Here is a 115343-nt window from a genome sequence, read left to right as displayed (position 1 = left end):
GCCGGCGTCACGCCGAAGGAACTGGAGATGGCGAAGCGCCTGATTGAAGACATGAGCGATAGCTGGGACCCCGCGAAATATCACGACACGTTCCGCGACGACATCATGGCGCTCGTCGACAAGAAGGTGCGCGAAGGCAAGACGGCCGAAATCGCGGAAGTGCACGAGTCGGGCGAGCGCCCATCGTCGGCGGAGATTCTGGACCTGTCCGAACTCCTCAAGCGCAGCCTGAAGAAGGGCAAGCCTGCGAAGCGCGGCGCCGCCGATGAAGGCGAAGACGAAGGCAACGACGAAAGCGGCGAAGAAGCGCCCGCGCGTCCTGCCCGCAAGACGACGCGTCGCAAGCGCGCCTGAACGTCGCGCGCGTGCGCCGCCATCGCGACGACATACGATCACCGAAGAACGACAGCACACGACTGCGATGCCCGGAAAACTCGACACTTACCAGCGCAAGCGCCGCTTCGACGACACGCCCGAGCCGTCGGGCCGCGCGGCCAAGGCGGCAGCAAAAAAGGCGGCCACGAAGAAGGCACCCGCGCAGTCGAAAGCGTTGTCGTTCGTGATCCAGGAACACGACGCGCGGCGCCTTCATTACGACTTCCGTCTCGAACTCGACGGCACGCTCAAGTCGTGGGCCGTGCCGAAAGGACCGAGCCTCGATCCCTCGGTGAAGCGGCTTGCGGTGCACGTCGAGGATCATCCGCTCGACTACGGCTCCTTCGAAGGCGAGATTCCCGAAGGCAACTACGGCGCCGGCAGCGTGATCGTATGGGATCGCGGCACGTGGGAGCCGCAGTCGGGCACGATCCGCGAAGCGCTCGAATCGTACGAGAAGGGCAAGCTCAAGTTCAGGCTCGACGGCGAAAAGCTGCATGGCGGCTGGACGCTCGTGCGCAGCCACATGCGCGGCAACGGCGACAAGGAACAGTGGCTCCTCATCAAGGAACGCGACGACGATGCGCGCGCCGAAGCCGACTACGACATCCTCCTGAAGAAGCCCGGCAGCGTGCTTACCGACTCGCTCGGCGCGCGCAACAAGAAGGGCGAAATCATTGCGCGCACCGAACGCAAGGCGCCCGTCAAAAAGACCGCGGCGAAAGCGTCGAAGAAGCCGGCGAAGGACGACCGTCCCGACATCGTGGCGAATCGCAATGCCGAGTCGCTGCGCACGCTTGCGCACGAGCCGTCGGTCGAAGGCGCGGCCAAAGCGAAGCTGCCCGCGACGCTCAAGCCGCAACTCGCCACGCTCGTCGATGCCGCGCCGGATGGCGACGACTGGTCCTACGAGATCAAGTTCGACGGCTATCGCGTGCTCGCGCGCATCGACTGGTCGGCGTCGTCGTCGGGTGGCGTGCAGATCTGGACTCGCAACGGCAACGACTGGACCGCGAAATTCAGCCGGCAGGTGAAGGCCCTCGATAAGCTGGAGATCGACAGCGGCTGGCTCGACGGCGAAGCCGTCGTGCTCGACGATCGCGGTCTGCCGGACTTCCAGGCGCTGCAGAATGCATTCGATGCGGGCCGTCCGCAGGACATCGTCGTCTACTGGTTCGACGTGCCGTTCCTGAACGGCTACGACCTGCGCCAGGTGCCGCTCGTGCAGCGGCGCGCGATCCTCAAGGCGCTGATCGAACCCGTCGACGATCCCGTGCTGCGCTTCTCCGACGACTTCGCGTTCAAGCCCGACGACCTGCTGAAAAGCGCATGCGACATGGCGCTCGAAGGCATCATCGGCAAGCGCATCGACAGCACGTATATGTCGGGCCGCAGCAGCGCGTGGATCAAGCTCAAGTGCCGGCGCCGCCAGGAATTCGTGATCGGCGGGTACTCCGAGCCGTCGGGCAGCCGCGGGCACTTCGGCGCGCTCCTGCTCGGCGTCTACGATGCGAGCGGCAAGCTGCAGTATGCGGGGCGCGTCGGCAGTGGCTTCGACCAGTCGATGCTGCGCGAGATCAAGCAGGAACTCGACAAGCGCGAAACCGGCAAGATGCCCTTTGCGCGCGAGCCCGTGGAAAGGAGCCGCACGCGCGTGCATTGGGTCAAACCCGAGCTGGTCGCGGAGTGCAATTTCGCTGAATGGACCAAGGAGCGCATCGTGAGGCAAGCATCGTTCGTCAGCCTGCGCAGCGACAAGCCGGCGCGGCAGATCGTCAGGGAAGAGCCGAAGCCGGCCGGGCAGGTCGAAGAGCAGGCAGCCGAAGAGACGGCGAAGCCGGCGAGAAAGGCCGCGGTCAAGAAAACCGCCGCGAAGAAGACAGCGTCGTCGAAGGACGCGAGTTCCGTCGCGGGCGTGAAGATCAGCCACCCCGAACGCGTGATCGACAAGTCGGCGGGCATCCGCAAGATCGACGTCGTGAACTACTACGAGTCGGTCGCGGACGCGATGCTGCCGCATCTGCAGGATCGCCCGGTGTCGCTCGTGCGCGCGCCCGAGGATATCGCCGGTGAACTGTTCTTCCAGAAGCACAGCGCGCGGCTCGCGATCCCGCACATCACGCAGCACGAGGGCATCGACCCGGGACACCCGCCGCTGTTGACGATCGAATCGGCCGGGGCGCTCGTCGGCACCGCGCAGATGGGCACGGTCGAACTGCACACGTGGAACGCGCTCGCATCGTCGATCGAAAAGCCCGACCGCATGGTGTTCGATCTCGATCCGGGCGAGGGCGTCGGCTGGGAGCGCATGATCGAGGCCGCACGGCTGACGAAGGAACTGCTCGGCGAACTCGGGCTCGAGGCGTTCTGCAAGACGAGCGGCGGCAAGGGCCTGCACGTGGTCGTGCCGATCGCGAAGCAGGCGGGCTGGGACGAGGTCAAAGGCTTCTCGCAGGCGGTCGCACAGCACATGGCGAGCACGCTGCCGAAGCTCTTCTCCGCGAAGATGGGCATGCAGAACAGGAAGGGCAAGATCTTCATCGACTATCTGCGCAACAACCGCGGCTCCAGCACGGTCGCGGCGTTCTCGCTGCGCGCGCGGCCGGGCATGGGCGCATCGGTGACCATCGACTGGAACGAACTCGACGAGGTAAAAAGCGGCGACCAGTGGAACATCGGCAACGTGCGTGAGCGGCTCGATTCGCTTCGCGCCGATCCTTGGGCGGGCTACGGCAAGAAGCGCCAGCGCCTGACCGTCGCGATGAAAAAGCGTCTCGGCATAGAAGGCAAGTGAGACGTCAACCCGAACGGACAGGAGGCTCGAATGAAGCAATCGACGAATGAACCCGAAGGCGTGACCGATCATGGCCGCGAACTGGAAGGCCGCGATGCGGCTCAGCAGAAGCGCGATGACGCGAGCGACGCGCCGCTGCCGCACGAAGCCGATCAGAGCGTGGAATCGCAGCATGAAGAAGGCACGCGCGAAGTCGGCGAGCAGGCGCATCGCGATGTCGAGCGAGGGCTCGTCGACACCGACCGGCGCGGCGGCGGCGAGTACCAGAAGCAGACTCAGCGCGGCGAGCACGCAAACGTGAACAGCCCGGACAAGGGCGCGAAGGGGGCCTGAGCGCGTGGCAAAGGCTGGCATCGTTGCGTAGAATGATTCGCAACACGCGGCCACGCGCGCTTCATCTATAAGGCGCAGCACAGGCTGGCATTTATACCGATCGGGCAGCATAAGAAGCGCGCTCGCCCGGTAAGCGATACCGACGGAGAATTTCTCAATCGCGATGCGGTCGCACTGCTATGTGACTCCATCGATGCATCGAACGACCTCGCCCGCGCGTCACGCAACAACCCGGTGTCCCGCTTCGCGTGCGGACGCCGAAACCGAATGGAACATGCAATACGATCTCCTGGCCCGTCTCAAGCAAGAAACCGCCGCGTCTCACACGCGGCTGGAGAACGCACTCGACCTCATGCGCGACGACTGGCCGCGCGATGACTATGTCGCGCTGCTCGAACGGTTCTACGGCTATGTCGCCGTGTGGGAAAACGCGGCAGGCCAACGGATGCCCGCGCATCTGCGCGAATTCTTCGGTGCGCGCCGCAGGGCCGCGTTGCTTGCCGCCGACCTCTGCGTGCTGACGGGCGATCAACGCCGCGCCGACGCCGTGCCGCTCGCCGATCCCGATGTCGATCTGCCGGCGCTAGAGGGCCTCGGCCGCGTATTCGGTTCGATGTACGTGATGGAAGGCTCGACCCTCGGCGGCCGCTTCATCGCGCCGCATGTGGCACGCCTCTTCGGTCTCGCGAACGGCGAAGGCAACGCGTACTTCGACGGCTATGGCGCGCGCACGGGCAGCATGTGGAATGCGTTTCGCGAGACGGCCGCCGCGAGCGTTGCACCCGAGCAGCACGACGACGCCATCAAGGCGGCCATCGCGACGTTCGACGGGCTGCATGGATGGCTCGCGAGAACGCGTGTCGAAGCGGGAGCCGGCGCATGAGCACGGACCCGGGTGCGCCATCTAACGAGCCGAACGCGGAAGCCCGGCGCTTCTCGCCGCCGCCCGATGCCGACGCACGACGCCGCACGCTCGAATCGGGCGTCGCGAACGGCGATTGCGATGCCGAGCCGATCCACATTCCAGGCGGCATCCAGCCGCACGGCTACCTGCTTGCGGTGTCCGACGATCTGCGCATCCTGCAGGCAAGCGACAACCTCGCGACGCTCACGGGCAAGCCGGTTGAAACCTGGCTCGGCGAGCCGGTCGAAGCATTGCTCGGACGCGTGACCGCCGAGCGGCTCGCGCACGCCGCCACGACGGCGCAACTCGATCAAGCGCCGCTTTATCTCGGCATCGTCGAGAATCCGCTGCATGCGCCGCGCTCGGCGCAGCCTGCCATACGCGACAGCGAAGGCGCCGAATTCGACGTCACGATGCACCGGCACGACGGCAACCTGATCGTCGAGCTGGAAGTCGCGCGTCATGCTGGCGACGACGTGTTCGCGTCGATGTATCCGCTCGTGCGCACCTTCACGCGCAGCCTGCAGGACGTCGCGACGGTCGCGGAACTCGCGCGTCTCGCGGTGCATGAAGTGCGCGCGATCACGGGCTTCGGGCGCGTGATGCTGTATCGCTTCGACGAGGAAGGCAGGAGCCACGTGCTCGCCGAAGACCGCGACGAAAGCTATGCCTCGTTCCTCAACCAGTTCTTTCCGGCCTCCGACATTCCGCGCCAGGCGCGCGCGCTTTATCTGCGCAACCGTATCCGCCTCGTCGCGAACGTCGACAACGCGCCCGCGCGGCTCGTTCCACCGGTCAATCCCGTCACCGGCCGACCGACCGATCTCACCTACGCGACGCTGCGCAGCTTTTCGCCCGTGCATCTGGAGTACATGCGCAACATGGGCACGCATGCGTCGATGTCGGTGTCGATCGTCGTGCGAGGGCAGTTGTGGGGTCTCATCTCGTGCCACGACCGCGATCCGCGGCTCGTGCCGTTCGAAGTGCGCATGGCGGTCGAGCATCTCGGGCACATCCTCTCGCTGCAGATCGAGGCGAAGGAGGAGCGCGCGGAGAGCAGCTATCTGCTGAGCCTGCGCCGCACGATGGCGCGCCTCATCGGCACGATGGGCGAGCACGACAGTTTCGTCGAAGGTCTGCGCTCGGTGCCCGAGGACATGATGTGCTTCGCGTCGTCGGGCGGGGCGGCGATCGTCGTCGACGACGCGGTGACGCTGATCGGTGCGACGCCCGATGCGGATGCCGTGCTCGCGCTCACTCAGTGGCTTGCCGCGAACACGTCGGGCGTCTACGCCACCGACGCGCTGCCGCTCGTCTGGCCGCGCGCCGTGCAGCATACGGATACCGCATGCGGCGTGCTCGCCGTGCCGGTCTCGCAGATCTTCCGCAACTACCTGCTGTGGTTCCGGCCAGAAGTGACGCGCACGATCGAGTGGGCGGGCGAGCCGGTCAAGCTGCGCGCCGCGGACGGCAGCAACGCGCCGCGCACCGACTTTACCCCGTGGCTGGAAACCATTCACAATCACTCGATGAAATGGCGCCCGGTCGAGATCGAGATCGCGAGCGAGTTTCGGGCGGCGATGCTCAATATCGTGCTGCGGCGCGCCGAGGAAATGGCGCAGCTCGCGACCGAACTCACGCGCGCGAACAAGGAACTCGAAGCGTTCTCGTATTCGGTGTCGCACGACTTGCGCGCGCCGCTTCGGCACATCGCCGGATATGGCGACCTGCTGCGCGAACAGGAAGGCGAGCGGATGTCGGAGCGCAGCCTGCGCTTTCTTAACAACATGCTGCAATCGGCGCGTTTTGCCGGCACGCTCGTCGACGACCTGCTGACGTTCTCGCAGATGGGCCGCGCGGCGCTCAGACCCGCCTCGGTCGACCTGAACCAGCTGGTGAGCTCGGTGGTCGGCGAGTTCGCGCCGGACACGGCCGGGCGCGACGTGGAATGGGTGATCGGCGAGCTGCCGAGCGTCACCGCCGACGCCACCTTCCTGCAACTCGCGATGCGCAACCTGGTGTCGAACGCGGTGAAATATACGCGCACGCGCGAATCGGCGAAAATCGAGATATTCGCGGACACCACGGCGACCGAACACATCGTCTGCGTGCGCGATAACGGCGTCGGTTTCGACATGAAGTATGTCGGCAAGCTCTTCGGCGTGTTCCAGCGCCTGCATCGCGCGGAAGAGTTCGACGGCACCGGCATCGGCCTCGCGAACGTGCGGCGCATCATCGAGCGTCACGACGGCCGCACCTGGGCCGACGGTAGCGTCGGCGGCGGCGCGGCGTTCTATTTTTCGTTGCCACTCGTATTCAGGACGGAGCCGGGCGCGCGCCGCACGCCGCCCGCCGCACCGGCAGCATCTGCACAATCGTAAAACTCGACCATGCTCAAACCCATTCTTCTTGTCGAAGACAACCCCAACGACCTGGAGCTCACGCTCGTCGCGCTGGACAAGAGCCAGCTCGCGAACGAAGTGATCATCGCGCGCGACGGCCAGGAAGCCATCGACTACCTGACGAGCGTCGGCGCGTGGAAAGACCGCGTGCCGGGCAACCCCGCCGTGATCCTGCTCGATCTGAAACTGCCGAAGGTCGACGGCCTCGAAGTGCTGGAGATGATCCGCGCGAACGCGTCGCTCAAGAGCATTCCGGTCGTGATGCTGACGTCGTCGCGCGAAGAGCAGGATCTGGTGCGCAGCTACGAACTCGGCGTGAATGCGTATGTGGTGAAGCCCGTCGAATTTTCCGAATTTGTCGAAGCAATCGCCGATCTGGGCGTATTCTGGGCCGTGCTGAACGAACCGCCGCCGGGCTCGACGCGCTTTCGGCGTCCGAGCGCGAGCGAATGACCCGGCGACTCATGTTGCGAAACACCTCACGTATGACCTTGCGAATGCCTCCGCGAAGAACGCACCTAGATCGGCTGCCGATGCGCCCGGCCGAATGCGCGCTGTCCAGACAGGCCGCCTAGAACATGCAGCCCCTGCACCTGCTTCTCGTCGAAGACAACGCGCTCGATGCGGAGCTGACACTGGCCCAGCTCGAACGCGCCGACTACGCCGTCGAGGCGCAGATCGTCTATGACGAAGCCAATTTCGTCGCGCAGCTGGAATCGACGCGGTTCGACGTGATCCTCGCCGATTTCGTGATGCCGACGTTCTCGGGCATCGAAGCGCTGACGCTCGCGACGGAGCGCGCGCCGGACACGCCTTTCATCTTCGTTTCGGGACTGCTCGGCGAAGAGCACGCGGTGGAAATGCTCAAGCGCGGCGCGACCGACTACGTCCTCAAGCAGCGCCTGCAACGGCTGCCTGCCGTCGTGCGGCGCGCGATGCGCGAGGCCGCCGAACGCCAGCAGCGCATCGCGGTCGAGCGCGTGCTGCGCGAAACCGAGACGCACTTTCGCCTGCTCGTCGACGCGCTCAAGGACTACGCCGTCATCACGCTCGATCCGGAAGGGCGCATCCGCACCTGGAACGCGGCGTCGGAGCGCATTCTGGGGTATCCGGCGCAGGACGTCGTCGGTCGCTCGGCGAGCGTGTTCCTGAGCCCGGAAGACCGCGAGGCCGGCGTGTTCGAGAACGAGCTGGATACCGCGCGGCGCGAGGGCAGCGCAAGCGACGACCGCTGGCTCTGGCGCAAGGACGGCCATTCGTTCTTCGCCTCGGGTGTCACGACCGCGATCCGCACCGAGAGCCACGAGCTGATCGGCTTTTCGAAGATCATCCGCGACGCGACCGAAGCGCACATGGCCGCCGACGCATTGCGCCTCGCGAAGGAGCAGGCCGAGACGGCGAACCGCGCCAAGGATCACTTCCTGGCGGTGCTGTCGCACGAACTGCGCACGCCGCTCACGCCGATCCTCGCCGCTGTGCGCCTGCTGGAAATGAAGCGCCAGCTGGCGGACGATGCGTTGCCCACCCTCGATCTGATTCGCCGCAACGTCGAACTGGAGGCGCGCCTGATCGACGATCTGCTCGATCTCACGAGCATCGCGCGCGGCAAGCTGAGCCTCAATTTCACCCACGTCGTGCTCGATACGCTGATGTCGAGCGCGCTCGACATGTCCGTGTCCGATCTGCGCGCGAAGGGGCTGTCGCTCGACACGCGCTTCGAGGCGGGCGGCTCGCTCGTGCTCGGCGACGCCGCGCGTCTGCAGCAGATCGTCTGGAACCTGATGAAGAATGCGGTCAAGTTCACGCCGTCCGATGGACGCATCGAGGTGCGCACGTGGAACCCCGACGCGTCGACGATCGCGGTGTCGGTCACGGACAGCGGCATCGGCATCAGCGCCGAAGCGCTGCCGCGCATTTTTTCGGCGTTCGAGCAAGCCGACGATTCGATCACGCGCGCGTTCGGCGGCCTGGGGCTCGGCCTCGCGATCGCCAGCACGCTCGCGCAGAAGCACGGCGGCACGCTGACCGCGCAGAGCGAGGGCCGCGACAAGGGCGCGCGCTTCACGCTCACGCTGCCGCTCGTGAAAGCCGAGCCGGAGCACGAGAGTTCGCCGAACGCCACGGCGGAGCCGAACGCGGTTGGACGCTCGCTCAAGGTGCTGCTCGTCGAGGACAACGAATACACGTCGTCGGCGATGGCCGAGGTGCTCGAAGTGCTGGGGCATCAGGTGGCCGTCGCGTCGACCGTTGGCGAGGCGCTCGCGCTGGCGAAAAGCGATTCGTTTGATTTGCTCGTCTCCGATATCGGTTTGCCGGACGGAAGCGGCCTCGACGTCGCGCGCGCGTGGCAGGACCTGCAGCCGGGCAAGCCGTCGGTTGCGATCACCGGATACGGCATGGACGAGGACATCCGGCGCTGCCGCGAAGCCGGCTTCGACGACCATCTGACCAAGCCCGTGAATTTCGCGCGGCTCGAAGCGCTGATCCATTTGCTCGCACAGAAACCAGCCAGCGAGTGACGCGTCGCGCGACGCGGAATTTTTGCGCGGCGACTGTCGATTCCGGGGCGGCTCGCTCGTCGTAGGGGTGGAGCGCCCGGCAAACAGGCGGGGCGCGATCCGGTCCACCCGAGGTACACCTCTGATCCCAGGCCAAGGAGCCGCCGTCATGTCCACACCCGCCGTCAAACCGATCCCCGAAGGCATGCACTCGCTGACCCCGCATCTCGTGTGCGCGGGCGCCGCCGAGGCCATCGATTTTTACGTCAAGGCGTTCAATGCCGTCGAAATGGTGCGGCTGCCCGGCCCGGGCGGCAAGCTGATGCACGCGTCGCTGACTATCGGCGATTCGACCCTGATGCTCGTCGACGAAATGACCGATTGCGGCGCGATCGGGCCGAAGACGCTCAAGGGTTCGCCCGTCACGATTCATCTGTACGTCGAAGACGTCGATGCCGCCGTCGCGCAGGCGGTCGCGGCCGGTGCCAGGGTGACGATGCCCGTCGCCGACATGTTCTGGGGCGACCGCTACGGCCAGCTCGAGGACCCGTTCGGACACCGCTGGTCGGTCGCGACGCATACGCGCGACGTCACGCCCGAGCAGGTTCAGGACGCGATGTCGAAGATGGGCAGTCAGTGAAGCCGGGTGACGCGAACCTTAAAGGAGGTCTCATGCAGAAAATCGCCACGTGCCTGTGGTTCGATGGAAACGCCGAAGAGGCGGTGAAGTTCTACACCGGCATCTTTCCTGATTCGCGCATCCGCGAGACCATGCTTCATGGCGAAGCCGGGCCGGGGCCGGCTGAAAATGTGCTGGCTTTGACATTCGATTTGCTGGGCGCGGAATACATCGCGCTGAACGGCGGGCCGGACTTCTCCTTTACACCGGCCATTTCGATCTTCGTGAAGTGCGAGACGCAGGACGAGATCGATCGCTACTGGGACAAGCTCCTGGAAGGCGGCTCGCCGATGGCGTGCGGCTGGCTGACCGACCGGTTCGGCGTGTCGTGGCAGATCGCGCCGGGCAAGCTCATGGGGATGCTGCAGGACGAGGACCCGGTGAAGGCGGCAAGGACCATGCGGATGATGCGGACCATGATCAAGCTGGATATCGCCGCGCTGGAGCGAGCTTATAACGGCGATTGAATGACTGGATTGATCAGCTTGATCATACGGCGCATCAGGCTTGGCCTGCTGCGCCAAAATTTTACGAATTGGGGGCTGCCGGGCAGTTTGCAGAGATGATTCAGTATCAGCTCTCTTGACCACGGCTTACTCTAAGCAAAGTTGACGTCAAACTTACGGCGATACCTGGATTGGCCCTGCATTTGCTTCTGTCTCCACCATTCTTTAACCAGTAGATACATCGAAGACCGGTGTATTGCGGAGTGGGCAAGCGGCAACACATCACCATAGGTCTTATTTGAATCAAGGAAATTCCCAAAAACACTCGGAGACGTGCAGTCGTCTTTCTTAAGGTCTTAAAATTTAACTCAAATTTTGACATTTTGATGTTTTTTCTTCGTGACATTTCGAGTTAATCTGACGGCTCCGCAAATGTTGAAAAACTGGGTCTGTTGGTTCAATCTGAGAGAAGATAAATGTCCAAAGTTTTAGTTGTTCCCGCGGCACGTGTGCAGCAAGGCGGATTGACGCTCTTCATGGCTGGTATCAAGGTCAGGGAGATCGTTTCAGATGGGTTTTTTAATGTAGAGACACTCGATCCAGATGATGGTGCGGATAAGGGGTATCAGCGATTGTTAAATGTTAATCGAGCTAAAAAGCTAGCCGACTACGTTTTAAAGGGGCAGAAGAATCGCGACGCCTTTTTGCCGACATCGATCCTTCTGGCAACTGATAAGTCCGTCGCGTACAACGAAAAAAATAATACTATCGAAATGGACTTGCAACTAGTCGGCCCCTTTAGTGTCGTCGATGGTCAGCATAGACTTGAAGGCTTAAGGATGGCTGCGGAGAGGGATAAGACCATCTTGGATTTTGAGGTGCCCGTCAACATCGCCGTAAATCTTCCAAAAATTGATCAAATGTGTCATTTCTTGATCGTCAATACTACGCAGAAAAGTGTGGACAAAGCAGTGGAGCAGAGAATTATCGCGCGTTTAACCGATGCGATCGCCCCGGCAGATATGCCAAGTTTGCCAAAATGGATATTTAATCGCATCGAAAAAGGCGATGTCGATAAGGCGATCAAAATCGTGGATTATCTGAATGCGACTGCGGAATCCCCGTGGCTTGGCAAGATTCAGATGGCAAATGCCGAAAAAGATAAAAGCACTGTGAATCAAAGATCTTTTATAAAGGCGATTCTTCGATATGTTTTGGTGGCAAATAATCCACTTTCGGTGATCTTTGAAAATCTGGAAGAGGAGAAGGAAGTATTTTTGACCTATTGGAAGGCAATCAAGTCAGTTCTTGATAACGGAAACTCCAGTACCTTGTACAAGAGTAATGGGGTCGATTTATTCTGCAGATTTTCTACGCCGTTTTTCATGAAGCTGCAGAACGCCGGTCGTTTCGATTTCCCGGCGATGGCCACCCTTCTGAGGGCTTGTCTCGATCATGTGGAGGGCGAATACTCAGGGGTGGCTCATCCGGATTGGTGGGTCAAGGGTGGTCGCGCAAGTTTTTTAAATAGTGGTGCTATTCACGTTGTGTTGCAAGAGATGATTCGTGCGCTGCACAAAGTATCACTGGAGCTGCGTCCAGCACGATAGGGAAGTGCCGGGGTGCCGTGCGCAATGGCCGATCATTTTGGCACGCACCCTTTGTTTTGCATGTTCTCGGCTCGTCACTTCTTCCGCTCCACCAGCTTTCCCCCGATAAACCGATGCTCCGGCGAAAACAGCCGCCGGTACGTGAGCACCACCGCGCCGACCGTCCCCAGCGCCGAAGACGCCGCGATCAAAAACATGATCACGATCTGATAGCGCACGGCCTGCAACGGCGATTGTCCCGCGAGCACCTGCCCGGTCATCATCCCAGGCAGGCTGACGAGCCCGACCACGGCCATCTGATTGAGCGTCGGAATCATGCCCGCGCGCACGGCCTGCCGCGCCGGGCCTTGCGCTGCTTCCCAGCGGGTCGCACCGAGCGCGAGCGACATCTCGACCGCGCCGCGCCCGGCGGTCAGCTCCTCGGTCATGCGCTCGATGCCGAGCGACACGCCCGTCAGCGTATTGCCGAGGATCATGCCGAGGATCGGAATCGCGTATTGCGGCTCGTACCACGGATGAATCCGGATCACGACGAAAAGCCCGAACGCGCCGACCAGCCACGAACTCGCCCAGATCGACGCGATGCTGTCGGCGCGTTGCCCGGCGTACGTGCGCCGTCCGCGATTCGAGGCGGAGAAACCGGCGATCAGCGTCATCACCGCCATCAGCGGCAGCACGACATACCAGCGGTCGAATTCGAACACCCAGCCGAGCACATAGCCGATCAGAAGCAGTTGCACGACCGTGCGCACCGCCGCCCACGCGAGCTTGCGCTCCAGATCGAGCCTGAGCGCCACCGAGAGCGCCCCGTTCACGACGATCAGCGCCGCCGACAGTGCGATGTCGAAGAGACTCAGATTCTGATAGCCGCTCATGGCGTGCCCTCATGCGATAAAGCCTCGCTCAGCGTGCCCGCGACCATCGTCAGTTGCCGGTTGCCGACGCGCCGTGCCTGCGCGGGATCGTGTGAAATCCAGATGCGCGCGCGCGCCGGCGCTTCAGCCGCCCACGCGCCAACCAGCGCTTCGATTTCTCGCGCGGAGTCCGGATCGAGCGATGCGGTCGGCTCGTCGAGCAGGAGCACATCGGGCGCGAGTTGCAGGACGCGGATCAGCGCCGCGATCTGGGCCTCGCCGCCGGACAGTTCGCTCGCGCGTTTGTCGAGGAAATCGTCGCCGCGGCTTGCCGCCGCCGCGAGCCGCGCGACCGTCGCGCGATCGAAACGCAGATCGCGGTAGACCTTCAGGCTGAACGGATAGCGCAGATTGTCCTCGACCGATCCGTCGAGCATCGCCGGCCGCTGCGCGATATAGGCGACCTGCCGTCGATACGTCGGCACGCGCGCCCGCGCGATGGGCTCGCCGCGCCACAGAATCCGCCCGGCATCGACCGGATCGAGCAGCGCGAGCGTGCGCAGGAATACGCTCTTGCCGGAGCCGGACGGACCCGTGATCACCGCGCGATCGCCTTCGCGCAGCACGAAGTCGGTCGGGTGAAGAAGGATCGCCCGGCGCACCGGGTCGCGCCGCTCGACGCCGCATGCGGCGATCAGCGCGGCACGCGTGTCGCGCGACGGCGTCGCTGGCAAGGCGTCGAAAGCCTGATGCGGGTTGGGCATGTCGATGGTGTGTGGGGACTGGCGAGCGATCTTAAAGCGAATCGGCCGCGCGCGGGGCGGCGGTCAAAGCAGGCACGCTACATGCTGCGCCGATCGCAACTAGAAAAAACGTTGGAGCCGCCATGGCGCAGGGCCGGAAGATCGGAAAAATTGTGGCATGGTTCTTCGCCATTCTGGCGCTGTTGATCGCCGTGATCGTGGTCGTGTTCTTAACCTTCGACTGGAATCGCGCGCGGCCGTGGGTCGACGACAAGGTGTCGCAGGCCATCGGCCGGCAATTTCACATTACCGGCGATCTCAAGCTCGGCTGGGCGCGCCCGCCGAGCGAAACCGGCTGGAAGCGCTGGGTGCCGTGGCCGCGCTTCACCGCGCAAAAAATCACGGTGGCGAACCCGGACTGGGCGAAGCAGCCCTATTTTGCGACGCTCGACGAAATCGAGTTTCAGGTCGCGCTTTTGCCGCTCCTCGCGCACGACATCGTGATTCCGACCATCAACCTCGTCAATCCGTCGATCGATCTGGAACGCCTGAAGGACAACCGCAACAATTGGACGTTCAAATTCCAGCAGTCGACCGAGCCGTCGACGTGGAATCTCAAGCTGCACGACGTCGCCTTCGCGAAGGGCGCGATCGCCGTGTCGGACGAGATCACGAAAGCCGACATGCAGGCGGTCGTCGATACGCTCGGCCAGCCGGTGGCGAGCGCCGAGGCCGCCTCCGAGGCGTCGGCGGCCTCGGCGGCGTCAGCCGCGGCCGCGGCGAGCGGGGCGCCGGCGAATCCCGCCAGCACGTCGGCGGGCAACAGCATCACGACGAAGAACGGTCCGAAGCCGCCGGTTCCGCCGTATGGCATCGGCTGGACGGTTAAGGGCACCTACAACAAGACGGCCGTGTCGGGCGAAGGCAAGGTGGGCGGCGTGCTCGCGATACAGGACGCCGAGCGGCCGTTCCCCGTGCAGGCGGACGTCCGGATCGGCGACACGCATATCGCGCTCGTGGGCACCGTCACCGATCCGGCACATCTCGCGGCGCTCGACCTGCGGCTCTGGCTGCAAGGCGTGAGCATGGCGCATCTCTATCCGATCACGGGCGTCACGCTGCCCGAGACGCCGCCGTATGCGACCGAAGGACGGCTCGTCGGGCAGTTCAAGAAGGAAGGCAACGTCTTCAAGTACGAGAACTTCACCGGCCGCGTGGGCGGCAGCGACATCAACGGCTCGCTCGTCTACGCGGGACGACAGCCGCGTCCGCTTTTGTCCGGCGAACTGGTTTCGCATCTGCTGCAATTCTCCGATCTCGCGCCGATCATCGGCGCCGATTCGAACGCGAGCAAGGCCAAGCGCGGCGAGGAGAAGAAACAGCCATCGGCGAAGGCGCTGCCGACCGAAGAGTTCAAGACCGACCGCTGGAAGGCCATCGATACCGACGTCAAGTTCACGGGCCGTCGCATCATCAAGGACCCGGACCTGCCGATCACCGATCTCTACACGCACGTCGTGATGAAGGACGGCGTCCTCTCGCTCGAACCGCTCAAATTCGGCGTGGCGGGCGGCTCGCTCGCGTCGAACATTCACCTCGACGGCAGCACGACGCCGCTGAAGGGCCGCGTCTCGACCGAGGCCCGGCATCTGAAGCTGAAACAGCTTTTCCCGAACGTGAAGACGATGCAGTCGGCGCTCGGCGAAGTGAACGGCGACGCGGCGCTCTCGGCGACCGGCAACTCGCCCGCGACGCTCGCGGCGACCTCGAACGGCGAAGTGAAGGCGCTGATCACGGATGGCACGGTCAGCCGTCTTTACATGGAAGCGGCGGGCTTAAACGTGGCGAACGTCGTGTACGAGAAACTCTTCGGCAAGCGCGACGTGAAGATCAACTGCGCGGCGGCGGATTTCGTCGCGACCAACGGCGTGCTGGAATCGCGCGTGTTCGCGCTCGATACCGACGATGCCGTCATCAACATGGATGGCAACGTCGACCTGAAGACCGAGGAAATGGATCTCGCGATCCATCCGCATACGAAGGGCTTTCGCGTGTTCTCGCTGCGCTCGCCGCTCTACGTGAAGGGCACGTTCAAGGACCCGCACGTGGGCGTGAACGCGGGCGCGCTCGCGGTGCGCGGCGCGGCGGCGGTGGGCCTTGGGCTGATCAACCCGTTCGCCGCGCTGATTCCGCTCATCGCGCCGAGCAACAACAAGCCGCTGCCTTGCCAGCAGATGCTCGCCGACATGCGCAATGCGCCGAGCGCGCCGGCCGCGGGCCAGCAGCAGAAGGCGAAGGCGGCGCCGGCGTATATGTCGTCGGATGCGGCGGGCGCATCGGCACCGAAGGCGCCCGCGCCGGCGAGCCCGTCGCCCGCGAGTGCGGCGCAGTACAAGGGGAGCTGAGCACGCGGGGCTTCCTGCACGTCTGATCCTGGCATGGCTGGCGGCCGGCGACGCGAAAGCGTCGCCGGCCGTTTCTTTTCGTGCGTCCGTCGCCGGTGACAGAGCGGAACCCGTCGCAGGCTCGAGTGCGCCACTCGTCGAATCACACATTTTTACGTTTCATTTTCAGCGCCAGATATAGTGCGCGCAGCGCTGTATTACCATACGCATTCCTAATAGAGTTGCCGCAGGCACTGGTTTCATGTGGCCGCAGCCTTTCATCGACCATCGACAACGAATCTCCAAGCCATCATCGACCATGGGAAACCTGAACCGTTTCGTTTTGAACCGCCTCGTCGCCGAACACCGCGTGACGCACCTGATCGAGACGGGCTACGGCCAGGGCACGTCTTGCAACGCGGCGCTCGACGCCGGCTTTACGCAGGCGCTGTCGTGCGAGATCTACGAGCCGCTGTTCGCGAAGGCGCAGCAAAGCGCGCGCGTGCAGGTCATGCACGCCGACAGCCTCAGCTTCCTGCGATCGCCGTCCGTGGTCCGTGCGCTGAGCGATTCCCGCTGCCTGGTCTTTCTCGACGCCCACTATCCGGGCGCCGACCACGGCGGCGAAAGTTACTCGGACACCGGCCGCCCCGCCGATGAACGCCTGCCGCTCTTGGCCGAACTCGAACTTTTGCGCGGAAAAATCGATGACACACTGGTGATCGTCGACGATGTGCGAATCTATCGACGCGATTTCGACGTGGCGTTCGGGCCGTTGCCCGACGCGGTCGAGAACGCGTTTCACAAGGAAACCGAATTCGTCGCGTTGCTCGAAAGCTATCACGCGACGCACAGCGTTCACTGGCATGCGGAAGACATGGGCTATGCGGTGCTCTGGCCGTTGGCGTGGGGCGCGTGCGACCTGACGAAATGGGTGCGTCCCGGCGACCGGACCAGTCCCGATATCCTACATCTTGGCGTGCCCGGTACGACGTGCATGTCGATCAATCGACGCATGCACGACGCGCGCTTCAGCAATCGCTGGCTGGTGGGCAACGGCCTGGATATCGGTGGCGGGCCGGACAGCATCGGGCTGTACCACCGCCTGTTTCCGCGCATGGGCAGCGTGACGGTCTACGACTGGGCGCAGGGCGACGCGCAGTTCCTCGCGAACGTGCGCGACGAGCAATTCGACTTCGTCTATTCGGCGCATTGCCTCGAGCATGTGATGCAGCCGCATGCGGCGATCCAGCAGTGGCTGCGCGTGCTCGCGCCCGGCGGACATCTCGTCGTCACGGTCCCGGACGAGGACATGTACGAGCAGGGCGTCTGGCCGTCGACGTTCAACGGCGACCATAAGCACACGTTCACGATGTTCAAGCACCGGAGCTGGTCGCCGGTTTCGGTCAACGTGCTGGAAATGCTGCAAGGGTTCGATGGCGAAGTCAGCATCGAAAAGGTCGAGCGCCTGACTCAAGGTTTTCTGCCGGGACTTCCGCGCTTCGATCAGACGCGCACCGCATTCGCCGAATGCGGTATCGAATTCGTTGTGAGGAAGCTTTGAGGTGATGCGTGGGCGCGTATGAAATGCGATTGGCGACTCAAACGACGCGTTGCTGCGGACCTGTCCCTATCATCAACCGGCGTCACAGTTCGAGCCTCGGACAGTCACGTAGGCCTTCGCTGCACCCAACTCTCGTATGCGAAAGCTTTTTTTGCCCGCCTTGCGCGGGCTTTTTTTCGCCTGTTGAGGCGACGGCATGTTTCGGCAGAACTATATGAGGAAATTCCGATTCTCCATGATTCGTTGCATCAAGTGCACGACTGAGGAGCGGTTCTAACCTGAACATTCCATCTGGCGCTATTTTGTGGGTTGTTGCAAATAAGCATAACGAACGAACCTCATGAACAAGAACAATTACCGGCTGGTATTCAGCGGTCTGAGAAAGATCCTTGTCGCCGTCGAGGAAACCGAGACAACAACGGGAAAGGGCGCCGGACCGACGACGGCACGCGGGCCGAAATCACACCCTGTGATTTTTTCATTGCGGCAAATCGCTTTCGCCGCGCCGTTGGTCATCCAGACACGCTGAACGCGGCGTCCACTGCAGGTGATGGTCCGGCGCCCGGCATTTCCATCGACGTGAGCCAGATCGGCGGAATGTACGCGAATCGCATCGTGCTGGTCGGCACTCGCGCATATCTGCAGGTGCGTGTGCAACAAGAACAAGACTGGACATTGACAGGAGAAGTATGTCGGAATCTGATCGTTTGAGAACGTATCTGACGGGACGGCAGTCCGCGCACATGAAGTTCACGCCGCGCAAGCCGCAGCAGGTTGACCGGGACACTGGCACTGGAAGGGCGAACCCCCTGCCTGTTGTATCGGTCGTATCGTGGGAAGTGCATGAGGAAATCTGCGAGCCGTACCGGATCAAGGCGGTGATCTCGACGCCAGAACCGGTCAGCAGAAAGAAGGTGCTCGGGCACCTGGCAGAGTTCTCGATCCAGCCCGAGGACGGGCGCGAAATGCGCACATTCAACGGCTTTGTGTCGCGCTTTGATCTGGTATCGGAATCGCGCGATGGTTGTAGCTATCACGTTGTGGTGCGCCAGCGACTCGCCTTGCTTGACGGCCCAAGCAACTGCGTCACCTACCAGCGCATGACATCGTGGGAAATCATCAAAGCTATCCTTGAGCGTCACGAAATCCGCTTCTGGATGCAGATTGAATTCCGCCTGAAACGTGTGCATCCGAGACACGACTTCCGGTTCCAGTTCAACATAGGGGACTGGGCCTATATCAGGCTGGAAATGGAGCAGGCCGGCCTGTTCTGCTTCACGACGGCTGACGAACACGGTGAAGTGCTGGTGATTGCCGATGATGTCGATGGCTACGAGCGGCCCCCCATCATGGTGCTTGACCGTCCCACTGCCGGGTTGTCAACGTTCGAGGAGGCCATCTTTGCCTTCAGGGTGCGTACCCGCACCGTACCTGAATCCTTTGCCGTTGCCGACTACAACCCGGAAAGTGCGTGGGAGGTTCTGCGCAACGAAAGCCGCGTTGTATCGGACGACGAGACGATGGTTGGCACGCCCTACGTGTGGGGCACGCATCATGGAGACGCGGAAGGCGCGAAGCGCGAGGCAAAGTTGCGGCATGAGGCAGCGCTTGCACAGCAGGTTCGCTACAAGGTGAAGTCGACCGTGCTGGCGCTCAGGCCGGGTCGTGTCGTGCGTTCAGACCGGGAGCTTGAAGATACGACATGGGGCATGTTCATTACAAAGGTCGTGCATAGCGGCGCGCGGGACGCCAGCTACATGAACCGCTTTACCGCCATCCCGGCTGACCGTCCGTATCGGATGGCTATCGACGAAAATCGGTGGCCCCGGATACACGGCACACTCGGCGCAACGATCTGTTCTCCGGATAAATACAAATTTGCCTTCCTGACCGACAAAGGGGAATACATTGCGCGCTTTCATTGCGACTTCGGGAACTGGCCCAAAGGTGCGGAGAGCGTACCGTTGCGGCTGGCGAAGCCGTTTTCAGGCAAGAACAACACCGGCATGCACATGCCTGCGCTGGACGGTGACGAAGCCCTAGTCGCGTTTCGTGAAGGCAACCCGAACAAGCCGATCCTGGCGGGCTTCATGCCGAACAGCCAGCGTCCCGACCTCATCAATTCCTCGCGACGGCGTATATCGCGTAATGAAATCCGCACCCAGTCCGGCAACAAGATGTGGATGGATGACTGGGACGATCAGCAAGGGATCGAACTCAGCACGGAGCATTCGGGCCGCTCGCAACTCAACCTCGGATTCATACCAGACCGTGAACTGAAGGAGCGTGGCACGGGTGCTGAACTGAGGACGTCGGGTCACCTGGTCGGGCGCGGCGGTGCAGGTGCGATGCTGACCGCGTACAACCAGGCCGGCGGCAGCGGCAAGGTGCTCGCGATGGATGAGACGGATGCGCAACTGAAGGATCATCAGGTGTTCGTCAAGTCACTTGCTGATTCTGCCGGGGCGTCGAAGGCATCGCCCGCCGACCTGGATGCGCAGAAGGGTATCAACGATGGCCTGAAGGAGCTGAAAAAGCCTGGCGTCCTGGTCACGGGTCCGGGGCCGGTGGGCGTGGCGTCCGGCGATGGTGTGCATCTTGCCGCAGACGGTTCGATCATCGGCACCGCGAAGAAGGGCGTGCATTTCAGTACGCTCAAACGGTTCACGGTCGCTGCGCGTGACATGGTGTCGATGTTCTCGCAGAAGGGCATGAGCCTCATCACGTCGGCGGGGGATTTTGTTGCGCAGGCCCAGCGTGGCCGCATGCAGCTCGCCTCGCAGGAGGATATGTCCGTCGAGTCGGTCAACGGCGTGGTTCACGTGAAGGCGGCGAAGGAAATCATCCTGAACGTGAACGGCACCTACGTGAAGGTCAGCGGGAGCGGCGTCGAGATCGGTTCGCGTGGCGCCGTGCTGTATCGCACGGCTGGCGTGAAGGGGACCGGGCCTGCGCAGATGGATTTGGGCGGTGCGGCTTTCGCTCCGGTGTTCGTACCGTACACGACGAGCTGCGAGGTATGGCGGACCAGTGCTGAATTTCCTGACGCGATGACGCCTGAGACGCAACCCGTAGAGGGACCTGACGCTGTGGCAAATTCGCCATTGAGCGGCTTGAAGTCACTGTTTGCGGGCAACAAGGATGAACAAGCGACGGGAACTGAAGGCGCACCGGCATCGGGAGAATCAGAGGGGCCAGCGCCTATTCCTCAGCTATCCATGCCGGTCAAGATGGACAAGCCTGATCCATGTGGCTCTGGCATTGGCGATTTGAAGCGGGCATGCACGGTGCAGCGGGAAACGCCGTCTTATTTTGGATATGGAAGCGATAAGAGTCAACCGCTGAAAAATCCCGATCAAAGTCGAAAATTAGTTAGCGGGCCAGCGTCCACAACGTGGGCTTTGGAATACAAAGGCAAAGACAAATTGCTTACAGCGACTGTCAAGATCGGCGTGGAGCTTTGGGATATCCTTGCCAAAAGTGCAGATGGTAAATATTTGACTGAACCAGGTGGTGCAAAGGTTTCCTTCCCGTTTGGTTATGACCAAAACGCAGGTCATCGAAGAGATGTGACTTATGAAGAGAAGCCGTTTGACGGTGATGCGTCCATTTTTGATTTTGCAAATGTAAAATCAAGAATTGAATCAGTGCTGAATCAGGGTGGTCATAAACTGATAATGGATTGCCCGAAAGGTGCGGCGTGCGGATGTCGCGTGGCCGTCAAATTTCAGGTCGAATTTAAGATTATTGCACCGGGAAGTCCATATGGAACTTGTGATCAGCAAATCAGAATGTTTATGCGATCATATCGGGCGAATAATCTGAACTGGGGCTACCTAAGCACAAATTTTAAGCAAAGTTCAGTTACCAGATTTTCGGATGATCCGGACGTAAGCAACGTTCAAGCTCATGAGTGCGGGCATCTGTTCGCATATCCAGATGAGTATTTTGAAGATGAAGGTGGCGTGCATAAGGAATACGTATCAAAGGCGCAGGAACTTCGTTTCGATTGGGCTGATGCTATGGCGGGAAAGCCAATATGGAAAATTCACACAGCGACTAATGTAATGGGCTTGGGCTGTAATTTCGCGGCGGCGAAGCCGGGTCAGGCGCCTACTGCGACCATCGAGCCCTATTATTTGGAATACGTGCGATCTGAATTTTCCAAGGGCACTAATAAGAAATGGAAAATCGGCTATGAATAAGTTTGTGTGCAAAGCCCTTTGCTTGTTATGGACTGCCTTCTTGGCTTGCGGCACAAATTACGTGCTGGCGAATGGAGCGGAAATGCAAGAGAATAAGATGTCGGATATTGTCCTGACCGTGAGTAGGGCAGGTGGCCTTAACTTCGGTAATATTTCACTGAGTGTCGATGAAAATGGATTTGCTACTGCGAAAGTATTTCGCGGCTGCGAGCATTGTGCTAACGGCGGAGGTATTTTTAACACCCGTTTGGACTCGGCGAGCATTGATTCAGTGAGAAAATTCAATCAGATTGCTTGTGCGTCAGGAAGCCAGGCTGGGCGTCCATTCGCACCCCAAAGCACGGACCCAGCCGAAACATTCACTTCAGCATGCACGTCTGGCGATGGAACATTCAAATTGATGAATGGCAGCCTGTCTTTAATGCCGAAGGAAACATTCGAAGAGGCGACTAAACTGCTGGGTGAAGTTATCTCCTACGTTGTTAGCAGTGGAAGTAGAAGAGTAAAGCTAAGTATAGACGTCTCATCGATCCAGAGAAGTAACGATGGCTTCCGGGTGGGCGTCGATTTTTATAACGCAGGTGAGCGCGTTATAAAGTTCAAGCGTCCAGATTTGTGGAAGAGTCCTTCCATGAGGAATAGCTTATCGGTGGGCGGGCTTCTCATAAAAAACGGGCAGGAATATGACGGTTTCGATTTTGAGCTGATTACCGCAAGAATTGTCGGAGTTGAATCTGTACCTGAATGGATTTTCTTGCAGCCAAGCGAAAAGAAGACTTTGGTGTTTATAACGAACCCAAACGAGAAATTTGAGGCTGGAGAATACAGATTTGGAGTGGCAGCCGATATGGAACTTACGATCGTGGACAGTGATGGACAGCATGTTGAAAAAGCTAACCTTGTCTCGGATGAAAAATCCTCTCGATCTATTAGCTTCGATCATGCCTACCCGTTGACCCCGCAGGAGCGCGAGCAGTGGGAGGCGACGCATCGCGCCACCATGTCCTCGCAGCCAGTCAAGCCTGGTGAAGCGTTCGCGGAGGATGGCCTGTATCGCGCGGTGGCGCTGATTTCTGGTATCCGCTACCGCAGCCTTCAGGTTAAGCCGTTCAAGGCCGGGGACGTCGCCACTACCGAAAACGTCAAGATGCCGATGGACAACGGGAGCGGCATCAACATCAACGGGCCAGTGCAGTGGGAGTGGCAGGCCACCGCGCCGACACCGGTCAAGCAGTGGTCGTTCGACATGATCGATGACACCCGCCAGTTCTGCGCGGCGGGTTCGACCTGTCCGCGCAGCGGGCGCTGGGTGCCCCGCATCAATGCGGGATCAGATTCCCTGTACCCGGAATACCGCCACGAGCTATCGAGCCTCGTGACGCTGCGGCGCGGCCAGCCGATGCCATTGATCAAAGGTGCGGGGGAGCGGGCTGATTGGGAATGGGTGGGAGCCTGAGATGGGAGCACGCGCCCATATTTACGAAGGCGACTGCACCACCGCGCGCGGGATCGTGACCGATGGCATCGATGGCACCGCCTATAACGGACGCAGGATGGGCTATATCGGCGCACCCGTGACCTGTCCGGCTTGCGGCACGACCGGCAGGATAGGCCGCAACGGTGAGCGCTTCGAACAGGACTGGTACGGCAAGGTGCCCGCGCTGGAGAACGACTTCTGCCTGTGCGCCTGTAATCCGAAACCCCTGCTGCTTGCCTCGCAGCACGAATGGACGGTTGACTGACTGGAGGTTGAATGGTTTTTCGCTGGAACCCGCAGTTCCCGTCCGAGCGGGTGTCATACGAGCCGTTGCCCATCTGGTTCTATCTCGTGCTGTACGTGATTGTCGAGGGTGCCGCCCTCGCAATGGTGGTGCCTGGCCTGCCGAAGACCGGCTCCGTACCTTGGGACAGAGTGCTGCATTACGCGGTCGCGGTGCCGGTTTTCTGTTGGCTGGCACTGAGTTGTCTTGTGCACTGGTTTGCGTATGACATCCCGGCGACGCAGGCCGCAGAACATAATTCGGCGCGCTGGCACCAGATAACCGGCTGGCAGCAGCAAAGCCGCTCGGGCATGGCGGTGCTCGACAGCGTGATCCTCACGCCCGAGCCGGACCTGGCCGAGCGCATGTTGGCACTCGAAGGCACACCGCCCGAGAATCCCGGCAAGGCAATGGAGTTGAGAAGCATCGATGCGGCGGATGATGGCTCGCGTCTGAATCGCCTGCTGGATGCGTTGCTTACGCCGCTGTCCGCGAAGCTCGTGCAGGCGGCGAAAGGCGGATCGTTCGAGATCGTGATGCAGTGCGACTACGAGGCGCTGTGCAGCGAGGTTCTGGCAGCCTGGGGCAGGCTGGAGCTACCGGGCAAACCGGTAGTGCGGTGGCTGGATAACCGTCGCGACGTTGGCTTTGCTGATAAGTGGTTCGAGGACGAGGCCCGCCCCTATTGGTATGAGCAGGACAGGACTCCAAGGTATCGGCTCCTACTCGCTTGGCATCTGAACGACGCAGGACCGGATGAGAAGCCGGAGACCTCGGAAGCGGCGGTAGCACTACTGCTGGGGTCGCCTGCACTCATGGTCGAGAAGCCGGACCTGAAACGCCAGGCGTGGCTGCTGCGCCAGATTACCGGCGACGCCGATCAGGCAGACAGACTGCTTGCCTCGCTGCTCAAGGCCGAACAGGTGCCTAGCGAGCGTATCCGTCACTTCTGGCACAGCGGACTCAAGGGGCTGGCACAGCATGCGACGCTTGGCGCGGTGAGGGAGTCCGGCCTGAAGGTAGAAGCGCACGCGCTCGATCCGGCCATCGGCCCGCAGGCCCCCGTGGCGCGCTGGGTGATTCAGGCGCTGGCCGCGAGGATGGCGCATTTCGGCCAGGGGCCACAGCTCATTGCCCTGCCCCACGAGCAGGGTGTCGCGCTGAATCTGGTGGCGAAGGAACCGGCTCCGGTGGACGTGCCATGGAAGGAGGAATACGGCTACAGGCCGATATTGGGTCCTGAGTTCGGCGTACTCACGTCGGTCTGGACGGTCAACATGCTGCTGTCACCGGACAAGGGCTGGAGTACAACGGACACGATCGTTACGTGTCTCACCGTCTTTTTCATGCTGGCGGTTTTCATCATCCGTCGTCCTGGGCTTTTCTCACGAATGGTCGAATCGACCGTGGACTTTGTGGGGAGCGTTATTGGATTTTGAGAAGAAGAACGACATGCCTAAATATGCACGGTATGCCGCGCCGTTCGAATCACGTGTGCAGTCCCGTGAACGATGGCGCAGGGTCTACATGAAGGTCCGTGTCAGCAAGTGGCTGCTGCTGGCGATGGCATGTGCGGTGCTGCTTGCGGCCTTCGCCTTGTGGGGCTGGTGGGACCGGGCACCGGTCTGGGAATATCCCGTGACCGTAGCGGTGTGCGCGTGGCTCTATGTTGCAGGGGCGATAGCGCTGTCAGGAATCCGCCGCTGGCGGTTCTATGTCTCGACCGTCATGTACATGGAGGCGATTGAGGACGGCCTGTGCAAGGCAGGCCGTTCACCTGGGAGGGGCGCAACCGGTGGTACAGGGAGCATGGTTCACCCTGGCGGCTGCAACCCGTGCCGGAATCCATGCGGGTGCACCAGGGCGCGGAATGGTCGATGCTCTGAAGCTGGGGCAGGACGAGCAAAAATCACAGGGTGTGATTTTGAACTGATGAGGTCGCGCCATGAAGGAACCTGGGAACCAGGACATTGGCAGGTGTGCGTATTTCAAAGAGACGCCGGTATTTGTGCTGGTCCGCTCGCGAGAAGATGGTTCGCTGGACACAGCAGCAAGCATGACCGCTGGCGGGCGCGCGGTAGTGTGCCATCTCTCGTTTGTGCACGCCCTGATTGACCTGGCGTACAGAAGCAGTCAAGGCATGCAGTACTTCGTCCGTGAGGCCAACTCGGTCGATCCTGACGTATTCGCCAATGCGGAAGGGTCGGGATTGATTGCGCAGTTGCGGCTGGCGTGGCCCGCGAAGAACCGGAAGATCGTACTGGCGCAGGGCCGCAATACGGCGACCTGTGCGCGACTTCTCTATCACGGCACGTCCACTGGATTTCCAGCGCGCTTCGAAGTGGACGATGAGGCGATGGAACAGGTTGACCGGTTGCATGAACGCGCGGGCCTTTTCGCTTGGCGGGATACCTATCGCGAACTTTTACAATGGCCTTTCGAGCGCCAGAAGCGGACGCTTGAGTGCGCGCTGAAATCGATGGAAACGGCAGAAGCGCGCCTGATGGAATGTCGGGAAGCCGCACTGTTCGATCCCGAGTTCGGGCAGTGGCACTTTGTGTCGCTCGAAGGACTGTAGGGGGCGTCCTATCATCGCGTCCCATGGGGAACACGTTCACCGTTCCCTAGATCATGTGCAATGCAGCGTCGACAGCCAGCTTGTCCGAGCATTAGACAAGCCACTTGCCGTGTAAGTCCTCGTTAGGGGACGCCGTTAGCTTGAGTCCTCGACGCGACACATGTCTAATACGTAGGACGGTCCCGCCGTAGGGGGACGAAGGTTTCCCCGCACCGCAACGTGTGGGGAAACGTAGGGGAATGGATGTTTGGGGGATCGTGGGGGACGCAATTTTCCCCACACGCCGCCTGCAAAGCCTTATGTGGCGGGGCTGCTTATCAGAGGGTGTGATTTACACACAGGGTTATGCACCGAAGCTGTGGATAATTCCGGCGCGGCCAGGTCGCCCGCGCGACGCCCGCCCAACTGATGCAAAGCGCATCGCGAACGTTTTATCCAGTCGAATCAACGGCATGATGCAATCGCTACGTGCTTGTCCACAGGTCTGTCAACATTCGACGGGGATAACTTGCGCCTTCCGCGAGCGCCGTTGACGCGCTTTCGTGCGGCATCGGTAATCCCTTGTGCATCAGGCACTTGGCGTCGTTGTCCGAAGCTTTTCAACAGACTGGTCCCCATCGGCTGGGGACAACTTTTCCCGTCCGGTCAGTTCATCGCGATGCCGCCTGCGCCATGCCGGCCGGCGACCCCATCGCCTGAAAGAGCGAAGCGGTATCGGTCAGCCGCGCGCTCGCATAGCGGATCGTGTTGAGCTGCGCGTTGCGGTACTGCTGCTCGCTCGCGCGCGCCGCACGCGGCGGCAGGGCGCCAAGCCGCACGCGCCCGGCGGTGTCGTCGAAGACGCCTCGCGACGTGCGGCTCGCCGCATCGCTCGACGCGAGCGCCGCCGCGTCCTGTTCCAGCGACGCAAGCGTATTCGCGACGTTCTGAAACGCCGCGAGCACGGTCTGCTTGTACTGTTCGACGGCGGCGTCGTAGGTATCGAGCGCCGCGCGCCGCTGCGCAAGCAATGCGCCGCCGTGAAAGATCGGCTGCGAGAGCGACGCGCCGATGCTCCACAACGCGCCCGCGCCCGACAGCGCGGTCGGCCAGCTAAAGCCGCCCTTGCCCATCGATGCCGACAGCGACAGGCTCGGGAACAACTGCGCCGTCGCCACGCCGACCTGCGCGGCCGCCGCCTTGAGCGCGGCGTCCGCGGCCTGGATGTCTGGGCGCGTCGCGAGCAACTCCGACGGCACGACCACCGGCACGCTGTCCGGCACCGTGAGGCTCGCGAAATCGAGATCGTCGGGGGCCCGATCCGGCGTGCGCCCGAGCAGGACGGCGAGCGCATGGCGCGTCACAAGCCATTGCGCGCGCAGGCCCGGCAGCGACGCCGCGAGCGATGCCGCGCTTTGCTCGGCACTGAGCGCCTCCGAGCGCGACGCCGAGCCGAGCGCATAGCGGCGTTGTGCGTCGAGCGCGTCGTCGTTGGCGAGCGCGACGAGGCGCTCGGTCGTGTCGATCTGCGCCGCGAGCGCGGCCGCACCGATCGCGCCGGTCACAATGTTGGCGGCGAGCGCGCGGCGGGCGGCGTCGAGTTGAAACGACTGCTGATCGACTTGCGCCGCGAGCGCTGCATTCTCGTAGCGCGCCGCGCCGAACAGATCGAAGGTGTATTGCGCCTGGATCTGGCCCACGAAGAGGTTATAGACGGCGGTCGGCGGCCCGAATTCCGGCACGCCGAGACCGCGCTGGCGCGCGGCCTGGCCGCCGGCATCGATCGACGGCAGCAGTGACGCGCCCACCTGCGCCTTCAGTTGCTCGCGCGCGGCGGCGAGGCTCTTGTCGGCGGCGGCGAGATTCGGGCTGTTGCGCAAGCCTTCGTCGACGAGCGCGTTCAGCGCGTCCGAGCGATACAGCTTCCACCATTCGGGCACCGGTTTCGCCCCGACGTCAAAGCGCTGCGATGCGCCTTGCGCTTCGGCGGTCGCGTTCGGCTGGGCGAGCGCGCCGTAATGCGCGGGCTGCGGCATCGCGGGCGGCGTGCCGCTCGGCCCGAACGAGCAGGCGGCGAGGGCGCAGGCCAACGACGCCGCTGTCACTTTGCAGACCTTCATCATGGTTCGACTCCTTCCGGCGCATCCTCGCCGGGTCGCGCGCGTTCGTCGTTCTTCACGCGAAACGACGCCGCATACAACGCCGGCAGATAAAACAGTGTGAGCACGGTCGCGCTCGTGATGCCGCCCATCAGCGCGGTCGCCATCGGACCGAAGAAGTCGCTGCGCAATAGCGGGATGAGCGCGAGCACGGCAGCGGCGGCGGTGAGCGTGATCGGGCGGAAGCGCCGCACGGTCGCGCCGACGATCGCGTCGAAGCGCTTGTGTCCGGCGGCGATGTCCTGCTCGATCTGGTCCATCAGGATCACCGAGTTGCGCATGATGATGCCGGACATCGCGATCACGCCGAGCATCGCGACGAAGCCAAAGGGCTTGCCCAACGCGAGCAGCGCCGCGACCACGCCGATCAGCCCGAGCGGCGCCGTGAGCACCACCATCATCACGCGCGCGAAGCTTTGCAACTGGATCATGAGCAGCGTCAGCACGACGATCACCATGATCGGCATTTGTGCGTTGATCGAGCTCTGTCCCTTCGCATTTTCCTCGACCGGCCCGCCGACTTCGATCCGGTAGCCGACCGGCAGCGTCGAGCGCAAGGTGCTGTCGAGCTTCTTGTCGATCGCGTTGGTCACGTCGATGCCCTGCGCGCCCGCCTTCACGTCCGACTGCACGGTGATGGTCGGCTGCCGGTCGCGTTCCCAGATCACGCCGTATTCGAGGTCGTTGACGACGTGCCCGAGCGTGCCGAGCGGCACCGGACCGTTCGGCGTCGGCATCGCGAGCGTCGCGAGCCGCGACGGATCGACGCGTTCGGCGAGCGGCGCGCGCAGGTCGACGCCGATCAGCTTGTCGCGCTCGCGATACTGCGTGACCGTGTAGCCCGAGAGCGACATCGCGAGAAAGCTCGACACGTCCTGCGAACTCACGCCGAGTTCGCGCGCTTTCTTCTGGTCGACTTCGAAGCGCACCGAGCGCTCGGACGGCTCGTCCCAGTCGAACTGAACGTTGGTCGTGCGCGAGTCGGCGCGCATGTCGGCGGCCACTTGCTCGGCGATCTTGCGCACGGTCGCGATGTCGTCCCCGGAGACGCGCAACTGCACCGGATAGCCGACCGGCGGCCCGTTTTCGAGGCGCGAGAGACGCGTGCGGATCGCGGGGAATGTGTCGCGCAGCGTCGGTTCGAGCCATTGCGAAAGCTGCTCGCGCGCTTCGACCGTCTTCGCCGTGATGACGAACTGCGCGAAGTTCGGCTGCGGCAATTGCTGGTCGAGCGGCAGATAAAAACGCGGCGCGCCGGTGCCGACGAAGCTCACGACGTGGTCGATTTCCGGCCGTCCTTCGAGCGTCTTCTCCAGCCGCTTCGCTTCACGCAGCGTGGCATCGAACGAGGCGCCTTCCTGCAGCCGCACGTCGACGAGCAGTTCCGGCCGGTTCGAACTCGGGAAGAACTGCTGCGGCACGAAGCCGAAGCCGCCGAGCGCGATCACGAACAGCACGACCGTGACGATCAGCACGACGAAGCGCCGCTCGACGCACCACGTCACCCAGCCGCGCAGGCGGGCGTAGAACTTCGTGTCGTAGATGTCGTGTTCGTGATCGTCGGGCAGATGCGCCTCGTGCGCCTCGCGCTTCCTCTCGGGCAGCAGCTTGTAGCCGAGCAACGGAATCAGCACGACGGCGGCGAGCCACGACGCGATCAGCGCAATCGCCGACACCTCGAAGATCGAGCGCGTGTATTCGCCGGTGCTCGATTTCGCGAGCGCGATCGGCAGGAAGCCCGCGACCGTGACGAGCGTGCCGGTCAGCATCGGGAAGGCCGTGCTCGTGTACGCGTAGGCCGCGGCGCGCGTGCGGTTCCAGCCCTGTTCGAGCTTCACGGCCATCATCTCGACGGCGATGATCGCGTCGTCCACGAGCAGCCCGAGCGCGAGGATCAGCGTGCCGAGCGAGATCTTGTGCAGGCCGATATCGAAGAAATACATGAAGAGCGCGGTGACCGCGAGCACGACCGGAATCGAGATCACGACGACCATGCCCGTGCGCACGCCGAGCGACACGAGACTCACGACCAGCACGATCGCGACTGCTTCGGCGACCGCCTCCAGGAAATCGTCGACGGAATGCGAGACCGCATGCGGCATGCTCGACACCTCCGCGAGTTTCAAACCCGCGGGCAAGTGCGCGCGCAGATCGGCGGTCTTCGCGTCGAGCGCACGGCCGAGCCGCACGACGTCCTGCCCCGGCTGCATCGTGATGCCGATGCCGAGCACGGGTTGGCCGCCCAAGCGCATTTGCGTCGCGGGTGGATCGACATAGCCGCGCTTGATCGTCGCGATGTCGCCGAGACGAAACGACCGGCCGTTCACGCGGATCAGCGTGTCGGCGAGCGCCTTCATGTCGGTGAACTGGCCGCTCGGGCGCACGAACACGCGATCGACGGGCGTGTTCATCGTGCCCGCCGGCGCGACCGCGTTCTGTCCGTTGATCGCCTCGGCAATCTGTTGCGGCGAGATGTTCAGGCGCGTCAACTGCGTGTTCGGAATATCGACGTAAATGCGCTCGTCCTGATCGCCGAAGTAATCGACCTTGGCGACGCCCGGCACGCGCAGCAGCACCGCGCGCAACTGATCGGCGTAGTCGTGCAGTTGCGCGGGCGAGAAGCCGTCGCCTTCGAGCGTGTAGATGTTGGTGTAGACATCGCCGAATTCATCGTTGAAGAAGGGGCCTTGCACGCCCTGCGGCAGCGTCGCCGCGATATCGCCGACCTTCTTCCTTACCTGATACCACTCTTCGGGCACTTCGCTCGGCGGCGCGCCGTCCTTCATCGTGAAGAACAAGAGCGATTCGCCGGGGCGCGAGTAGCTGCGCAGGAAATCGGTCGACGGCGTTTCCTGGAGCTTCCTCGCGATGCGGTCCGTGACTTCTTCCTGCACCTGGCGCGCGGTCGCGCCCGGCCAGAACGTGCGGATCACCATCACGCGAAACGTGAACGGCGGGTCCTCGGACTGCGCGAGCCGCGTGTAGGCAATGATGCCGAAGATCGTCGCCATCGCGATCAGGAAGACGACCAGCGCGCGATGCCTGAGCGCCCACGCCGACAGATTGAAGCGGCCTTCCTCGTGGCGGTAGTCGTCGTTGTTCTGCTGCGGCTCGCGCGTGCTCATGACGCGAAGTCCTCGCGATGCAGCGGGGCGACGACCCGCACTTTCTCGCCGGCGGAAACCGTATGCACGCCTTGCCACACGACGCGCTCGCCCGCGTTCAGCCCGCGCGTGACGGTGACGGTGCGCTCGCCATAGCGCGCGACCTCGACGCGGCGCAGTTCGAGCGCGTTATCGCTTTTCACGACCCAGACGGCGGGCGCTTTGTCGTCGTGGAAGAGGGCCGTGGAGGGCAGCGTGAAGACGCCGGCGTGCGGCGTCGCGACGGCTTGCGCGAACGTGACGTCGGCGGTCATGCCGAGGCGCACGTCGGGCGTCGGCGCTTCGAGCGTGAGCTTCGCGCGATAGGTGCGGCTCTGCGGATCAGCGGCGGGCGACAGTTCGCGCACGCGCGCGGCGAACGACTTGCCCGGCAGCGCGCCGAGCGTGACGCTCGCGCGCGCGCCGACCGTGAGCGCGGACAGCGCGCTTTCGGGGACGTCGCAGACCACGTCGATGTCGCCGTTCCACGCGAGGTTGTAGACGGGCTGGCCGGCGGTGACGTTCTGGCCGGTATCGGCCTGCTCGGACGTGACGACGCCCGCATGATCGGCGATGAGCGTCGTGTACTTCAGCTGATCGGCGGCGAGCCCCGCCTGCTGCTGCGCCTGATTGAGCTGCGCGATGGCCGTGGCATACGCGTTTTGCGTCTGCTCCAGCTGTGCCGCGGCGATCAGGTTCTCGGCGGCCTGAGCGCGATCGCGATCGAGTTGCTGTCGCGCGTAGACGGCCTGGTGCTGGGCGGCTTCGAGCTGCGCGGCGGCGCTGGCGGCGTTCTTCGACGCATCTGCGGGATCGAGCTTCGCGACGATCTGTCCGGCTTTCACGGTATCGCCGAGCCGCACGCGCCGCTCGGTGATCTTCCCGCCGACGCGAAACGAGAGCGGCGTCGAATAGCGCGATTCGATCTGACCGGGAAGGGTGGCGCGCGGCGGCTGTCCATCGGCCTCGGCGGCCACGGCGACGACCGGCCTTAACGCGGGTGCCGGCGCTTCCTTCTTGCCGCAGGCGGCGAGCACGACGAACGTAAAGAGAAGGGAGGCACCAGCCAGCGCGCGGATTCGGTTCGACGGAAGCACGCAGTGAGAAGAATTCACGGAAGACCTCGACGCCGAAGGCGGGATCAGGCGGCTCGAAAACCTTGGCGCGGGGCGCGCGGCGGTCGATTTCGAGACACGGGGGATGCATGAAGGAGCACGGCAAGCGGCCGGAACGCCAATGACGACGGGCTTTCCGGCGATACACCGGGCAATGCACGATGAATTCTAATACAGGTATGTATCCTAATGCAAAGCTGTATCAAAAACGATTCGAAAGAGGGTTGGATGCTAAACTCGACGCATGAAACCCATTCGCCTCACGCGTGAACAAAGTCGCGACCAGACGCGCCAGCGTCTTTTCGACGCGGCGCTCACGACATTCATGAACAAGGGATTCGGCGTGACGAGCGTCGAAGATATCGCGGCCGCGGCGGGCTACTCGCGCGGCGCGTTCTACTCGAATTTCGGCAGCAAGTCGGAGTTGCTGCTGGAACTGCTCAGGCGCGATCACGACGCCACGATGGGCCGCATGCGTTCGATCTTCGAAGACGGGGAGGCCACGCGACAGGACATGGAAGCGCGCGTGCTCCAGTACTACAGCGAAATTTATCGCGAGAACAAATGCTTTTTGCTGTGGGCCGAGGCGAAGCTGCATGCGAGCCGCGACGCGGCTTTTCGCGAGCAGTTCAACGCGTTCATGCGGGAGTTGCGCCAGACCACGACCGATTACATCAGCGCATTTTCGGAGCGCGCCGGCACGCCGCTGCCGATGCCGGCCGAGCAGCTTTCGCTCGGCCTGATCGCGCTATGCGATGGCGTTCAGTTCTTCTATTCGTCGGACCCGCAGGCGGTGCCCGCCGACTTCGCCGAAGCCGTGCTCGCGGGCTTTTTCAGACGTGTGGTGTTCGGCGCAAGCTGAGCGCCCTAGATTGACAGACCCGGTCCGCCATTGCCGCCGAGCAACTGCTCGACGGCATCGGCGTCGGCGTAATCCTGCTCGGGCAGCGCGTCGAATACGGTGATGACGTCGTTGCTCACGCCCGCTTCGCGCGCGGCATCGACGATCGCATCCTTGTTCGCCGGAAAACGCATGGCGCGCAGCACCTGCACGATTTCATCGTTGATCGGCTCGTCGTTCAAGGCGTGTTTGGGCGTGTCGGTCATTCGAATCGTTCCGGTGGTTGAAGTTGCGCGTCAGGTCTGCACCTGCACGGGCTGGCTCGCCATGCCGCGGCTCGGCGCGCGCGGCTTCGGAATCTTGACGTGGCGCCAGCGCGCGTGATCGAGATCCTGCGCCGTAATGTCCGGCGCGGGCGCCGAGACGGGCGCGGCGTTCGCGCGCAGTGCGGCGCGCATCGCGGTGGTCGCGGTCGCGGAATCGGTGTCGCTCGTGTGAAGCGGCGCCGCGTAGCACGACACGGAAACCAGAGCCATCGACAACATCGTTGAGGTTTTCATCGCTCAACCCCTCCTGACGTAAGCAGCGAGAAAGCAACGAGCAAAGGCTGTGCCAATCGCATCCATGCCGCTTCGCGCCGCGCGAAAACACTAACTGTTTACAACGCGCGGAACGTGGTCGAACGGGAGCGCGGCGAACACACTTCGTGTGAGTTCTGAAGTGCGGCCGCAGCGATGCCCGGCTGCATGCGGCTAGGCCGCCAGGCACCCGCGCGCTGCAAATTTGCACACTCGCGCAAGTTCAGCGCGTCGTCGGGTTCAGACGGAAGTATGCGTCGAGAAGCGAGGTCTTGTACACGACGCCGAGCAGGAGCGGCTCGGCGCGCCGCTCGATCACCGGCAGCCGCTCGCCCTGGAACGCGAGGAAGTGCTGCAGCGCCTCGCCGAGCGACATGTCGGGCGTGAGCACGTCGAAGTGCGGCTGAAGATAGTCGCGCGCGGTTTTGGTGTCGGTGTCGCGCTCGTCGAGCAGGTCGGAGGTGATGTCCTTCAGCGCGACCACGCCCTGGAAGTGCTCGCCCTCGTCGACGACATACAGATACTTCACGGGATATTCGAGGAACACGCGCGTCATTTCCTTCACGTTCGCCGTGAGCGGAACGACGGTATCGGCGGGCTTCACCAGTTCGCGCATCTGCGTGGCGGCGAGCCGCGTGCGCTCCTTTTCGTCGCGCGTGCGGCGCAGCGTGACTTCGTACATCGACGTCTGTTCGGAGGTGCGCGCGATGAAGTACGCCACCACGCACGAGAGCATCAGCGGCAGCACGACCTGGTACGAGAGCGTCATCTCGAAGATCATCAGGATCGCCATGAGCGGCGCATGCGTCGCGGCGGCGAGAAACGCGCCCATGCCGACCATCGCGTAGGCGAAGGGTTCGGAGGTCGAGTCCGGCCAGATCGTGTGCGCGGCGATGCCGAAGAGACAGCCGAGCACGGCGCCCACGAAGAGCGTCGGCGTGAAGACCCCGCCGACCGCGCCCGATCCCGTGGTCGCGGCGGTCGCGATGATCTTGAAGACGAGCACGGTGAGAAGGGCGGTCCAGGTCCAGGGCGTGTGCAGCAGCGAGTTCACGACTTCGTAGCCGTTGCCCCAGACTTCCGGCCACCAGATCGAGATCACGCCGACGATGAGCCCGCCCAGCCCGAGCCGGAGCGGCAAGGGCAGCGGCAGGAGCGCGAAGCGCTTCTTCGAAGCGGCCAAAAGCCGCAGGAAATGCGGCGCGAGCGCGCCGCACAGGAGCCCGAGCACGACGAAGAGCAGCACTTCGACGCCCGTGATGGTCGGGAAGACGGGCATCTCGTAAGGCGGACGGTAGCCGGCGAACTCGCGCATCGTGATGTTGGCGACCACCGACGCGACCACGATCGGCCCGAAGCTTTCCATCGCGATCGAGCCGAGCACGATTTCGGTGACGAAGAACGCGCCTGCGATCGGCGCGTTGTACGCCGAGGTGATGCCGGCGGCCGCGCCGCACGCGACGAGCAGCCGCAGGCGCGGGGGATCGAAGTGGACCCAGCGGCCGATCAGCGAAGCCGAGAGCGCCGCGAGCTGCACCATCGAGCCTTCGCGGCCGATCGAGCCGCCGCTCGCGATCGTGAAGAGCGACGACAGACTGCGCCAGAGGCTCTGCCACACGGGCACGGCGCCGTCGCCGATGGTGACGGCTTCCATGTAGTCGGCGTGAGTCTGCTTCGGCGCGCGGCGCCGCGCGATCAAGAGGCACACGCCCGCGACCAGTCCGCCCGCCGCGGGCAGCGCGACGCGCACCGGCCACGGCAGGCGCTTCGCCATCTCGACGAAATTGCCGGCTTCGCCGCCGAACGCCCGTTGCAATTCGTCGATGCCTTCGCGAAACGCCGCCGTCGCGAACGCCCCCGCGACGCCGACGATCACGGCCCACACGAGCATCGTGTGATCGTCGGAGAGCCGGAAGAGCTTTTGCGCGCGCGTGCGCAGTTTGAGCAGGAATGAAAGCACGTGGACGGACGTATTCGGGCTGTTGGGCGAGCGGTTGAGATCGATTCAGGACCAGGCGCGCCGCAAGGATAGCATTGGCATGCCACACGCACGAGCCATGCTGCGGTGCGGTTCGCGCGGACAAAAAAAGCCCGGCGCTTCGACGCGCCGGGCGGCCGGACTCAGGCTGCGCGCGTCACCACGTCGGCGCGAACGGCGGATTCGCGTGGCGCTTGCCTTCGTCGAGAGCGTCGATGCGGGCGATGTCGTCGGCGTCGAGCGTCAGTTTCTGCGCATCCCAGTTGACCTGCTGGTGCTCCGGATTTGTCGATGCCGACAGCACCACGATCTCCCGCGACAGGAGCCACGCGAACGTCACCTGCGCGGGCGTCGCGCCGTGCTTCTTCGCGATGTCGGCGAGCGTGGGGTCGGTGTGCGCACGGCCTTCGCCGAGTGGCATGTACGCCGTCACTTTCACGCCGAGCTTCTGCGTCGCCTCGACGAGCGCGCGGTTCGCGAGGAACGGGCTCACTTCGAACTGGTTCGTCACGATGGCGTCGCCGCCCGGCGCAGCGAGCGCTTCTTCGAGCAGCGGCGCCGTGAAGTTCGACACGCCGTAGTGGCGGATGAGGCCGAGCTGCTGCGCTTCCTGGAACGCGGCGAGCGTTTCGCCGATGGGCACGACGCTATCGGGCGACGGCCAGTGAACGAGCGCGAGGTCGATCGTGCCGATGCCGAGCTTGCGATGGCTTTCCTTCAGGCTCGCGATGAGATCGTCGCGGCGCAGGCGTTCCCACCAGACTTTCGTCGTGACCCAGACGTCCTCGCGCGGAATGCCCGAATCGCGCACGCCCTGGCCGACTTCGGCTTCGTTGTCGTAGTACTGCGCGGTATCGATGTGACGATAGCCGAGTTGCAGTGCGCTCTTCACGGACTGCGCGGTCTTGCCGGCCGCGACACGAAATGTGCCGAGACCGAATGAGGGAATCGTTTCGATCATGCATGGCTCCTGTGTCGACCAGAGTTGGCGCTTCAGCGCCTTACTCTGGTCCCATGCCACAGCGTGGCGGTCGACCAGAGTTGGCGCTTCAGCGCCTTACTCTGGTCCCATGCCACAGCGTGGCGGTCGACCAGAGTTGGCGCTTCAGCGCCTTACTCTGGTCCCATGCCACAGCGTGGCGGTCGACCAGAGTTGGCGCTTCAGCGCCTTACTCTGGTCCCATGCCACAGCGTGGCGGTCGACCAGAGTTGGCGCTTCAGCGCCTTACTCTGGTCCCATGCCACAGCGTGGCGGTCGACCAGAGTTAGTGCTTCAGCGCCTTACTCTGGTCCCATGCCACGTAGTGGCGAAATGCAGCTAAGGCGATCGGCGATTACTTCGCGTCCTGATCGAGTTCGGGATAGTGCCTGAAGATGCCCGATTCGTTGAACGCGATGCGCCGCTCGGAATCGACGTACGCCGCGATGTTCGGCCGCGCGAGCACCGCATCGTGCAGGGCCGCCACACGCGGATAGTGCTGGCCGAATTTTCGCATCGCGCGCGGAAAGGCGTAGTGCAGGCCGTCGACGAGCTGGAACATCGAGAGGTCGACATACGTCGTCGACTTGCCGACCATCTGCGTGTCGCCGTCGGGGTTCTGCTTCAGCACGCGCTCGAAGTAGCCGAAGAACTTCGGAATGCGTTGCTCGATGAAGTTCTTCGAGCGCACCTTGGCGGCCTCTTTCTGGTCTTCGTAATACAGATCCGTGGCAAGCGGATGATGCGTGTCGTGGACTTCGGCGACCACATCGGCGATCGTCAGCTGCATGCCATGCGCGACGTAGCGCAAGGCCTCGTCCTTCGGCGCGAGCCCGAGCTTCGGCCCGAGATACAGCAGGATATTCGCGACGTGCGGCACGATCAGTTCGCCGTCTTTCAGGAACGGCGGCGCGAACGGGATGTGCGCTTCGGTCTTGCTGTTCAGAAGCTTCATCATGGCATCCGTGCCGAGACCGTCCTTCTTTGCGCCGCGCGCGACGTCGATATAGTCGGCGCCTGCATCTTCCAGCGCGAGCCGGACGAATTCTCCGCGGCCCTGCAGGCCGTCCCAGTAATACAGTTCGTAGGGCATGGGCAGTTCCTCCTCGTTCATGCGCGGCGGACGCTTCGCGTCGCGCGCAAACTTGCGGTTCAGCAGGGTCCGTGCCATACAACGCGAAAGCCCCGCGCGAGGGCGGGGCGTTCTTGTTTATCCGACCAAGCCGGCGTTCAGCCGAAGAGCCGCTCGACGCCGAGCGTGATCGCAAGCCCGCCGCCGATCAGCCAGACATACAGGATCGCACCGGTCGCCAGCGCGCGGGGGCCCGCCTGGCGAATCTGCGCGATGCGCGTTTCCATACCGAGCGCGGTCATTGCCATCGTGAGGGCGAAGGTGACGAGCATGTTGAGCGTGCTGGTCGCGGTGTCCGGGAGGATGTGCAGCGAATTCACGATCACGAGCGCGAGGAAGCCGAGCGCGAACCAGGGCACCGCGAGCTTGCCGCCCTTGCCGCCGGCGCCGGCCGCAGCGCGCGAGCGGTTCAGCCACAGCCCGAGCCCGAGCAGCACGGGCACGAGCAGCATGACGCGCGTCATCTTGACGATGGTGGCGATGTGCGTCGCTTCCGGGCTCACGTTGCTCGCCGCGCCGACCACCTGCGCCACTTCGTGGATCGTGCCGCCGAAGAAGAGACCGGCGCCGAGCGTATCGAGATGGAGCCACCCAGCGTGCATCGCGATCGGATAGAGGAACATCGAGAGCGTGCCGAACAGCACGACGCTGCCGACCGCCATCGCGCTCTGATGCGGCTTGGACTGCAACGTCGATTCGAAGGCGAGCACGGCGGCCGCGCCGCAGATCGCGCTGCCGGCGGCAGTGAGGAGCGCGGTGTCGCGGTCGAGTTTCATCAGCTTCATGCCGGCCCAGGTGCCGATCGCGAGCGTGCTCACGACGATCAGCACCGACACCGTGACGCCCGCGAATCCGACCTGCGCGATTTCCTGCAGGCTCACGCGCAGCCCGAAGAACGCGACCGCGATACGCAGCAGCTTCCGCGCCGAGAAGTTCACGCCCGCAGCCCAACTGGCCGGCATGCCGTCGCGCAGCGCGTTGCCGTACAGGGCGCCCGCGACGATGCCGACGATCAACGGGCTGATTCCCAGTCCGGCGATGGCGGGTATCGACGAGAGCCGGGTGACGGCGGCGGCGAAGAGCGCGACGAAGAGAATGCCGTTCAGCTGGCCGCGTGTGGACGGTTTGCTGGCGACGAGAGTCTGGGCGGGATGGACAGTGGACATGGCGGGTCGGAGTTTTATTGCGATGCGCCAATCCTAACTTTGATATATGGATATGAAAAATCGTGATTTAGAATGTAAAGTATCGGCTGGACCGATATTTATAACGACATGACCCCCGATCAGCTTATAACGTTCGCGACGGTCGCCGAATTCGGCAACATCAGTCGCGCGGCGACGGCGCTGCACCTCTCGCAGCCCGCCGTCTCCGGTCAGTTGCGGCAGTTGCAGGACGAGTTCGGCGAAGCGCTTTATCAGCGCGACGGCCGTGGCGTGCGGCTCACCGCGGCCGGCGAACAGCTCGCGGAGTACGCCGCGCGCATCCGCGAGACGTATCGGCAGGCGCATGCCTTTCGCGACGCGCTGCGAGGCCTCGAGCGCGGCACGCTGCGCATCGGCGCGAGCACGACGCCGGCGAGCTATCTGCTGCCGTACCTCATCGCCGCATTCCACGGCGAGTTTCCCGACATCGCGATCACCACGATCGACGGCAACACGTCGGATATCGTCGCGGCGCTGCCGGGGCTCGACATCGCGATGATCGAAGGACCGGTGGGCGTCGATCTGCCGCCGGGCACGGGCGTCACGCCCTGGCGCGAGGACGAGATCGTCGCGATCCTGCCGGCTTCGCATGCGCTCGCGCCGGAGCGCGGCGAGGCCTCGCTCGACGCGATTTCCGCGCATCCGCTCGTGTTGCGCGAAAGCGGCTCGGGCGTGCGGCAGATCGTCGAGCGCGCGTTCGCCCGCGCGGGCGCGCCGATGCGCATCGCGCTCGAAATCGCGGGCGTCGAGGGCGTGAAGGAAGCGGTGCGGGCGGGCATGGGCATCGGTTTCGTATCGGCGATGTCGATCCGCCACGAAGACGACGCGCTCAGGCGCCTGCGCATCGCGCCCGAACCGCTCACGCGCCGATTTTCGATCCTGCTGCCGCATTCGGCGGCGCCGTCACGGGTAGCCGCGCGCTTTCTGGAGCTGTGTCTCGCCGAGGCGAAATCGGGCTAGGGAATTCCACTATGGCGTGCGCCCGGCGACCGGGCGCACCATTCGTTTCGAGACGGACGCCTTGGCGTCTTTTTTAAAACCTGTGGATGGAACCGGTTCCATTGGTTCCAGATGCGCGAATCGAGTGAGATTTCCGTGAGTGAGCTTCAATCCGACCAACAAGCCGAAGTGGTGATCGTCGCCAGCGCGTTCGGCGCCGATGCCATCCGGCGCGACGGCCACGCGGTATGGGCGGCCGTGGCGGCGCGCGCGGGCGCGAGCGGATTCGAAGTGCGCCGCGAACTTTTCGCGCGCTACGCCGACGCCACGCCCGACGCGTTGCGGCGCCTCGGCGAGCAGATCGCCGCGCTCGGCCTGTGGGCGGTTTATTCGACGCCCGCGACGCTTTTCGCGGCCGACGGCTCGCTCGATCTGGCCGCGCTGAAACCCGCCATCGACGAAGCCGCGGCGCTCGGCGCGCGTATCGTGAAGCTGCAACTGGGCGGCACGGAACACGGCACCGCGACCGATGCCGCCACGCTCGATCGCGCGCTGTCAGCGATAGCGGATTCGCGGGCGCGCGTCGTGGTGGAAAACGGCCAGTTGAAGGCGGGTGGCACGATCGGCGCCTTTTCCGCGCTGTTCGACGCGCTGCCGAAGGACTCGCGCACGCTCTCGATGACCTTCGACACCGGCAACTGGCTGTGGGCGGGCGAGAATCCGGCCGAAGCCGCGCGGCGCCTCGCGCCGCACGTGAGCTACGTGCACTGCAAGGCCGTGACGGGCGAGGGCGCGCGGCGCTTCGCGGTCGCGCCGGGCGCCCGCGACGTGCTGTTCGCGCATCTGCTGAAACTGCTGCCGCGCGATGTACCGCGCGGCATCGAATTCCCGTTCGACGCCGCCGCGCCCGAAGCCGACGCGTCCGCGAAAGTCGCGTGGCTCGCCGCCGCGTGACCGAAACATCGATCCCTGGAGACAAACCATGCAGGCAAAACCCGAGGCGCTCGACGTCGTGACCTACGGCGAAGCGATGACGATGTTCGTGGCCGCCGAGACCGGCGACCTCGCGAAAGTCGGCCAGTTCACGAAGCGCGTCGCGGGGGCGGACCTGAACGTCGCGATCGGCCTGTCGCGGCTCGGCTTCAAGGTCGGCTGGATGAGCCGCGTGGGGCGCGATTCGTTCGGCCGCTACGTGCTCGACGTGCTGGCCGCCGAAGGCATCGACGCGCGCTGCGTGACCGTCGACGAGCGTTATCCGACGGGCTTTCAGCTGAAATCGAAGAACGACGACGGCAGCGATCCCGCGGTCGAATATTTCCGCAAGGGCTCGGCGGCGAGCCATTTGTCGGTCGCCGATTACGTCGCCGAGTACGTGACCGCCGCGCGCCACCTGCACCTGACGGGCGTCGCGCCCGCCATTTCCGCAAGCTCGCACGAACTCGCGTTTCACATGGCACGCGAAATGCGCGCAGCCGGCAAGACGATTTCCTTCGATCCGAACCTGCGCCCGACGCTCTGGCCGTCGCGCGAGGCGATGGCGGAGTCGCTCAACGCACTCGCCGCCCTCGCCGACTGGGTGTTGCCGGGCGTCACCGAAGGACTGACACTCACGGGGCACACGAAGCCTGAGGACATCGCGCGCTTTTACCTCGATCAGGGCGCGAAGGGCGTGATCGTGAAGCTCGGCGCGGACGGGGCGTATTTCCGCACCGCCGATGGCGATGCGGGCATCGTGCCGGCGGTTCCGGTCGCGAAGGTCGTCGATACGGTCGGCGCCGGCGACGGCTTCGCGGTCGGCGTGGTGAGCGCGCTGCTCGAAGGACGCGACATCCGTCATGCGCTTCTGCGCGGCAACCGGATCGGCGCGCTGGCGATCCAGGTGATCGGCGACAGCGAAGGACTGCCCACGCGCGCCGAACTGGACACGCTGGAAGAAACTGAGACATCCATCGAGAAGACGGCACGAGCCGCACTCAACCTGGCCTGACCGATCCGACTCGAACGGAAACTGGAGAGACACGATGCAAACCACGACACCCCCGAAACTCGCCGTGCGCCGCTGGTGGGCGATCATGCCGATCGTCTTCATTACCTACAGCCTCGCGTATCTCGACCGCGCGAACTATGGCTTTGCCGCGGCGGCCGGCATCAATCACGACCTCGGCATCAGCAAGGGGTTGTCGTCGCTGATCGGCGCGCTCTTTTTCCTCGGCTACTTCTTCTTCCAGATTCCGGGCGCGATCTACGCCGAACGGCGCAGCGTGAAGAAGCTGGTATTCGTGAGCCTGATCCTGTGGGGCGGATGCGCCGCGCTCACGGGCATGGTGAGCAACATTCCATCGCTGATGGCGATCCGTTTCGTGCTCGGGGTCGTCGAGGCGGCCGTGATGCCGGCGATGCTCGTCTTCATCTCGAACTGGTTCACGAAGTCCGAGCGTTCGCGCGCCAACACGTTCCTGATTCTCGGCAATCCGGTGACGGTGTTGTGGATGTCGGTCGTATCGGGGTATCTGGTGAATTCCTTCGGCTGGCGCAACATGTTCATCGCGGAAGGGTTGCCGGCCGTGGTGTGGGCGGTGATCTGGTGGTTCATCGTGCAGGACAAGCCCGCGCAGGCGAAGTGGCTGAGCGCGCAGGAAAAGTCCGACCTCGATGCGACGCTACGCGCCGAGCAGGCCGCGATCAAGCCGGTGAAGAACTATGGCGAGGCGTTTCGTTCGCCGGCGGTGATCAAGCTGTGCGCGCAGTATTTCTGCTGGAGCATCGGCGTATATGGTTTCGTGCTGTGGCTGCCTTCGATTCTGAAGAACGCTTCGAGCTTCGGCATGATCGAGACGGGCTGGCTTTCCGCGATGCCGTACCTGGCGGCGACCATCGCGATGATCGCGGCGTCGTGGGCTTCGGACAAGCTGAACGCGCGCAAGGCGTTCGTGTGGCCGTTCCTTTTGATTGGCGCGCTTGCGTTTGCCGGATCGTATCTGCTCGGCTCGACGCATTTCTGGGCATCGTATGCGTTGCTCGTGATCGCTGGCGCGGCCATGTATGCGCCGTATGGGCCTTTCTTTGCGATCGTGCCGGAGTTGCTGCCGAAGAACGTCGCTGGCGGCGCGATGGCGCTGATCAACAGCATGGGGGCGCTCGGGTCGTTCGTCGGATCGTATGTCGTCGGGTATCTCAATGGCGCGACCGGGTCGCCCGGGGCCTCGTATGTGTTCATGAGCGCGGCGCTCGTTGCTGCTGTGGTCCTGACGCTGGCCGTGCGGCCTCAAGCTGCTGCTTCGGGGTCTGCGAAGCTTGCACATTAGTGGCCGACTGGCGTGTTGTTGAACGCCGCTTGATGTTTCTGGGCTTCTATGGAACTTGCTTTCTTAGCGGTCTATTAGCACTGCCCCTGTCCGGGGCGGGACTTACTTTCTTTGCTGCTGCAAAGAAAGTAAGCAAAGAAAGCAGCTTTTTCAGGCAGTAGTCACAGCACGTCAACGCGATTGAAGTACCGAGTGGACATACCGCCTAAGTGTCGCCCTCGAAAGACCAAAGGGCTTGGTGCGATTAACCACTGTGTCTTCGCATAGCGAACGAAACGGTACAGCAGTCATTCATCCGTCTTCGCTTCGCTCAGACGTCCGGTGCATTGGTCGCGTGGTTGATATTCGCGGTTGCGGTTGCGGTTGAGATTGCGCACCGGTGGTTTTCGTTTATGCCTGTCGTCCGCGAAGCGCGGACGGATGGATGAATGCCTTACCGAGTAGTTGGCTGTGCGAGGACACAATGGTTAATCGCACCAAGCGCTTGGAGATGTTTGAGGGCGACACTTAGGCGGTATGTCCACTCAGTACTGCCGGTGCGTTGGCGCCTCAAGACTGCTGCCTAGGAAAGCTGCTTTCTTTGCTTACTTTCTTTGCAGCAGCAAAGAAAGTAAGTCCCGCCCCGGACAGGGGCAGTGCTAATAGACCGCTAAGAAAGCAAGTTCCATCGAGGCGCAGAAAACATCAAACGGTGTTGAAAAATCCCCACCCCAAGCGCGAGCGAGAACCCCCCATGCCATCCGAACAAGCGAAGAAAAAAATCGTAGCCTACAAGACGTTGCCGGACGACGTGATGTCCTACCTGAGCGCGCACGCGGAGGTGAAGACGATCGACCCGACGAACCACGAAGCGCTGACAGCAGCGCTAAAAGCGGCCGACGGTGCAATCGGCGCAAGCATAAAAATCACCCCCGACATGCTCGAAGGCGCGCAACGCCTGAAGGTCCTCTCGACCATCTCCGTCGGCTACGACAACTTCGACGTCGATGACCTCACGCGCCGCGGCATCCTCCTGACCCACACGCCCGATGTGCTCACCGAATCCACCGCCGATACCGTCTTCGCGCTGATCCTCGCCACCGCACGCCGCGTCGTCGAGCTCGCGGAGTGGGTGAAAGCCGGCAACTGGCAATCGAGCATCGGCGAAGCGTGCTTCGGCGTCGACGTGCAGGGCAAGACGCTCGGCATCGTCGGGCTCGGACGCATCGGCGGGGCGGTCGCGCGGCGCGCGGCGCTCGGCTTCCGGATGAACGTGCTCTACACCAACCGGCACCCCAACGCGCAGGCGGAAAACGACTACGGCGCGAAGCGCGTCGAACTCGACGAACTGCTCGCGAAATCGGACTTCGTGTGCCTGCAAGTGCCGCTCACCGAAGCGACGCGCGGCATGATCGGCGCCGCGCAACTGCGGGCGATGAAGAAGACCGCGATCCTCATCAACGCATCGCGCGGACCGACGGTCGACGAACCCGCGCTCATCGAAGCGCTCAAGAACGGGACGATCCTCGGCGCGGGTCTCGATGTCTTCGAAAAGGAACCGCTCCCCGCCGATTCGCCGCTCCTCGCGATGAAGAACGTCGTCGCGTTGCCGCACATCGGGTCGGCCACGCACGAGACCCGTCATGCAATGAGCCGCAATGCGGCGGAAAACCTGATCGGCGCACTGCAAGGCACGCTCGACGTGAATATCGTGAATCCACAGGTGCTCGGGCGCTGAACGAAGCGACGGGCAGGGCGTGCGTTAAGATGCCATTGCCCGGTCGTCGACAAGACCAGAGCGCGCCGCGGCGCGCTTTTTTGCCTTCGGGCGCCCCGTTGCCCGGCGAGGCCGGTGAGAAGCCACATGCAAGAAGAACAGCATCCGATGACGAGCGCCGCCCGCCGCGCGACGATCACCGACGTCGCGCGCGCGGCGGGCACCGGCAAGACCAGCATCTCGCGCTATCTGAACGGCGAGACGAGCGTGCTGTCGCCCGAATTGCGCGAGCGCATCGAAGCGGCGATCGCCAAGCTCGACTACCGGCCCAATCAGATGGCGCGGGGACTCAAGCGCGGACGCAACCGGCTCGTCGGCATGCTGCTCGCCGACCTCACCAATCCGTATTCGGTCGAAGTGCTGCAGGGCGTCGAAGCGGCGTGTCATGCGCTCGGGCTGATGCCGCTCATCTGTCACGCGGCCAACGAAGTCGACATGGAGCGCCGCTATCTGCAATTGCTCACGACGTACCGCGTGGAAGGCGTCATCGTGAACGCGCTCGGGGTGAAGGAAGAACTGCTGCAGACGTTCTCGCTCGGCGGCATTCCGGTCGTGCTCGTCGACCGCTCGGTGGAGGGCTTCGTCACCGACATGGTCGGGCTCGACAACCCGAAGGCCGTCGCGCTCGCGACGCGTCATCTCGTCGACGAGGGTTTCGACGACGTCGTTTTCATCGTGCAGCCGTTCAAGCGCGTGAGTTCGCGGCGCGCGCGCGAAGCGGCGTTTCGTGACACGATCGGCGCGCTCGGAGCGACAGGATCGACCATCGTGCTCGACCTCGCCGATGCCGCGCCCGCGCTCGCCGCGATCGACGCGCATCTGCGCGACGCCGGCGCGAACCTGCAACGCGTGGCATTATTCGCGGCCAACGCGCCGGTTGCGTTGCGCGTCGCGCTGCATCTGAAGGAACGCTACGGCGTGGACTGGCAGCAACGCGTCGCGCTGATGTCGATCGACGACTCCGAATGGGCCGAACTCGCCGGCATGACGACCGTGCGTCAGCCGACCTACGACATCGGGCGGCGCGCGGTCGAGTTCCTGCACGAGAGGCTCGAACGCGGGCTCGAACGCGGGCCCGAAGGCGCTCGCATGCCGGCGCGCGAATGCCTGCTGCCGGGCGAACTCGTCGTGCGCTCGTCGACGCGGCGCAAACTATCTCCAGGAACCTGAATGGTCAGTGTATCGACGCTCGCAAGTCTCACGATCGCCACGCTTCTCATCGCCGCGTTGCCGGTCGTGCTGTATCGGCGGCTGCGGCCGCGCTTTCTTTTCGAGCGGCGCGAAGTGATTCTCGGCATCGCGGTGTTCGCGTTCTTTTCGATGATCGTCGAGCGCGCGCTGCACGGCTTCGTGCTCGGCAATGCGACGCTCGTCGGATGGCTCGCGAACCCGGCCGTGTTCGTCGCATACGGCGCGCTGGCGGCAGGTGTCTGCGAGGAAGTGGGGCGCTTTCTCGCGATGAAATGGCTGATCCGTCGCGAGCCGTCGACACTCCATCGCGCCGGCACGTCCCTCGGCTACGGCATCGGGCATGGCGGGGCGGAGGCGTGGCTCGTCGGCGTGTTCGTGCAGGTGCAGTGGATCGTCTATGCGCTGCTGGCGAACCGCAATCAGCTCGACGAGCATTTCACGAGCGTGCCGCCCGACGCGCTGCTGCGGCTGCATATGGTGCTCGGGACGTTGTCGCCGCAGTACGCGGTGCTGTTCGTCGTCGAGCGCGCGGCGGCCTTCGTGTTCCAGCTCGGATTCTCCGTGCTCATGTGGCAGTTGCTGCGCGAACGGTTTCGCCCCGCGCTGCCGTTCCTGATCGTCACGCATGCGCTGATCGGGCTGCCGGCTGCGCTCTTTCAGGCGCGCGTGATTCCGCTTCTCGCCGCCGATGCCGTCTATCTGGTTCTCGCGCTGTTCGTCGTGCGCGCGCTGATCCGCTATTTCCGCGCGGGGGCCGGGCGGCCGGACGCCACTTCACCTTCGAAGCACTGAACATGGACGACTATCAATACGACTGTCCGAGCGCCGACATCGACATGCTCGCGCACGTAATCACCGATCTCTTTCCCGAGCAGACGCAGTTCGCCGAACGCATCGACGACGAAGGCCGGACCTTGCTCGTCATTCACTACATCGCGATGCGTTTCGGATCGAGCGCGCGCCGCATCACGATCGACGTGCGTTTCGATCCGGCCGTGCTCGCGCGCTATCGGGCGCTGCCGGTGCGCATGCACGCGAGGAGCTATGCGGTGCTGCGCGCCTATGTGGAAGCGACGCTCGGCTCGCTGGAGGAAGCGTATGCGAACAAGGAGACCGTGCCGCGCACGGTCGAGATAGAAATGGGCGAGGACTTCGCGTAACGCGTGCCGTGTCAGTGCGCGCGCCTGTAGACCTTCGCGAAGCGCGCGGCCTTCACGACGCCGTAGTCGCCAGGCGCGTACTGCATGACCCAGTCGCCGGCGGCGCCCGCGAGTACGTCGCCGGCTTCCGAGCGGGCGATCGTGAAGGCGTCGTGCATCTGCTTCGCGAGCACGACCACCGGGCGATTGCGGTAGGTGCCCGGCTCACCGTGAGCGACGTTTTCCTCGGGCACGTACTTCGCGTCGAAGCGCTCGCGCGAGACAACCCAGCGCTCGCCGGTCGCGCCGGTAATGAGCGCGTCGCCGGGCTGGTAGCGGTTCGGACCTTCGAGACTCATCAGTTCGCCCGTGGCCGCCGCGAACTCGACGGCGACGGCTTCATCTTTCACGACGCGAGTCGCCGCGGGGTCGGTGCTGAGATCGAGCTGGGTGAGGACGTTCATGGCGGATCGTTGGAGGAAATCGGGGTTCGCGATCGTAACGGCTATCGGCTCATTTTGCACGCGACCGCGCAAAAGACGCAAAACAAAACGCCCGCATCGGACGATGCGGGCGTTTTGCAGGCTGGCCGAAAGTTACGTCACGGCTTCGTGACGGACGCGCCTTCCGGCGCGGCGGCACGCGGCGCGCGATGCCGGCGATGCCCGTGCTCGCGCCCGCCTTCACGGAAGTTGGTATCGGCGAGCTTCTTCTGCTCGGGCGAAAGGCTCGCGTAAAGCGGCTCGAATGCATCGACGAGGCGCTTCGTGCCCTCCGCGTTCGCCTGCGTGATCTGCTGGTATTGCTTCATGTCGTCGAGCGCGGACATCGTATTGCGCTGCGCGACACGCTGACGATACAGCTCGCCCATCGTGTGCGCGTTCTCGCGCATGATGTCGGCGAACTTCGACCATTGATCTTCCTGCTGCGGCGTGATCTTGAGCGCCGAGTGCAGTTCGTTGATGCGATCCTCGACGCGCGCCTCGCGGTGGGTCGCGGCGGGCGCCGATGCCGCCGTCGCAACCGTGGCGCCAGGGGCCGATGCCGCAGCGGGTGCCGAGGACTGGGCGAAGGCCGCGCTCATCGCGAGCGTTGCCGCCAATGCAGCGAGTGTTTTTTTCATTCGTGACACCTTCAGTCGATTAAAAATGGCTTGCGATGCGCCTGGCTTGAGCCCGAGCGCGTACGCAGCGCCGAAAACGCGATATTAGTAGCACGATTGCGCGCCGCTCATGGCGCATTGCGACATCTGCTTACAACCGATACGTCTGCGAAAAAATAGCTTGGAACGATGAAAGGACGCGCGAACGCGGTCGTTTTCTGACGCGCCGCACAACGCCCGTGGCCGAATGTCGCCGTCGCATCAAAGTGCTAGGATGGCCGGGATATCAAGCGGCAATGGAGGCAGACATGTCTACTTTGGCTATCGACGGTGTGCGCTGGACGAACGACCGTGTGACAAACGTGCGCTGGGGCGATTTCGATCCGGGCACGAACAACTGGACGTCGCCGACCACCATCGTCGAGGTGGCTCAGGTCGTCGACGCGATCAAGAGCGGCAGGGAAGTCCGCACGCTCTTCACGCTCGGCGGCCGGACCTTTCTCGGCCCCAAGGTCACGGCGCTGCCTTATACCGCCGGACATATCGGCATCGAGGCGCGCGTGCAGGAAGGGCAGATCGAAAAGTCGCTGGAGGACTTGCCGTCCGTATGAGCTGGCTTCCCGCTGTTCGGGCAGCGCCCGCCGCCTGCCATGCAACGGAGTGCCGTTGTGGATCGTGAGAAGCTGCGCCGCTTCGGCATTGAATTCGCGCCACGCATCGCGAGCAGGATTTCGAGCCTGCTCGATGCCGACGTTCACGTCGAAGTCATTGCTCACGAAAACGGCCGCACGCCTGCGCGCGTGCGGGTCAGCGCCGATCGGGCCGCGCACGGCAACGAGCGCTTCGAGCGCTATCTGCAGGCGATCCCGGCCAAGCTGACTGCGTGGCAGGGCGCGCGCGACGTCGATCTGGAGTCGCGCTCGCAGGCGGAGTTCGCGGTGTTGATCGGCGGACTGGACTTCGGCACGTGAGCCGCTCGGCTCGTTGGGCAAATGCAATCTCAACAGGAGACATCATGGCATCGGCTAACCACGCAAATCTGCGCGCAGTCGTGCAGACGGCCGAGCAGGCAGGCGGCTTCGTATGGGTGATCACACTCGTCGATTTCGCGGCCGGCGAGGTGAAGCGCTCGATGGTCTCGGAGGAAAATTTCTCGACCGCCGACGCCGCGCGCGACGCGGGCGAGGATCGTCTCAAAGCGATGGCTCAGGACCGCTAGGGGCGGTTTCAGTCGGCTCGGCAAGATTGCTTCGTGCCGTCGTGCTGCCCGGCATGTGTCGGCGCGCGCGGCGCGCGTGCGCCGTCAGAGGGCGATGCGACAAACCCTTCTTGACACGCGCGATCCAGATTTGTAGCGTGTCATGCAACTCTCGCGACAGGAGAGACCGACGACCTAACAGTCGATCGTCCCCGCCAGCACAGCGATCCGAATCCCTCGCCACGACTTCCCGCGCGTCTTGCGTCACGGCACGCGCGCGGGGCCGGCGCGTTTGTCGAAGGCCGCAGCAGCGGCCGACCCAAGAGGCACTGCCATGGATCGCCGTCACTTTCTCTCCCTGTCCACGTTCTATACGGTCGTGGCCGCGACCGGCACGCTCGCCGCCTGCCATGGCGGCTCCGACGACAGCAACAGCGGCTCGCCCGTGCCTGCGCCGCCCGCGGGATCGTTCGCGTTCCCGCAGGGCGTCGCGAGCGGCGATCCGCGCGACACCTCCGCCGTCTTCTGGACGCGCTGCACGGGCACCGCCACGAACACGACGGCGGCCGTCTCGCTGCGCCTCGACGTCTCGGCGCAGGCGGACTTTTCGAATCCGGTCGCGAGCGTGCAATTGAGCGCGCTGCCCGACTACGACTTCACCGTGCGCACGAAAGTGACCGGCCTTGCCGCGAAGACGACTTACTACTATCGCTTCGTCGCCGGCAGCGACGTGAGTCCGATGGGCACGACGCGCACCGCGGCCGCCGCCAGCGAGGCGAATCCGCAGGTGCGGTTTGCGTGGTTCGTGTGCCAGAACTGGAACGCGAACCACTGGCAGGCGATGTCGCTGCTCGCGACCGAGACGGATCTCGACTTCGTCGTGCATCTGGGCGACTACATCTACGAGACGGCCGGCACGGCGCAGACAGTCGCCGTCGAACCGGCGCACGCCGCGATCACGCTGCCCGACGGCCTTGCGCTTCCGGCGGGCGGCACCTATGCGAACACGGTCAACGATTACCGCACGCTCTATCGCACGTATCGCGGCGATACGCGCCTTCAGGCGGTGCACGCACGCTTCCCGGTGATCGCGATCTGGGACGACCACGAATTTTCCGACGACTGCTGGCAGGACCACCAGACCTATACCAACGAAAACAAGCAGCAAACCGAGCGGCGGCGCAGCGCCAACCAGGCGTGGGCGGAATATCTGCCGGTCGACTGGGGTGACGTCTCGTTCGATCTGCGTAACGGCAACTACGACAATATCCGCATCTATCGCGATTTCCACTTCGGCTCGCTCATGCACCTCGTCATGACCGACGAGCGGCTCTACCGCGACGATCACGTGGTCAGCGAAGCCGCCGTCGCGCAGGCGCTCGGCCACGATCCCGTCAACGGCAGCGACCCGCAGGGCGCGCGCTACTTCGTGCCGCAGGCGGCGCTCCAGCAGTTCGAGGCGCTCGACACGCAGCGCCTCGGGCGCGTGCCGTCGATCCTCGGCCCGACGCAGACGCAATGGTGGAAGGACACGCTGAAGTCGTCGATTGCGACGTGGAAAGTGTGGGGCAACGAGGTGATGATGAATCGCCTGTGGATCGACCTGTCCGTCATCGCGCCGTCGAACAGCGGTGTGTTCGTGATCGACTGCGATTCGTGGGACGGCTATCCGAGCCACAAGGCGGACCTGCTTTCATTCGTGAAGACGCAGGCAATCGCGAACCTCGTCGCGATCACGGGCGACCTGCACGCGTTCCAGGCGGGCGTCGTGCGCGACGATCCGAATCCGTCGACGGGCACGCCGGTTCTCGTCGACCTGATGTCGGCGGGCATCAGCAGCACGTCGTTCTACGGCGAGGCGAAAGGGCAGACGGCGGGCACGCCGTTCGCCTCGCTAGTCGCTTCGCCGGAGGCGTTCGACGCGCTCCTCAAGCTCAACAATCCGGACCTCAAATACGCGGACCACGACGCGCAGGGCTACGCGTCCGCGACCGTGACGCCCGGGCAGTTCGTCGCGATCTTCAACAAGGTGAAGCCACTCAACGCGGACGGCAGCGCGCCGCAGGCGCCGCTCGCGAAGCGCACGCGCCTCACCGTCAACGCGGGCGCCGCGGGCACGTCGGCGGTGATCGTCGAAGACAACGTCTGAGCGTGCCCGGCGCGTTCACTTCACGCCGATCACCATCGAATCCGCCCCGACGAGCGGCTCGATGCGCACGTCCGAAAAGCCCGTTTCCTTCATCCATTCGCGGCATTGCGCGCCCGTGTAGTCGAAGCCGCCGGGCGTTTCGATCAGCATGTTCAGGCTCATGAGCAGGCCGAAGGCATTCTGGCGGCGCTCATCGTCGATGATCGCGTCGTAGACCACGAGGCAGCCGCCCGGCGGCAGCGCCGCATGACATTTCTTCAGCAGATCGAGCTTTTGCGGCAGCGCCCAGTCGTGCAGGATGTGGCCCATCACGAGGACGTCGGCGCCCGGGCAGGGATCGTGGAAAAAGTCGCCGGGATGAAAGCGCAGGCGATCCTGTAAGCCGTGCGCCGCGACGTATTCGTCGAACACCGGACCGGCGGCCGGCAAGTCGAAGCCGCCGCCGGTGAGATGCGGATGCGCGAGCGCGACCTGCACGGGCAGTGCGCCCTGCGCCGCGCCGATGTCGATGAACGTGCGATAGTCGCCCCACGGAAACTTCCGCGCGATCTCGCGCGCGGCGCCAAGGCTCACGCCGCTCATCGCCTGGAGAAAGCCGCGCAGCGACGCATCGTCGCGATAGATGGCCTCGAAGAGATTGCCGCCGTGCTTCGATTCGTTTTGCGGCAGGCCCGTCTTCAGCGCTTCGGTGAGCGATCCCCAGAACGGATAGAGCCGCGAGTTCGCCATTTCCAGCAGGCCGCCGACATAGCACGGCTTGGCCTTGTCGAGGAAAAGACCGGTGTCGGGCAGGTTGCTGTAGGTCGAACCTTCGCGCGCGAGCAGGTTCAGCGCGACGAGCGCATCGAGAAAATCCAGCGCCGATCGCGGGTGCAAACCGAGCGCGCCGGACAGCGCGGCCGCGTCGAGCGGACCTTTCGCGAGTTGCGTGAACACGCCGAGTTCGACCGCCGACAGCAGTGTCTTCGATGCCCAGAAGCCCATGCCGATCTGCAACAGCCGGTCGGGAGAAGGCGTATCGAGGTTGCCGGGCGCTTGCGCAGTGTCCATAAGTCATCCTTCGCTTAAATGTGATGAAACGTCAGGCGCGATAAGGCCGGTGAAAGGCCGCAGCTAACTCTAGGAGGCGCATCGCGCGCGTTCAAGGCACTTCTGTGCGCGGCCGCGCAGAGCGTCGCCGTCCAAGCGCAGGGAGACAAAGATGTGCGATAACGTCGAACGTGTTCATCGGAAGCGTTGCACGGCAAAGCGTTGCCGGCGGCGCACACTTCCTCTCACACACTGACCCACGTTCAAAGGAGAACGTCATGAACCGCTTCACTGGAAAAACAGTCCTCGTCACCGGCGGCAACAGCGGCATGGGCCTCGTCACTGCTCAGGCGTTCGCGGCAGAAGGCGCACGCGTCGTCATTACCGGACGCGATGCGGCCACGCTCGCGTCGGCCGAGGCCACGCTCGGCGCCGGCGCGATCGCGCTACGCAACGACGCAGGCTCGGTCGCCTCGGCCCGCGAACTGGCGAAGCAGCTCGCCGAAGCCAACGTCAAGCTCGATGCGGTCTTCATCAACGCGGGAATCGCGAAGCTCGCGCCGTTCGCGGACATCACGGAAGCGCTGTGGGACGAGACCTTCGACATCAACGTGAAGGGCGCGTTCTTCCAGATCCAGTCGCTCGTGCCGGTTTTGAACGAAGGGGCTTCGATCGTTCTGAACGGGTCGATCAACGCGCATATCGGCATGCCGACTTCGTCGGTGTATGCGGCGAGCAAGGGCGCGCTCATCACGTTCGCCAAGACGCTGTCGGCCGAACTGCTGCCGCGCGGCGTGCGCGTGAACGTGGTCAGCCCGGGCCCCGTTCGCACGCCGTTGCACGAAAAGCTCGGCCTCACCGACGACACCGCCGGGCAATTGCAAGCGCAGATTCCCCTCGGACGCTTCGGGCGCAGCATCGAAGTCGCGGCGACGGTGCTGCATCTGGCAGCGCCCGAGTCGGCGTTCATCGTCGGGACGGAGATCATCATCGACGGCGGCATGAGCCAGCTTTGATCGCCGGCACGCGGTAAGCGCTGGCTCGCTGCATCGTCCGGCATGTGACAATCGTCCGGTTGCCTTTCGGTATCCGCGAGCGAGGACACATGGACGAAGACGGCAAGCCAGCCGCCGCGAGCGAGCGCGACGCGCGCTTTCGGCGTTACGAGTCGACGGGCGAGGCGTCGATACGCGCGGAGCTCGAAGCGTCGTCGCCTGCGGACGACGAGACCTTCGCCAAGCGCGCGTGGCTCTTCCAGAAGGAGGAAGGGCGCCAGACCGAGCAGCGCCGGGCGATGGTCGCGTCGGCCGAGGCGGCGCACGACGCCGCCCGCGATGCGCGCGACTCCGCGCAGGCCGCGCGCCGGTCCGCGTTCTGGACGATGATCGCGGCGCTCGCCGCGACGGCGGGCGTGCTGGTCAACGCCGCGATCGCGCTCGGCTGGCTCGATTGGTTGAAGCGCGCGGCATAGCGAACGCGAACGCGTTCAGCGCTTGCCTGCGCGATGTCCGCTCACGACCGCGCCCGCGTCGCGCGCGAGCCCGAAGAGATCGGCGATTCCCACGAGCCCGATCACCGCGACGATCAGAAACGCCACGCTGAAGTCCGCCGGCGTGACCGACTGCGAATCGTGTCCGTGCAGCCATTGGGCGATCCGGAGCGCGATCGCGCCGGCCGCGACGCCGATCCCCATCGTCATTTGAAAGAGCGTGCTCGACAGCGCCGAGGCGCCGCTCATCTGCGCCTTCGGCACATCGGCGAAGCTGAGCGTGTTGAGCGCGGTGAACTGCAGCGAGCGCGCAAGCCCCGACAGAAACAGCACCACGACGATCACGCTTTTGGGCGTCGACGGCGAGAGCAGGCTCATCGCCGCGAGCGAGAGGGCCGCGAGCGTGCCGTTCACGATCAAAACCGAGCGAAAGCCGAAGCGGCGCATGACGGGCGTCGTGACGAGCTTCATCGAGAGGTTGCCCGCGAATACCGCGAGCGTGAGCAGGCCCGAGGCGAACGCGTCCATCCCGAAGCCCACCTGAAACATCAGCGGCAGCAAGAACGGCACCGCGCTGATCGAGATGCGAAAGAGCGAGCCGCCGCCCATCGCGACGGCGAACGTCTTCACCTTCAGCGCCGACAGTTCGACGACCGGCTCCTTCGCGCGCCGCAGATGCAGCCACGCGGCCACACCCGACACCGCGCCCACCGCGACGAGCACGCTCGTCTGTGTCCACGGCGTGTCGTTGCGGCCGATCAGTTCCATCGCGTAGAGGAGCGTCGTGCAGGCGAGGCCGCACAGCGCGAAGCCGGGCAGGTCGAAGCGGCGGCCGGCGTTTTCGCGCGTGTTGTCGAGATAGCGCAGCGCGACGAAGAGCCCGATGAGCCCGAGCGGCAGATTCAGATAGAAGATCCAGCGCCACGACGAATAAGTCGTGATGAAGCCGCCGAGCGGCGGGCCGATCACCGGCGCGACGAGCCCCGGCCAGGTGATGATCGCAATCGCCCGCATCAGGCCGTCCTTGGGCGTCGCGCGCAGGACGGCGAGGCGCCCGACCGGCACCATCATCGCGCCGCCGATGCCTTGCAGCACGCGCGCCGCGGCGAACGAATGCAGCGTGCCGGTCGTCGCGCAGAGCACGGAGGCGGCCGTGAACACGGCGATCGCGCTGCCGAACACCGTGCGCAAACCGAAGCGGTCCGCGGCCCAGCCGCTGATCGGGATGAAGACGGCGAGCGTCAGCAGATACGACGTGATGCCGAGGCTCATGTCGGCGGGATGCACGCCGAACGAGCGCGCCATCTGCGGCAGCGCGGTGGCGATGATCGTGCCGTCGAGGTTTTCCATGAAGAACGTCGCCGCGACGAGCGCGACGATGAGCGATCCGCTGGAACCGTGAGCGCGCGTGGCGTCGCTCGGACTGTCGGGGGCCTGCATCGGCTTGGGTCTCCATGTCGTCGTCGGGCCGGCTGCGCCAAGGCAATTGCAAGAGACATGCAAGAAACCCGCGCCGCGTGGCCGGCTGCCATTCTAGCGTCGAAGCAAAGCCGGCGTGGCTATGGTAGCTTCGGCCTTTGACTCGTCATTCCGGCAACGAACACAAGGAAAGCAAAGCAATGGAGTATCGGAAACTCGGCGCAAGCGGCATCGACGTGAGCCTGATCGGTCTCGGCACGATGACCTGGGGCGAGCAGAACACGGAAAGCGAGGCGCACGCGCAGATCGACTATGCGCTTGGCGAGGGCGTCAACCTGATCGATGCCGCCGAAATGTATCCCGTGCCGCCGCGTCCCGAGACGCAGGGCCGCACGGAGCAGTACATCGGCACCTGGCTCGGCGCCCATCGCGGCAAGCGCGACAAGATCGTGCTCGCGACGAAAATCGCGGGCCCGGCGCGCCAGCCGCACAATCCGCGTCACATCCGCGGCGCGGGCAACCAGTTCGACCGCGCGAACCTGACCGAAGCCGTCGACGGCAGCCTGAAGCGTCTGCAGACCGACTACATCGACCTGTACCAGTTGCACTGGCCCGACCGCAGCACGATGACCTTCGGGCGCCCGTCGTATCCGTATATCGACGACGAATACACGGTGCCGATCGACGAAACGCTCGCCGCGCTCGGCGATCTCGTGAACGCCGGCAAGATCCGCCACGTGGGCGTCTCGAACGAGACGCCGTGGGGCGTCGCACAGTTCCTCAACGCCGCCGACAAGCACGGGCTGCCGCGCATTGTCAGCATCCAGAATCCGTACAGCCTCGTGAATCGCACGTTCGAAACCGGGCTGTCGGAGTTCACCCACAAGGAGGGCGTCGGGCTGCTCGCGTATTCGCCGCTCGCGTTCGGCTGGCTCTCCGGCAAGTACGAAGGCGGTGCGCGGCCCGACGGCGCGCGCATCACGCTCTTCGAGCGGTTCCAGCGCTACAGCAAGCCGCAGGCGATCGCGGCCATCGACCGCTACAGCGCGCTCGCGCGGCGTCACGGACTCACGCCCGCGCAGCTCGCGCTCGCGTTCGTGAACAGCCGGCCGTTCACGACGAGCACGCTGATCGGCGCGACCACGCTCGCTCAGCTGAAGGAGAACATCGACAGCGTCGGCGTGAAACTGTCCGATGAAATCCTTGCCGACATCGACGCGCTGCACGAACAGCAGCCGAATCCGGCGCCTTGAGTATCATGGACCGCGCGGCGGCCGGATTGTCGATCCGACCGGCCGCGCGGTCCGCGCAACAGCGCCGCGCAAGACTCGCCTGATTCGCCGAAAACCCTTTTGCGGCAAGGCGTCCGACGTTTTCCGGTGCAGTGCCGTCTGCGAGGCACTACACTTGCTCGATTGTCCTGGTTGCCCGCTGTGGCGCCTGTCGTGCCTCAGCGCGCGCTCTTTCCAAGGAGTCGTCGCTCATGTCACAACCCTCCGCGAAGTCCCCCGCCGAACTGGATCAGCTTTGCATCAACACGATCCGCACCCTGTCGATGGACGCCGTGCAGAAGGCCAATTCCGGTCACCCGGGCACGCCGATGGCGCTCGCGCCCGTCGCCTACCACCTGTGGCAGAACCACCTGCGCTACGACCCGGACGATCCGACGTGGCCCAATCGCGACCGCTTCGTGCTGTCGGTCGGACACGCATCGATGCTGCTGTATTCGCTTTTGCATCTCGCGGGCGTGAAGGCCGTCGGCCGGGACGGCAAGCCGACCGGCGGGCCCGCTGTCTCGCTCGACGACATCAAGCAGTTCCGCCAGCTCGACAGCAACACGCCGGGCCACCCCGAATACCGCATGACGACCGGCGTCGAGACGACGACCGGGCCGCTCGGCCAGGGACTCGGCAACAGCGTCGGCATGGCGATGGCCGCGCGCTGGCGCGAGGCGCATTTCAACCAGCCGGACAACGCGCTCTTCGACTATCGCGTCTACGCGCTCTGTGGCGACGGCGACATGATGGAGGGCGTATCGCATGAAGCGGCGTCGCTCGCGGGCCACCTGCGGCTTTCGAACCTGATCTGGATTTACGACAGCAATCGCATCACGATCGAAGGGCACACCGATCTCGCGTACAGCGACGACGTCGAATCGCGTTTCAGGGGCTACAACTGGAACACGATGCACGTCGACGACGCCAACGACGAGGCCGCACTCGAAGCCGCGATCAACAACGCGAAGGCGACGACCGACCGGCCGACGCTGATCGTGGTGAAGAGCATCATCGGCTGGGGCGCGCCGAACAAGCAGGACACGGCGTCCGCGCATGGCGAGGCGCTCGGCGAGGAGGAAGTCAAGCTCGCGAAGCGCGCCTACGGCTGGCCGGAAGACGCGCAGTTCCTCGTGCCCGAGGGCGTGAAGGAGCGTTTCGCGGATGTGATGGGCGCGCGCGGCAAGCAGGCGCGCGACGAATGGGAAAAGCGCTTCAGCGAGTTCGGCAAGCAGTATCCGGATCTCGCGAAGCAGTTCAGCCTGATGCGCGAGTCGAAGCTGCCCGAAGACTGGGACGCCGACATCCCCGTTTTCGAGCCGGACGCGAAGGGCATCGCCACGCGCGAATCGTCGGGCAAGGTGCTCAACGCGATCGCGCAGCGCATTCCGTGGATGATCGGTGGCGCGGCGGACCTGTCGCCGTCGACGAAAACCAATCTCAAGTTCGAAGGCGCCGGCAGTTTCGAACACGACAGCTACGGCGGCAGGAACCTGCACTTCGGCATCCGCGAGCACGGCATGGGCGCGGTCGCCAACGGACTCGCGCTCTCGGACATGCGCCCCTACGCCTCCACGTTCCTGATTTTCAGCGACTACATGAAGCCGCCGATTCGCCTCTCCGCGATCATGGAGGTGCCGGTCATCTACGTGTTCACGCACGATTCGATCGGCGTCGGCGAGGACGGCCCGACCCACCAGCCGATCGAGCAACTCGCGTCGTTGCGCGGCGTGCCGGGACTCACGACGCTGCGTCCCGGCGACGCCAACGAAGTGAGCGAAGCATGGCGCGTCGCGCTGTCGCAGTCGCATGAGCCGTCCTGCATCGTCCTGACGCGCCAGCCGCTGCCGACTTTCGACCGCAAGAAATACGGGTCGGCGGAAGGCGTGAAGCGCGGCGCCTACGTGCTCGCCGACGCACCCGCCGGCAAGACGCCCGAAGTGCTGCTGCTCGCGACGGGCAGCGAAGTCTCGCTGTGCGTCGAGGCGTATGAAAAGCTCGCGGGCGAGGGCATCGCGGCGCGCGTGGTGTCGATGCCGTCGTGGGACATCTTCGAGAAGCAGGATCAGGCGTACAAGGACTCGGTGCTGCCGCCGGACGTGAACGCGCGGGTGGCGGTCGAGCAGGCGGCGACGCTCGGCTGGGATCGCTACACCGGCCGCCTCGGATCGCAGATCGTGATGCACACCTTCGGGGCGTCGGCGCCGCTGAAGGCGCTGCAGACCAAGTTCGGCTTCACGCCGGGGCGCGTCTACGAGGAAGCGAAGAAGCAGATCGAGCGGGTCAAATCCAGCGGCAAGAACGGCAAGGAGTGAGCCATCATGCAGATCGGCATCGTGGGGCTGGGACGGATGGGCGGCAACATCGGGCGACGGCTGATGCGCGGCGGCCATCGCTGCGTCGTCTACGATCACAATCCCGCAGCGACAGAGGCGCTTGCCGCGGAAGGCGCGACGGGCGCGAGCGATCTCGGCGATCTCGTCGGGAAGCTCGCCGCGCCGCGCGTGATCTGGCTGATGCTGCCGGCCGGCAAGATCACCGAGGATACGCTCACCGATCTGCACAAGCTGCTCGGCGCGGACGACATCGTGATCGACGGAGGCAACAGCTTCTATAAGGACGACATCCGGCGCGCGGCGCAGTTTCGCGAACTGGGCGTGCACTACGTCGACGTGGGGACGTCCGGCGGCGTGTGGGGTCTGGAGCGCGGCTACTGCATGATGATCGGCGGCGAGGAAGAGGCCGTGCGGCGCATCGATCCGATTCTATCGGTGCTCGCGCCGCATCGCGGTGACATTCCGCTCACGCCGGGCCGCGAAGGGCGTGATCCGCGGGTCGAGCAGGGGTACATGCATACCGGCCCGGTCGGGTCGGGACACTTCGTGAAGATGGTCCACAACGGCATCGAGTACGGGCTGATGCAGGCGTATGCGGAGGGGTTTCATATCCTCAAGCACAAGGCCTCGACGGACTTGCCGCCCGAGCAGCGCTATGACATCGATCTCGCGGACGTCGCCGAGGTGTGGCGGCGCGGCAGCGTGGTGTCGTCTTGGTTGCTCGACCTGACGGCGGGCGCGCTCGCGCAGGACGGCTCGCTCGATCATTTTTCGACCGAGGTCGCGGATAGCGGGGAAGGGCGCTGGACGATCGAGGCGGCCATCGAGGAAGCGGTGCCCGCGCAGGTCTTGTCGGCGGCTTTGTACACGCGCTTCAAGTCGCGCGACGCGGAAGCGTTTCCCGAGCGCCTGCTCTCCGCGATGCGCTTTGGCTTCGGCGGGCACAAGGAGTTTCCGGCGAAGTGACGGTTTGGTGCGGGCGGAAAAGGAGGCGGGCCGCGTCGGCGTGAACTGGCGCGGCCCGTTTCACTTCATCATCCGCCGCCGAAACAGCACTGCGCACACGAAAAAAGGCACGATCGCATACACGAGCAGCACGCCGACATGCAGTGCGACGTCCGTAACCGGCCGCCCGAGCATCGCCGGCCGGATCAGTTCGACCGCATGCGACAGCGGCAGCAGCCGCGTGATGTGCTGCGCGGCCGCGGGCAATTGCGTGACCGGAAAGAACACGCCGGAGAGCAGCAGCATCGGCGTGAGGGCGAGCGTCTGGTAGAACATGAAGAAATCGTAGTTCGGCGCGAGCGCGGTCACGATCATCGTGCTGCTCGCGAACGCGAGTCCCGTCAGCACGATGACGGGCAGCGCGATCAGCATCGACGGAAAGCTCGCGTAGCCGAACGCCGCCGCCACCAGCATGATCGCCACGCCGGAGAGCACCGACTTGCTCGCCGCCCAGACGATTTCGGCGAGCACGATGTCGCCGAGGGTGAGCGGCGTGTGCATGATCGCCTCCCACGTGCGCTGTATGTGCATGCGCGAAAAGCCCGAATACATCGACTCGAAACTCGCCGACATCATCACGCTCGACGCCACCGTGCCCGCCGCAAGGAACGCGATATACGAGACGCCGTCCACGCGCCCGACCATCAGGCCGAGGCCGAGTCCGAGGCCGAACAGGTAGATCATCGGATCGGCGAGATTGCCGAACATCGACGCAATCGCGAGCTTCTTCCACACCAGATAGTTGCGCCGCCAGACGGCGATCCAGTTGGTCGCGCTGGAAGGCATCGCCTGCGGACGGGCGTTCTGGCCGGCGCGTGCGGTCTGGTCGCGCTTGGCCGCCATGCGCGATGGGTCGTAAGTGTTCATGTGATCTTCGTTCCAGCCGGTCAATCCACCATCTCGCGCCCGGTCAGGCGCAGGAATACGTCTTCGAGATTCGCTGGCCGGTGCAGATAGCGCACGCCCGCGCGCCCCTTGACGCGCTGATGCACGGCCTGAGGATCGTCGACGTAACAAAAGAGCGTCTCGCCGCTCACTTCCATGCGCCCGACCAACGGCGCGAGTTCATCGCGCAGCGCAAGGGGATCGGGACCGTAGATCTCGATCACGTCGCAGCCGATCACCGATTCGACCAGTTCGTGCGGCCGGCCCTCGACGATCTTGCGGCCTTCCTCGATCACGCAAAGCCGGTCACACAGACGCTCGGCTTCCTCCATGAAATGCGTAGTGAGCAGGATGGTCTTGCCGCGCGACAGGAGCGAGCGCAACCGCTCCCAGATCATGTGGCGCGCCTGCGGATCGAGGCCCGTGGTCGGCTCGTCCAACACGAGCACGTCGGGATCGTTGACGAGCGCACGCGCAAGCGTCAGCCGGCGCTTCATGCCGCCCGACAGTTCGCCGACTCGCGCATCCGCCTTGGCTTCGAGCTTGGCGAATTCGAGCAGCGACGGCACGAGCGCCGCGATCTGCGCGTGCTTCATGCCGAAGTAGCGGCCGAAAACCAGCAGGTTCTCGCGGACGGTGAAGTCCGGATCTAGGTTGTCGAACTGCGGCACGACGCCCACGCGCCGACGAGCAAAACGCGCGCGCGCGGGAATCGGCTCGCCGACGAGCCGGATCGCACCCGCATCGGGCGAGGTGATGCCGAGCAGCATCTTGAGCGTCGTCGTCTTGCCCGCACCGTTCGGGCCGAGCAGGCCAAAGCATTCGCCCGGCTCGACATGAAACGACAGGCCGTCGACGACGGTCTTGTTTCCGTAGTGTTTCCTGACATCGCTGAAGTCGATCGCGCGGGGCGCCGGGTGCGAGCCGTCGCTTGATCCGCTCGATGCGTTCGATGAAATCGTTAAGGGTTCCAAAGCTGTCATGGTCGAAAAGGGCGGGCGAATTGGCGCGTCGAATCGGTCGTCGGTCTGTGAAGCGTCCACCGGAGAGCCGGGCCGGCTAGTGTAATCCATTGCACCATGGCGGCGCTCGATCCCGCCGATGCAGCTTCCGCGCCCGCGTCCGGTGCGCGAACGCGGCGCAGGGCGGGCCCGATCGCCGGCCGAAAAGACCAGCGCCTTGGCCGGTGCGGCTCGCGCGTTGCTGGCACGATGCGAGCTTGGGAGGCGCGTTCCATGCGTACCCATCGACGCTGCGCGTTAGCGTTTTCCATCGTTGCCGCGGGCGTAGCGACGCACCATCATGCAGACAGCACCGAACCTCATGCGGTCAGGGAGATCCATCATGGCGAGCTATCAGAAAATCCTCTTGTGCTACGACGGCACCCGCGAAGGCCGCAAGGCGTTGCGGCACGGCGCCAACCTCGCGCTTGAACTCAAGGCCGAGACGCACGTGCTCGCGGTGGTCGACATGCGCTCGTCGATCGCGCAGAGCGCGGGCCTGCTCACCGACATGGCCTGCGGACGGTTCGAGGACGCGGCGCGCGACATCCTGCAGGAAGGCGTCGACTGGCTGACCGAGCGCGGCCTGCAGGCGCAAGGGCATTTCGCGTTCGGACATCCGATCGACGAGATCGCCAACCTCGCAGAGAAGCTGAAGGTGGACCTCGTGGTGGTCGGGCATCGCTGCCGCAGCGGACTCGCGCGCTGGTGGATGGGCGCGGGCAACACGCCCTTGCTCGACCGCGTGTCGTGCAGCATCCTCGTGGCCGTGTGCCCGGCGGGTGAATCGGCCGAAGCCGAAGAAGACGCGGCTTACGCGGCCAAGCCGGTCAAGAGCGAAATCAGCGCATAGGCGGCGCGTGCGCCGTTTCGCCTCTCAACCGTTGAGATCCACCGCGACCAGTTTCCAGGTCACGAGCCCGTTGCGATGGAAGATCGCGGAATAACGGGCATCGCCCGCGCCGTGTTGGTAGGTGACCACGAAGGTGTCGAAGCTTCGATAACCCGCCGTGGTCTCCGGCGGCGGCTTCGGTGCCGCGGGCGCGGGCCCGGAAACGGGTGCGGCCGCGCTGGCCGACGTGCCGTCCGCGGCCGGGGGCGCTGGCGGACGTTCGCCCGGATTCCCTCGCGGCGGAATGCCGTTCAGAATCGCGGCGACCCCGTCCGGCGTCGCATACGAATCGACGAGCGGGCCGACTAGCGCCGCGCCGATCATCGCGCCGATGACCGCGAGCGGATTGCCGCTCTTCTGGATGTCGACACGCCGTGTGAGCAATTCCGCCACCTGCTGCTTGAGGCTCTCGCGCAAGGCCGGAAAATCGACGTATTCGTTCACGGTTTGAGCGTCGCGCACGTCGGCTGCGCGTTTGAGCCGATCCAGCGCGATATACGGCGATGCGTAGACGAAGCCGAGCGCGGCAACGACAACAAGCACGACGAGCGTGACGACAATAGCCTTGGTGGTGCGGGTCATACGATTGGACACCTTGCGTAACGTTGCGTCTGCTTATGGACCGCGCGAACGCAGGATTTATCCCGGAAGCGCAATCTCGGACGCCAACGCCACGCCACCGCCACGCCAATTACTCGATCAGGCGAAGAGTCCGCCCGCAATACCGGCGCGTTCTTCATCGATGCAGCGGTCGATCATCCGCGACACTTCGTCGATATTTCCAATCATGATCACGCGCGACTCGTCGCGGTAGACGCGCACCGGCGCGCGGCGTTCCGCCTCATGACGCACCGAAGCATTCAGCGACACGCGCGCGAATGCCGGCTGGCGCGACGGCAGCGCGGGCATCTCGTCGAAGAGTCCGGGCGCGGTGTCCGCCTGCGGCGCCTTGCAGGAGATCAACGAACGCAGATACCGCAGACGACCGAACTGGCGGAAAGGCAGCAAACGGGCAAAACGTTCCATGATGTTTCTCCTGGCGATAGGACGCACCGCGGCTCGCCGCGTATGCGACAGCCGTCAGATCGTTGATCGTTTCAAGAATGGCGTACCCGGACGCCCGGGCGGTGTTCACTATGTAATGCGCTAAACAAAGCGCCCGCTCAGAATTCGCCCGAGCGGATCAGGCCCACCGCGATGCCTTCGAGCGCGAATTCCGCGCTGCCCGACTTCACGAAGATGTTCTCGTAATCCGGATTTTCGGCGATCAGTTCGACGCCGTCGCGATGGCGCTTCCAGCGCTTCACGGTGACGTCGTCGCCGAGACGGGCAACCACGATCTGCCCGTCCTTCGCTTCGCTTTTCTTCTGCACCGCGAGCAGGTCGCCGTCGAAGATGCCGGCGTCACGCATCGAAAGGCCACGCACCTTCAACAGATAGTCGGGCTTGCTGGAAAAGAGCGCCGGGTCGAACGAATAGTGCTGGGAGATGTGCTCTTGCGCGAGAATCGGGCTGCCGGCGGCGACGCGGCCTACGAGCGGCAGCGACAACTGCATGATGCTCGGGTGCGGCAACGTAAACTGGTGCGGCGAATCTTCCAGGTTGGAGACGAGCCGGATGCCGCGCGAAGCGCCCGCCGCCAGTTCGATGACGCCCTTGCGCGCGAGCGCCCGCAGATGCTCCTCCGCCGAATTGGCTGAAGAAAAACCGAGCTCGGCGGCGATCTCGGCGCGCGTGGGCGGGAAGCCGGTGCGCTCGATCGCGCGCTGGATCAGTTCGAACACCTGCTGCTGCCGCGCGGTTAGTTTGTTTGTTTTGTTCACTGGCTCGGCCCCTTGGCGGACTGTATGGATGGACAGGTGACTGTATTTTTATACAGTATTTCGCGCTTTTCAAGCTTTACTTTAAGTTCGGCCACGGATTGGCCGTTCGGCCGACTATCGCGTGCGCCACCGCGCTGTCAAACTGCGAACAACGCTCGTTAGCACTTTTGCATCTTAAAGAATGAAGAACGATTATTTTTAATAATGAAGCCCCGCCGATAGACTGACTTCGTCAACTCAATAAGACGGAGAACGGGGAATGCATAGTCGGAATTCGGGTTTGGGCGCGCGCACGCGCGGGCTTTTCGCGGCGCTCGTGCTGGGCGCGGCGGCGGGCTTCGGCGCGATCGGGCAGGCGCACGCGGACACGGCGTTTCTCAACGTGTCCTACGATCCGACGCGCGAGTTGTATCAGGATTTCAATCAGGCGTTCGCGAAGAAGTGGAAGGCAGAGACGGGCGAATCGGTGACATTCAAGCAGTCGCACGGCGGCTCGGGCGGCCAGGCGCGCGCCGTGCTCGACGGCTTGCAGGCGGACGTCGTCACGCTCGCGCTCGCCTACGACATCGACGCGCTCGCGGGCAAGGGTCTCATCGATCAGAACTGGCAGAAGCGCTTGCCGGACAACGCGTCGCCGTACACGTCGACGATCGTTTTTCTCGTGAGGAAGGGCAATCCGAAGCAGATCAAGGACTGGAACGACCTGGCGAAACCCGGGGTATCGATCGTGACGCCGAATCCGAAGACCTCGGGCGGCGCGCGCTGGAACTATCTCGCGGCGTGGGCCTATGCGCAGCACCAGCCGGGCGGCAACGAGCAGAGCGCGAAGGAATTCGTGACGAAGCTCTATAAGAACGCGGGCGTGCTCGATTCGGGCGCGCGCGGCGCCACGACGAGTTTCGTGCAGCGCGGCCAGGGCGACGTGCTGATCGCGTGGGAAAACGAGGCGTTTCTGTCGCTGAAGGAATTCGGCGCGGACAAGTTCGAGATCGTCGTGCCTTCGGTGAGCATTCTGGCGGAGCCGCCGGTCGCCGTGGTCGACAAGGTCGTCGACAAGCACGGCACGCGCAAGCTGGCCGAAGCGTATCTGAAGTATCTGTACAGCGATGAAGGACAGGAGATCGCGGCGCGCAATTTCTATCGTCCGCGTTCGGCGAAAGTGCCGGCCGCGCTGACGAAGCAGTTCCCGAAGCTCAAGCTCTACACCGTCGACGATACGTTCGGCGGCTGGACCAAGGCGCAAAAGACCCATTTCGCCGATGGCGGCGTATTCGACTCGATCTATCAGCCGCAGTAAAAAGCAAAGGGGCGTCGCATGAGCGGCGCCCTTGCAGCATCGAAGCCAAGTATCGAAGACAAGCATCGAAGACAAGCGGCGCACATGACGACCGCGTATAAACACAAGCAGGGCAATGCGCCATACCCCGGCGCGCTGGAACAGGACGAATCAAGGATGACGACTTTCACTTTCCGCAAGCCGAGCGCGCTGCCCGGCTTCGGGCTGACACTCGGCATCACGGTGGCTTATCTGAGCCTCGTGGTGCTGATTCCGCTCGCGGCCACCTTCGCCAAGACCGCCACGCTCGACTGGGCGCAGTTCGTGCGCGCGGTGACGTCGCCGCGCGTGTTGGCTTCGTATCGGCTGACGTTTTCGGCGGCGCTCGGCGGCGCGCTCATCAACGCGGTGTTCGGTTTTCTGGTCGCGTGGGTGCTCGTGCGCTACACGTTCCCGTTCAAGCGCGTGGTCGACGCGGTCGTCGATCTGCCGTTCGCGCTGCCGACGTCGGTCGCGGGCATTTCGCTTGCCGCCGTCTACGCGGGCAACGGCTGGATCGGCCAGTATCTCGCGCCGCTCGGCATCAAGGTCGCGTTCACGCCGCTCGGGGTGCTGGTCGCGCTGACCTTCATCGGCCTGCCGTTCGTCGTGCGCACGGTGCAGCCGGTGCTCGAAGACTTCGAGCGCGAGCAGGAAGAAGCGGCCGCCTGCCTGGGCGCGACGCGCTGGCTCACGTTCAGGCGCGTCGTGCTGCCGTCGCTCCTGCCGGCGCTGCTCACGGGCTTCGCGCTCGCGTTCGCGCGCGCGCTCGGCGAATACGGCTCGGTGATCTTCATCGCGGGCAATGTGCCGATGAAGTCCGAAATCACGTCGCTCCTCATCATCACCAAGCTCGAACAGTACGACTATGCGGGCGCGACGTCGCTTGCGGTCGTCATGCTGTGCGTCTCGTTCCTGATGCTGCTCCTCATCAACACGCTGCAGTGGTTCCTCCAGCGCCGCACCAGCAAGACGGGCGCGGTGCCCGCCATCGCCGGATCGCTGCACGTGGAAGGGAGCAAGCCATGAGCACGCCGGGCCAGAAAGCGGCGCCGGCCATCGCGCCGTCGCGTGTCGTCGAACACAAGCTCGATCCCGTCACCGAATCGCGCGCGGTGCGCTACGCGCTCACGACGGTCGCGCTCGTCTTCCTCGCGCTCTTTCTCGTCGTGCCGCTCGCCGCCGTGTTCGTGCAGGCGTTCAGCAAGGGCGTCGATTATTACTTCGAGTCGCTGAAGGACCCGGACGCGTGGTCCGCGATCAAGCTCACGCTCATCACCGCCGCGATCGCCGTGCCGCTGAACGTGGTGTTCGGGCTCGCCGCCTCGTGGGCGATCGCGAAGTTCGAGTTTCGCGGCAAGGCGCTGCTCACGACGCTGATCGACTTGCCGTTCTCGGTGTCGCCGGTCATCTCGGGCTTGATCTACGTGCTGATGTTCGGCGCGCAGGGCTGGTTCGGCCCGTGGCTCGCCGCGCACGACGTGCAGATCATCTTCGCCGTGCCGGGCATCGTGCTCGCGACGATCTTCGTCACGTTCCCGTTCGTCGCGCGCGAGCTGATTCCGCTGATGCAGGCGCAAGGCAACGACGAGGAAGAAGCCGCGCACGTGCTCGGCGCATCGGGCTGGCAGATCTTCCGCCGTGTGACGCTGCCGAACGTGAAGTGGGGTCTGCTCTACGGCGTGATTCTCTGCAATGCACGCGCGATGGGCGAGTTCGGCGCGGTGTCGGTGGTGTCCGGCCACATCCGCGGACAGACCGACACCATGCCGCTGCACGTCGAGATCCTCTACAACGAATACAACTTTTCAGCGGCATTCGCGGTGGCGTCGCTGCTCGCGCTGCTTGCGCTCGTCACGCTCGCGCTCAAGCTGCTGGCGGAGCGCCGCATGTCGCAATCGATCGCGAAGACGCAGGACCTGCCGCACGAGGCGCCTGTCACGTCCATCCAGAACTGAAGGCACGGGAACATCATGAGCATCATCGTTCGGAATCTGCAAAAGCGCTTCGGCGACTTCACCGCGCTCGACAACGTCACGCTCGACTTTCCGGCGGGCGAACTCGTCGCGCTGCTCGGGCCTTCGGGCTGCGGCAAGACCACGCTCTTGCGCGTGATCGCGGGCCTCGAATACGCCGACGCCGGGCAGGTTGTGCTGCACGGCGAGGACGTCGCGGAAGTCGGCGCGCGCGAGCGCCAGGTCGGCTTCGTGTTCCAGCACTATGCGCTCTTTCGTCACATGACGGTGTTCGAGAACGTCGCGTTCGGGCTGCGCGTGAAGCCGCGCCGCGAACGGCCGACCGAAGCCGTGATCCGCGAGAAGGTGCATGAACTGCTCAAGCTCGTCCAGCTCGACTGGCTCGCCGAGCGCTTTCCGTCGGAACTCTCGGGCGGCCAGCGGCAGCGCATCGCGCTTGCGCGCGCGCTCGCGGTCGAGCCGAAGGTGCTGCTCCTCGACGAACCGTTCGGCGCGCTCGATGCCAAGGTGCGCAAGGAGCTGCGCAGCTGGCTGCGGCGCCTGCACGACGACCTGCACATCTCGACGATCTTCGTGACGCACGATCAGGAAGAGGCGCTCGAAGTGGCGGATCGCATCGTCGTGTTGAATCGCGGGCACGTCGAGCAGGTCGGCAGCCCGCAGGACGTCTACGATCATCCGCAGACGTCGTTCGTCTACGAGTTCCTCGGTGCGGCCAACCGGCTGAAGGGCAACGTCGATGCGGCCGGTTTCGTCGCGCAGGGCGCCGCCCAGCCGATCGCCGCCGAAGCGAACTTCGCCGGTCCCGCGCTCGCCTACGTGCGTCCGCACGACCTCACGCTTTATCCGACGCAGTCGGGCCATCGCGACGGCATCGTCGTCGACGTGCGGCGGGTCGTGACGCTTGGCGGCTCGGTGCGCATCGAGCTGGAAGGCAGCGAGGGCAACGTGCTCGAAGCGGAACTCGACCGCGAGACGTGGCGCGAACTGAACCTGAATATCGGCGATGGCGTGACGGCCGTGCCGCGCGTGCTGCGCGTGTTTCCGGCGCAGTGACATCCAAAAAGAGAGGCTGACATGAACTTCCAGCAACTGCGCTTCGTGCGCGAGGCCGTGCGCCAGAACATGAACCTGACCGAGGTCGCCAATGTGCTGTACACGTCGCAGTCGGGCGTGTCGAAGCAGATCAAGGATCTCGAGGACGAACTCGGCGTCGATATTTTCATCCGGCGCGGCAAGCGGCTGACGGGGCTCACCGAGCCGGGCAAGGCCGTGCATCAGCTGATCGAGCGGATGCTGCTGGATGCCGAGAACCTGCGCCGCGTCGCGCGCCAGTTCGCGGATCAGGACAACGGGCATCTCGTCGTCGCGACGACGCACACGCAGGCGCGCTACGCGTTGCCGAAGGTGATCCGCCAGTTCACCGAGGTCTTTCCGAAGGTGCATCTCGCGCTGCGCCAGGGCAGCCCGCAACAGATCGCGCAGATGATCATCAACGGCGAGGCGGACATCGGCATCTCGACCGAGGCGCTCGACCGCTATCCCGACATCATCACGTTTCCGTGCTATTCGTGGCATCACACGGTGGTGGTGCCGAAGGATCATCCGCTCGTCGGGCGCGAGAACATCACGCTGGAGGAGATTGCGGAATACCCGATCGTCACTTACGACAACGACTTCACCGGCCGCTCGCACGTCGATCAGGCGTTCGCCAAGGCGGGCGCGATGCCCGACGTCGTGCTGACCGCCATCGACGCCGACGTGATCAAGACGTATGTGGAACTCGGGATGGGCATCGGCATCGTGGCGGCGATGGCCTACGACGCGAAGCGCGATACCGAACTCGTCGCGCTCGATACACAGCATCTGTTCGAGGCCAGCACGACGCGCGTCGGATTGAGGAAGGGCGCTTTTCTGCGCGCGTATGCGTATCGGCTGATCGAAATGTTTGCGCCGCAACTCGACGAAGCGGAGATCGCGAGCCAGTTGCGGGAAGTGGCCTGAAAGCCGGTGGCGCCTGTGTAAAATCGCGCCATGAACACCCCAAACGAATCCTTACCGCGGATCGCGGTTCTTGCCACCGGCGGCACCATCGCGGGGCAGGCCGGCGATGCGTCGAAAACCGCGGGCTACAAGGCGGGCGTCGTCGGCGTCGACAAACTGCTGGAAGCCGTTCCCGCGCTCTCGCAAGTCGCGCGCATCCACGCGGAGCAGGTGGCGAGCATCGACAGCAAGGACATGAGCATCGCCCTGTGGGTGACGCTCGCGGCGCGCATCAACGAACTGCTCGTCACCGATCATATCGACGGCGTCGTCATCACGCATGGCACGGATACGCTCGAAGAAACGGCCTACCTGCTGCATCTCACGGTCAAAAGCGACAAGCCCGTCGTACTGACCGCCGCGATGCGCCCGTCGAGCGCGCTCTCCGCCGACGGTCCGCTGAACTTGCTCAACGCCGTGACGGTCGCCGCGCACGCGAGCGCCGCGAAGCAGGGCGTGCTCGTCGCGTTCAACAACCAGATCCATTGCGCGCGCGACGTCACGAAGACGAGCACCTACGCCGTCGATGCGTTCCGCTCGCCTGAAATCGGCGCGCTCGGCTGGGTGCAGGACGGGCGCGTCGAGTTTCAGCGGAAGGCGTTGCGCCGTCATACCTCGCAAAGTCAATTCGATCTACGCAACGCGCTTCCCGCCGTCGAGATCGTCGCGAGCTACGCGGGCGCGTCGCGTGCGGCGATCGACGCATTCGTCGCGACGGGCGTCAAGGGACTCGTGATCGCGGGAACGGGCAACGGCTCGATCCACGCGAGCCTGCATCAGGCGCTCGCGGATGCGACGAAAAAGGGCGTCGCGGTGGTGCGCTCGTCGCGCGTCGGGTCGGGGCACGTGATGCGCAACGGCGCGGCCTCCGACGATTCGCTCGGCTCCGTGAGCGCCGGCACGCTCAATCCATACAAGGCGCGCGTGCTGCTGATGCTCGCGCTCGCAGCCGGCATCACCGATCCCGGCGCGATTCAGCAGATATTCGATACCTACTGACACGCATGGACGAAAAAAAACGCGAACCGAGGTTCGCGTTTTTTCACCGGAATGCGCTTTCAGGCAGCGGCGGGAATGCGCAGTACCTGTCCCGGGTAAATCTTGTCCGGGCTCTTCAGCATCGGCTTGTTCGCCTCGAAGATCAGATCGTTCTTCGCGCCGTTGCCATAGTACTTCTCTGCGATCTTCCACAGGTTGTCGCCCGACACCACCGTATGGAACTGCGATTCGGGCGCCGGATTCGGCACCGTCAGTTTGTCGTCGACCTTGTCGACGTGCTGCACGTTGCCCGCCGCGACCAGGATCTTCTCCTTGGTCGCCTGGTCGGCCGCTTCGCCCGATACCGTCACCGTATGCGACGCGCCGTCGTACGCGACCTGCAGGTTGTCGGCGTTCAGGCCCTGCGAGCGGATGTAGGCGGCGATGGCGTCGCCGGCCTTCTGATTGAGCGCCGCGACATCGACGGGAGCGGCCGCGGGCGCCGCCGCAGCCGGCGTGGACACCGCCCCGAACAGCTTTTCGCCTGCATCCTTGATAAAACTGAGAATACCCATTGTTCAACTCCTTAAGTGACGACATGAACCACAGTTGGACCGCTCGCGAAGTCTAGGCAAATTAGTCGCGCGTGCCACCAGATAGTTCTGAGAATCGTCGACGGAAAGAGCGAAAACGAAAAAGGCCGGACCGGCCGCTGCGAAAGGTGACATGCGCTTGACATGCACCTCATGCAACGTCCGGACCAGCCCGGTCAATACTGATCAGTAGAAGCAAAGAATCCGACGCGGACACCCGACGAAACCGTCTGACCGACCAAGGCTTCCCCGGCGCCGCCGGGTGCCGCTCTCGGACCCCACTTGCCGCTCTCAGCCCAGAGCGGCAGTTGTCCCGCGTGCCCATACGCGGGACGCCCCACGGTCAGGCGGCCTTCGCGGCTTCCGCCGGCTCTTCGGCCACCTTATGATTCGACATGATTTCGAGCGCACGGACCATGGCGGAGTGGTCCCACGCCTTGCCGCCATTCGATGCGCATACGCTGAACAATTGCTGCGCGCTCGCGGTGTGCGGCAGCGCGAGGCCCATCTTGCGCGCACCATCGAGGGCGAGATTCAGGTCCTTCTGGTGCAGTTCGATCCGGAAGCCCGGGTTGAACGTGCGCTTGGTCATGCGCTCGCCGTGCACTTCGAGAATGCGCGACGACGCGAACCCGCCCATGAGCGCACGGCGCACGCGCTCCGGATCGGCGCCCGAGCGCGACGCGAAGAGCAGCGCCTCGGCCACCGCCTCGATGTTCAGCGCCACGATGATCTGGTTCGCGACCTTGCAGGTCTGGCCCGCGCCGTTGTCGCCGATCAGCGAAACGTTCTTGCCCATCAGGTCGAAAAGCGGCTTGACGAGGTCGAACGAACGCTGCGGGCCGCCCACCATGATCGTGAGCGTGGCTTCGCGCGCGCCGAGTTCGCCGCCCGATACCGGCGCATCCAGGTAGTCGCAGCCGAGCGCATTGATCTTCTTCGCGAACTCCTGCGTGTCGAGCGGCGAGATCGAGCTCATGTCGATCACGAGCTTGCCCTTCGAGAGACCCTTCGCGACGCCGTCGTCGTTGAACAGGACCGCCGCGACGTCGGGCGTGTCCGGCACCATCGTGATGACGATGTCGCTCGTCAGCGCGACGGCGGTCGAATCGGGCACCACGCTCGTTTGCGCGCGGATGTCGTCCGGCACCGGGAACTTGCCGTTCACGACCAGCTTGTGCCCGCCCTTCAGAAGGTTGCGCGCCATGTGCGCGCCCATGATGCCGAGTCCGATGAATCCGATTGTTGCCATTCTTCAATATCTCCGTGATGTCTTAAGCAGCAGCGCGCGCGTCGCCTGATGCGGGCCAGCCCGCGAGGTCCTGAAGCCAGCCAAGGCCTTCGGTGGTGCTCGTTCGCGGCTTGTATTCGCAGCCGATCCAGCCGTCGTAGCCGATTTCGTCGAGCAGGGCGAAGAGGAACGCGTAGTTGATCTCGCCCGTGCCCGGCTCGTTGCGGCCGGGGTTGTCGGCGAGCTGGACATGCGCGATCGACGGCAGGTTCTTTCTGATCGTCGCGGCGAGTTCGCCTTCCATGCGCTGCATGTGATAGATGTCGTATTGCAGGAACAGATTGTCCGAACCGACCGCGCGGATCACGTCGAGTCCTTCGGCCGAGCGGTTCAGCGCGAAGCCGGGGATGTCGTAGGCATTGCACGGCTCGACGAGTAGGCGGATGCCTTCCTGCTTAAGCGCCGAGGCGGCGAACCCGAGGTTCTCGATGATCGTCGCGCGCGCCTGTTCGCGGCTCACACCTGCGCTCGGAATGCCGACCAGGCAGTTCAGTTGCGGCACCTTCAGCGCCTTCGCATACTCGATCGCGCGCCCGACACCCTCGCGGAACTCCGCCACGCGGTCCGGCAGGCACGCGATGCCGCGCTCGCCGGCTTCCCAGTTGCCCGCGGGCAGGTTGTGCAGCACGAGCTTCAGCCTGTTGTCGGCAAGACGGCTTTGCAGGTCGCCGATCGAATACGGATACGGGAACAGGAACTCGACCGCTTCGAAGCCCGCTCGCGCCGCCGCTGCGAAGCGGTCGAGGAACGGGACTTCGTTGAACAGCATGGTCAGGTTCGCAGCGAATTTCGGCATGTCTTGTCTTCCTGATGGTCGGTCAGTGGTCGATGCAGCCGGCGCGTGGAACGGCGCCGGCGCGTGCTTCGGTCTTCAGTCGAGCGGCGTGATCGCCGTCGGCGCGTCTTCCTTCTTCTCGGCGAGTTCCTCGAACTCGTTGATCGCGTCGATCTCGGTGCCCATCGAGATATTGGTCACGCGCTCGAGGATCATCTCGACCACGACCGGCACCTGATGTTCGTTCATCAGCGCCTGCGCCTGCTTGAGCGCCGGGGCGATGTCTTCCGGCTTGAACACGCGGATCGCCTTGCAGCCGAGACCTTCGGCCACCGCGACGTGATCGACCCCGTAGCCGTCGAGTTCAGGCGCGTTGATGTTGTCGAACGCGAGCTGCACGCAGTAGTCCATCTCGAAGCCGCGCTGCGCCTGACGGATCAGCCCGAGATACGAGTTGTTCACCACGACGTGGATGTACGGCAGCTTGAACTGCGCGCCCACGGCCAGTTCCTCGATCATGAACTGGAAGTCGTAATCGCCCGAGAGCGCGACGATCGGACGCTGCGGATCGGCGGCACGCACGCCGAGCGCCGCCGGAATCGTCCAGCCGAGCGGGCCGGCCTGGCCGCAGTTGATCCAGTTGCGCGCCTTGAACACGTGCAGGAACTGGGCGCCGGCGATCTGCGAAAGACCGATCGTCGTGACGAAGCACGTGTCGCGGCCGAACGCCTGGTTCATTTCTTCGTAGACGCGCTGCGGCTTCATCGGCACGTTTTCGAAGTGCGTCTTGCGCAGCATCGTGCTCTTGCGCTCCTGGCAATCGCGCACCCACTCGCCGCGATCTTTCAGCTTGCCCGCGGCCTTCCATTCCTTCGCCACTTCGACGAAGAGTTCGAGCGCGAATTTCGCATCCGACACGATGCCGAGGTCCGGGCCGAACACGCGGCCGATCTGCGTCGGTTCGATATCGACGTGCACGAACTTGCGGCCCTTCGTGTACACCTCGACGCTGCCCGTGTGACGGTTCGCCCAGCGGTTGCCGATGCCGAGCACGAAGTCGGAGGCGAGCATCGTCGCGTTGCCGTAGCGGTGCGACGTCTGCAGACCGCACATGCCGGCCATCAGCGGGTGATCGTCGGGGATCGCGCCCCACGACATCAGTGTCGGGATCACCGGCACGCCGAGCGTTTCCGCGAATTCCACGAGCAGGTCTTCGGCCGCCGCGTTGAGCACGCCGCCGCCCGAGACGATCAGCGGCTTGTCGGCGTCGTTGAGCATCGTCAGCGCTTTTTCGACCTGCGCGCGCGTCGCCTTCGGCTTGTAGACCGGCAGCGGCTCGTAGGTGTCGATGTCGAATTCGATCTCGCCCATCTGCACGTCGATCGGCAAGTCGACCAGCACCGGACCCGGACGGCCCGAGCGCATCAGGTGGAACGCCTGCTGGAACACGCGCGGCACGAGCGCCGGCTCGCGCACGGTGACGGCCCATTTCGTGACCGGCTTCGCGATCGATTCGATGTCGACGGCCTGGAAGTCTTCCTTATAGAGACGCGCGCGCGGCGCCTGGCCGGTGATCGCGAGGATCGGGATCGAGTCGGCTTGCGCGGAATAGAGGCCGGTGATCATGTCGGTGCCCGCCGGGCCCGACGTGCCGATACACACGCCGATGTTGCCCGGCGCGGCGCGCGTATAGCCTTCGGCCATGTGCGAGGCGCCTTCGACGTGACGAGCCAGCACATGGCTGATGCTGCCGGCTTTGCGCAGCGCCGAGTAGAACGGGTTGATCGCAGCGCCCGGCACCCCGAACGCGGTGTCGATGCCTTCTTTCTCCAGCACGAGGACGGCTGCGTCGACGGCTCTCATCTTGGCCATGGTTGTCTCCTTCCTTAATTTCTTCCGATTGTTTCTGACTGCGGTTGGGCAGGGTTGAGATGAACTGTAGGCCTGCACGAAAGGTTTGATAAGATCAGCTCAGGTCGCTTTCTTCGAAACAAAAAGTATGGAATCGCGCTGACCGGCGTTTCAGGAGACGAACGATGGACCGCTTCAAGCAGATAGAAACCTTTGTGCGCGTCGCGGAGGCGGGCAGCCTCGCGGCGGCGGCGCTGGAGGAGGGCGTGTCGCCGGTGATTCTCGGACGGCGCATCGACGCGCTTGAAAAGCGCCTCGGCGTCAAGCTGATGTACCGCTCGACGCGGCGGCTCGTCGTGAGCGAGGACGGCGCCGCGTTTCTCGACCGCTGCCGCCATCTGCTGACGGAATGGGATCAGGCGGAAAACGAACTCGCGGCGGGCCGGCGCGCAGTGAACGGGCATCTGATCGTGTCGGCGCCGGCTGCGTTCGGGCGGATGCACGTCGCGCCGCACGCGCCGGCGTTCATCGCCGACAAGCCCGAATTGCAGATGTCGTTCAATCTGACCGACCGCGTGGTCGACCTGGTGCGCGAGGGCTACGACCTGTCGATTCGCATCGGGGGAGCGGTCGATCCGAACTTCGTCGCGGTGAAGCTCGCGAACAACCGGCGCATGGTGTGCGGCACGCCGGCTTACTTCAAGAAGCACGGCAAGCCGAAATCGCTCGACGACCTGCCCGGGCATAACTGTCTCGCGTTCAACCTGCAGGGCGGACAGAACCGCGGCTGGTATTTCCGGCGCAACGGCAAGCTCGCGACCGTGCGGGTGTCGGGCAATCTCGACTGCAACGACGGCGAATTGTTGCACCGGTGGATGTCCGAGGGTCTCGGGCTCGGCTGGCGTTCGACGTGGGAAATCCAGCGTCAACTCGCGGCGGGCGAGCTGGAAACCGTCCTCGACGAATACGCGCTGCCCGATTACGACATCCTCGCGGTCTATCCGCAGCAGCGCTACGTGCCCGCGAAAGTGCGCTACTTCATTGATTATCTTAAGGAAATCTACTCGCAGGCGGATTACTGGAGCCGCGCACCGTGAATCTCGCTCGCGTCCTCGCTAAATGCTTGAAAAGAAAGCAGAAGTAAATCGCAAAATGGCGTTCGAGCTTGCACGCGAGGCCGCCGCCGGTTACACTCTTGGGCTTCTCACTTGCCGCACCGGTCCGACGCCCGGGTGGCTTTAATCCACAAGTCAGCACAAGGAGTGAATATGCGTCATTACGAAATCGTATTTATCGTGCACCCCGATCAGAGCGAGCAAGTGCCCGCCATGATCGAGCGCTACAAGGGCACGATCACCTCGCACGGTGGTCAGATCCACCGTATCGAAGACTGGGGCCGTCGCCAACTGGCCTACATGATCGAGAAACTCGCGAAGGCTCACTACGTCTGCATGAACATCGAGTGCGACCAGGCAACGCTCGAAGAACTCGAACACGCGTTCAAGTTCAACGACGCCGTCCTGCGCCACCTGATCGTCAAGATGAAGAAGGCCGAAACCGGCCCGTCGCCGATGATGAAGGAAGTGCAGCGCGAAGAAGCCAAGAAGGCGGCCTCGCAGCCGTCCGAAGCGCAGGCTTAAGACGAATTCAGATTCGTCAGCCACCAGGATTTAAGTGAACCAGTTGCAACTGACAGCGAGCGTCGTGGAACGCGAACCGGTGCGGTACACACCCGCCGGCGTACCGATAGCGAGCTGCACGTTGCATCACCAAACGGAAGTCGTCGAAGCGGGCATTGTCCGCCAGATCGAACTGACGATGCCGGCGGTAGCCGCCGGTGAGGTGAGCGGCAAGCTGGAAAGCTGTCAGATGGGCGTGCAAACGCGCTTCACCGGCTTTCTGGCAAAAAAGAGCCGCGACGCACGAACCCTGGTGTTTCACATCACAGAATTGCAGGACATTGGAAAGGACTGAACATGCCCCGCCCGACTGGTAAGAAATTCGACAAGCGTCGTCAGCAACAAAACCCGCTCTTCAAGCGCAAGAAGTTCTGCCGTTTCACGGCCGCCAACGTCGATCACATCGACTACAAGGACACGGAAACGCTGAAGGACTTCATCGGCGAAAACGGCAAGATCACGCCGGCACGCCTGACGGGTACGAAGGCTCACTATCAGCGTCAGCTCGACACGGCCATCAAGCGTGCGCGTTTCCTCGCGCTCCTGCCGTACACCGACCTGCACAAGGCCTAATCGGACGACGTAAAAAGGAACAAGCCAAATGCAAATCATTCTTTTGGAAAAAGTCGTCAACCTGGGCAACCTGGGCGACATCGTCAAGGTCAAGGACGGTTACGCACGTAACTTCCTGATCCCGGGCAAGAAGGCCCGCCGCGCAACGAAGGACGCTATCGCCGAATTCGAAGTCCGCCGCGCCGAGCTGGAAAAGGTCGCCGCTGAGAAGCTGGCCGCCGCGCAAACGCAAGGCGAAAAGCTGAACGGCTCGACCGTGCAGATCTCGCAAAAGGCGGGTGTCGACGGCCGTCTGTTCGGTTCGGTCACGAACGCGGACATCGCCGACGCGCTGAAGAAGCAAGGTTTCGCTGAAGTCGAAAAGGCGCAGGTTCGCATGCCGGAAGGCCCGCTGAAGCTGGTCGGCGACCACGCGGTGCAAGTCGCGCTGCACACGGACGTCGTCGTCGACGTCACGGTGTCGGTGCTGGGCGAGCACGCCTAAAAGCCGCGAGCGCCAGCACTGGCGCTCGTCGCGAATAGCAGGAAAAGAAGGGCAGGAACCGCGCGCGGTTCCTGCCTTTTTTGTTGGCCGCAGCCGGCCATTTCACCGATAATTCCACCCCATGAACGCTCCGTCGAAAGATCCGCAACTCGATGCGCTGAAGGTCCCGCCGCATTCGATCGAAGCCGAACAGTCCGTGATCGGTGGCCTCCTGCTGGACAACGCCGCCTGGGACCGCATCGCCGATGTCATGTCGCATAGCGATTTCTATCGCTACGACCATCGGATCATTTATGAGCACATCGGCCGGCTGATCGCCTCGACCCGTCCCGCCGACGTGATCACCGTGCACGAAGCGCTCGCGTCGTCCGGCAAGGCGGACGAAGTGGGCGGCCTCGCGTACCTGAACGCGCTCGCGCAGAACACGCCGAGCGCGGCGAACATCCGACGCTACGCCGAGATCGTGCGCGACCGTGCCGTGTTGCGGCGGCTCGTATCGGTGGCCGACGAAATCTCCGCCGACGCCTTCAATCCGCAAGGCAAGGAAGTGCGCCAGTTGCTCGACGAAGCCGAGGCGAAAGTGTTCTCGATCGCCGAGGACGGCGCGCGCGGCACGCAGGGCTTCCTCGAAATCGGGCCGCTCCTGACGCAGGTCGTCGAGCGCATCGACACGCTGTATCACACGGCCAATCCGAGCGACGTCACTGGCACGCCGACGGGCTTCGTCGACCTCGACCGGATGACCTCGGGCATGCACGGCGGCGAACTGATCATCGTGGCGGGCCGGCCTTCGATGGGCAAGACCGCGTTTTCGATGAACATCGGCGAATACGTGGCCGTCGAGTACGGGCTGCCGGTCGCGGTGTTCTCGATGGAAATGCCGGGCACGCAGTTGACGATGCGTATGCTCGGCTCGGTCGGGCGCCTGGACCAGCACCGCATGCGTACCGGGCGTCTCACCGACGAAGACTGGCCGAAGCTCACGCACGCGGTGCAGAAAATGAGCGAGGCGCAGCTTTTCATCGACGAAACCGGTGGCCTCAATCCGATGGAACTGCGTTCGCGCGCGCGGCGTCTCGCGCGACAGTGCGGCAAGCTCGGTCTCATCATCATCGACTATTTGCAGCTGATGAGCGGTTCGGGCCACGCTGGCGAGAATCGCGCGACGGAAATCTCGGAAATCTCGCGCTCGCTCAAAAGCCTCGCGAAGGAACTCGACGTGCCCGTCATCGCGCTCTCGCAGCTCAATCGCGGTCTCGAACAGCGGCCGAACAAGCGTCCGATCATGTCGGACCTGCGCGAATCGGGCGCCATCGAGCAGGACGCGGACGTCATCCTCTTCATCTATCGCGACGAAGTCTACAATCCGGACACTCCGGACAAGGGCACGGCGGAAATCATCATCGGCAAGCAGCGTAACGGTCCGATCGGGCCGGTGCGCCTGACGTTCCACGGCCAGTACACCAAGTTCGACAACTTCGCCGGCGCACAGAATTTCTACGGCAGCGAGTAAAACGGCCGCTCGTTGCGTCAATTGGCCGCCATCCTGCGGCCTTTACGCCATCACTGCGGCAGCCGGCGCGGATGCACCGGCTGTCTCGCAAAGGTACAATATGACGGTTTGACGTCAGCCATCGTATTGACCCATCTATCGGGATATTCATGTTCGGTCGCTTCATGCCCACCGAGGGCAAATTCTTCGAAATCTTCAACGCGCACGCGAAGTGCATCGTCGACGCGAGCCGCGAGCTCGAACTGCTGATCGACAACCTCGACGACGCGGAGATCCACAAGCAGAACGTTCAGACGAACGAAAAACGCGCGGACAAGCTCACGCACGAAACCATCGACTTGCTGCACAAGACGTTCATCACGCCGCTCGATCGCGACGAGATCCACAAGCTGATCACGACGATGGACGACATCCTCGATCTGATGGAAGACGTCGCCACCGCCATTTTCCTGTACGACGTGCGCCAGGTGACGTCGGAAGCGAGCCAGCTCGCGCACATCTGCACGGCAACGTCGATCCGCGTGCAGAAGGCGGTCGAACTGCTCGCCGACATGAAGCAGGCGAGCGAAATCCTGAAGATCACCGAGGAAATCGACCGCCTCGAATCCGATGCCGATCGCGTGCTGCGCTCGGCGATGTCGAAGCTCTTCCGCGAGGAAGACGACGTGAAGACGCTCATCAAGCTGAAGGCGATCTACGAGCTGCTCGAGACGATCACCGACAAGTGCGAAGACGTCGCGAACATCATCGAAGGCATCGTGCTGGAAAACGCCTGAAGCCGGAATCAGCGCCCCGGCCGCCATGAGCGGCACGGGCCGCAAACCGCCGCAAACAGCGTCAAAAAAACGGGTTAAACAACCACCACCGATGCATTCGATTCAACTCGCAATCTGGGCAGTCGCCACGCTCGTTCTCGTCGCACTCGTGTTCGACTTCATGAACGGCTTCCACGACGCCGCCAACTCCATCGCGACGGTCGTCTCGACCGGCGTGCTCAAGCCGCAACAGGCGGTCGCATTCGCCGCCGCATTCAATGTCATCGCTTATTTCATCTTCCACCTGAAGGTGGCGGCCACGGTCGGAAAGGGCACGATCGACCCCAATATCGTCGACCACTACGTGATCTTCGGCGCGCTCGTCGGCGCGATCGGCTGGAACATCGTCACCTGGCATTACGGCATTCCGTCCAGTTCGTCGCATGCGCTGATCGGCGGTCTTGTCGGCGCGGCGCTGGCGAAATCGGGCTGGAGTTCGCTCAACGTCGATGGCCTGTTGAAAACCGTCTCGTTCATCTTCATCTCGCCGCTGCTCGGCTTCGTGCTCGGCTCGTTCTTCATGCTGCTCGTGTCGTGGATGTATTTCCGCACGCCACCGTCGCGCGTCGACCGGCGATTCCGGCGCCTGCAACTCGTCTCGGCGGGTCTGTATTCGCTCGGCCACGGCGGCAACGACGCGCAGAAAACCATCGGCATCATCTGGATGCTGCTGATCGCAACCGGCTACGCGTCGGCGAGTTCGGAGGCGCCGCCCGTCTGGGTGATCGCCGGATGCTATCTGTCAATGGGACTCGGCACGCTCTTCGGCGGCTGGCGAATCGTGCGTACGATGGGCCAGAAGATCACGAAGCTCAAGCCCGTCGGCGGCTTCTGCGCGGAAACGGGCGGGGCGATCACGCTGTTCGTCGCCTCCGTTCTCGGCATTCCGGTATCGACGACACACACGATCACCGGCGCGATCGTCGGTGTCGGCGCGACGCAGAAGTTCAGCGCGGTGCGCTGGGGCGTCGCGGGCAACATCGTGTGGGCCTGGATTCTGACGATTCCGGCTTCGGCCGCGCTCGCGGCCGCCGGCTGGTGGTTCGGCCACCACTTCCTTTGACGGCTTCGTACCTTTGACGCAAGCGCCTGCGCCGCTCAGATGAGCGGCGCGGAAACGCCGTCCATCGGAATGATCGCGCCCGATACGTAACTCGCGCGGCGGCTCGCCAGAAACAGCGCGACGTCGGCGATTTCCTCCGGTTTCGCATAGCGCCCGAGCGGCACGTTCGCCTGGCTGCGCGCGAGCGCCTCGTCGCGCGTGATCCCCTGTTGCTGCGCCTCGAGCGCGAGCGCTTCCTCGACGCGTTCGGTCAGCGTCGCGCCCGGGTTGATCGCGTTGATGCGGATGCCGAGCTTTGCGTAATGGTGCGCGAGGCCGACCGTCGCGAGCATCAGCGCCGCGTTTGCCGCGCCGCCCGCGATATGGATGTCGCTTGCGATCTTGCCGCCCATCCCGATGATATTGACGATGACGCCCGGCTCCGCCTTCGGATTCGCGCGCGCGCGCTCGGCCATCTGCTTCAGCACGGCCTGCTGCGGATACACGTAGGAGAAATATTTGGCGTCCATGGCCGCCTTGAACGCGGCGGCATCGAGCGTGTCGGGGTCGTAGCGTTTCGCGGCGCCCGCGCTGTTGATGAGGATGTCGATGGGACCGAGCGCGCCGGTTGCTTCCTCGACGATATCCTGCGCGCTGTGCGCCTCGCGGAGGTCGGCGCGGGCGAGATGCACGTGATGGCCCGCGTTGGCGAGTTGCTCGCGGGCGCGGGCGAGGTTGGCCGCATCGCGCGATACGATCGCGACTTTGGCGCCTTCGTTCGCGAATGCGCGTGCGCAAGCAAAACCGATTCCCTTGCTGCCGCCCGTAATCAGGACGACCTTGCCGGCGAGTCCCAGGTCCATGACGTTGCGCTCCTATCTAGCCGAGATAATCGAACACGATAGCAGAGACGCGCGGACAAGGGTTACTCGCTGCCCGTGGCGAAGCGGGCGATGGGATCGTCGACGGGAGGCGTGCTCGGACGCGGCGCGGCGAGCGTGCCGGTCGATGCGCGCATCACGCGAGCGGGCGGTTCGGCGGCGGGCAGTTGCTGGACCGCGCGCGCTTGCTGGGCGGCCAGGCGCGCGTTGGGCGGCGGGGGTTCGAACGCGTCGGCGGCTGCCGCGATCGGGTCGGGCGCGCTCGATGCCGCCACGGCCGCGGGCGATACCGCGCCGGCGGCCCGCGCCTGTCGCTGCGCTGCCGCGAGTGCCGATGGCGGCGGCTCGAACTGATCGGCGGCGCTCGCACTTTGCGACTGCGCGCGCGGGGCGACGGCGGCGCTTGCCGTGAGGGCTTGCGTCTCTACCGCGGGCGGTTCGAATCGATCCGCGGGCGCGGTTGCAGCGCTATTCGCCACGCGCGCCTGCGTCGGCGCCTCCGTCCGATTGACTACCGTCGACGAAGGCCCGGCATTGCCCGGCGACGCGAGATAAGTCGGCCCGTCGAACGGTGTCGGTGCGGACTTCGGCGGCGCGACGCGCCGGATTCCGTCGAAACGCTTCGCCCAGTACGGATTGGTCAGGTAGTCGAGCCGCACGGTGCCGCCCGTCGACGGCGCGTTCACGAATCGCAGCTTGCCGACATAGATGCCTACATGCGAATGCGGCCGTCCGGTCGTGTTGAAGAAGATCAGGTCGCCGGGCGCGACTTCGTCCGGCTCGATCGATTCGCCGCGGCCGCTCATGTCGGCGGTCGTGCGGGGCAGGTTCACCGACGCCGCCCGGTCCACGACATAGCGCACGAGTCCGCTGCAATCGAAGCCGGCTTCCGGCGTGTTGCCGCCCCAGCGGTACGGCACGCCGACGAGCGACATCGCCTGGATCGAAATCTCCTCGCGCCCGACGCTGTGATCGACGAAATTCGGGAAACCGGAGGGCGTGGGGAAAGTGCGGGCGGCGGTCGAACTGGCGGGGGGTTTGCGCGAGACGTTCTGCGGCGCGCTGCCACAGGCGGCGAGCAGCAACGTGATAAGCAACGGGAACCAGATTCGACGCATTTTGGAGGGACGAGCGCAAAGCAGTCTGCCGATACTAGCCCGCCGCGCGGGGCGCCAGCAAGTTTTCCTGATGTTTTACATGAAGAATGCGCGCTAAGTGTTGCGCGTCCCGGACGAACGCAAAGAAAAACGGCCCGGCGGAAATCCGCCGGGCCGTTCGGAATAGGCGAATGGGCGTCGCGACGCTTACAGAATGTCGGAAGCGTAGTCCGCGAGCCGCGAGCGCTCGCCGCGCGCGAGTGTCACGTGACCGCTGTGCGTCCAGCCCTTGAAGCGGTCGACGACGTAAGTGAGCCCCGAACTGCCCTCGGTGAGATAAGGCGTGTCGATCTGCGCGATATTGCCGAGACAGATGATCTTCGTACCCGGACCCGCGCGCGTGACGAGCGTTTTCATCTGCTTGGGTGTCAGATTCTGCGCTTCGTCGATGATCACGTATTTATCGACAAAAGTCCGGCCGCGCATGAAGTTCATGCTCTTCACCTTCAGGCGCGAGCGGATCAGTTCCTGCGTGGCGGCGCGGCCCCATTCGCCGGCGGCGTCGTCGGTCTTTTGCAGCACTTCGAGGTTGTCGTCGAATGCGCCCATCCACGGCTGCATTTTCTCTTCCTCGGTGCCCGGTAGAAAACCGATGTCCTCGCCGACCGGAACCGTCGCGCGCGTCACGATGATCTCGTTGTAGCGCTTGTCGTCGAGCACTTGAGCCAAGCCCGCGGCGAGCGCCATCAGCGTCTTGCCGGTGCCCGCCTGCCCGAGCAGCGTGACGAAATCGACTTCCGGGTTCATCAACAGGTTCAGCGCGAAGTTCTGCTCGCGATTGCGCGCCGTGATGCCCCACACATTGTTCTTGTGATGGCCGTAGTCGCGCAGCGTCTGCAGGAGCGCCGTCTTGCCGTTGAGTTCGCGCACGACCGCATGGAACGACGGCTCGCCGTTCTGCGGCTCCAGATAAACAAACTCGTTGACGAGCATCGACGCGCAAAGCGGCCCCGTCACGCGGTAATACGTCGTGCCGGTCTTGGTGTCCTGCCAGCTTTCCATGCCTTTCGCGTGCTTGGTCCAGAAATCCTGGGGCAGCGCCCGCACCCCGGAGTAGAGCAGGTCCTTGTCTTCGAGAACCTGGTCGTTGAAATAATCCTCGGCGGGCAAGCCGAGCGCATGCGCCTTGATGCGCATGTTGATGTCCTTCGACACCAGCACGACCTGACGGTCCTCGCGCTCCTTCTGCAACGCGCGCACGACGCCGAGGATCTGGTTGTCCGCCTTGCCGACGGGCAGCCCTTCGACCGGCTCGATATGCGTGAGCGTCGTCTGGAAGTAGAGGCGGCCGAGCGCATCGCGATTGCCTTGCGAGGAGAGCGGCAGTCCCGCCGACATCTCGCCGACATGCGCGACGAGCGCGTCCAGCGTGCGGCTCACCTGACGCGCATTGCGCGCGACTTCGGACATGCCCTTCTTGTGATTGTCGAGTTCCTCGAGCGTCATCATCGGCAGATAGACGTCGTGTTCCTCGAAGCGGAAGAGCGAACTCGGATCGTGCATCAGCACGTTGGTGTCGAGCACGAAGAGCTTGCGCATCTCCACGTCCGCCTGGCCGCGCTGACGGCGCTTGTTCTGCGCGCGCGGCTCTGCTGCCGCTGCGGGCGCGGCCGGCGCGGAGGTCTCGCCGCGAGCTTCGCGCGCGACGGGCTTGACGACTTCGTCTTCATCGACGCTCGGTGCCGGCACCGGCTGCAAGAGCGCAGCGGTCTGTTTCGAGCGGCGGCTGCGCGCGGCGGGCGCAGGTGTTTCTGCTTTGTCCGCGGCGGGCGCGCCCTTGGCGCGCGCGATCGTGTCGCTCGCGACGGCGTGCAGCGCGCTTGCTGCGTTCGCGGCGGGCCGGGTGCTGCCGACGGCGGCCGAGCCGTACTCGGCGGCCTCGGGTTCATCGCCTTCCTGCTTCTTCGACTGTTTCGCAGGCCGGGCTTTGGCTTTGTATTCTTCAGACGGCAGGAGGTTGCCGAGCTTGGCGGGGGCGGTAGGCAAAGGCATGGTTTCCCTCGAAAGGAATCGGGTCGTGTATCGTGCGCCGCCTGTCGCATCCTGCTGGTAAGCCGTAGTACGGATCGTGCAGTTTGCGCCCGGAGACGCGCTTCGTTGTCGAAAACGCCGGTTCGCCTAGGTTTCGATCGGCTCCTTGGAGGTTGCTTGAGAAACTGACGTCGCAAGCCGGGCGCCCAAGGCGTGGCGTATTCGCGACGCAAACAAAAAAGCCGCCGTCCCGTTGATGGGAAACAGCGGCTCGACATCGGTCAAGAGGCGCCTCACGCTGTCCTTCGCCACGTAGCCCGGGTCCATGCCGACCGCGCTGAAAGGCGCGTGGTGGCGGGCGCTACGGCAGGAGGAATGGGGTGGACAGGCGCTCATTGAGAACCAATATAACCGGCCTCAAAGCGCTTGTACAGCGTCCACAATGGCTTCGACATGCCCGGGCACTTTCACCCCGCGAAACTCGTGGCGCAAGACGCCGTCGGCGTCGATCAGGAAGGTCGAGCGTTCGATACCGCGCACTTCCTTGCCATACATTTTCTTCATTTTGATGACGCCGAAAAGCGCGCAAATTGCTTCGTCGGTGTCGGAGACGAGCGCATAGGGCAGTTCGAGCTTCGCCTTGAAGTTCTCGTGCGACTTCAGGCTGTCGCGCGAAATGCCGACGACTTCGGCGCCTGCCGCCTGGAATTGCGGATACAGGTCGCGAAACTGCAGGCTTTCCGTCGTGCAGCCGGGCGTGTTGTCCTTCGGATAGAAAAAGAGGACCACTTTTTTGCCGCGCAGGCTGGAAAGCGTAAAGTCGCCTGCCGTCGAAGGCGCGGTGAAATCGGGGGCGGGCTGGTCGACTGCAATCGGCACGAACGTTTCTCCTGTTGTTGTGGGTGCCTGAATCCGAATGGATGAGCGGATTCGAGGTCAAGCGGGGGCGAGCGGCGCCGGAAAGCGCCACCGCAAAGGCCGACCTTCAGCCCGGCTGGACGATTAGTTCGCCCGCGCGGCCCGGAATCTCGCCCCACGTCACAGGGTACGTGGGCAGTGTCGAGCGGTCCAGCGTCGCGTGATAGTCGCCCATCGTCGCGAAGCCGTGTCCCTGCGCGCGCCAGCCGGCGAGCAGTTGCTCGAAGACGGGCGCGAGCTTCTGTCCTTCGAGTTCCGCATGGAGCGTGAAAACCTGATCGTGCGGATTGTTCGCCGTATGACGCAGCAGATGGGCCGCGACATTGCCGACGTCGATGCCGTCGACGCCCAGCACTTCGTCGAGCGTCGGCAGCGTGGTCGGCATCTGGATGTGACGGAGCGTGCGGCCGTCGAGGACGGGGATGTACGGCGTGTGACCGCGGCCGTCGGAAGCATACTGCATGCCCCACGCGTCGATCTGCTCGAACGCGTGGCCGTTCATCTGCCAGCCGGCCGCGCCGTGCGTGACGGGCGGCGCGCCGAAGATCTCGACGAAGCGCGCATGGCTCTGCTGCATCTGCGCGACGGTCCACGCGCGGTCGCGCTCGCGCACGTTGTCCTGCCAGTAGACGTGGTCCCACGTATGGATGCCGCATTCGAAGCCGGCTTCGTGGATCGCGCGCATCTCGGCGACGGCATGGCGCCCGATGTCGGGTCCGGGCAGCAGCACGCCGTACATCAGCGTCTTGAGCCCGTAATGCTCGACCACCGACGTGCGCGACACCTTCTTGAGAAAGCCCGGCCGAAACACGCGCCGCAGCGCCCAGCCGGTGTGATCCGGCCCGAGGCTGAAGAGAAACGTGGCGCGCGCGCCGTACTTGTCGAGCAGGCGCGCGAGATTGGGCACGCCTTCACGCGTGCCGCGCAGCGTGTCGACGTCGATCTTCAGGACGATCCGGGCCACGCGGTGCGCCTCAGCCTTCGACCAGCTTGCGGGCGTCGCCGACGTGGCCGCGATACGCCTCGAAAATCTTACGCAGCGCGTCGTCCATCGTGGCGAGCGGCTTCCAGCCGAGTTCCTGCATCGTGTTGTCGATCTTCGGCACGCGGTTTTGCACGTCCTGATAGCCCGCGCCGTAGTACGCGCCCGAGGAGGTCTCGACGAGCTGCACGTCCTTCGCGCTCTCTGCGTATTCCGGAATCTCGTTCGCGAGCTTGAGCATCTTGTGCGCGAGTTCGCGCACCGAGAAGTTGTTCGCCGGGTTGCCGATGTTGTAGATCTTGCCCGTCGCGACGCCGTCCTTGTTCTCGATGATCTTCATCAGCGCGCCGATGCCGTCGTCGATGTCGGTGAACGCGCGCTTTTGCGCGCCGCCGTCCACCAGGCTGATGTTCTCGCCGCGCACGATGTGGCCGAGGAACTGCGTGACCACGCGCGACGAACCTTCCTTCGGCGTGTAGATCGAGTCGAGGCCCGGTCCGATCCAGTTGAACGGACGGAAGAGCGTGAAGTTCAGGCCCTCCATGCCGTAGCCCCAGATCACGCGGTCCATCAGCTGCTTCGAGCACGCGTAGATCCAGCGCGGCTTGTTGATCGGGCCATACGACAAGAGCGATTCTTCCGGATCGAACTGCTCGTCGGCGCACATGCCATAGACTTCGGACGTCGACGGAAACACCAGATGCTTGCCGTACTTCACGGCCGAACGAACGATCGGCAGGTTGGCCTCGAAGTCGAGTTCGAACACGCGCAGCGGCTGCTTCACGTAAGTGGCCGGCGTGGCGATCGCGACGAGCGGCAGGATCACGTCGCACTTCTTCACGTGATACTCGACCCACTCCTTGTTGATCGTGATGTCGCCTTCGAAGAAGTGCATCCGCTCGTGATTCGCGAGGTCGCCGAGGCGGTCGGTTTGCATGTCCATCCCGAAGACTTCCCAGTCGGTCGTTTCGAGGATGCGCTTGGACAGGTGATGGCCGATGAAGCCGTTGACACCCAGGATCAGGACTTTTTTCATGAATGACGAGTGGATTGAGTGATTCGGCCGAATTCGGCGGGACTGACGACGCGTTCGCCGTCGGCTGGGTCCGCGCTGCCGGCTCGCTGCTGATGCCGCAATTCGCGGATGGCGATGACGCGGCTGTCGCCGCAGACGCCAAACAGCGCATTATCCGCCACGGCAAGCCCCGCGGGCAAATTCGAGACGGTGCGCAAGGTCTCGGCGCTCACGCCCGGCAAACCGCCTTCGGGCACGAGCCGCGCCCGCGCGACGATGAAGCGCTCGCCGCCGAGATCGGTGAACGCGCCGGGATAGGGCGGCGCCACCGCGCGGATCAGGTTGTACACGTTTTGCGCCGGCTGCGTCCAGTCGATGCGGCCGTCCGCGGGCTTCCTGCCGCCGAAGTAGCTGCCGGCGGCGACATCGTTCGGTAAATGCGGCGCCTCGCCTGCGATGAGCGCGGGCAGCACGCGCCAAAGTGTCTGCTCGGCAGCGACGGTGGTCTTGTCGAACACCTGGCTCGCGGTGTCGTCGGGGAGGATGGGCACCGGCGTCTGCGCGACGATCGCGCCAGCGTCGGGCTTCGCCGCCATTTCGTGCAGCGTCGCGCCGGTTTCCGTTTCGCCGTTGAGCACCGCCCAGTTGGTCGGCACGCGGCCGCGATATTTCGGCAGCAGCGAACCGTGCATGTTGTACGCGCCGCGCCTGGCTACCGCGAGCAGATCGACCGGCAACATGTGCCGGTAATAGAACGAGAAGATGAAATCGGGCGCGACGGCGTTCACCGCATCAAAGACTTCGGGCGCTTTCGGATCGGCGGGCGTGATGACGTCGATGCCGTGCTCCGCCGCCACCGAAGCGACGCTGCCGAACCAGATGTTCTCGGTCGGGCTGTCCTCGTGCGTGACGACGAGCGCGACATCCACGCCGCGCGCAAGCAGCACTTGCAGGCAGCGCACGCCGACGTTGTGATACGCGAAGACGACGGCGCGCGGTTTCATCGTCCCTGTTCCTCGCGCTGCACGACGCCGATCGTGTGCACGGCTTCCTGCAGCGGCTTGTGGACGCTCGTATGGCCGTCGCGCTCTTCGAGGATGGTCTGCACGAGATAGCGCGGACGCGCGCGCACCTGCTGATAGATGCGCCCGATGTATTCGCCGAGCAGCCCGAGCGCGAAAATGATCACGCCGAGCATGAAGAACGTGATGGCGAAGAGGGTGAACACGCCCTGGACTTCAGCGCCGAACATGAAGCGGCGAATCAACAGCAGCAGGAACAGCGCCGCCGATCCGACCGAGAGAATCACGCCGATGAACGACAGCCACTGCAGCGGCACGACCGAGAATCCCGTGACGAGGTCGAAGTTCAGGCGAATCAGGCTGTAGAGCGAATACTTCGATTCGCCCGCGAAGCGCTCCTCGTGCGCGACATCGACTTCGATCGGGTTCTGCGCGAACGTGTACGCGAGCGCGGGAATAAACGTGTTGATTTCGCCACAACGGTTGATCGTGTCGATGATGTGGCGGCTGTACGCGCGCAGCATGCAGCCCTGGTCGGTCATCTTGATGTGCGTGATGCGCTCGCGCAGACGGTTCATCACCCGCGACGCCTTCTTGCGCCACAGGCTGTCCTGGCGCTGCTGGCGAATCGTGCCGACGTAGTCGTAGCCTTCGCGCATCTTCCTGACGAGCTTGCCGATTTCCTCGGGCGGGTTCTGCAAGTCGGCGTCGAGCGTCACGACGATCTCGCCGCGCGACTGCTCGAAGCCCGCGAGAATCGCCATGTGCTGGCCGTAGTTGCCGTTGAGCAGGATCACGCGGGTCGTGTCGGGACGCACGTGAAACTGCTGCGCGAGAAGCGCCGCCGACTTGTCGCGGCTGCCGTCGTTGATGAAGATGACTTCATACGACGCATCGAGGGCATCGAGCGCGGGATAGAGGCGCTCGAACAGCGCGGCCAGGCCCGCTTCCTCGTTGTAGACCGGGATGACGACCGAAACTTCGGGCGCCGCCGGCAGAAAATCCGTATGACTCATGTTGCGCTGGTTTCCCTAGGGGTCTTGGGTTTAGGTGCCGTGCTTGCCGCTGTGCTTGCCGCTGTGCTTGCCGTATGACTCGCAGATTTCGTCGACGGCGCGCACCACGCGCGTCACGTCGTCCTGCGTCATCAGCGTGAAGAGCGGCAGTGTGACCGTCGATGCGCCGAGTGTCTCAGCATGCGGGAACATGCCTTCATGAAAGCCGCGCGCCCGGTACAGCGTGAACAAATGCAGGGCCGGATAGTGCACGCCCGTGCCGATGCCGCGCTCCTTCATCTGCGCCATGAACTCCGCACGCGCGAGCGAAAGGCGTTCGAGCGGCAGCGCGATCTGGAACATGTGCCAGTTGCTGTCGGTGAAATTCTGCACCGGAAACTGTACGCCGAGCGTGGCCGCCGCGCCGCCCGCGAACGCTTCGAAATAGGCGCGCGCAAGACGCCGGCGCTGCTCCGTGAAGCGCTCCACGTGCTTCAACTGACCCAGGCCGACGCGCGCCGCGACATCGGTCAGGTTGTACTTGCCGCCAAGCAAATCGCAGTCCATGCCGTCGAAACCGGTGCGCGTGATGCCTTGCAGCCGGTACTTCTGCGCGATGACCGCTTCTTCCTCGTTGTTCAGGACGAGCGCGCCGCCTTCGATCGACGTCACGTTCTTGTTCGCGTGAAAGCTGAACGAGACGATGTCGCCGAACGAGCCGATGCGCTTGCCGAGCCACGTCGAGCCGAACGCCTGCGCGGCGTCTTCGATCACGCGCAGGTTGTGGGCGCGCGCGATTTCGTAGAGCCGGTCCATATCGACGGGCAGGCCCGCCAGATACACCGGCATGATCGCCTTGGTGCGCGGCGTGATGGCCTTTTCCAGCAAATCGAGGTCCATGTTGCGCGTGAGCGGATCGATGTCGACGAAAACCGGCGTCGCGCCGACTTCCAGGATCACGTTGCTGGTGGATACCCACGTCATCGGCGTGGTGATGACTTCATCGCCCGCGCCGACGCCCGCGATCCGCAAGCCGATTTCCATCGTCGCTGTGCCGGAATTGAACGAACGCACGGGCCGCCCGCCGCAATACGCCGACAATTCGGCTTCGAACTGCTGGTTCTGCGGGCCGGTCGTGATCCAGCCGGAGCGCAGCACGTCGACGACGCCGGCGATCGTCTCCTCGTCGATTTCAGCGCGCACGAAAGGCAAAAAGGGCAGCGATGTCTGATTCATGGACTGTCTGCTTAAAAGTAAAGGTGTTCAGCCGCGCGCCAAAACGGCGACGCCGATAAGGATGATCCCGATCCCGATGAGCCGTTGCACCGACAGCACCTCGCCGAACAAATACCACGCCGCGAAAGCGTTGACGACGTAGCCGAGCGACAGCATCGGGTAGGCCACCGACACATCCACGCGCGACAGGCCGATGATCCACACGGCCACGCTGAACACGTAGCACGTAAGCCCGCCGATGATCGGCCATTGCGTCGCGATCTTGAAGCCGACGGGCACGATGTTGGCGCGGCTGAATTCGAAATGCCCGACGGCGTTGACGCCTGCTTTGAGCAGCAACTGCGCGCCGGCGTTCAACAATACGCCGATGATGATGCAAATGAAGGATATCGGGTTCATCGTGGACGGTTGACGGCTGTGAGCCTGAACTCGGATTTTCGGAACGGGCGTGCGAATTGTTGCACGACTAGGGCGCCGGGACGGGCTTTTGCACGATCACGCGCCGGTCGTCCTGCGCGATCACCTGCATCGGCACGTGACGAGCGAGCAGTTGCTCGTAGCGTGCCGGCGGGATCAGCGCGAGCGCGTAGCGGTCGGCGTCCCAACGTTTGATCCATTCGTCGATCGTCGGCACCCACTTTTGCGGCTCGGTCGCGACGCCGAAGCCCAGTTCGTCGGCCTCCTGCACCATGATCATCGTGTGGCCGAGGTAGAACGGCATCGTGTGATCGAGCTTCGCGATCGAGTAGAAGGGCGTGTCGGGCGGCAGCTTCGCCATCGCGGCCTTGACCGCCGGCACGAGCCGCACGCCCGAGCTTTCGCGGCCGAACACGTCGTGGCCGGTGCCCGCGATCGTCCCGAGCATGAGCCACGCCGTGCCGAGCGCGACCGCGGCCGCGATCGTGCTGCGGCGATTCAGCCAGATCGCGAAGAGCGTGACGACGAACGCGACCGCGAGGCCCGCGTACACCCAGACCTGAAACGCGCGATAGAGCGAATTCGGCGTATGCGCGCTGCCCGCGCGGCCGAGGAAGATCGCGCCGAACGCTGCGGCGATCAGGAACACCGCATAGCCGATCAGATGCCGGTGCCACTGCACCCGCGTGACGAGCGGCAGGTAGATGCCGAGCACGAGCGCGATCGAGGGCGCGATCGGCAGCGTGTATGAAAGCAGTTTCGAGTGCGACGCGCTGAAGAACAGGAAGATGAAGACCGTCCAGATCAACAGGAGCGGCACGGGCGCGAAGCCGTTCGGCTGGCGCGGCACCTTGAGCGCATGGCGCGTGCTCTGATACACGATCGAGAGCCACGGCAAAAAGCCGACGATCAGCACGGGCACAAAGTAATAGAGCGGACCCGGCCGGTTCTGCTCGGGCGTCAGGTAGCGCTTGAACTGCTGGACGATGAAGAAGAAGTTGAAGAACTCCGGATTCTTCATCTGCACGAGGACGAACCACGGCGCCGCCACGATCAGGAACACGATCAGCCCGCTGCCGATGTAGAGCCGCTTCCAGAGCGCCCAGTCGCGCGTGATGAGCGAATAGAGCACGAGCACCGCGCCCGGCAGGATGACGCCGACGAGACCCTTCGAGAGCAGCGCGGCCGCCATCGCGCCCCAGCAGAGCCACATCCAGAGGCGCACCTGGCGGGCCGGCAGGCCCGGGCGCTGCGCGAGCAGCAGCGCGCACAGCGTCAGCTCCATCCAGAACGACAGCGCCATGTCGAGCGTGTTGAAATGGGCCATCAGGTTCCAGTACGGCGACGTCGCGAGGATCACCGCCGTGCAGAATCCCGTCACGCCGTTGAAGACGCGCGCACCCGTGTAGCCGATCAGCAGCACGCCGGCGAAACCCGTGAGCGCCGTATAGAGCCGCGCCTGCCATTCGCCGATGCCGAACCACGCGAACGTGAGCGCGTTTGCCCAGGTTTGCAGCGGCGGCTTTTCGAAATACTTGTAGCCGTTGTAGCGCGGCGTGATCCAGTCGCCGGTGACGAACATTTCGCGCGCCATCTCGGCGTAGCGGCCCTCGTCGCTCGGCACGAGATGGCGCAGACCGAGCGGCAAGAACCAGATCACGGCGAGCGCGACAATCAGAAGAAGCAGCGAGAGGCGGGTGAGCGGTAGCCGCGAAGGCGTATCGTTCATGGGTTTCGACCTGTCCGATGCCGCAGACGCGCGGCGCTAACAAACAAAAAAAGGCATGAGTATCGCTCGGCGAACCTTAAGCGACGCTTAGGGACGCCCATCGGGGCGCCCATCGGGGCGCACGTCCGGCAACGGGCCGCGAAGGTTCATCGGCGTTCGTCGTCGGGCAACAGGCCGTGTGCGCGACGCGACGAGGCGCGATCAGGCGGCACTTCACGCGACGGCCGCGAGTTTACCGCACTGCGGCCCCGATTTCGCCTGTCCGGACGACAAAGGCGGCGCGCCGGACATCGGCGAGCAGGGCGCCTGCCGGTGCTCAGGCCTCGATCAGCAAGGCCGCGGCGACGCGCCGGCCTTCCGACATCAGGATGTTGTAGGTGCGGCAGGCGGCGCCGAAGTCCATCGTTTCCACGCCGATGCGGTGTTTCGCAAGCGCGGCCGTCAGGCGCGGATGCGGAAAGCGCAGCCGCGAACCGCTGCCGAAGATCACCACTTCCGGCGCGGCGTCGACGAGCGCCTGGAAGTGTTCGGGCGCGAGCGCCTCGAACGAAGACACGGGCCACGGGATCACCGGCGTCTCCGGCATCACGATGATGCTGCCCTCGTGCCTGTTCAGGTTGATCGCGACGTAGCCGTCGCCGTAGCTGGTGATCGTGTTCAGCGCGCCGCTGGATTCCTGGTGTAGTTTCAAGACGATAATTCCGACAGGCGAGGATGGCGGGAAGAAAAGACGGTCGTTCGCGCGGCGGCTGATCCTTTCGGCATGGGCGCCGGAGTGTGCGATCGGCCTTCGATTGGTGCATTGCGGAACTCGGTCATATTCCGCTAAATTATAACTTTTCAGCCGGCCGGACCGCTCGACCGGCACGCATTGCACTCGCCGTGCCGCCACAAGCCGCCATCGACACGCAATCCGTCCGGCTTTGCCGTCCGACATCCTCGGCCGGTTGCGCCCCGAGCGGGCCGGGCGCCACCTCGCAAGCCTTGTTCGCTCGATTATCTGGGCCGCCAGCGTTCCCATCGGTGTCCGGCTTCGTCGGTCCACGTCCGCCGGTGTTCGCGCCGCCCGGACGCCGGATCGGCCCGAAAACGGTCGCGGGGCAGGCCGCCGTCGCTTAAAATTCCTCGCGATGCCGCGCCATCCGCCGCGCAGCGTCGCAACCGCTGAAAACCGTCGCCGGACGAACGCCGATCAGTCCGCTTGACCATCCAGAGCCGCCAGCCGTGAAACCGATCCTCAAGTCCAACAAGTTGCAGAACGTCTGTTACGACATCCGCGGGCCCGTGCTGGAGCACGCGAAGCGCCTCGAAGAGGAAGGCCACCGGATCATCAAGCTCAACATCGGCAATCTGGCCGCGTTCGGCTTCGACGCACCCGACGAGATCATCCAGGACATGATCCGCAACCTGCCGAATTCGTCGGGCTATTCGGACTCGAAGGGCGTCTTCGCCGCGCGCAAGGCGATCATGCACTACACGCAGCAAAAGGGCGTGACGGGCGTTGAACTGGACGACATCTTCATCGGCAACGGCGCGTCGGAACTCATCGTGATGGCGATGCAGGGGCTTCTGAACGACGGCGACGAAGTGCTGCTGCCCGCACCCGACTATCCGCTCTGGACCGCGGCGGTGAGCTTGTCGTCGGGCACGCCGCGCCATTACATCTGCGACGAGGGCGCCGGCTGGATGCCCGACCTGAACGACATCCGCGCGAAGATCACGCCGAACACGCGGGCGCTCGTCGTCATCAACCCGAACAATCCGACGGGCGCGCTCTACTCGGACGAACTGCTGCTTGAACTGATCGAGATCGCGCGCGAGCACGGCCTCATCATTTTCGCCGACGAGGTTTACGACAAGATCGTCTACGACGGCAAAACGCACACGTCGATGGCCGCGCTCTCGGAAGACGTGCTGACCGTCACGTTCAACAGCCTCTCGAAGAGCTATCGCTCGTGCGGCTATCGCGCGGGCTGGATGTTCATCTCGGGCCTGATCGAAGAGAACCGGCGCCGCGCGAACGATTACATCGAAGGGCTCGGCATCCTCGCGTCGATGCGCCTGTGCGCGAACGTCCCCGGCCAATACGCGATCCAGACGGCGCTCGGCGGCTACCAGAGCATCAACGAGCTGATCATCCCGGGCGGGCGGCTTTTCAAACAGCGCGAGCTCGCGTACGACATGCTCACGTCGATTCCGGGCGTATCCTGCGTGAAGCCGCAGGCGGCGCTCTACATGTTCCCGAAACTCGACCCGAAGATGTACCCGATCGAGGACGACCAGCAGTTCATCACCGACCTGCTGCTTGAAGAACGCACGCTGCTCGTGCAGGGCACGGGCTTCAACTGGCCGACGACGGACCACTTCCGCGTCGTGTTCCTGCCGAACGTCGACGACCTCGCGGATTCGATCCAGCGTATCGCGCGTTTCCTCGACGGTTATCGCAAACGTCATTCCGCTTAACCCTTCTATAAGAATCACGCTGCATGGAACCGATCAAAGTTGGACTCTTGGGCTTCGGCACGGTCGGCAGCGGCACCTTTACGGTACTGCGCCGCAACCAGGAAGAAATCAAACGCCGCGCGGGTCGCGGCATCGAAGTGTCACGCGTCGCCGTGCGCACGCCGGCCAAGGCGCAAGCCGCGGCGGCGGCCGGCATCGCGGTGACGGGCGATTTCAATGCCGTCGTCGACGATCCATCCATCGACATCGTCTGCGAGATGATCGGCGGCACGGGGCTCGCGCGCGAGCTCATACTGCGCGCGATCGCGAACGGCAAGCACGTCGTGACGGCCAACAAGGCGCTCCTCGCCGTGCACGGCAGCGAGATCTTCGAGGCGGCGCGCGCGAAGGGCGTGATGGTCGCGTTCGAGGCGGCGGTCGCGGGCGGCATTCCGATCATCAAGGCGCTGCGCGAAGGGCTGACGGCGAACCGCATCGAGTACATCGCTGGCATCATCAACGGCACGACGAACTACATCCTCTCGGAGATGCGCGACCGCGGGCTCGACTTCGCGACCGCGCTGAAAGCAGCCCAGGAACTGGGCTACGCGGAAGCCGACCCGACCTTCGACATCGAAGGCGTCGACGCCGCGCACAAGGTCACGATCATGAGCGCGATCGCGTTCGGCGTGCCGGTGCAGTTCGAGCGCGCGTACGTGGAAGGTATCAGCAAGCTGTCGGCCATCGACATCCGCTATGCCGAAGAATTGGGTTATCGCATCAAGCTGCTCGGCATCGCGCGGCGCACGGACAAGGGCATCGAATTGCGCACGCATCCGACGCTGATTCCGGAAAAGCGCCTGCTCGCGAACGTGGAAGGCGCGATGAACGCGGTCGTCGTGCACGGCGATGCGGTCGGCACGACGCTCTACTACGGCAAGGGCGCGGGCGCGGAGCCGACCGCCTCGGCGGTCGTCGCGGACCTCGTGGATGTCACGCGCCTGCATACGGCCGACCCGGAGCATCGCGTGCCGCATCTCGCGTTCCAGCCGGAGAGCCTCTCGAACACGCCGATCCTCCCCATCGAGGACGTCACGAGCGGGTATTACCTGCGCCTGCGCGTCGCGGACGTGACGGGCGTGCTCGCCAACATCACGCGCATTCTCGCGGACAAGGCCATCTCCATCGACGCGCTCCTGCAGAAGGAATCGGAGCACGTGGACGGCGTGGACAAGGGCGAAACTGACATCATTCTGATCACGCACGAGACGGTCGAAAAGAACCTGAATGCGGCGATCGCCGAGATCGAGGCGCTCTCCACGGTCGTGTCGAAAGTGACGAAGCTGCGCATGGAAGCGCTGAACTAGGACTGGACTCATGAACTACATCTCGACGCGCGGCGCCGGACTTGGCGAGCGCCACACGTTTTCCGACATCCTGCTCGGCGGTCTCGCGAAGGACGGCGGCCTGTATCTGCCGGCCGCGTATCCGCGCGTGTCGGCGGACGAACTCGGGCGCTGGCGCACGCTTTCGTACGCGGACCTCGCGTTCGAAGTGCTGTCGACATTCGCCGACGACATCCCCGCCGACGAACTGCGCTCGCTCACGAGCAAGACCTACACGGCGCAGGTCTACAGCAATGTCCGCGACGAGGAAGCCGCCACGCAGATCACGCCGCTCAAGACGCTCGGCGTCGAGAACGGCGCGCCGTTGTCGCTGCTGGAACTATCGAACGGTCCGACGCTCGCCTTCAAGGACATGGCGATGCAACTGCTCGGCAACCTGTTCGAATATACGCTGGCGAAGCACGGCGAGACGCTGAACATCCTCGGCGCGACGTCGGGCGATACCGGCAGCGCCGCCGAATACGCGATGCGCGGCAAGGCGGGCGTGCGCGTCTTCATGCTCTCGCCGCACAAGAAGATGAGCGCGTTCCAGACCGCGCAGATGTTCTCGCTGCAGGACCCGAACATCTTCAACCTGGCCGTCGAGGGCAACTTCGACAACTGCCAGGACATCGTGAAGGCGGTTTCCAACGATCACGCGTTCAAGGCGCAGCACAAGATCGGCACGGTCAATTCGATCAACTGGGCGCGTGTCGTCGCGCAGGTCGTCTATTACTTCAAGGGCTATTTCGCGGCCACGAAAAGCAACGACGAGCGCGTGTCGTTCACCGTGCCGTCGGGCAACTTCGGCAACGTCTGCGCGGGCCACATCGCGCGGATGATGGGCCTGCCGATCGAAAAGCTCGTCGTCGCGACCAACGAGAACGACGTGCTCGACGAATTCTTCCGCACCGGCATCTATCGCGTGCGCGGCGCGAGCGAGACGTATCACACGACGAGCCCGAGCATGGACATCTCGAAGGCGTCGAACTTCGAGCGCTTCGTCTTCGATCTGCTCGGACGCGATCCGGCGCGCGTGCTGCAGTTGTTCCGCGACGTCGAAGAGAAGGGCGGTTTCGACCTCGCGGCGAGCGGCGACTTCGCGCGCGTGAAGGAATTCGGCTTCGTGTCGGGGCGCAGCAGCCACGCGGACCGCGTCGACGCGATCCGCGACGTGTTCCAGCGCTACGACACGATGATCGACACCCACACGGCCGACGGCCTGAAAGTCGCGCGCGAGCATTTGCAACCGGGCGTGCCGATGGTCGTGCTGGAAACCGCGCAGCCCATCAAGTTCGGCGAGACGATCCGCGAGGCGCTGCTGCGCGAGCCGGAGCGGCCGGCCGCGTTCGTCGGACTTGAAAAACTGCCACAAAGATTCGATATCGTCCCGGCGGACGCGGGCGTCGTGAAGGCGTATATCGCCGAACGCACGAGCTGAATCGGGGTTCGATCGGCTGGAAAACGGGGTGCGGCTAATCGGCCGCGCCCCGTTTTTTGCTGGCGTAGGATCCACATAAGAAGTCGATTCGCCGCGTTCGGACGACTCCGCAAAATTGCTTGAAAATCTGCTAAAATATCCGGTTTTTCGCCGTACATCATTCAAAAGGACGCGCTGTGCTGTCTACTGCCAATATCACCATGCAATTCGGGCCGAAGCCCCTCTTCGAGAACATTTCGGTCAAGTTCGGGGAAGGAAATCGCTACGGCCTGATCGGGGCGAACGGCTGCGGCAAGTCGACCTTCATGAAAATCCTGGGCAGCGACCTGGAGCCGAGTTCCGGCAACGTGATGCTCGAACCGAACGTGCGCCTCGGCAAGCTGCGTCAGGACCAGTTCGCGTATGAGGACATGCGCGTGCTCGACGTCGTGATGATGGGCCACACCGAGATGTGGGCCGCGATGACCGAGCGCGACGCGATCTACGCGAACCCCGACGCCACCGACGACGACTACATGCGCGCCGCCGAACTCGAAGCGAAATTCGCCGAGTACGACGGCTACACGGCCGAAGCGCGCGCGGGCGAGCTGCTGCTTGGCATCGGCATCGCGATCGGCGACCACAGCGGCCCGATGAGCAACGTCGCGCCCGGCTGGAAGCTGCGCGTGCTGCTCGCGCAGGCGCTCTTCTCGAAGCCCGACGTGCTGTTGCTCGACGAGCCGACCAACAACCTCGACATCAACTCGATTCGCTGGCTCGAAGACGTGCTGAACCAGTACAACTCGACGATGATCATCATCTCGCACGATCGGCACTTTCTGAACCAGGTCTGCACGCACATGGCGGACATGGACTACGGCACGCTGAAGGTGTACCCGGGCAACTACGACGACTACATGCTCGCAAGCACGCAGGCGAAGGAACGCCAGCAGGCCGCGAACCAGAAGGCGAAGGACCGCATCGCGGACTTGCAGGACTTCGTGCGCCGCTTCTCGGCGAACAAGTCGAAGGCACGCCAGGCAACCAGCCGTGCGAAGCAGATCGAGAAGATCAAGATCGAGGACTTCAAGCCGTCGTCGCGGCAAAATCCGTTCATCCGCTTCGACTTCGAGAAGAAGCTGCACAACATCGCAGTAGTCGCCGAAGACATCACGAAGAAGTACGAGCGGACCATCTTCGAGCGCTTCAACATTAGCGTGCAGCCGGGCGAGCGCATCGCGATCATCGGCGAGAACGGCGCGGGCAAGACCACGCTGCTCAAGTCGCTGAAGGGCGCGATCCAGCTCGACGCCGGCAAGATCAGGTGGGCGGAGAACGCGAACGTCGGCTACATGCCGCAAGATACTTACGAAGAGTTTCCGAAGGACGAGACGCTCACCGACTGGGTCGATCAATACCGCCAGGACGGCGACGACGACCAGATGGTGCGCGGCACGCTCGGCCGGCTGCTCTTCAACGCGGACGACATCAGGAAGTCGGTGAAGGTGCTGTCGGGCGGCGAGAAGGGCCGCATGATCTGGGGCAAGCTGATGCTCGGGCGCCACAACGTGCTCCTGATGGACGAGCCGACCAACCACATGGACATGGAGTCGATCGAGTCGCTGCAGATCGCGCTCGAAAAGTACGAAGGCACGCTAATCTTCGTCTCGCACGACCGCGAGTTCGTGAGCGGGCTGGCGAATCGCATCATCGAAGTGCGCACGAACGGCACGCTGAACGACTTCGGCGGCACGTACGAGGACTTTTTGACGAGCCAGGGCATCGAGTAACACCAACTCGGCGCTTGATCGCTACAACGGCCCGCTTCCCACGAAGCGGGCCGTTTTGCATTTCCGGAAGCCTCGTAGAATGTCCTGATCCACAGGAGACGGGACATGAAGACCTACGCGCAGTTGTACATCGGCGGCCGATGGCTGAAACCTTCCGGCGACGGCACCATCGACGTCATCGATTCCGCGACCGAAGCAGTCATGGGCCGCATCCCGGAAGGCCGCGAAGTCGACGCCGAAGCGGCCATCGAAGCCGCGCGCCTAGCGTTCGACGGCTGGGCCGCGACGCCGCCCAGGGAACGCGCCGACTATCTCGCCAAGATCGCCACCGCGCTCAAAGCGCGCACCGAGGAACTCGCGACCCTGATCGCGGGCGAAGTCGGCATGCCGATCAAGCTCGCGCGCGCCATTCAGGTCGGCGGACCGGTCTACAACTGGAGCGCCTACGCGAAACTCGCGGCGGAGTTCGAATTCGAGGAACAGGTCGGCAATTCGCTCGTCGTGCGTGAGCCGGTCGGCGTCGTCGCGGCGATCACGCCGTGGAATTTTCCGCTCAACCAGATCACGCTGAAGGTCGCGGCCGCGCTGGCGGCGGGCTGCACCGTCGTGCTCAAGCCGTCGGAAATCGCGCCGCTGAACGCGTTCGTGCTGGCCGAAGCAATCCACGAGGCCGGACTGCCCGCGGGCGTGTTCAATCTGGTGAGCGGTTACGGGCCGGTCGTCGGCGAGATGCTGGCGAGTCATCCGTCCGTCGACATGGTGTCGTTCACCGGTTCGACGCGCGCAGGCAAGCGCGTCTCGGAACTGGCGTCCGCGACCGTCAAGCGCGTCGCGCTGGAACTCGGCGGCAAGTCGGCGGCGATCGTCCTCGACGACGCCGATTTCCCCGCCGCGATCAAAGGCACCGTGAGCGCGTGCTTCCTGAACTCCGGGCAGACGTGTTCGGCGCACACGCGGCTCATCGTCCCGGAAGCGCGCTACGAGGAGGCGCGCGAACTCGCGGCGCGTGCCGCCGAAGCGTTCGTCCCGGGCGACCCGAAGAGCGAAGCGACGAAGCTCGGTCCGCTGGCGTCGTCGGCGCAGGAGACGCGCGTGCAGGACTACATCCGCCGCGGCGTCGAGGAAGGCGCCGAACTCGTGACGGGCGGCCCCGGCAAGCCCGACGGCCTCGATCGCGGCTTCTACGTGAAGCCGACGGTCTTCGGCCGCGTCCATCCGAAGGCGACGATCGCGCAGGAGGAAATCTTCGGCCCCGTGCTCTCGATCCTCACCTACAAGGACGAAGACGAAGCGGTGCGCATCGCGAACGACTCGCTCTACGGCCTCGGCGGCGCGGTCTGGTCCGGCGACGACGAGCGCGCGCTCGGCGTCGCGCGGCGCATCCGCACCGGACAGGTCGACATCAACGGCGGCGCGTGGAATATGTCCGCGCCGTTCGGCGGCTTCAAGCAGTCGGGGCATGGCCGCGAGAACGGCAGGTACGGGCTCGAGGAATATCTCGAGTACAAATCGATGCAGTTCCGCGCGGGTTCTCGCTAAGCCATCGGCGCGAACCGGTCATCGCGGCCAGCGCGCCGCGATGACCGGTTTCTTGATTTTTCTCAATTTCGCGTGCGGTCCCTTCGATCAGACTCCCCCAATCTGAATTTATCGAAGGACACTCATTCATGACCACGCTCCCCATGCTGACCATCCGCGGCCGCACGCTGTTGCCCATCGTGCAAGGCGGAATGGGCGTCGGCGTTTCGGCGCATCGCTTGGCGGGTGCTGTCGCCAAGGAAGGCGCGCTCGGCACGATCGCGAGCATCGACCTGCGCCATCATCACCCGGACCTGCTGGAACGCTGCAAGGCGGACTCGGCCCGCGCGACGCTCGAAGTGGCGAATCAGGAAGCGCTCGCGCGCGAAATCGGTGCGGCAAAACGCCTGAGCGAGGGGCGCGGCATGATCGCCGTCAACGTGATGCGCGCGGTCAGCTCCTACGCCGATTCCGTGCGCACCGCGTGCGAGAGCGGCGCCGACGCCATCGTGATGGGCGCGGGCCTGCCGCTCGACCTGCCGGATCTGACGGAAGGCGTCGACATCGCGCTGATTCCGATTCTGTCGGACAGTCGCGGCATCGCGCTCGTGCTGAAGAAGTGGCTCAAGAAGAACCGCCTGCCCGATGCGATCGTGATCGAGCATCCCGCGCACGCGGGCGGCCATCTCGGCGTCGCGCATCTCGCGGACATGCAGGATGCGCGCTTCGACTTCGCCCGCGTGATCGCGGAAACGATGCAGACGTTCGATACGCTCGGCATCGAACGCACGCGCATTCCGCTGATCGTCGCGGGCGGCGTGAACAGCCACGAAGCCGTGCGCGCGTGTTTCGCGGCGGGCGCGGCGGGCGTGCAGCTCGGCACGCCGTTCGCCGTCACCGAAGAGGGCGATGCGCACCCGAACTTCAAGCGCATCCTGGCGGAAGCAGCGCCGGAGGACATCGTCGATTTCGTCAGCGTGACCGGGCTGCCCGCGCGCGCGGTGAAGACGCCGTGGCTCATGCGTTATCTGAAGAACGAGGAGCGTATCCGCACGAAGATCGGCGCGCGCAAGCAGAATTGTCCGACGGGGCTCGACTGTCTGGCGGTGTGCGGCCTGCGCGACGGCATCGAGAAATTCGGTCACTTCTGCATCGATACGCGGCTTTCGGCCGCGTTGCGCGGCGACGTCGCGAACGGCCTGTTCTTCCGCGGTCGCGAGGCCTTGCCGTTCGGATCGGCGATCCGCAGCGTGCGCGAACTGCTCGATCTCCTGCTCGGCGCGACGCGCCCGGCGGCGGCCTGATCAGAGCCGGTCGTTGCGGAACCGCATCGCGGTGCCTTCGCGCGTGATGCGCACCCAGATCGCGCGCTTTTCCTCGTCCGAGAGAAACACCCAGTTCGACACTTCGCCCGCCGTGCGGCCGCAGCCCTTGCAGACGTCGTCGAAGAGCGTGGAGCAGACGCCGATGCAGGGGCTGTCGGGCAAGTCGTGAAGATTCGATGACATAAGAAACCTGTTGGCGCCCGTCTTCTTGGCCAAGCCGGGCGCGTCGAAAAAAATCAGCGCGCGATACTGTAGCCGATCCGCGCGATCCAGTGATTGCGCTGGTTGTAATCGAGGATGTCCTCGCCGTAGCCGTTGAAGTAGCCCACCCACAGATAGCCGCCCCACGCGCTGCCGATCAGCTTCGCAAGCGGATACGTCAACTGCGAGTCGATGCTGCCGTACCAGTGCTTGGTGCCTTTGCGCAGCGTGGTGGCGAGCTGCCAGCCGTCGGGGCTGCCGTACTTCACCAGCAAGTCGACGTAGCCGCGATAGTCGGCGATATCCTCGTTGCCTTTCTTCGTGATGTAGTAATAGAACTTCGGCGAGAGCGTCAGGTGATTCGAATTCAGGTCGCCGAATTCCCACGTCGGACGCACGAACGCGATGTTGATCGCGCGCGAATCGTCGCCGCTCTTGCCGTTCGATTCGTGGCCGAAGCCCGCTGCGACGCCCATGCGCGTGAACAGCGGACTCTTCCAGCCCGTGTCCTGCACGTAGTAGAACAGTTGCGGCTGATAGCTCGTGTCGCGAAACGGCGCGGAATCGGCCGACAAGTCCCAGATCGACGTCTGCGTGTAGCCGAAATAGAGGTTGTCGAGCAGGCTGCGCGAGCGCGGGTCGTCCGGGAGCATCAGCCGGTATTTGAAGCTGAACTGGAATTTCGCGGAATTGTCGCCGTTCACGCCGTCGCCGAAATACATCGGATCGAAGGTCGACAGGCGCCCGCTCAGCATGCGATCGGTGGTCGTGGTCGGCACGGCGGTCGCGTTCGCCGCCGCCGAGGCGCTCGCCAGCTGGCCGGGCGTCGCGGCCTGCGTTTCGGCGCGCTCGGCGGCGACGACCTGCGCCTGGTTCTCGCCGCGATTGAGCGTCACAAGCATCGGCGACGAATCGAAGCCGACCGGATCGATCTTGACCGTGCCGCGTGCCGTGTCGGGCCACGGCGCCGAAAACCGCACCCGCCGATACTGTCCGGCGCGCAGTTGCAGGCGGTCCGGCACGGCGGCCTCGCGGGTGAGCGCGAGCGGCTGCGGCGGCAGGTCGCCATTGGTGAGCGTCAAGGTCAACTGTTTCGGCACTTCGACGGTGAGCGGCTTGCCGTCGTCGGCGGTGTACATCAGCGTCAGTTCCAGCGGCTGTTGCGCGGCGGCTTCGCGCGCCGGTTGCAACACTGCGACGGTCGCATGGGCGAGGCTCGCGCAGCCGAGCGCGGCCGCGAACGCAACCGCGCGCGCAGCGAGAAACCCGACGCGCCGGATGGACTGCTTTCTGGAATGCAAAAGGCCTCGAGCCATGAAACGTTCGTCCTATTGATGGGATGCGCTCGCCGTCGTCGAACCGTTGAATTCACTGAAGTCAACCGGTTTGCACCGCACGCGCGAACGCGCGGGCGCTGCGTCCGGTTTCTGCTCAGGCGGTGAAAAACGCTGAGGGGACGCGCTGCCGCGGTATCTTCGCGGCGATCCGAAAAAGAAGAACGTAATTGTAAACGTGCTTAAGACATTGGCGCGCGCGCTCAGCCGACCACCAGTTGCCAGAGCAGCGCGCCATTCAACACGACGATGATGCCCGCAGAGCCCCACGCGAGCGCGAGCGGGACGCGCGCGACGCGCCAGCGGCCCATCAGCCCCGCATCCGACGCGAAACGCACGAGCGGGATCACGGCAAGCGGAAGCTGCAGCGTGAGCACGACCTGGCTAGCCACCAGCAACTGATTCGATCCATGTTCACCGAACGCGCTCACCGCGACGAGCGCGGGCCCGATCGCGAGTCCGCGCGTGAGGAGCGCCCGCGCCCAGCGCGCAATCGACAGCCGCAGGAAGCCTTCCATCACCGCCTGGCCCGCGAGCGTGCCGGTGACCGTCGCGTTCAGCCCGCAGGCGAGCAGCGCCGCGGCGAAGAAGATGCTCGCCCACTGGTTGCCGACGAGCGGCGCGATCAGCCGGTGCGCATCGGCGAGATCCTCGACGTCGACGTGGCCGCTCGCATGAAACACCGCGGCCGCCACGATCAGAAGCGACGCGTTGACCGTGAAAGCCAGCGCGAGCGACGCGAAGGTGTCGATATTGACGCCGTAGAGCGCCGCCGCGACCGCGCGGTCGTCGCCACCCGGCGCATGATGCTTCACGAGCGCGGAGTGCAGATAGAGGTTGTGCGGCATCACGGTCGCGCCGAGGATGCCGGCCGCGAGCCAGACCATGCCGGCGTCGCGCAGCAGTTCCCTCGGCGGCGCGAGGCCGGCAAGCGCGTCGTGCCAGGCCGGCTTGGCGAGCGCCAGTTCCACGACGAAGCAAAAACCGATGAAGAAAATGAGCGCGGTGACGAACATCTGCAGCGGACGGCGGCCGCGGCTTTGCAGCGCGAGCATCGCGAAGGTCGCGACGGCCGACATCAGGACGCCCGCCGTCAGCGAGACGCCGAGCAGCAACTGGAGCGCGACCGCGCTGCCGACGACTTCAGCGACATCGCACGCGATGATGGCAATTTCGCACGTGATCCAGAGAAACAGCGTCGTGCGGCGGCTGAAGCGCTCGCGGCACAGGCGCGCAAGGTCGCGCCCGGTGACGACGCCCACCCGCGACGCCACCCATTGCAGCAGCATCCCCATCAGGCTCGCGAGCAGCACGACGCCGAGCAGCCGATAGCCGTACCGGGCGCCGCTGCCGAGGGCCGTCGCCCAGTTGCCGGGGTCCATGTAGCCGACCGCGACGAGCGCGCCCGCGCCGACGAACGAGAACCATCTTCCGCGCGGGGCATGCGGGCGGCGACCTTCACGCGGTTCGCGATCGGACGAAGGGCGCTTGGCGGGGCACGGCGTCAGGGCGGACGGATTGGTGTTCATCGCGGATCTTGGCGTGGAATGGCTGCAACGGACTGCTGCGCGTCGTCAAAAGTGGGCAGCAGCGCTCTTGGAGCCATTGCATGTGCCGCCCGCGTCGGGCAGCGCGGAAAAGCGCGCTGCCCGTCCTGCGCGCGCCCGAGCTGCGGCGCGCATCCGAAATGGCTCAGCAACGACTGTTCCGCCTGGCTATTCGATCCTGTCGCGACCCGGCTGGCTTCAAAGGCATGACTCGCCAGCGGGCTCGCGAATTCCAGAGACGGATGTTCGCATTACGCAGCGAACGGGTATCCGGCTTCATTGATGCGAGTGTGGTTTTTGCCTGTGTCGCGCGCGAGGTTTAACGGCTAAAATTGCGCCGCTTCTCGCGGGGCCCGATCGCCCGTCGGCAACGCGCAGTCGATGCGCCCGTGATACGCGCCCCGGCGTGCACGGCGCGCGCGGCGCTGTGAATTTCGCGCGACAGGCGGCGATTGTTTTTTGTCCCACCGCTGTTTAATGGTAGTTTTCGGGTTTTTAAAGGGCGCCGCGGATCGGCCGGATCGACAGGATCAAGAGGCGGCGATCCGCGCGGCATGAGGCGGTCGAAAGTCGAACGACGGAGAATCGAGATGAAACAAAAATTGGCGGTCCTGGCCGGCCTGATCGCTTGCGCCGCAGCGCTGACGCCGGTGGCGGCATCGGCGAAGGACACGCAGCTCAACGTGTACAACTGGTCGGATTACATCGCCAAGGACACGGTCCCGAACTTCACGAAGCAAACCGGCGTCCAGGTCAAATACGACAACTACGACAGCGACGACACCCTTCAGGCCAAGCTCCTCACGGGTAATTCCGGCTATGACATCGTCGTGCCGACCAGCAACTACGCGGGCAAGCAGATCGCCGCAGGCATCTTCGCGCCGCTCGACAAGTCGAAACTGCCGAACCTCAAGTATCTCGATCCCGACCTGATGAAGCTCGTCGAGGGTGCCGATCCGGGCAACAAGTACACGGTGCCCTGGGCCTATGGCACGACCGGCCTCGGCTACAACGTGACGAAGGCGCAGCAGCTGCTCGGCAGCGGCGTCGCGCTCGACAGCTGGGACATCCTCTTCAAGCCCGAGAACATCTCGAAGCTGAAGGCTTGCGGCGTCTCGGTGCTCGACGCGCCCGACCAGATGTTCGCCGCCGCGCTGCATTACATCGGCAAAGATCCGATGAGCACGAACCCGGCCGACTACCGCGCCGCGCTTGCGATGCTCAAGAAGATCCGCCCGTACATCCGGCAGTTCAATTCGTCCGGCTACATCAACGACCTGGTCGGCGGCGACATCTGCTTCGCGTACGGCTGGTCGGGCGATGTCGTGATCGCGAAGCATCGCGCGGTCGACGCGAAGAAGTCGTTCAAGATCGAGTATTACATCCCGAAGGGCGGGGCACCGGTCTGGTTCGACGTGATGGCGATTCCGAAGGACGCGAAGAACAAGGACGCCGCGCTCGAATGGATCAACTACATCGAGACGCCGCAGGTTCACGCCGCGATCACGAACACGGTCTACTACCCGAGCGCGAATGCCGAAGCGCGCAAGTACGTCGACAAGGACGTGGCGAACGATCCGGCCGTCTATCCGCCGCAGGACGTGGTGAAGACGCTGTTCCTGCTGAAGCCGCTGCCGCCGGAGATCCAGCGTCTGCAGACGCGGCTGTGGACCGAATTCAAGTCCGGCCGGTAGACTGGATGGCGCCTGAACCGTCATAAGTCAGTATCAAACTCGAAGCCCCTGGTCCGCCGGGGGCTTTGTTCGTCGCCGGGACGATGGATTGCTGCGCGTCCCCGGCGGAAAACGTCAGCGTAGAACGAATATCGCAGGAGTCGAGCAGGCAATCATGAGTGAGCAGTCGAGCGCAGTGCAGGCAGCGCCTAATTCCGGCAAGCCGCAGCCGGCGAGTCCAGCCGTCGCCGGCGCGGACAATTTTGTGCAGATCGTCGATGTCGTGAAGAAATTCGACGAGACCGTGGCCGTGAAGGGCGTGAACCTGTCGGTCAAGAAGGGCGAGCTGTTCGCGCTGCTCGGCAGTTCCGGCTGCGGCAAGTCGACCTTGCTGCGCATGCTCGCGGGTCTCGAAACCGTGACGTCGGGCCACATACTGATCGAAGGCGTCGACCTCGCGAAGATGCCGCCTTACAGCCGGCCGACCAACATGATGTTCCAGTCGTACGCGCTCTTTCCGCACATGTCGGTGGAGTCGAACGTCGCGTTCGGGCTGAAGCAGGAAGGCGTGAAAGGCGCCGAACTGAAGGACCGCGTGCACGGCGCGCTCGAACTCGTGCAGATGGCGCGTTTCGCGAAGCGCAAGCCGCATCAACTGTCGGGCGGCCAGCAGCAGCGCGTGGCGCTCGCGCGCAGTCTCGTGAAGCGGCCGAAGCTGCTGCTCCTCGACGAGCCAATGTCCGCGCTCGACAAACAAATCCGCCAGCGCACGCAGATGGAACTCGTGAACATCCTGGATCAGGTGGGCGTGACCTGCATCATGGTCACGCACGACCAGGAAGAAGCGATGACGATGGCCGACCGGCTCGCGGTGATGAGCGAAGGCCAGATCGTGCAGCTCGGCACGCCGCACGAGGTCTACGAATACCCGAACAGCCGTTTTTCGGCGGAATTCATCGGCTCGACGAACCTGTTCGACGGCAACGTCGTCGAGGACGAGCCGGACCACGTCTTCGTGGAATCGTCCGAGCTGCCCGTGCGCCTCTATGTGAACCACGGCATCACCGGGCCGCTCGGCATGCCGGTGACGATCTCCGTGCGGCCCGAGCGCATCGCGCTGATGCGAAAGCCGCCCGAAGGCGCGTACAACTGGGGGCGCGGCACCGTGGCGAACATCGCGTACATGGGCGGCTATTCGCTGTATCACGTGAAGCTTGACAGCGGCAAGATCGTGGTCGCGAGCGTGTCGAGCCTCGCGCTCGGCGAAATCGACTCGCCGACCTGGGACGACGAAGTCTACGTGCGCTGGAGCGCCTCGGCCGGCGTGGTATTGACGTCATGAAGCGCGTGCTCGATCTCGTGGTGGCGCCCTGGCGGCGGCTCGGCTTCACCGGCCGCTCGGCGGTGATCGGTGGCCCGTTCGTGTGGCTGCTGCTTTTTTTCCTCGTGCCGTTTCTGCTGGTCGTCAAAATCAGCTTCGCGGATTCGCAACTCAGCATTCCGCCTTATACGGAACTCGTCGCGATGAAGGAGGGCGTGCTCAATATCGCGCTCGATTTTTCGCATTACCTGTTCCTTTTCACCGACAGCCTGTATTTCGCCACTTACGTGAATTCGCTGCTGGTGGCGGCGGTATCGACGGTATTGTGTCTTCTGATCGGTTATCCGATGGCGTATTACATCGCCCGCTCGAAACCGGAAAATCGCAATCTGCTGATGATGGCGGTCATGCTGCCTTTCTGGACTTCGTTCCTGATTCGTGTCTACGCGTGGATCGGTATTCTGAAGAACAACGGGCTGCTCAATAATTTCCTGATGTCGATCGGGCTCATTCATTCGCCGATCGAGCTTTATCACACGAATATCGCGGTCTATATCGGCATGGTGTATTCGTATCTGCCGTTTCTCGTGATGCCGCTTTACGCGCACCTCGTTAAAATGGATCTGACCTTGCTCGAAGCGGCATACGATCTGGGTGCGAAACCGTGGAAGGCGTTCGTGCAGATTACGTTGCCGTTGTCGAAAAACGGGATTATCGCGGGGTGTCTGCTCGTATTCATTCCAGCGGTGGGCGAATACGTGATTCCGGAATTACTCGGCGGCGCGGACACGCTGATGATCGGCCGCGTGATGTGGAACGAGTTCTTCGATAACGCCGACTGGCCGATGGCATCCGCGGTCACGTGCGCGATGGTATTGCTGCTGCTCGTGCCGATGGCGCTTTTCCAGCATTATCAGGCGAAGCAACTGGAGGAGCGTCCATGATCAAGCCGAGTCGTTCGCTCCAGTTCACGTCGCTTGGAATCGGGTTTTTGTTTCTTTATATCCCGATCATCAGCCTGATCGTTTATTCGTTCAACGAATCGCAACTCGTGACCGTGTGGACCGAGTTTTCGCTGCGCTGGTACAAGGCGTTATGGCAGGACGAGGAACTGATCAATGCCGCGTGGCTTTCGCTCAGAATCGCGGTGTTGACTGCATGCGCGTCGGTCGTGATCGGCACCTGGGCGGGATTCGTGCTCGCGCGAATGGGGCGCTTTCGCGGATTCACGCTTTTCTCCGGCATGATCAACGCGCCGCTCGTGATTCCCGAAGTCATTCAGGGCATTTCGCTGTTGCTGCTTTTCGTCGAAATGGCGAAGGTGCTCGGCTGGCCCGCCGGGCGCGGATTATTCACGATCTGGGTCGGGCATGTGATGCTGTGCATTTCCTATGTCGCGATCATCGTGGAATCGCGGGTGCGGGAATTGAATCCTTCGCTCGAAGAAGCGGCGCTCGATTTGGGCGCCACGCCATTGCGCGTGTTTTTCTCGATTACGCTGCCGCTGATTTCCCAAGCGCTCGTGGCTGGGTGGCTTTTGTCGTTCACGCTTTCAATCGACGATCTCGTGCTTTCGGCGTTTCTGTCCGGCCCGGGGTCGACGACGCTGCCGCTCGTCGTATTTTCTCGTGTGCGACTTGGGCTCAATCCGGAAATGAATGCGCTCGCGACGTTGTTCATCGCTTTCGTGACCGTCGGCGTGATTGCTGCGAATTACTTCATGCAGCGCAATGAACGGCGGAAGATGGCCGGGCTGGTCTGAGATATCGCTGGCGCTCGGAGGCGCGTTTGAACACGACACGCCGAACGCCAGCCAATACGCCTCTCACGTTGCACTCGCAATATGCCTCGCGAACGACGACGAATCGGTATTCGCGCCGCACAGCAGCACGCCCACGCGTTTGCCTTGCAGCCGTTCGCGCAGCGGTCCCAGCAACCCGGCCGTGGCCGCCGCGCACGACGGCTCCACGGCCAGCTTCAGTTCGTTGAAGAGCAGCAGCATCGCGCGGCGCAACTGCGCATCGGTGACGGTCACGATCTCGTCGATATGCCGCCGGCACAGCTCGTAGCTGTACTCCTCGGTGTGCGGCGCCATCAGCGAATCGGCGATGCTGTGCATCGCACCCATCTTCACCGTGTGCTTCGCGGCGAAACTGCGGCTCATCACGTCCGCGCCCGCCGGTTCGACGCCGTACACGTGAATCGACGGATTCGCGAGCCGCATCGCCGTCGATACGCCCGCCGCCAGGCCGCCGCCGCCGATCGGCAAGATCACGGCTTCGAGGTTCGGCGCCTGCGACGTCCATTCGTAGCCGAGCGTAGCCGTGCCGAGCACCGTGCGATAGCCGTTGAACGGATGCACGAAGAAACGGCCTTCCTCCGCTTCGATCCGGCGCACGATCTCGAACGCCTCCGCGCCGTTTTCCGCGAACACGACCTCTGCGCCGAAGCGCCGGGCAAGCGCGACGCGCGTCGGGCTCGCGCTGCGAATCATCACGACCTTCGCGCCGATTTCCATCCGCATCGCCGCATACGCGACCGCCACCGCATGATTGCCCGCCGACACGCAGGTCACGCCCGCGCTGCGCTCGCTGGCGTCGAGCGCGAGCAGGTTCGAGAACGCGCCACGCGCCTTGAACGTGCCGCTTGCCTGCAGCAACTCGAACTTGAAAGTGACCGGCGTGCCTTCGAGCGTGGGAAAGTCGTGGCGCTCGAAGGTCGGCGTGCGCGTCACCCACGGCGCGAGCGCCATATGCTGCTCGGCGATGTCGTCGAGGGTCGGGATCGGCGTGCCGTCGATCGTGTGGTCGGTGTGCTGGCTTGCGGCGGACATGGCGGCTTGACGTGTGCTTGACGTATAGGTGGATCAGCGAACGCCCTGGGCGTCGACCGACATGCTGTGGATGAATTTGCCGAGGAACGCCTCGCACGCGGCGAGTTGTTCCAGCGACACATATTCGTTCGCCTTATGCGCCTGCTCGATATTGCCCGGGCCGCACACGATGCTCGGCACGCCCGCGTTCGCGAAAAGGCCCGCCTCGGTGCCGTAGGCGACCTTGCGCTTGTCCTGGTTCTCGGTGAGCGCGCGCACGAGCTGCGTGATGGCTGCCTGTTCGGACGCGTCGAGCCCGGGGGCCGACGCGATCCGCGAAATTTCGATTGCCGCGTTCGCGTGCTCCTTCTGCATCTTCGGCAGAAGCGTCTCGCGCGCGTAGGCTTCGATGCGGCGGTAGACGCTTTCCGGGTCCATCGTTGGCAGGTTGCGGAATTCGAACTGGAAGCTGCACTCGGCCGGCACCGTGTTGATCGCGTTGCCGCCCTTGATCGTGCTCGTCTGCGCGGTGGTGAAGGGCACGTCGTAGAGTTCGTCGAACGGGCCCTTGGCGCGGAATTCATCGGCGACGTCGCGGATGAAGCAGATGAGGCGCGCCGCATATTCGATCGCGTTCAGGCCTTTGCTCGTCAGCGACGAGTGCGCAGCGAACCCACGCACGCAGCAGTTGTACGTGTTGATGCCCTTGTGCGCGATGATCGGGCGCATCGAGGTCGGTTCGCCGACAATGCAGCCGTCCGGCCGCACGCCGCGTTTTTGCAGGTCGGCGATCAAAAGCGGCGCGCCCGCGCAGCCGATTTCTTCGTCATAGGAAAGCGCGAAGTGGATCGGGCGGGCGAGTTTCGTCGACTGCATTTTCGGCAGCAGCGCGAGCGCCGTGCCGATGAAGCCCTTCATGTCGCAGGTGCCGCGGCCGTAGAGCAGGCCGTCGCGGATCTCGGGCTTGAAGGGATCGCTCGACCAGTCCTGGCCGTCGACCGGCACGACGTCGGTGTGGCCCGACAGGACGATGCCGCCGTTGGTCTCGCCGTCGTGCGCGGGGACGGTCGCGAAGAGGTTGGCCCACTGGCCGCGCTTGTCGGCGGTGAGCGTCGATTCGATGCCCGCGGCGCGCAGTTCGTCGCGCACGGTTTCGATGAGGCCGAGGTTCGGATTGCGACTGACGGTGTCGAAGGAAACGAGTCGCTTTACCCAGGGAAGCGCGGCGGGAGAAGCGGTTTCGGGGTTCGCCGTTTCAGCGATGTGGGACATGTTCGGCTCCTGCGGGATAGAGTTCGATCATACCGAAAAAGCGCCCTCCGGTCCGCCGGACAAGGGCGCTGACGGACGCCCGAACCCTACCGCGCAGGCGCCGCCTGCTTCACCGGCGCGCCGAGCGCCCGCAGCGTCTCCTTCACCGTCGCGATCCGCACCGAAAGATCCGGGCTGCGCGTCTCGATCCTCAGCTTGTCCTGCCCGGCGAGCTTGATGTGCTTGTGCTTCTGCACCATCTCGATGATGCGCATCGCGTCGACGGGCGGATTCGGGATGAACTGCAGCCCGATCACCTGCTCGCCAGCGTCGATCTTCGAGATGCCCAAAGGCTTCGCCGCCAGTCGCAAGCGATGCGTTTCGACGAGCGCATGCGCTTGCGGCGGCAGCTTGCCGAAGCGGTCGACGAGCTCTTCGAGAATGCCGTCGATCGAATCGCTCGATCCGCAGTTCGCGAGCCGCTTGTAGAGCGAGAGCCGCTCCTGCACGTCGCCGCAATAATCGGCGGGCAGGATCGCGGGCGCGTGCAGGTTGATCTCGGTGGTCGCAGCGAGCGGCGCCGTGAGATCGGGCTCGCGGCCTTCCTTCAGCGCCTTGACCGCGTCGTTCAGCATGTCGGTGTAGAGCTGGAAGCCGATCTCGTGGATCTCGCCCGACTGCTTGTCGCCGAGCACTTCGCCCGTGCCGCGAATCTCCAGGTCGTGCATCGCCAGATAGAAGCCCGAGCCGAGTTCCTCCATCTGCTGGATCGCTTCGAGCCGCCGCTGCGCCTGCTTCGTGAGCACGGCCGGATCATGCACGAGCAGGTAAGCGTAGGCCTGATGGTGCGAACGCCCGACGCGCCCGCGCAACTGATGCAACTGCGCAAGCCCGAACTTGTCG

General features: G+C 64.1%; 103 protein-coding genes (2 of these 103 cut by a window edge). 61 read left to right on the top strand and 42 right to left on the bottom strand.

The annotated features are described in order from the left end of the window. From ku to AWB66_RS11390, 10 genes are all read left to right on the top strand, one after another. A protein-coding gene (gene ku, locus AWB66_RS11435) for a non-homologous end joining protein Ku (RefSeq protein WP_087630413.1) crosses the window boundary here: on the top strand, positions 1-354 show its final stretch. 555 nt of this gene lie to the left of the window's left edge; the window shows 354 of its 909 coding nt (coding positions 556-909); the start codon falls outside the window, past its left edge; it ends in the stop codon at positions 352-354. A gap of 67 nt (positions 355-421) precedes the next feature. Next, positions 422-3169, top strand: a complete 2748-nt coding sequence (gene ligD / locus AWB66_RS11430) for a DNA ligase D (protein WP_087630492.1) — start codon at positions 422-424, stop codon at positions 3167-3169. A 30-nt stretch (positions 3170-3199) separates the two neighbouring features. Next, positions 3200-3502 carry a hypothetical protein gene (locus AWB66_RS11425; protein ID WP_087630412.1) on the top strand — a complete coding sequence of 101 codons (303 nt, stop codon included), beginning with the start codon at positions 3200-3202 and terminating at the stop codon, positions 3500-3502. A 274-nt stretch (positions 3503-3776) separates the two neighbouring features. Beyond that, on the top strand, positions 3777-4385 hold the full coding sequence (locus AWB66_RS11420) for a biliverdin-producing heme oxygenase (protein WP_087630411.1): 609 nt from the start codon (positions 3777-3779) through the stop codon (positions 4383-4385). Further along, positions 4382-6787 (top strand): ATP-binding protein, encoded by a 2406-nt coding sequence (locus AWB66_RS11415; protein WP_087630410.1) that lies wholly within the window; start codon positions 4382-4384, stop codon positions 6785-6787. The genes AWB66_RS11420 and AWB66_RS11415 overlap by 4 nt, the downstream gene beginning before the upstream one ends. A gap of 9 nt (positions 6788-6796) precedes the next feature. Beyond that, positions 6797-7261 carry a response regulator gene (locus AWB66_RS11410; protein ID WP_087630409.1) on the top strand — a complete coding sequence of 155 codons (465 nt, stop codon included), beginning with the start codon at positions 6797-6799 and terminating at the stop codon, positions 7259-7261. Positions 7262-7386: 125 nt separating this feature from the next. Continuing rightward, a complete protein-coding gene (locus AWB66_RS11405; protein ID WP_087630408.1) occupies positions 7387-9327 on the top strand; it encodes a hybrid sensor histidine kinase/response regulator in 1941 nt (646 codons plus the stop codon). 148 nt (positions 9328-9475) lie between these two features. Next, complete coding sequence (locus tag AWB66_RS11400) at positions 9476-9946, top strand: VOC family protein (RefSeq protein WP_087630407.1); 471 nt, start codon at positions 9476-9478, stop codon at positions 9944-9946. A gap of 32 nt (positions 9947-9978) precedes the next feature. Next, on the top strand, positions 9979-10452 hold the full coding sequence (locus AWB66_RS11395) for a VOC family protein (protein WP_087630406.1): 474 nt from the start codon (positions 9979-9981) through the stop codon (positions 10450-10452). Positions 10453-10907: 455 nt separating this feature from the next. Continuing rightward, positions 10908-12041, top strand: coding sequence for a DGQHR domain-containing protein (locus tag AWB66_RS11390; RefSeq protein ID WP_087630405.1), 1134 nt, complete (start codon positions 10908-10910; stop codon positions 12039-12041). A 74-nt stretch (positions 12042-12115) separates the two neighbouring features. Here the strand turns inward: AWB66_RS11390 and AWB66_RS11385 are convergent, their stop codons facing one another. Both AWB66_RS11385 and AWB66_RS11380 read right to left on the bottom strand, forming a co-directional pair. Next, entirely contained in the window at positions 12116-12916 is an 801-nt protein-coding gene (locus AWB66_RS11385) for an ABC transporter permease (protein WP_087630404.1), read from the bottom strand. Beyond that, positions 12913-13659, bottom strand: coding sequence for an ABC transporter ATP-binding protein (locus AWB66_RS11380; protein ID WP_087630403.1), 747 nt, complete (start codon positions 13657-13659; stop codon positions 12913-12915). Before AWB66_RS11380 ends, AWB66_RS11385 begins: the two co-directional genes overlap by 4 nt. Before the next feature lie 122 nt (positions 13660-13781). On the opposite strand from AWB66_RS11380, the gene AWB66_RS11375 reads away from it, so the two are divergent. The 8 genes from AWB66_RS11375 (at position 13782) to AWB66_RS11340 (ending at position 26129) form a co-directional block, all read left to right on the top strand. Further along, the gene (locus tag AWB66_RS11375) at positions 13782-16043 is read left to right on the top strand and encodes an AsmA family protein (protein ID WP_087630402.1); all 2262 of its coding nucleotides are present in this window, start codon (positions 13782-13784) and stop codon (positions 16041-16043) included. Positions 16044-16341: 298 nt separating this feature from the next. Next, positions 16342-17586, top strand: a complete 1245-nt coding sequence (locus tag AWB66_RS11370) for a class I SAM-dependent methyltransferase (protein WP_087630401.1) — start codon at positions 16342-16344, stop codon at positions 17584-17586. 340 nt (positions 17587-17926) lie between these two features. After that, on the top strand, positions 17927-18115 hold the full coding sequence (locus tag AWB66_RS11365) for an ESPR-type extended signal peptide-containing protein (protein ID WP_087630400.1): 189 nt from the start codon (positions 17927-17929) through the stop codon (positions 18113-18115). A gap of 160 nt (positions 18116-18275) precedes the next feature. Beyond that, positions 18276-21791, top strand: a complete 3516-nt coding sequence (locus tag AWB66_RS11360; protein WP_087630399.1) for a type VI secretion system Vgr family protein — start codon at positions 18276-18278, stop codon at positions 21789-21791. Between the two features lie 82 nt (positions 21792-21873). Then, positions 21874-23247, top strand: a complete 1374-nt coding sequence (locus AWB66_RS11355; protein WP_143328352.1) for a hypothetical protein — start codon at positions 21874-21876, stop codon at positions 23245-23247. A 1-nt stretch (position 23248) separates the two neighbouring features. After that, the gene (locus AWB66_RS11350; RefSeq protein WP_087630397.1) at positions 23249-23533 is read left to right on the top strand and encodes a PAAR domain-containing protein; all 285 of its coding nucleotides are present in this window, start codon (positions 23249-23251) and stop codon (positions 23531-23533) included. A gap of 11 nt (positions 23534-23544) precedes the next feature. Beyond that, positions 23545-24990, top strand: coding sequence for a hypothetical protein (locus tag AWB66_RS11345; protein ID WP_087630396.1), 1446 nt, complete (start codon positions 23545-23547; stop codon positions 24988-24990). 506 nt (positions 24991-25496) lie between these two features. Then, a complete protein-coding gene (locus AWB66_RS11340) occupies positions 25497-26129 on the top strand; it encodes a hypothetical protein (RefSeq protein WP_125469710.1) in 633 nt (210 codons plus the stop codon). A gap of 650 nt (positions 26130-26779) precedes the next feature. On the opposite strand, the gene AWB66_RS11335 is transcribed toward AWB66_RS11340, so the two are convergent. The 3 genes from AWB66_RS11335 to AWB66_RS11325 are packed head-to-tail and all read right to left on the bottom strand — an operon-like array spanning position 26780 to position 32489. Further along, positions 26780-28231 (bottom strand): efflux transporter outer membrane subunit, encoded by a 1452-nt coding sequence (locus tag AWB66_RS11335; protein ID WP_087630394.1) that lies wholly within the window; start codon positions 28229-28231, stop codon positions 26780-26782. Beyond that, on the bottom strand, positions 28228-31392 hold the full coding sequence (locus AWB66_RS11330; protein ID WP_087630393.1) for an efflux RND transporter permease subunit: 3165 nt from the start codon (positions 31390-31392) through the stop codon (positions 28228-28230). The genes AWB66_RS11335 and AWB66_RS11330 overlap by 4 nt, the downstream gene beginning before the upstream one ends. Continuing rightward, positions 31389-32489, bottom strand: coding sequence for an efflux RND transporter periplasmic adaptor subunit (locus AWB66_RS11325; RefSeq protein ID WP_235021091.1), 1101 nt, complete (start codon positions 32487-32489; stop codon positions 31389-31391). Before AWB66_RS11325 ends, AWB66_RS11330 begins: the two co-directional genes overlap by 4 nt. 280 nt (positions 32490-32769) lie before the next feature. Between AWB66_RS11325 and AWB66_RS11320 the strand changes: the two genes are divergently transcribed. Beyond that, positions 32770-33387, top strand: a complete 618-nt coding sequence (locus AWB66_RS11320) for a TetR/AcrR family transcriptional regulator (RefSeq protein WP_087630391.1) — start codon at positions 32770-32772, stop codon at positions 33385-33387. Between the two features lie 5 nt (positions 33388-33392). Here the strand turns inward: AWB66_RS11320 and AWB66_RS11315 are convergent, their stop codons facing one another. The 6 genes from AWB66_RS11315 to AWB66_RS11290 all read right to left on the bottom strand — a co-directional run bounded on the left by AWB66_RS11315 (position 33393) and on the right by AWB66_RS11290 (position 39199). After that, positions 33393-33632, bottom strand: a complete 240-nt coding sequence (locus AWB66_RS11315) for a DUF2795 domain-containing protein (protein ID WP_087630390.1) — start codon at positions 33630-33632, stop codon at positions 33393-33395. Between the two features lie 30 nt (positions 33633-33662). Beyond that, positions 33663-33926 carry a hypothetical protein gene (locus AWB66_RS11310; RefSeq protein WP_087630389.1) on the bottom strand — a complete coding sequence of 88 codons (264 nt, stop codon included), beginning with the start codon at positions 33924-33926 and terminating at the stop codon, positions 33663-33665. A gap of 241 nt (positions 33927-34167) precedes the next feature. Further along, positions 34168-35904, bottom strand: coding sequence for a ClcB-like voltage-gated chloride channel protein (locus tag AWB66_RS11305; protein WP_087630388.1), 1737 nt, complete (start codon positions 35902-35904; stop codon positions 34168-34170). 175 nt (positions 35905-36079) lie between these two features. Beyond that, positions 36080-36883, bottom strand: coding sequence for an aldo/keto reductase (locus AWB66_RS11300; protein ID WP_087630387.1), 804 nt, complete (start codon positions 36881-36883; stop codon positions 36080-36082). Between the two features lie 373 nt (positions 36884-37256). Further along, positions 37257-37994, bottom strand: coding sequence for a glutathione S-transferase (locus AWB66_RS11295; RefSeq protein ID WP_087630491.1), 738 nt, complete (start codon positions 37992-37994; stop codon positions 37257-37259). Positions 37995-38131: 137 nt separating this feature from the next. Next, positions 38132-39199 carry a YeiH family protein gene (locus AWB66_RS11290; RefSeq protein WP_087630386.1) on the bottom strand — a complete coding sequence of 356 codons (1068 nt, stop codon included), beginning with the start codon at positions 39197-39199 and terminating at the stop codon, positions 38132-38134. Between the two features lie 108 nt (positions 39200-39307). On the opposite strand from AWB66_RS11290, the gene AWB66_RS11285 reads away from it, so the two are divergent. The 8 genes from AWB66_RS11285 (at position 39308) to AWB66_RS11250 (ending at position 47589) form a co-directional block, all read left to right on the top strand. Then, positions 39308-40198, top strand: coding sequence for a LysR family transcriptional regulator (locus AWB66_RS11285; protein WP_087630385.1), 891 nt, complete (start codon positions 39308-39310; stop codon positions 40196-40198). Positions 40199-40309: 111 nt separating this feature from the next. Beyond that, a complete protein-coding gene (locus AWB66_RS11280; RefSeq protein WP_087630384.1) occupies positions 40310-41131 on the top strand; it encodes a sugar phosphate isomerase/epimerase family protein in 822 nt (273 codons plus the stop codon). 28 nt (positions 41132-41159) lie between these two features. Then, positions 41160-42164 carry a sugar kinase gene (locus AWB66_RS11275; protein ID WP_087630383.1) on the top strand — a complete coding sequence of 335 codons (1005 nt, stop codon included), beginning with the start codon at positions 41160-41162 and terminating at the stop codon, positions 42162-42164. A 34-nt stretch (positions 42165-42198) separates the two neighbouring features. Further along, positions 42199-43482 (top strand): MFS transporter, encoded by a 1284-nt coding sequence (locus AWB66_RS11270; RefSeq protein ID WP_087630382.1) that lies wholly within the window; start codon positions 42199-42201, stop codon positions 43480-43482. Between the two features lie 733 nt (positions 43483-44215). Then, positions 44216-45199, top strand: coding sequence for a 2-hydroxyacid dehydrogenase (locus AWB66_RS11265; protein WP_087630381.1), 984 nt, complete (start codon positions 44216-44218; stop codon positions 45197-45199). 126 nt (positions 45200-45325) lie between these two features. Continuing rightward, positions 45326-46408 (top strand): LacI family DNA-binding transcriptional regulator, encoded by a 1083-nt coding sequence (locus AWB66_RS11260; protein WP_087630380.1) that lies wholly within the window; start codon positions 45326-45328, stop codon positions 46406-46408. Further along, positions 46409-47221 carry a YhfC family intramembrane metalloprotease gene (locus AWB66_RS11255; RefSeq protein ID WP_087630379.1) on the top strand — a complete coding sequence of 271 codons (813 nt, stop codon included), beginning with the start codon at positions 46409-46411 and terminating at the stop codon, positions 47219-47221. A gap of 2 nt (positions 47222-47223) precedes the next feature. After that, positions 47224-47589, top strand: a complete 366-nt coding sequence (locus tag AWB66_RS11250; RefSeq protein WP_087630378.1) for a DUF3022 domain-containing protein — start codon at positions 47224-47226, stop codon at positions 47587-47589. An 11-nt stretch (positions 47590-47600) separates the two neighbouring features. Here AWB66_RS11250 and AWB66_RS11245 read toward each other — a convergent pair whose 3' ends face one another. Together AWB66_RS11245 and AWB66_RS11240 are read right to left on the bottom strand one after the other, a co-directional pair. Continuing rightward, the gene (locus tag AWB66_RS11245; RefSeq protein WP_087630377.1) at positions 47601-48032 is read right to left on the bottom strand and encodes a PGDYG domain-containing protein; all 432 of its coding nucleotides are present in this window, start codon (positions 48030-48032) and stop codon (positions 47601-47603) included. Positions 48033-48169: 137 nt separating this feature from the next. Continuing rightward, positions 48170-48691 carry a Spy/CpxP family protein refolding chaperone gene (locus AWB66_RS11240; RefSeq protein ID WP_087630376.1) on the bottom strand — a complete coding sequence of 174 codons (522 nt, stop codon included), beginning with the start codon at positions 48689-48691 and terminating at the stop codon, positions 48170-48172. Positions 48692-48978: 287 nt separating this feature from the next. Here AWB66_RS11240 and AWB66_RS11235 point away from each other — a divergent pair, with 287 nt between their 5' ends. The 4 genes from AWB66_RS11235 to AWB66_RS11220 all read left to right on the top strand — a co-directional run bounded on the left by AWB66_RS11235 (position 48979) and on the right by AWB66_RS11220 (position 52017). Further along, positions 48979-49281, top strand: a complete 303-nt coding sequence (locus AWB66_RS11235; RefSeq protein ID WP_087630375.1) for a hypothetical protein — start codon at positions 48979-48981, stop codon at positions 49279-49281. A gap of 57 nt (positions 49282-49338) precedes the next feature. Then, positions 49339-49641, top strand: coding sequence for a DUF5594 family protein (locus AWB66_RS11230; RefSeq protein ID WP_235021087.1), 303 nt, complete (start codon positions 49339-49341; stop codon positions 49639-49641). A gap of 44 nt (positions 49642-49685) precedes the next feature. Continuing rightward, positions 49686-49889 carry a hypothetical protein gene (locus AWB66_RS11225; RefSeq protein WP_087630373.1) on the top strand — a complete coding sequence of 68 codons (204 nt, stop codon included), beginning with the start codon at positions 49686-49688 and terminating at the stop codon, positions 49887-49889. A gap of 313 nt (positions 49890-50202) precedes the next feature. After that, positions 50203-52017: an alkaline phosphatase D family protein gene (locus AWB66_RS11220; RefSeq protein WP_087630372.1), complete on the top strand. Its 1815-nt coding sequence runs from the start codon at positions 50203-50205 to the stop codon at positions 52015-52017. Positions 52018-52032: 15 nt separating this feature from the next. Here AWB66_RS11220 and AWB66_RS11215 read toward each other — a convergent pair whose 3' ends face one another. Further along, positions 52033-53067: a methyltransferase gene (locus AWB66_RS11215; RefSeq protein WP_087630371.1), complete on the bottom strand. Its 1035-nt coding sequence runs from the start codon at positions 53065-53067 to the stop codon at positions 52033-52035. 257 nt (positions 53068-53324) lie between these two features. On the opposite strand from AWB66_RS11215, the gene AWB66_RS11210 reads away from it, so the two are divergent. Continuing rightward, entirely contained in the window at positions 53325-54062 is a 738-nt protein-coding gene (locus tag AWB66_RS11210) for an SDR family oxidoreductase (protein WP_087630370.1), read from the top strand. Between the two features lie 89 nt (positions 54063-54151). Continuing rightward, positions 54152-54517 (top strand): hypothetical protein, encoded by a 366-nt coding sequence (locus AWB66_RS11205; protein WP_087630369.1) that lies wholly within the window; start codon positions 54152-54154, stop codon positions 54515-54517. 15 nt (positions 54518-54532) lie between these two features. Here AWB66_RS11205 and AWB66_RS11200 read toward each other — a convergent pair whose 3' ends face one another. Continuing rightward, the gene (locus AWB66_RS11200; protein ID WP_087630368.1) at positions 54533-55975 is read right to left on the bottom strand and encodes an MFS transporter; all 1443 of its coding nucleotides are present in this window, start codon (positions 55973-55975) and stop codon (positions 54533-54535) included. Positions 55976-56154: 179 nt separating this feature from the next. Here AWB66_RS11200 and AWB66_RS11195 point away from each other — a divergent pair, with 179 nt between their 5' ends. The 3 genes from AWB66_RS11195 (at position 56155) to gnd (ending at position 60530) form a co-directional block, all read left to right on the top strand. Beyond that, positions 56155-57207 (top strand): NADP(H)-dependent aldo-keto reductase, encoded by a 1053-nt coding sequence (locus AWB66_RS11195; protein WP_087630367.1) that lies wholly within the window; start codon positions 56155-56157, stop codon positions 57205-57207. 230 nt (positions 57208-57437) lie between these two features. Continuing rightward, positions 57438-59543 (top strand): transketolase, encoded by a 2106-nt coding sequence (gene tkt, locus AWB66_RS11190; RefSeq protein WP_087630366.1) that lies wholly within the window; start codon positions 57438-57440, stop codon positions 59541-59543. A 6-nt stretch (positions 59544-59549) separates the two neighbouring features. Then, positions 59550-60530 carry a phosphogluconate dehydrogenase (NAD(+)-dependent, decarboxylating) gene (gene gnd / locus AWB66_RS11185; RefSeq protein ID WP_087630365.1) on the top strand — a complete coding sequence of 327 codons (981 nt, stop codon included), beginning with the start codon at positions 59550-59552 and terminating at the stop codon, positions 60528-60530. 60 nt (positions 60531-60590) lie between these two features. On the opposite strand, the gene AWB66_RS11180 is transcribed toward gnd, so the two are convergent. Together AWB66_RS11180 and nodI are read right to left on the bottom strand one after the other, a co-directional pair. Continuing rightward, positions 60591-61412: an ABC transporter permease gene (locus tag AWB66_RS11180; protein ID WP_407642280.1), complete on the bottom strand. Its 822-nt coding sequence runs from the start codon at positions 61410-61412 to the stop codon at positions 60591-60593. A 44-nt stretch (positions 61413-61456) separates the two neighbouring features. Next, on the bottom strand, positions 61457-62437 hold the full coding sequence (gene nodI, locus AWB66_RS11175; protein ID WP_087630490.1) for a nodulation factor ABC transporter ATP-binding protein NodI: 981 nt from the start codon (positions 62435-62437) through the stop codon (positions 61457-61459). A 361-nt stretch (positions 62438-62798) separates the two neighbouring features. Between nodI and AWB66_RS11170 the strand changes: the two genes are divergently transcribed. Beyond that, positions 62799-63308, top strand: a complete 510-nt coding sequence (locus AWB66_RS11170) for a universal stress protein (protein WP_087630363.1) — start codon at positions 62799-62801, stop codon at positions 63306-63308. A gap of 24 nt (positions 63309-63332) precedes the next feature. On the opposite strand, the gene AWB66_RS11165 is transcribed toward AWB66_RS11170, so the two are convergent. From AWB66_RS11165 to lexA, 3 genes are all read right to left on the bottom strand, one after another. Further along, complete coding sequence (locus AWB66_RS11165) at positions 63333-63929, bottom strand: DUF2939 domain-containing protein (protein ID WP_087630362.1); 597 nt, start codon at positions 63927-63929, stop codon at positions 63333-63335. Between the two features lie 117 nt (positions 63930-64046). Continuing rightward, positions 64047-64373: a hypothetical protein gene (locus tag AWB66_RS11160; protein ID WP_087630361.1), complete on the bottom strand. Its 327-nt coding sequence runs from the start codon at positions 64371-64373 to the stop codon at positions 64047-64049. Positions 64374-64510: 137 nt separating this feature from the next. Then, entirely contained in the window at positions 64511-65170 is a 660-nt protein-coding gene (gene lexA / locus AWB66_RS11155; protein ID WP_087630360.1) for a transcriptional repressor LexA, read from the bottom strand. A gap of 259 nt (positions 65171-65429) precedes the next feature. On the opposite strand from lexA, the gene AWB66_RS11150 reads away from it, so the two are divergent. From AWB66_RS11150 to AWB66_RS11125, 6 genes are all read left to right on the top strand, one after another. Further along, a complete protein-coding gene (locus AWB66_RS11150) occupies positions 65430-66467 on the top strand; it encodes a sulfate ABC transporter substrate-binding protein (protein WP_087630359.1) in 1038 nt (345 codons plus the stop codon). A 156-nt stretch (positions 66468-66623) separates the two neighbouring features. After that, positions 66624-67514, top strand: a complete 891-nt coding sequence (cysT, locus tag AWB66_RS11145; RefSeq protein ID WP_087630489.1) for a sulfate ABC transporter permease subunit CysT — start codon at positions 66624-66626, stop codon at positions 67512-67514. Beyond that, complete coding sequence (gene cysW / locus AWB66_RS11140; RefSeq protein WP_200818969.1) at positions 67511-68443, top strand: sulfate ABC transporter permease subunit CysW; 933 nt, start codon at positions 67511-67513, stop codon at positions 68441-68443. Before cysT ends, cysW begins: the two co-directional genes overlap by 4 nt. A 15-nt stretch (positions 68444-68458) precedes the next feature. After that, positions 68459-69517, top strand: coding sequence for a sulfate/molybdate ABC transporter ATP-binding protein (locus tag AWB66_RS11135; RefSeq protein WP_087630358.1), 1059 nt, complete (start codon positions 68459-68461; stop codon positions 69515-69517). A 21-nt stretch (positions 69518-69538) separates the two neighbouring features. Continuing rightward, positions 69539-70465 carry a CysB family HTH-type transcriptional regulator gene (locus AWB66_RS11130; protein WP_087630357.1) on the top strand — a complete coding sequence of 309 codons (927 nt, stop codon included), beginning with the start codon at positions 69539-69541 and terminating at the stop codon, positions 70463-70465. A gap of 30 nt (positions 70466-70495) precedes the next feature. Further along, entirely contained in the window at positions 70496-71503 is a 1008-nt protein-coding gene (locus AWB66_RS11125; RefSeq protein WP_087630356.1) for an asparaginase, read from the top strand. Between the two features lie 59 nt (positions 71504-71562). Here AWB66_RS11125 and lysM read toward each other — a convergent pair whose 3' ends face one another. The 4 genes from lysM to gcl all read right to left on the bottom strand — a co-directional run bounded on the left by lysM (position 71563) and on the right by gcl (position 76013). Next, complete coding sequence (lysM, locus tag AWB66_RS11120) at positions 71563-72057, bottom strand: peptidoglycan-binding protein LysM (protein WP_087630355.1); 495 nt, start codon at positions 72055-72057, stop codon at positions 71563-71565. 361 nt (positions 72058-72418) lie between these two features. Further along, complete coding sequence (locus AWB66_RS11115; RefSeq protein ID WP_087630354.1) at positions 72419-73327, bottom strand: 2-hydroxy-3-oxopropionate reductase; 909 nt, start codon at positions 73325-73327, stop codon at positions 72419-72421. Between the two features lie 22 nt (positions 73328-73349). Next, positions 73350-74162, bottom strand: coding sequence for a hydroxypyruvate isomerase (hyi, locus tag AWB66_RS11110; RefSeq protein WP_087630353.1), 813 nt, complete (start codon positions 74160-74162; stop codon positions 73350-73352). A gap of 75 nt (positions 74163-74237) precedes the next feature. Then, a complete protein-coding gene (gcl, locus tag AWB66_RS11105) occupies positions 74238-76013 on the bottom strand; it encodes a glyoxylate carboligase (protein ID WP_087630352.1) in 1776 nt (591 codons plus the stop codon). A gap of 164 nt (positions 76014-76177) precedes the next feature. Between gcl and AWB66_RS11100 the strand changes: the two genes are divergently transcribed. From AWB66_RS11100 to AWB66_RS11065, 8 genes are all read left to right on the top strand, one after another. After that, positions 76178-77089, top strand: a complete 912-nt coding sequence (locus AWB66_RS11100) for a LysR family transcriptional regulator (protein ID WP_087630351.1) — start codon at positions 76178-76180, stop codon at positions 77087-77089. A gap of 171 nt (positions 77090-77260) precedes the next feature. After that, positions 77261-77632, top strand: coding sequence for a 30S ribosomal protein S6 (gene rpsF, locus AWB66_RS11095; protein ID WP_014191231.1), 372 nt, complete (start codon positions 77261-77263; stop codon positions 77630-77632). Between the two features lie 34 nt (positions 77633-77666). After that, complete coding sequence (priB, locus tag AWB66_RS11090) at positions 77667-77966, top strand: primosomal replication protein N (RefSeq protein WP_087630350.1); 300 nt, start codon at positions 77667-77669, stop codon at positions 77964-77966. A gap of 2 nt (positions 77967-77968) precedes the next feature. After that, positions 77969-78244, top strand: a complete 276-nt coding sequence (gene rpsR / locus AWB66_RS11085) for a 30S ribosomal protein S18 (RefSeq protein ID WP_087630349.1) — start codon at positions 77969-77971, stop codon at positions 78242-78244. Positions 78245-78272: 28 nt separating this feature from the next. Continuing rightward, positions 78273-78728, top strand: coding sequence for a 50S ribosomal protein L9 (gene rplI / locus AWB66_RS11080; protein WP_087630348.1), 456 nt, complete (start codon positions 78273-78275; stop codon positions 78726-78728). A gap of 121 nt (positions 78729-78849) precedes the next feature. Beyond that, positions 78850-80241: a replicative DNA helicase gene (locus AWB66_RS11075; protein ID WP_087630347.1), complete on the top strand. Its 1392-nt coding sequence runs from the start codon at positions 78850-78852 to the stop codon at positions 80239-80241. A 149-nt stretch (positions 80242-80390) separates the two neighbouring features. Next, positions 80391-81017, top strand: a complete 627-nt coding sequence (locus tag AWB66_RS11070) for a DUF47 domain-containing protein (protein ID WP_087630346.1) — start codon at positions 80391-80393, stop codon at positions 81015-81017. A 91-nt stretch (positions 81018-81108) separates the two neighbouring features. Then, positions 81109-82119 (top strand): inorganic phosphate transporter, encoded by a 1011-nt coding sequence (locus AWB66_RS11065; RefSeq protein WP_087630345.1) that lies wholly within the window; start codon positions 81109-81111, stop codon positions 82117-82119. A gap of 35 nt (positions 82120-82154) precedes the next feature. On the opposite strand, the gene AWB66_RS11060 is transcribed toward AWB66_RS11065, so the two are convergent. The 12 genes from AWB66_RS11060 to AWB66_RS10995 form a co-directional block, all read right to left on the bottom strand. Then, positions 82155-82961: an SDR family oxidoreductase gene (locus tag AWB66_RS11060; RefSeq protein ID WP_087630344.1), complete on the bottom strand. Its 807-nt coding sequence runs from the start codon at positions 82959-82961 to the stop codon at positions 82155-82157. Between the two features lie 62 nt (positions 82962-83023). Next, the gene (locus AWB66_RS11055; protein ID WP_087630343.1) at positions 83024-84097 is read right to left on the bottom strand and encodes an NlpC/P60 family protein; all 1074 of its coding nucleotides are present in this window, start codon (positions 84095-84097) and stop codon (positions 83024-83026) included. 186 nt (positions 84098-84283) lie between these two features. After that, positions 84284-86128: a PhoH family protein gene (locus tag AWB66_RS11050; RefSeq protein ID WP_087630342.1), complete on the bottom strand. Its 1845-nt coding sequence runs from the start codon at positions 86126-86128 to the stop codon at positions 84284-84286. A 396-nt stretch (positions 86129-86524) separates the two neighbouring features. Continuing rightward, the gene (locus tag AWB66_RS11035) at positions 86525-86986 is read right to left on the bottom strand and encodes a peroxiredoxin (RefSeq protein WP_087630340.1); all 462 of its coding nucleotides are present in this window, start codon (positions 86984-86986) and stop codon (positions 86525-86527) included. Positions 86987-87092: 106 nt separating this feature from the next. Next, positions 87093-87989, bottom strand: a complete 897-nt coding sequence (locus AWB66_RS11030; RefSeq protein ID WP_087630339.1) for a polysaccharide deacetylase family protein — start codon at positions 87987-87989, stop codon at positions 87093-87095. A gap of 10 nt (positions 87990-87999) precedes the next feature. After that, positions 88000-89043 (bottom strand): bifunctional UDP-4-keto-pentose/UDP-xylose synthase, encoded by a 1044-nt coding sequence (locus AWB66_RS11025; protein WP_087630338.1) that lies wholly within the window; start codon positions 89041-89043, stop codon positions 88000-88002. Further along, positions 89040-90026: a formyltransferase gene (locus tag AWB66_RS11020; RefSeq protein ID WP_087630337.1), complete on the bottom strand. Its 987-nt coding sequence runs from the start codon at positions 90024-90026 to the stop codon at positions 89040-89042. Before AWB66_RS11020 ends, AWB66_RS11025 begins: the two co-directional genes overlap by 4 nt. Further along, complete coding sequence (locus AWB66_RS11015) at positions 90023-91060, bottom strand: glycosyltransferase (RefSeq protein WP_087630336.1); 1038 nt, start codon at positions 91058-91060, stop codon at positions 90023-90025. The genes AWB66_RS11020 and AWB66_RS11015 overlap by 4 nt, the downstream gene beginning before the upstream one ends. 30 nt (positions 91061-91090) lie before the next feature. After that, positions 91091-92275: a DegT/DnrJ/EryC1/StrS family aminotransferase gene (locus tag AWB66_RS11010; protein ID WP_087630335.1), complete on the bottom strand. Its 1185-nt coding sequence runs from the start codon at positions 92273-92275 to the stop codon at positions 91091-91093. Between the two features lie 27 nt (positions 92276-92302). Further along, the gene (locus AWB66_RS11005) at positions 92303-92674 is read right to left on the bottom strand and encodes an SMR family transporter (protein WP_087630334.1); all 372 of its coding nucleotides are present in this window, start codon (positions 92672-92674) and stop codon (positions 92303-92305) included. Between the two features lie 67 nt (positions 92675-92741). Further along, positions 92742-94421: a glycosyltransferase family 39 protein gene (locus AWB66_RS11000; protein ID WP_087630333.1), complete on the bottom strand. Its 1680-nt coding sequence runs from the start codon at positions 94419-94421 to the stop codon at positions 92742-92744. 316 nt (positions 94422-94737) lie between these two features. Continuing rightward, positions 94738-95112: an Mth938-like domain-containing protein gene (locus AWB66_RS10995; protein WP_087630332.1), complete on the bottom strand. Its 375-nt coding sequence runs from the start codon at positions 95110-95112 to the stop codon at positions 94738-94740. Positions 95113-95645: 533 nt separating this feature from the next. On the opposite strand from AWB66_RS10995, the gene AWB66_RS10990 reads away from it, so the two are divergent. From AWB66_RS10990 to AWB66_RS10965, 6 genes are all read left to right on the top strand, one after another. Next, positions 95646-96884, top strand: coding sequence for a pyridoxal phosphate-dependent aminotransferase (locus AWB66_RS10990; protein WP_200818968.1), 1239 nt, complete (start codon positions 95646-95648; stop codon positions 96882-96884). Positions 96885-96907: 23 nt separating this feature from the next. Then, on the top strand, positions 96908-98230 hold the full coding sequence (locus AWB66_RS10985; RefSeq protein WP_087630330.1) for a homoserine dehydrogenase: 1323 nt from the start codon (positions 96908-96910) through the stop codon (positions 98228-98230). Between the two features lie 10 nt (positions 98231-98240). Beyond that, positions 98241-99689 carry a threonine synthase gene (gene thrC / locus AWB66_RS10980; protein ID WP_087630329.1) on the top strand — a complete coding sequence of 483 codons (1449 nt, stop codon included), beginning with the start codon at positions 98241-98243 and terminating at the stop codon, positions 99687-99689. A gap of 176 nt (positions 99690-99865) precedes the next feature. Next, positions 99866-101458: an ABC-F family ATPase gene (locus AWB66_RS10975; protein ID WP_087630328.1), complete on the top strand. Its 1593-nt coding sequence runs from the start codon at positions 99866-99868 to the stop codon at positions 101456-101458. Positions 101459-101563: 105 nt separating this feature from the next. Beyond that, positions 101564-102997, top strand: coding sequence for an aldehyde dehydrogenase family protein (locus AWB66_RS10970; RefSeq protein WP_087630327.1), 1434 nt, complete (start codon positions 101564-101566; stop codon positions 102995-102997). Positions 102998-103125: 128 nt separating this feature from the next. After that, positions 103126-104280, top strand: coding sequence for an NAD(P)H-dependent flavin oxidoreductase (locus tag AWB66_RS10965; protein ID WP_087630326.1), 1155 nt, complete (start codon positions 103126-103128; stop codon positions 104278-104280). Here the strand turns inward: AWB66_RS10965 and AWB66_RS10960 are convergent, their stop codons facing one another. The 3 genes from AWB66_RS10960 to AWB66_RS10950 all read right to left on the bottom strand — a co-directional run bounded on the left by AWB66_RS10960 (position 104281) and on the right by AWB66_RS10950 (position 107365). Further along, positions 104281-104484, bottom strand: a complete 204-nt coding sequence (locus tag AWB66_RS10960) for a DUF1289 domain-containing protein (protein WP_087630487.1) — start codon at positions 104482-104484, stop codon at positions 104281-104283. 53 nt (positions 104485-104537) lie between these two features. Beyond that, positions 104538-105818: a phospholipase A gene (locus tag AWB66_RS10955; RefSeq protein WP_087630325.1), complete on the bottom strand. Its 1281-nt coding sequence runs from the start codon at positions 105816-105818 to the stop codon at positions 104538-104540. Positions 105819-106039: 221 nt separating this feature from the next. Next, positions 106040-107365: an Nramp family divalent metal transporter gene (locus tag AWB66_RS10950; protein ID WP_087630324.1), complete on the bottom strand. Its 1326-nt coding sequence runs from the start codon at positions 107363-107365 to the stop codon at positions 106040-106042. A 608-nt stretch (positions 107366-107973) separates the two neighbouring features. On the opposite strand from AWB66_RS10950, the gene AWB66_RS10945 reads away from it, so the two are divergent. The 4 genes from AWB66_RS10945 (at position 107974) to AWB66_RS10930 (ending at position 112139) form a co-directional block, all read left to right on the top strand. Then, positions 107974-109077 (top strand): polyamine ABC transporter substrate-binding protein, encoded by a 1104-nt coding sequence (locus AWB66_RS10945; protein ID WP_087630323.1) that lies wholly within the window; start codon positions 107974-107976, stop codon positions 109075-109077. A gap of 154 nt (positions 109078-109231) precedes the next feature. Continuing rightward, positions 109232-110398, top strand: coding sequence for an ABC transporter ATP-binding protein (locus tag AWB66_RS10940; protein WP_087630322.1), 1167 nt, complete (start codon positions 109232-109234; stop codon positions 110396-110398). Then, positions 110395-111321 (top strand): ABC transporter permease subunit, encoded by a 927-nt coding sequence (locus AWB66_RS10935; RefSeq protein WP_087630321.1) that lies wholly within the window; start codon positions 110395-110397, stop codon positions 111319-111321. Before AWB66_RS10940 ends, AWB66_RS10935 begins: the two co-directional genes overlap by 4 nt. Beyond that, complete coding sequence (locus tag AWB66_RS10930) at positions 111321-112139, top strand: ABC transporter permease subunit (protein WP_087630486.1); 819 nt, start codon at positions 111321-111323, stop codon at positions 112137-112139. The genes AWB66_RS10935 and AWB66_RS10930 overlap by 1 nt, the downstream gene beginning before the upstream one ends. Positions 112140-112202: 63 nt before the next feature. On the opposite strand, the gene AWB66_RS10925 is transcribed toward AWB66_RS10930, so the two are convergent. From AWB66_RS10925 to mfd, 3 genes are all read right to left on the bottom strand, one after another. Continuing rightward, positions 112203-113210 (bottom strand): threonine/serine dehydratase family protein, encoded by a 1008-nt coding sequence (locus tag AWB66_RS10925; RefSeq protein ID WP_087630320.1) that lies wholly within the window; start codon positions 113208-113210, stop codon positions 112203-112205. A 33-nt stretch (positions 113211-113243) separates the two neighbouring features. Further along, the gene (gene argE / locus AWB66_RS10920; protein ID WP_087630319.1) at positions 113244-114461 is read right to left on the bottom strand and encodes an acetylornithine deacetylase; all 1218 of its coding nucleotides are present in this window, start codon (positions 114459-114461) and stop codon (positions 113244-113246) included. An 86-nt stretch (positions 114462-114547) separates the two neighbouring features. Continuing rightward, positions 114548-115343 carry the 3' portion of a transcription-repair coupling factor gene (gene mfd / locus AWB66_RS10915; RefSeq protein ID WP_087630318.1) on the bottom strand. The gene runs 2678 nt beyond the window's last position, so only the last 796 of its 3474 coding nucleotides appear in the window; its start codon lies beyond the right edge, outside the window — the gene reads right to left on this strand; the stop codon is at positions 114548-114550.

The organism is Caballeronia telluris, from assembly GCF_001544495.1.
Classification (GTDB): domain Bacteria; phylum Pseudomonadota; class Gammaproteobacteria; order Burkholderiales; family Burkholderiaceae; genus Caballeronia; species Caballeronia telluris.
This window is presented reverse-complemented; position numbering and strand designations above follow the sequence as displayed.

What these genes read in the sequence shown, in the direction of transcription:
- ligD (WP_087630492.1), top strand. Translation starts at nt 422, where the DNA reads ATGCCCGGAAAACTCGACACTTACCAGCGCAAGCGCCGCTTCGACGAC.
- AWB66_RS11425 (WP_087630412.1), top strand. Translation starts at nt 3,200, where the DNA reads ATGAAGCAATCGACGAATGAACCCGAAGGCGTGACCGATCATGGCCGC.
- AWB66_RS11420 (WP_087630411.1), top strand. Translation starts at nt 3,777, where the DNA reads ATGCAATACGATCTCCTGGCCCGTCTCAAGCAAGAAACCGCCGCGTCT.
- AWB66_RS11415 (WP_087630410.1), top strand. Translation starts at nt 4,382, where the DNA reads ATGAGCACGGACCCGGGTGCGCCATCTAACGAGCCGAACGCGGAAGCC.
- AWB66_RS11410 (WP_087630409.1), top strand. Translation starts at nt 6,797, where the DNA reads ATGCTCAAACCCATTCTTCTTGTCGAAGACAACCCCAACGACCTGGAG.
- AWB66_RS11405 (WP_087630408.1), top strand. Translation starts at nt 7,387, where the DNA reads ATGCAGCCCCTGCACCTGCTTCTCGTCGAAGACAACGCGCTCGATGCG.
- AWB66_RS11400 (WP_087630407.1), top strand. Translation starts at nt 9,476, where the DNA reads ATGTCCACACCCGCCGTCAAACCGATCCCCGAAGGCATGCACTCGCTG.
- AWB66_RS11395 (WP_087630406.1), top strand. Translation starts at nt 9,979, where the DNA reads ATGCAGAAAATCGCCACGTGCCTGTGGTTCGATGGAAACGCCGAAGAG.
- AWB66_RS11390 (WP_087630405.1), top strand. Translation starts at nt 10,908, where the DNA reads ATGTCCAAAGTTTTAGTTGTTCCCGCGGCACGTGTGCAGCAAGGCGGA.
- AWB66_RS11385 (WP_087630404.1), bottom strand. Translation starts at nt 12,916, where the DNA reads ATGAGCGGCTATCAGAATCTGAGTCTCTTCGACATCGCACTGTCGGCG.
- AWB66_RS11380 (WP_087630403.1), bottom strand. Translation starts at nt 13,659, where the DNA reads ATGCCCAACCCGCATCAGGCTTTCGACGCCTTGCCAGCGACGCCGTCG.
- AWB66_RS11375 (WP_087630402.1), top strand. Translation starts at nt 13,782, where the DNA reads ATGGCGCAGGGCCGGAAGATCGGAAAAATTGTGGCATGGTTCTTCGCC.
- AWB66_RS11370 (WP_087630401.1), top strand. Translation starts at nt 16,342, where the DNA reads ATGGGAAACCTGAACCGTTTCGTTTTGAACCGCCTCGTCGCCGAACAC.
- AWB66_RS11365 (WP_087630400.1), top strand. Translation starts at nt 17,927, where the DNA reads ATGAACAAGAACAATTACCGGCTGGTATTCAGCGGTCTGAGAAAGATC.
- AWB66_RS11360 (WP_087630399.1), top strand. Translation starts at nt 18,276, where the DNA reads ATGTCGGAATCTGATCGTTTGAGAACGTATCTGACGGGACGGCAGTCC.
- AWB66_RS11355 (WP_143328352.1), top strand. Translation starts at nt 21,874, where the DNA reads ATGCAAGAGAATAAGATGTCGGATATTGTCCTGACCGTGAGTAGGGCA.
- AWB66_RS11350 (WP_087630397.1), top strand. Translation starts at nt 23,249, where the DNA reads ATGGGAGCACGCGCCCATATTTACGAAGGCGACTGCACCACCGCGCGC.
- AWB66_RS11345 (WP_087630396.1), top strand. Translation starts at nt 23,545, where the DNA reads ATGGTTTTTCGCTGGAACCCGCAGTTCCCGTCCGAGCGGGTGTCATAC.
- AWB66_RS11340 (WP_125469710.1), top strand. Translation starts at nt 25,497, where the DNA reads ATGAAGGAACCTGGGAACCAGGACATTGGCAGGTGTGCGTATTTCAAA.
- AWB66_RS11335 (WP_087630394.1), bottom strand. Translation starts at nt 28,231, where the DNA reads ATGATGAAGGTCTGCAAAGTGACAGCGGCGTCGTTGGCCTGCGCCCTC.
- AWB66_RS11330 (WP_087630393.1), bottom strand. Translation starts at nt 31,392, where the DNA reads ATGAGCACGCGCGAGCCGCAGCAGAACAACGACGACTACCGCCACGAG.
- AWB66_RS11320 (WP_087630391.1), top strand. Translation starts at nt 32,770, where the DNA reads ATGAAACCCATTCGCCTCACGCGTGAACAAAGTCGCGACCAGACGCGC.
- AWB66_RS11315 (WP_087630390.1), bottom strand. Translation starts at nt 33,632, where the DNA reads ATGACCGACACGCCCAAACACGCCTTGAACGACGAGCCGATCAACGAT.
- AWB66_RS11310 (WP_087630389.1), bottom strand. Translation starts at nt 33,926, where the DNA reads ATGAAAACCTCAACGATGTTGTCGATGGCTCTGGTTTCCGTGTCGTGC.
- AWB66_RS11300 (WP_087630387.1), bottom strand. Translation starts at nt 36,883, where the DNA reads ATGATCGAAACGATTCCCTCATTCGGTCTCGGCACATTTCGTGTCGCG.
- AWB66_RS11295 (WP_087630491.1), bottom strand. Translation starts at nt 37,994, where the DNA reads ATGCCCTACGAACTGTATTACTGGGACGGCCTGCAGGGCCGCGGAGAA.
- AWB66_RS11290 (WP_087630386.1), bottom strand. Translation starts at nt 39,199, where the DNA reads ATGTCCACTGTCCATCCCGCCCAGACTCTCGTCGCCAGCAAACCGTCC.
- AWB66_RS11285 (WP_087630385.1), top strand. Translation starts at nt 39,308, where the DNA reads ATGACCCCCGATCAGCTTATAACGTTCGCGACGGTCGCCGAATTCGGC.
- AWB66_RS11280 (WP_087630384.1), top strand. Translation starts at nt 40,310, where the DNA reads ATGCGCGAATCGAGTGAGATTTCCGTGAGTGAGCTTCAATCCGACCAA.
- AWB66_RS11275 (WP_087630383.1), top strand. Translation starts at nt 41,160, where the DNA reads ATGCAGGCAAAACCCGAGGCGCTCGACGTCGTGACCTACGGCGAAGCG.
- AWB66_RS11270 (WP_087630382.1), top strand. Translation starts at nt 42,199, where the DNA reads ATGCAAACCACGACACCCCCGAAACTCGCCGTGCGCCGCTGGTGGGCG.
- AWB66_RS11265 (WP_087630381.1), top strand. Translation starts at nt 44,216, where the DNA reads ATGCCATCCGAACAAGCGAAGAAAAAAATCGTAGCCTACAAGACGTTG.
- AWB66_RS11260 (WP_087630380.1), top strand. Translation starts at nt 45,326, where the DNA reads ATGCAAGAAGAACAGCATCCGATGACGAGCGCCGCCCGCCGCGCGACG.
- AWB66_RS11255 (WP_087630379.1), top strand. Translation starts at nt 46,409, where the DNA reads ATGGTCAGTGTATCGACGCTCGCAAGTCTCACGATCGCCACGCTTCTC.
- AWB66_RS11250 (WP_087630378.1), top strand. Translation starts at nt 47,224, where the DNA reads ATGGACGACTATCAATACGACTGTCCGAGCGCCGACATCGACATGCTC.
- AWB66_RS11245 (WP_087630377.1), bottom strand. Translation starts at nt 48,032, where the DNA reads ATGAACGTCCTCACCCAGCTCGATCTCAGCACCGACCCCGCGGCGACT.
- AWB66_RS11240 (WP_087630376.1), bottom strand. Translation starts at nt 48,691, where the DNA reads ATGAAAAAAACACTCGCTGCATTGGCGGCAACGCTCGCGATGAGCGCG.
- AWB66_RS11235 (WP_087630375.1), top strand. Translation starts at nt 48,979, where the DNA reads ATGTCTACTTTGGCTATCGACGGTGTGCGCTGGACGAACGACCGTGTG.
- AWB66_RS11225 (WP_087630373.1), top strand. Translation starts at nt 49,686, where the DNA reads ATGGCATCGGCTAACCACGCAAATCTGCGCGCAGTCGTGCAGACGGCC.
- AWB66_RS11220 (WP_087630372.1), top strand. Translation starts at nt 50,203, where the DNA reads ATGGATCGCCGTCACTTTCTCTCCCTGTCCACGTTCTATACGGTCGTG.
- AWB66_RS11215 (WP_087630371.1), bottom strand. Translation starts at nt 53,067, where the DNA reads ATGGACACTGCGCAAGCGCCCGGCAACCTCGATACGCCTTCTCCCGAC.
- AWB66_RS11210 (WP_087630370.1), top strand. Translation starts at nt 53,325, where the DNA reads ATGAACCGCTTCACTGGAAAAACAGTCCTCGTCACCGGCGGCAACAGC.
- AWB66_RS11205 (WP_087630369.1), top strand. Translation starts at nt 54,152, where the DNA reads ATGGACGAAGACGGCAAGCCAGCCGCCGCGAGCGAGCGCGACGCGCGC.
- AWB66_RS11200 (WP_087630368.1), bottom strand. Translation starts at nt 55,975, where the DNA reads ATGCAGGCCCCCGACAGTCCGAGCGACGCCACGCGCGCTCACGGTTCC.
- AWB66_RS11195 (WP_087630367.1), top strand. Translation starts at nt 56,155, where the DNA reads ATGGAGTATCGGAAACTCGGCGCAAGCGGCATCGACGTGAGCCTGATC.
- tkt (WP_087630366.1), top strand. Translation starts at nt 57,438, where the DNA reads ATGTCACAACCCTCCGCGAAGTCCCCCGCCGAACTGGATCAGCTTTGC.
- gnd (WP_087630365.1), top strand. Translation starts at nt 59,550, where the DNA reads ATGCAGATCGGCATCGTGGGGCTGGGACGGATGGGCGGCAACATCGGG.
- AWB66_RS11180 (WP_407642280.1), bottom strand. Translation starts at nt 61,412, where the DNA reads ATGGCGGCCAAGCGCGACCAGACCGCACGCGCCGGCCAGAACGCCCGT.
- nodI (WP_087630490.1), bottom strand. Translation starts at nt 62,437, where the DNA reads ATGACAGCTTTGGAACCCTTAACGATTTCATCGAACGCATCGAGCGGA.
- AWB66_RS11170 (WP_087630363.1), top strand. Translation starts at nt 62,799, where the DNA reads ATGGCGAGCTATCAGAAAATCCTCTTGTGCTACGACGGCACCCGCGAA.
- AWB66_RS11165 (WP_087630362.1), bottom strand. Translation starts at nt 63,929, where the DNA reads ATGACCCGCACCACCAAGGCTATTGTCGTCACGCTCGTCGTGCTTGTT.
- AWB66_RS11160 (WP_087630361.1), bottom strand. Translation starts at nt 64,373, where the DNA reads ATGGAACGTTTTGCCCGTTTGCTGCCTTTCCGCCAGTTCGGTCGTCTG.
- AWB66_RS11150 (WP_087630359.1), top strand. Translation starts at nt 65,430, where the DNA reads ATGCATAGTCGGAATTCGGGTTTGGGCGCGCGCACGCGCGGGCTTTTC.
- cysT (WP_087630489.1), top strand. Translation starts at nt 66,624, where the DNA reads ATGACGACTTTCACTTTCCGCAAGCCGAGCGCGCTGCCCGGCTTCGGG.
- cysW (WP_200818969.1), top strand. Translation starts at nt 67,511, where the DNA reads ATGAGCACGCCGGGCCAGAAAGCGGCGCCGGCCATCGCGCCGTCGCGT.
- AWB66_RS11135 (WP_087630358.1), top strand. Translation starts at nt 68,459, where the DNA reads ATGAGCATCATCGTTCGGAATCTGCAAAAGCGCTTCGGCGACTTCACC.
- AWB66_RS11130 (WP_087630357.1), top strand. Translation starts at nt 69,539, where the DNA reads ATGAACTTCCAGCAACTGCGCTTCGTGCGCGAGGCCGTGCGCCAGAAC.
- AWB66_RS11125 (WP_087630356.1), top strand. Translation starts at nt 70,496, where the DNA reads ATGAACACCCCAAACGAATCCTTACCGCGGATCGCGGTTCTTGCCACC.
- lysM (WP_087630355.1), bottom strand. Translation starts at nt 72,057, where the DNA reads ATGGGTATTCTCAGTTTTATCAAGGATGCAGGCGAAAAGCTGTTCGGG.
- AWB66_RS11115 (WP_087630354.1), bottom strand. Translation starts at nt 73,327, where the DNA reads ATGGCAACAATCGGATTCATCGGACTCGGCATCATGGGCGCGCACATG.
- hyi (WP_087630353.1), bottom strand. Translation starts at nt 74,162, where the DNA reads ATGCCGAAATTCGCTGCGAACCTGACCATGCTGTTCAACGAAGTCCCG.
- gcl (WP_087630352.1), bottom strand. Translation starts at nt 76,013, where the DNA reads ATGGCCAAGATGAGAGCCGTCGACGCAGCCGTCCTCGTGCTGGAGAAA.
- AWB66_RS11100 (WP_087630351.1), top strand. Translation starts at nt 76,178, where the DNA reads ATGGACCGCTTCAAGCAGATAGAAACCTTTGTGCGCGTCGCGGAGGCG.
- rpsF (WP_014191231.1), top strand. Translation starts at nt 77,261, where the DNA reads ATGCGTCATTACGAAATCGTATTTATCGTGCACCCCGATCAGAGCGAG.
- rpsR (WP_087630349.1), top strand. Translation starts at nt 77,969, where the DNA reads ATGCCCCGCCCGACTGGTAAGAAATTCGACAAGCGTCGTCAGCAACAA.
- rplI (WP_087630348.1), top strand. Translation starts at nt 78,273, where the DNA reads ATGCAAATCATTCTTTTGGAAAAAGTCGTCAACCTGGGCAACCTGGGC.
- AWB66_RS11075 (WP_087630347.1), top strand. Translation starts at nt 78,850, where the DNA reads ATGAACGCTCCGTCGAAAGATCCGCAACTCGATGCGCTGAAGGTCCCG.
- AWB66_RS11070 (WP_087630346.1), top strand. Translation starts at nt 80,391, where the DNA reads ATGTTCGGTCGCTTCATGCCCACCGAGGGCAAATTCTTCGAAATCTTC.
- AWB66_RS11065 (WP_087630345.1), top strand. Translation starts at nt 81,109, where the DNA reads ATGCATTCGATTCAACTCGCAATCTGGGCAGTCGCCACGCTCGTTCTC.
- AWB66_RS11060 (WP_087630344.1), bottom strand. Translation starts at nt 82,961, where the DNA reads ATGGACCTGGGACTCGCCGGCAAGGTCGTCCTGATTACGGGCGGCAGC.
- AWB66_RS11055 (WP_087630343.1), bottom strand. Translation starts at nt 84,097, where the DNA reads ATGCGTCGAATCTGGTTCCCGTTGCTTATCACGTTGCTGCTCGCCGCC.
- AWB66_RS11050 (WP_087630342.1), bottom strand. Translation starts at nt 86,128, where the DNA reads ATGCCTTTGCCTACCGCCCCCGCCAAGCTCGGCAACCTCCTGCCGTCT.
- AWB66_RS11025 (WP_087630338.1), bottom strand. Translation starts at nt 89,043, where the DNA reads ATGAAAAAAGTCCTGATCCTGGGTGTCAACGGCTTCATCGGCCATCAC.
- AWB66_RS11020 (WP_087630337.1), bottom strand. Translation starts at nt 90,026, where the DNA reads ATGAAACCGCGCGCCGTCGTCTTCGCGTATCACAACGTCGGCGTGCGC.
- AWB66_RS11015 (WP_087630336.1), bottom strand. Translation starts at nt 91,060, where the DNA reads ATGAGTCATACGGATTTTCTGCCGGCGGCGCCCGAAGTTTCGGTCGTC.
- AWB66_RS11010 (WP_087630335.1), bottom strand. Translation starts at nt 92,275, where the DNA reads ATGAATCAGACATCGCTGCCCTTTTTGCCTTTCGTGCGCGCTGAAATC.
- AWB66_RS11005 (WP_087630334.1), bottom strand. Translation starts at nt 92,674, where the DNA reads ATGAACCCGATATCCTTCATTTGCATCATCATCGGCGTATTGTTGAAC.
- AWB66_RS11000 (WP_087630333.1), bottom strand. Translation starts at nt 94,421, where the DNA reads ATGAACGATACGCCTTCGCGGCTACCGCTCACCCGCCTCTCGCTGCTT.
- AWB66_RS10985 (WP_087630330.1), top strand. Translation starts at nt 96,908, where the DNA reads ATGGAACCGATCAAAGTTGGACTCTTGGGCTTCGGCACGGTCGGCAGC.
- thrC (WP_087630329.1), top strand. Translation starts at nt 98,241, where the DNA reads ATGAACTACATCTCGACGCGCGGCGCCGGACTTGGCGAGCGCCACACG.
- AWB66_RS10970 (WP_087630327.1), top strand. Translation starts at nt 101,564, where the DNA reads ATGAAGACCTACGCGCAGTTGTACATCGGCGGCCGATGGCTGAAACCT.
- AWB66_RS10965 (WP_087630326.1), top strand. Translation starts at nt 103,126, where the DNA reads ATGACCACGCTCCCCATGCTGACCATCCGCGGCCGCACGCTGTTGCCC.
- AWB66_RS10960 (WP_087630487.1), bottom strand. Translation starts at nt 104,484, where the DNA reads ATGTCATCGAATCTTCACGACTTGCCCGACAGCCCCTGCATCGGCGTC.
- AWB66_RS10955 (WP_087630325.1), bottom strand. Translation starts at nt 105,818, where the DNA reads ATGGCTCGAGGCCTTTTGCATTCCAGAAAGCAGTCCATCCGGCGCGTC.
- AWB66_RS10950 (WP_087630324.1), bottom strand. Translation starts at nt 107,365, where the DNA reads ATGAACACCAATCCGTCCGCCCTGACGCCGTGCCCCGCCAAGCGCCCT.
- AWB66_RS10945 (WP_087630323.1), top strand. Translation starts at nt 107,974, where the DNA reads ATGAAACAAAAATTGGCGGTCCTGGCCGGCCTGATCGCTTGCGCCGCA.
- AWB66_RS10940 (WP_087630322.1), top strand. Translation starts at nt 109,232, where the DNA reads ATGAGTGAGCAGTCGAGCGCAGTGCAGGCAGCGCCTAATTCCGGCAAG.
- AWB66_RS10935 (WP_087630321.1), top strand. Translation starts at nt 110,395, where the DNA reads ATGAAGCGCGTGCTCGATCTCGTGGTGGCGCCCTGGCGGCGGCTCGGC.
- AWB66_RS10925 (WP_087630320.1), bottom strand. Translation starts at nt 113,210, where the DNA reads ATGTCCGCCGCAAGCCAGCACACCGACCACACGATCGACGGCACGCCG.
- argE (WP_087630319.1), bottom strand. Translation starts at nt 114,461, where the DNA reads ATGTCCCACATCGCTGAAACGGCGAACCCCGAAACCGCTTCTCCCGCC.